Source organism: Rhizobium sp. SU303 (genome assembly GCF_021052345.1).
GTDB classification, from domain to species: Bacteria; Pseudomonadota; Alphaproteobacteria; order Rhizobiales; family Rhizobiaceae; genus Rhizobium; species Rhizobium laguerreae.
In genome coordinates this window covers 625,604-740,285 of the sequence record NZ_CP088096.1, presented here as the reverse complement: position 1 = coordinate 740,285, position 114,682 = coordinate 625,604, and the positions used below count along the sequence as shown (strand labels likewise).

At 60.9% G+C, this 114,682-nt stretch carries 104 protein-coding genes (1 of these 104 only partly in view); 42 read left to right on the top strand and 62 right to left on the bottom strand.

Translation table 11 applies throughout. From position 1 onward, the window contains the following. On the top strand, positions 1-316 hold the final stretch of the coding sequence (locus RlegSU303_RS28085; RefSeq protein ID WP_131719005.1) for an NAD(P)/FAD-dependent oxidoreductase. It extends 1,010 nt beyond the left edge of the window; only the last 316 of its 1,326 coding nucleotides appear in the window; its start codon lies beyond the left edge, outside the window; it ends in the stop codon at positions 314-316. A gap of 111 nt (positions 317-427) precedes the next feature. On the opposite strand, the gene RlegSU303_RS28080 is transcribed toward RlegSU303_RS28085, so the two are convergent. Genes RlegSU303_RS28080 through RlegSU303_RS28065 form a run of 4 tightly spaced genes read right to left on the bottom strand, consistent with a single transcriptional unit; the run spans position 428 to position 5,053 of the window. Continuing rightward, on the bottom strand, positions 428-1,279 hold the full coding sequence (locus RlegSU303_RS28080) for an alpha/beta hydrolase (RefSeq protein WP_131719006.1): 852 nt from the start codon (positions 1,277-1,279) through the stop codon (positions 428-430). Positions 1,280-1,290: 11 nt separating this feature from the next. Beyond that, the gene (locus RlegSU303_RS28075) at positions 1,291-2,778 is read right to left on the bottom strand and encodes an NAD-dependent succinate-semialdehyde dehydrogenase (RefSeq protein WP_131719007.1); all 1,488 of its coding nucleotides are present in this window, start codon (positions 2,776-2,778) and stop codon (positions 1,291-1,293) included. 14 nt (positions 2,779-2,792) lie between these two features. Beyond that, positions 2,793-4,022 carry an iron-containing alcohol dehydrogenase gene (locus RlegSU303_RS28070; RefSeq protein ID WP_131719008.1) on the bottom strand — a complete coding sequence of 410 codons (1,230 nt, stop codon included), beginning with the start codon at positions 4,020-4,022 and terminating at the stop codon, positions 2,793-2,795. Further along, the gene (locus RlegSU303_RS28065) at positions 4,019-5,053 is read right to left on the bottom strand and encodes an Ldh family oxidoreductase (RefSeq protein WP_131719009.1); all 1,035 of its coding nucleotides are present in this window, start codon (positions 5,051-5,053) and stop codon (positions 4,019-4,021) included. Before RlegSU303_RS28065 ends, RlegSU303_RS28070 begins: the two co-directional genes overlap by 4 nt. A gap of 96 nt (positions 5,054-5,149) precedes the next feature. Here RlegSU303_RS28065 and RlegSU303_RS28060 point away from each other — a divergent pair, with 96 nt between their 5' ends. Both RlegSU303_RS28060 and RlegSU303_RS28055 read left to right on the top strand, forming a co-directional pair. After that, the gene (locus tag RlegSU303_RS28060) at positions 5,150-5,848 is read left to right on the top strand and encodes a GntR family transcriptional regulator (protein WP_131719010.1); all 699 of its coding nucleotides are present in this window, start codon (positions 5,150-5,152) and stop codon (positions 5,846-5,848) included. 55 nt (positions 5,849-5,903) lie between these two features. Next, positions 5,904-6,497, top strand: a complete 594-nt coding sequence (locus RlegSU303_RS28055) for a DJ-1/PfpI family protein (protein ID WP_131719011.1) — start codon at positions 5,904-5,906, stop codon at positions 6,495-6,497. 73 nt (positions 6,498-6,570) lie between these two features. On the opposite strand, the gene RlegSU303_RS28050 is transcribed toward RlegSU303_RS28055, so the two are convergent. From RlegSU303_RS28050 to RlegSU303_RS28035, 4 genes are read right to left on the bottom strand one after another with little or no spacing between them, the layout of a single operon-like run. Further along, positions 6,571-7,761: a M24 family metallopeptidase gene (locus tag RlegSU303_RS28050; protein ID WP_131719012.1), complete on the bottom strand. Its 1,191-nt coding sequence runs from the start codon at positions 7,759-7,761 to the stop codon at positions 6,571-6,573. A 32-nt stretch (positions 7,762-7,793) separates the two neighbouring features. Beyond that, positions 7,794-8,207, bottom strand: coding sequence for a cupin domain-containing protein (locus tag RlegSU303_RS28045; protein ID WP_094088280.1), 414 nt, complete (start codon positions 8,205-8,207; stop codon positions 7,794-7,796). A gap of 26 nt (positions 8,208-8,233) precedes the next feature. Further along, the gene (locus tag RlegSU303_RS28040; RefSeq protein ID WP_094088281.1) at positions 8,234-9,076 is read right to left on the bottom strand and encodes a phosphoenolpyruvate hydrolase family protein; all 843 of its coding nucleotides are present in this window, start codon (positions 9,074-9,076) and stop codon (positions 8,234-8,236) included. Positions 9,077-9,087: 11 nt separating this feature from the next. Next, positions 9,088-10,284, bottom strand: a complete 1,197-nt coding sequence (locus RlegSU303_RS28035) for a Tm-1-like ATP-binding domain-containing protein (protein ID WP_017956803.1) — start codon at positions 10,282-10,284, stop codon at positions 9,088-9,090. 99 nt (positions 10,285-10,383) lie between these two features. Between RlegSU303_RS28035 and RlegSU303_RS28030 the strand changes: the two genes are divergently transcribed. The 7 genes from RlegSU303_RS28030 to RlegSU303_RS28000 all read left to right on the top strand — a co-directional run bounded on the left by RlegSU303_RS28030 (position 10,384) and on the right by RlegSU303_RS28000 (position 17,095). After that, the gene (locus RlegSU303_RS28030; protein WP_017956804.1) at positions 10,384-11,022 is read left to right on the top strand and encodes a TetR/AcrR family transcriptional regulator; all 639 of its coding nucleotides are present in this window, start codon (positions 10,384-10,386) and stop codon (positions 11,020-11,022) included. Positions 11,023-11,378: 356 nt separating this feature from the next. Then, positions 11,379-12,689, top strand: a complete 1,311-nt coding sequence (locus RlegSU303_RS28025) for an ABC transporter substrate-binding protein (RefSeq protein ID WP_017956805.1) — start codon at positions 11,379-11,381, stop codon at positions 12,687-12,689. A gap of 157 nt (positions 12,690-12,846) precedes the next feature. Beyond that, positions 12,847-13,752 carry a carbohydrate ABC transporter permease gene (locus RlegSU303_RS28020; protein WP_017956807.1) on the top strand — a complete coding sequence of 302 codons (906 nt, stop codon included), beginning with the start codon at positions 12,847-12,849 and terminating at the stop codon, positions 13,750-13,752. Position 13,753: 1 nt separating this feature from the next. Then, on the top strand, positions 13,754-14,713 hold the full coding sequence (locus tag RlegSU303_RS28015; RefSeq protein ID WP_017956808.1) for a carbohydrate ABC transporter permease: 960 nt from the start codon (positions 13,754-13,756) through the stop codon (positions 14,711-14,713). After that, positions 14,710-14,913, top strand: coding sequence for a hypothetical protein (locus RlegSU303_RS28010; RefSeq protein WP_131627590.1), 204 nt, complete (start codon positions 14,710-14,712; stop codon positions 14,911-14,913). Before RlegSU303_RS28015 ends, RlegSU303_RS28010 begins: the two co-directional genes overlap by 4 nt. Further along, positions 14,910-16,019 (top strand): ABC transporter ATP-binding protein, encoded by a 1,110-nt coding sequence (locus tag RlegSU303_RS28005; protein WP_131643301.1) that lies wholly within the window; start codon positions 14,910-14,912, stop codon positions 16,017-16,019. Before RlegSU303_RS28010 ends, RlegSU303_RS28005 begins: the two co-directional genes overlap by 4 nt. After that, positions 16,019-17,095 (top strand): ABC transporter ATP-binding protein, encoded by a 1,077-nt coding sequence (locus RlegSU303_RS28000; RefSeq protein WP_094088285.1) that lies wholly within the window; start codon positions 16,019-16,021, stop codon positions 17,093-17,095. Before RlegSU303_RS28005 ends, RlegSU303_RS28000 begins: the two co-directional genes overlap by 1 nt. Before the next feature lie 83 nt (positions 17,096-17,178). On the opposite strand, the gene RlegSU303_RS27995 is transcribed toward RlegSU303_RS28000, so the two are convergent. The 4 genes from RlegSU303_RS27995 to RlegSU303_RS27980 are packed head-to-tail and all read right to left on the bottom strand — an operon-like array spanning position 17,179 to position 20,986. Beyond that, a complete protein-coding gene (locus tag RlegSU303_RS27995; protein ID WP_131643302.1) occupies positions 17,179-18,153 on the bottom strand; it encodes an NAD(P)-dependent oxidoreductase in 975 nt (324 codons plus the stop codon). Between the two features lie 21 nt (positions 18,154-18,174). Continuing rightward, positions 18,175-18,867: a FadR/GntR family transcriptional regulator gene (locus RlegSU303_RS27990; RefSeq protein WP_131620232.1), complete on the bottom strand. Its 693-nt coding sequence runs from the start codon at positions 18,865-18,867 to the stop codon at positions 18,175-18,177. 2 nt (positions 18,868-18,869) lie between these two features. Continuing rightward, positions 18,870-20,039, bottom strand: coding sequence for a mandelate racemase/muconate lactonizing enzyme family protein (locus RlegSU303_RS27985; protein WP_026158221.1), 1,170 nt, complete (start codon positions 20,037-20,039; stop codon positions 18,870-18,872). Between the two features lie 59 nt (positions 20,040-20,098). Next, a complete protein-coding gene (locus RlegSU303_RS27980; RefSeq protein WP_017956815.1) occupies positions 20,099-20,986 on the bottom strand; it encodes a sugar phosphate isomerase/epimerase family protein in 888 nt (295 codons plus the stop codon). Positions 20,987-21,330: 344 nt separating this feature from the next. Here RlegSU303_RS27980 and RlegSU303_RS27975 point away from each other — a divergent pair, with 344 nt between their 5' ends. Next, positions 21,331-22,182 (top strand): sugar phosphate isomerase/epimerase family protein, encoded by an 852-nt coding sequence (locus tag RlegSU303_RS27975; protein WP_017956816.1) that lies wholly within the window; start codon positions 21,331-21,333, stop codon positions 22,180-22,182. Between the two features lie 168 nt (positions 22,183-22,350). Here RlegSU303_RS27975 and RlegSU303_RS27970 read toward each other — a convergent pair whose 3' ends face one another. From RlegSU303_RS27970 to RlegSU303_RS27930, 9 genes are all read right to left on the bottom strand, one after another. After that, entirely contained in the window at positions 22,351-24,888 is a 2,538-nt protein-coding gene (locus RlegSU303_RS27970; protein WP_131719013.1) for a methyl-accepting chemotaxis protein, read from the bottom strand. Positions 24,889-25,358: 470 nt separating this feature from the next. Next, on the bottom strand, positions 25,359-26,405 hold the full coding sequence (locus RlegSU303_RS27965) for an ABC transporter ATP-binding protein (RefSeq protein ID WP_017956818.1): 1,047 nt from the start codon (positions 26,403-26,405) through the stop codon (positions 25,359-25,361). Between the two features lie 13 nt (positions 26,406-26,418). Next, complete coding sequence (locus tag RlegSU303_RS27960) at positions 26,419-28,119, bottom strand: glycoside hydrolase family 32 protein (RefSeq protein ID WP_017956819.1); 1,701 nt, start codon at positions 28,117-28,119, stop codon at positions 26,419-26,421. A 2-nt stretch (positions 28,120-28,121) separates the two neighbouring features. Further along, on the bottom strand, positions 28,122-29,015 hold the full coding sequence (locus tag RlegSU303_RS27955) for a carbohydrate ABC transporter permease (protein WP_131620234.1): 894 nt from the start codon (positions 29,013-29,015) through the stop codon (positions 28,122-28,124). Further along, a complete protein-coding gene (locus RlegSU303_RS27950; protein WP_017956821.1) occupies positions 29,008-29,940 on the bottom strand; it encodes a carbohydrate ABC transporter permease in 933 nt (310 codons plus the stop codon). The genes RlegSU303_RS27955 and RlegSU303_RS27950 overlap by 8 nt, the downstream gene beginning before the upstream one ends. Positions 29,941-30,015: 75 nt before the next feature. Continuing rightward, positions 30,016-31,308 carry an ABC transporter substrate-binding protein gene (locus RlegSU303_RS27945; protein WP_165507517.1) on the bottom strand — a complete coding sequence of 431 codons (1,293 nt, stop codon included), beginning with the start codon at positions 31,306-31,308 and terminating at the stop codon, positions 30,016-30,018. 45 nt (positions 31,309-31,353) lie between these two features. Next, complete coding sequence (locus RlegSU303_RS27940) at positions 31,354-32,364, bottom strand: LacI family DNA-binding transcriptional regulator (RefSeq protein WP_017956823.1); 1,011 nt, start codon at positions 32,362-32,364, stop codon at positions 31,354-31,356. A gap of 353 nt (positions 32,365-32,717) precedes the next feature. Next, positions 32,718-36,425: a trifunctional transcriptional regulator/proline dehydrogenase/L-glutamate gamma-semialdehyde dehydrogenase gene (gene putA, locus RlegSU303_RS27935; RefSeq protein WP_017956824.1), complete on the bottom strand. Its 3,708-nt coding sequence runs from the start codon at positions 36,423-36,425 to the stop codon at positions 32,718-32,720. Positions 36,426-36,453: 28 nt separating this feature from the next. After that, on the bottom strand, positions 36,454-36,660 hold the full coding sequence (locus tag RlegSU303_RS27930) for a hypothetical protein (protein ID WP_017956825.1): 207 nt from the start codon (positions 36,658-36,660) through the stop codon (positions 36,454-36,456). Between the two features lie 150 nt (positions 36,661-36,810). On the opposite strand from RlegSU303_RS27930, the gene RlegSU303_RS27925 reads away from it, so the two are divergent. After that, positions 36,811-37,305, top strand: coding sequence for an Lrp/AsnC family transcriptional regulator (locus RlegSU303_RS27925; protein ID WP_017956826.1), 495 nt, complete (start codon positions 36,811-36,813; stop codon positions 37,303-37,305). Positions 37,306-37,335: 30 nt separating this feature from the next. Here the strand turns inward: RlegSU303_RS27925 and RlegSU303_RS27920 are convergent, their stop codons facing one another. Further along, a complete protein-coding gene (locus RlegSU303_RS27920; RefSeq protein WP_017956827.1) occupies positions 37,336-37,716 on the bottom strand; it encodes a winged helix-turn-helix transcriptional regulator in 381 nt (126 codons plus the stop codon). Positions 37,717-37,874: 158 nt separating this feature from the next. Between RlegSU303_RS27920 and RlegSU303_RS27915 the strand changes: the two genes are divergently transcribed. Then, positions 37,875-38,267, top strand: coding sequence for a DoxX family protein (locus RlegSU303_RS27915; RefSeq protein ID WP_017956828.1), 393 nt, complete (start codon positions 37,875-37,877; stop codon positions 38,265-38,267). Between the two features lie 40 nt (positions 38,268-38,307). Continuing rightward, positions 38,308-39,054 (top strand): SDR family NAD(P)-dependent oxidoreductase, encoded by a 747-nt coding sequence (locus RlegSU303_RS27910; protein ID WP_131620236.1) that lies wholly within the window; start codon positions 38,308-38,310, stop codon positions 39,052-39,054. A gap of 83 nt (positions 39,055-39,137) precedes the next feature. Here RlegSU303_RS27910 and RlegSU303_RS27905 read toward each other — a convergent pair whose 3' ends face one another. Then, positions 39,138-40,034, bottom strand: coding sequence for a LysR family transcriptional regulator (locus RlegSU303_RS27905; RefSeq protein ID WP_131719015.1), 897 nt, complete (start codon positions 40,032-40,034; stop codon positions 39,138-39,140). 94 nt (positions 40,035-40,128) lie between these two features. Between RlegSU303_RS27905 and RlegSU303_RS27900 the strand changes: the two genes are divergently transcribed. The 3 genes from RlegSU303_RS27900 to RlegSU303_RS27890 are packed head-to-tail and all read left to right on the top strand — an operon-like array spanning position 40,129 to position 42,579. After that, entirely contained in the window at positions 40,129-41,316 is a 1,188-nt protein-coding gene (locus RlegSU303_RS27900; RefSeq protein ID WP_017956831.1) for an MFS transporter, read from the top strand. Positions 41,317-41,348: 32 nt separating this feature from the next. Continuing rightward, positions 41,349-42,095, top strand: a complete 747-nt coding sequence (locus RlegSU303_RS27895) for an SDR family oxidoreductase (protein ID WP_017956832.1) — start codon at positions 41,349-41,351, stop codon at positions 42,093-42,095. A 13-nt stretch (positions 42,096-42,108) separates the two neighbouring features. Then, on the top strand, positions 42,109-42,579 hold the full coding sequence (locus RlegSU303_RS27890; protein WP_017956833.1) for a cyclophilin-like fold protein: 471 nt from the start codon (positions 42,109-42,111) through the stop codon (positions 42,577-42,579). A 134-nt stretch (positions 42,580-42,713) separates the two neighbouring features. Here the strand turns inward: RlegSU303_RS27890 and RlegSU303_RS27885 are convergent, their stop codons facing one another. Beyond that, positions 42,714-43,610, bottom strand: coding sequence for a LysR family transcriptional regulator (locus RlegSU303_RS27885; RefSeq protein WP_017956834.1), 897 nt, complete (start codon positions 43,608-43,610; stop codon positions 42,714-42,716). A 128-nt stretch (positions 43,611-43,738) separates the two neighbouring features. On the opposite strand from RlegSU303_RS27885, the gene RlegSU303_RS27880 reads away from it, so the two are divergent. After that, entirely contained in the window at positions 43,739-44,596 is an 858-nt protein-coding gene (locus RlegSU303_RS27880) for an NmrA family NAD(P)-binding protein (RefSeq protein ID WP_017956835.1), read from the top strand. A 165-nt stretch (positions 44,597-44,761) separates the two neighbouring features. On the opposite strand, the gene RlegSU303_RS27875 is transcribed toward RlegSU303_RS27880, so the two are convergent. Then, positions 44,762-45,799: a class I SAM-dependent methyltransferase gene (locus tag RlegSU303_RS27875; protein ID WP_017956836.1), complete on the bottom strand. Its 1,038-nt coding sequence runs from the start codon at positions 45,797-45,799 to the stop codon at positions 44,762-44,764. A 180-nt stretch (positions 45,800-45,979) separates the two neighbouring features. Here RlegSU303_RS27875 and RlegSU303_RS27870 point away from each other — a divergent pair, with 180 nt between their 5' ends. Beyond that, positions 45,980-47,977, top strand: coding sequence for a putative bifunctional diguanylate cyclase/phosphodiesterase (locus RlegSU303_RS27870; RefSeq protein ID WP_131620238.1), 1,998 nt, complete (start codon positions 45,980-45,982; stop codon positions 47,975-47,977). 288 nt (positions 47,978-48,265) lie between these two features. Then, entirely contained in the window at positions 48,266-49,918 is a 1,653-nt protein-coding gene (locus RlegSU303_RS27865) for an acyltransferase (protein WP_017956839.1), read from the top strand. A gap of 11 nt (positions 49,919-49,929) precedes the next feature. On the opposite strand, the gene RlegSU303_RS27860 is transcribed toward RlegSU303_RS27865, so the two are convergent. After that, the gene (locus RlegSU303_RS27860) at positions 49,930-50,817 is read right to left on the bottom strand and encodes a LysR substrate-binding domain-containing protein (protein WP_094088304.1); all 888 of its coding nucleotides are present in this window, start codon (positions 50,815-50,817) and stop codon (positions 49,930-49,932) included. Between the two features lie 111 nt (positions 50,818-50,928). On the opposite strand from RlegSU303_RS27860, the gene RlegSU303_RS27855 reads away from it, so the two are divergent. From RlegSU303_RS27855 to RlegSU303_RS27845, 3 genes are read left to right on the top strand one after another with little or no spacing between them, the layout of a single operon-like run. Continuing rightward, complete coding sequence (locus RlegSU303_RS27855) at positions 50,929-52,182, top strand: aromatic ring-hydroxylating oxygenase subunit alpha (protein WP_017956841.1); 1,254 nt, start codon at positions 50,929-50,931, stop codon at positions 52,180-52,182. Between the two features lie 10 nt (positions 52,183-52,192). Next, positions 52,193-53,263 (top strand): FAD-binding oxidoreductase, encoded by a 1,071-nt coding sequence (locus RlegSU303_RS27850; RefSeq protein WP_170269031.1) that lies wholly within the window; start codon positions 52,193-52,195, stop codon positions 53,261-53,263. A 46-nt stretch (positions 53,264-53,309) separates the two neighbouring features. Beyond that, positions 53,310-54,590 (top strand): M24 family metallopeptidase, encoded by a 1,281-nt coding sequence (locus tag RlegSU303_RS27845; RefSeq protein ID WP_094088306.1) that lies wholly within the window; start codon positions 53,310-53,312, stop codon positions 54,588-54,590. 115 nt (positions 54,591-54,705) lie between these two features. On the opposite strand, the gene RlegSU303_RS27840 is transcribed toward RlegSU303_RS27845, so the two are convergent. From RlegSU303_RS27840 to RlegSU303_RS27795, 10 genes are all read right to left on the bottom strand, one after another. Continuing rightward, positions 54,706-55,716 carry a GlxA family transcriptional regulator gene (locus RlegSU303_RS27840; protein WP_017956844.1) on the bottom strand — a complete coding sequence of 337 codons (1,011 nt, stop codon included), beginning with the start codon at positions 55,714-55,716 and terminating at the stop codon, positions 54,706-54,708. Between the two features lie 25 nt (positions 55,717-55,741). Continuing rightward, complete coding sequence (locus RlegSU303_RS27835) at positions 55,742-56,740, bottom strand: 4-hydroxyproline epimerase (protein WP_131620241.1); 999 nt, start codon at positions 56,738-56,740, stop codon at positions 55,742-55,744. Between the two features lie 16 nt (positions 56,741-56,756). Then, positions 56,757-57,608, bottom strand: a complete 852-nt coding sequence (locus RlegSU303_RS27830) for an ABC transporter permease (RefSeq protein ID WP_231283878.1) — start codon at positions 57,606-57,608, stop codon at positions 56,757-56,759. Then, positions 57,605-58,453, bottom strand: a complete 849-nt coding sequence (locus RlegSU303_RS27825) for an ABC transporter permease (RefSeq protein WP_017956847.1) — start codon at positions 58,451-58,453, stop codon at positions 57,605-57,607. Before RlegSU303_RS27825 ends, RlegSU303_RS27830 begins: the two co-directional genes overlap by 4 nt. Positions 58,454-58,458: 5 nt before the next feature. Beyond that, entirely contained in the window at positions 58,459-59,565 is a 1,107-nt protein-coding gene (locus RlegSU303_RS27820; RefSeq protein ID WP_017956848.1) for a quaternary amine ABC transporter ATP-binding protein, read from the bottom strand. Between the two features lie 85 nt (positions 59,566-59,650). Beyond that, complete coding sequence (locus tag RlegSU303_RS27815; protein WP_017956849.1) at positions 59,651-60,502, bottom strand: glycine betaine ABC transporter substrate-binding protein; 852 nt, start codon at positions 60,500-60,502, stop codon at positions 59,651-59,653. 78 nt (positions 60,503-60,580) lie between these two features. Beyond that, complete coding sequence (locus tag RlegSU303_RS27810) at positions 60,581-61,927, bottom strand: NAD(P)/FAD-dependent oxidoreductase (RefSeq protein WP_017956850.1); 1,347 nt, start codon at positions 61,925-61,927, stop codon at positions 60,581-60,583. Continuing rightward, positions 61,924-63,441 (bottom strand): aldehyde dehydrogenase, encoded by a 1,518-nt coding sequence (locus tag RlegSU303_RS27805; protein ID WP_017956851.1) that lies wholly within the window; start codon positions 63,439-63,441, stop codon positions 61,924-61,926. The genes RlegSU303_RS27810 and RlegSU303_RS27805 overlap by 4 nt, the downstream gene beginning before the upstream one ends. Then, positions 63,434-64,345, bottom strand: coding sequence for a dihydrodipicolinate synthase family protein (locus RlegSU303_RS27800; protein WP_017956852.1), 912 nt, complete (start codon positions 64,343-64,345; stop codon positions 63,434-63,436). Before RlegSU303_RS27800 ends, RlegSU303_RS27805 begins: the two co-directional genes overlap by 8 nt. Next, on the bottom strand, positions 64,342-65,058 hold the full coding sequence (locus RlegSU303_RS27795; protein WP_131620242.1) for a GntR family transcriptional regulator: 717 nt from the start codon (positions 65,056-65,058) through the stop codon (positions 64,342-64,344). Before RlegSU303_RS27795 ends, RlegSU303_RS27800 begins: the two co-directional genes overlap by 4 nt. Before the next feature lie 92 nt (positions 65,059-65,150). Here RlegSU303_RS27795 and RlegSU303_RS27790 point away from each other — a divergent pair, with 92 nt between their 5' ends. Then, the gene (locus RlegSU303_RS27790; RefSeq protein WP_094088315.1) at positions 65,151-65,510 is read left to right on the top strand and encodes a hypothetical protein; all 360 of its coding nucleotides are present in this window, start codon (positions 65,151-65,153) and stop codon (positions 65,508-65,510) included. Here RlegSU303_RS27790 and gfa read toward each other — a convergent pair. From gfa to RlegSU303_RS27750, 8 genes are all read right to left on the bottom strand, one after another. Next, positions 65,462-66,034 (bottom strand): S-(hydroxymethyl)glutathione synthase, encoded by a 573-nt coding sequence (gfa, locus tag RlegSU303_RS27785; RefSeq protein WP_131719018.1) that lies wholly within the window; start codon positions 66,032-66,034, stop codon positions 65,462-65,464. The genes RlegSU303_RS27790 and gfa overlap by 49 nt on opposite strands. A gap of 54 nt (positions 66,035-66,088) precedes the next feature. Next, positions 66,089-66,925: an S-formylglutathione hydrolase gene (fghA, locus tag RlegSU303_RS27780; RefSeq protein ID WP_017956855.1), complete on the bottom strand. Its 837-nt coding sequence runs from the start codon at positions 66,923-66,925 to the stop codon at positions 66,089-66,091. A gap of 3 nt (positions 66,926-66,928) precedes the next feature. Further along, a complete protein-coding gene (locus RlegSU303_RS27775) occupies positions 66,929-68,056 on the bottom strand; it encodes an S-(hydroxymethyl)glutathione dehydrogenase/class III alcohol dehydrogenase (protein WP_131719019.1) in 1,128 nt (375 codons plus the stop codon). Positions 68,057-68,209: 153 nt separating this feature from the next. Then, complete coding sequence (locus RlegSU303_RS27770) at positions 68,210-68,905, bottom strand: dimethylsulfonioproprionate lyase family protein (protein WP_017956857.1); 696 nt, start codon at positions 68,903-68,905, stop codon at positions 68,210-68,212. A 15-nt stretch (positions 68,906-68,920) separates the two neighbouring features. Beyond that, a complete protein-coding gene (locus RlegSU303_RS27765) occupies positions 68,921-69,850 on the bottom strand; it encodes an electron transfer flavoprotein subunit alpha/FixB family protein (RefSeq protein WP_231283877.1) in 930 nt (309 codons plus the stop codon). A gap of 25 nt (positions 69,851-69,875) precedes the next feature. Further along, positions 69,876-70,625, bottom strand: coding sequence for an electron transfer flavoprotein subunit beta/FixA family protein (locus tag RlegSU303_RS27760; protein WP_131720691.1), 750 nt, complete (start codon positions 70,623-70,625; stop codon positions 69,876-69,878). Positions 70,626-70,658: 33 nt separating this feature from the next. Beyond that, on the bottom strand, positions 70,659-71,261 hold the full coding sequence (locus RlegSU303_RS27755) for a dimethylsulfoniopropionate lyase (protein ID WP_131719873.1): 603 nt from the start codon (positions 71,259-71,261) through the stop codon (positions 70,659-70,661). 48 nt (positions 71,262-71,309) lie between these two features. Then, entirely contained in the window at positions 71,310-73,346 is a 2,037-nt protein-coding gene (locus tag RlegSU303_RS27750; RefSeq protein WP_131719874.1) for an NADH:flavin oxidoreductase, read from the bottom strand. A 147-nt stretch (positions 73,347-73,493) separates the two neighbouring features. On the opposite strand from RlegSU303_RS27750, the gene RlegSU303_RS27745 reads away from it, so the two are divergent. From RlegSU303_RS27745 to RlegSU303_RS27715, 7 genes are all read left to right on the top strand, one after another. Beyond that, entirely contained in the window at positions 73,494-74,123 is a 630-nt protein-coding gene (locus RlegSU303_RS27745; RefSeq protein ID WP_011649280.1) for a TetR/AcrR family transcriptional regulator, read from the top strand. Between the two features lie 10 nt (positions 74,124-74,133). After that, positions 74,134-74,928 (top strand): pyrroline-5-carboxylate reductase family protein, encoded by a 795-nt coding sequence (locus RlegSU303_RS27740; protein WP_017956862.1) that lies wholly within the window; start codon positions 74,134-74,136, stop codon positions 74,926-74,928. Between the two features lie 67 nt (positions 74,929-74,995). Further along, complete coding sequence (locus RlegSU303_RS27735) at positions 74,996-75,997, top strand: ABC transporter substrate-binding protein (RefSeq protein ID WP_017956863.1); 1,002 nt, start codon at positions 74,996-74,998, stop codon at positions 75,995-75,997. Between the two features lie 94 nt (positions 75,998-76,091). Next, entirely contained in the window at positions 76,092-76,979 is an 888-nt protein-coding gene (locus tag RlegSU303_RS27730) for an ABC transporter permease (RefSeq protein ID WP_017956864.1), read from the top strand. Continuing rightward, positions 76,972-78,051, top strand: a complete 1,080-nt coding sequence (locus tag RlegSU303_RS27725) for a quaternary amine ABC transporter ATP-binding protein (RefSeq protein ID WP_131627619.1) — start codon at positions 76,972-76,974, stop codon at positions 78,049-78,051. The genes RlegSU303_RS27730 and RlegSU303_RS27725 overlap by 8 nt, the downstream gene beginning before the upstream one ends. 203 nt (positions 78,052-78,254) lie before the next feature. Further along, positions 78,255-79,259 (top strand): Ldh family oxidoreductase, encoded by a 1,005-nt coding sequence (locus RlegSU303_RS27720; RefSeq protein ID WP_131643332.1) that lies wholly within the window; start codon positions 78,255-78,257, stop codon positions 79,257-79,259. Positions 79,260-80,276: 1,017 nt separating this feature from the next. Next, the gene (locus RlegSU303_RS27715) at positions 80,277-81,275 is read left to right on the top strand and encodes an AraC family transcriptional regulator (protein WP_131643333.1); all 999 of its coding nucleotides are present in this window, start codon (positions 80,277-80,279) and stop codon (positions 81,273-81,275) included. A gap of 53 nt (positions 81,276-81,328) precedes the next feature. Here RlegSU303_RS27715 and RlegSU303_RS27710 read toward each other — a convergent pair whose 3' ends face one another. The 7 genes from RlegSU303_RS27710 to RlegSU303_RS27680 all read right to left on the bottom strand — a co-directional run bounded on the left by RlegSU303_RS27710 (position 81,329) and on the right by RlegSU303_RS27680 (position 91,396). Further along, positions 81,329-81,613, bottom strand: coding sequence for a hypothetical protein (locus RlegSU303_RS27710; RefSeq protein ID WP_131627627.1), 285 nt, complete (start codon positions 81,611-81,613; stop codon positions 81,329-81,331). Next, entirely contained in the window at positions 81,610-83,904 is a 2,295-nt protein-coding gene (locus RlegSU303_RS27705; protein WP_131719875.1) for an FdhF/YdeP family oxidoreductase, read from the bottom strand. Before RlegSU303_RS27705 ends, RlegSU303_RS27710 begins: the two co-directional genes overlap by 4 nt. 76 nt (positions 83,905-83,980) lie before the next feature. Next, entirely contained in the window at positions 83,981-85,909 is a 1,929-nt protein-coding gene (locus RlegSU303_RS27700; RefSeq protein ID WP_131627631.1) for a diguanylate cyclase, read from the bottom strand. A gap of 428 nt (positions 85,910-86,337) precedes the next feature. Further along, positions 86,338-87,777: a coniferyl aldehyde dehydrogenase gene (locus RlegSU303_RS27695; protein WP_131719876.1), complete on the bottom strand. Its 1,440-nt coding sequence runs from the start codon at positions 87,775-87,777 to the stop codon at positions 86,338-86,340. Between the two features lie 21 nt (positions 87,778-87,798). Further along, on the bottom strand, positions 87,799-88,905 hold the full coding sequence (locus RlegSU303_RS27690; RefSeq protein WP_231283876.1) for an NAD(P)-dependent alcohol dehydrogenase: 1,107 nt from the start codon (positions 88,903-88,905) through the stop codon (positions 87,799-87,801). 38 nt (positions 88,906-88,943) lie between these two features. Next, on the bottom strand, positions 88,944-89,768 hold the full coding sequence (locus RlegSU303_RS27685; protein ID WP_131719878.1) for a p-hydroxycinnamoyl CoA hydratase/lyase: 825 nt from the start codon (positions 89,766-89,768) through the stop codon (positions 88,944-88,946). Between the two features lie 41 nt (positions 89,769-89,809). Then, on the bottom strand, positions 89,810-91,396 hold the full coding sequence (locus RlegSU303_RS27680) for an AMP-binding protein (protein WP_131719879.1): 1,587 nt from the start codon (positions 91,394-91,396) through the stop codon (positions 89,810-89,812). Between the two features lie 276 nt (positions 91,397-91,672). Here RlegSU303_RS27680 and RlegSU303_RS27675 point away from each other — a divergent pair, with 276 nt between their 5' ends. From RlegSU303_RS27675 to RlegSU303_RS27665, 3 genes are all read left to right on the top strand, one after another. Further along, a complete protein-coding gene (locus RlegSU303_RS27675; RefSeq protein WP_131719880.1) occupies positions 91,673-92,101 on the top strand; it encodes a DUF805 domain-containing protein in 429 nt (142 codons plus the stop codon). A gap of 427 nt (positions 92,102-92,528) precedes the next feature. Continuing rightward, the gene (locus tag RlegSU303_RS27670) at positions 92,529-93,014 is read left to right on the top strand and encodes a MarR family winged helix-turn-helix transcriptional regulator (protein WP_131719881.1); all 486 of its coding nucleotides are present in this window, start codon (positions 92,529-92,531) and stop codon (positions 93,012-93,014) included. Between the two features lie 123 nt (positions 93,015-93,137). Beyond that, positions 93,138-94,544, top strand: a complete 1,407-nt coding sequence (locus tag RlegSU303_RS27665; protein ID WP_131719882.1) for an adenylate/guanylate cyclase domain-containing protein — start codon at positions 93,138-93,140, stop codon at positions 94,542-94,544. Between the two features lie 216 nt (positions 94,545-94,760). On the opposite strand, the gene RlegSU303_RS27660 is transcribed toward RlegSU303_RS27665, so the two are convergent. From RlegSU303_RS27660 to RlegSU303_RS27645, 4 genes are all read right to left on the bottom strand, one after another. Beyond that, positions 94,761-95,693, bottom strand: coding sequence for a hypothetical protein (locus RlegSU303_RS27660; RefSeq protein WP_131719883.1), 933 nt, complete (start codon positions 95,691-95,693; stop codon positions 94,761-94,763). Between the two features lie 9 nt (positions 95,694-95,702). Then, positions 95,703-96,689: a DUF2971 domain-containing protein gene (locus RlegSU303_RS27655; RefSeq protein WP_165507535.1), complete on the bottom strand. Its 987-nt coding sequence runs from the start codon at positions 96,687-96,689 to the stop codon at positions 95,703-95,705. Between the two features lie 109 nt (positions 96,690-96,798). Further along, a complete protein-coding gene (locus RlegSU303_RS27650) occupies positions 96,799-98,940 on the bottom strand; it encodes a hypothetical protein (RefSeq protein WP_131719885.1) in 2,142 nt (713 codons plus the stop codon). Positions 98,941-99,419: 479 nt separating this feature from the next. Next, the gene (locus RlegSU303_RS27645; protein WP_131719886.1) at positions 99,420-100,319 is read right to left on the bottom strand and encodes a helix-turn-helix transcriptional regulator; all 900 of its coding nucleotides are present in this window, start codon (positions 100,317-100,319) and stop codon (positions 99,420-99,422) included. Positions 100,320-100,557: 238 nt separating this feature from the next. On the opposite strand from RlegSU303_RS27645, the gene RlegSU303_RS27640 reads away from it, so the two are divergent. From RlegSU303_RS27640 to RlegSU303_RS27605, 8 genes are all read left to right on the top strand, one after another. Further along, positions 100,558-102,021: an aldehyde dehydrogenase gene (locus RlegSU303_RS27640; RefSeq protein ID WP_131719887.1), complete on the top strand. Its 1,464-nt coding sequence runs from the start codon at positions 100,558-100,560 to the stop codon at positions 102,019-102,021. 68 nt (positions 102,022-102,089) lie between these two features. Next, positions 102,090-103,409 (top strand): ABC transporter substrate-binding protein, encoded by a 1,320-nt coding sequence (locus RlegSU303_RS27635; protein WP_131719888.1) that lies wholly within the window; start codon positions 102,090-102,092, stop codon positions 103,407-103,409. Between the two features lie 112 nt (positions 103,410-103,521). Beyond that, positions 103,522-104,169, top strand: a complete 648-nt coding sequence (locus RlegSU303_RS27630) for an ABC transporter ATP-binding protein (RefSeq protein ID WP_445944758.1) — start codon at positions 103,522-103,524, stop codon at positions 104,167-104,169. Then, entirely contained in the window at positions 104,166-104,894 is a 729-nt protein-coding gene (locus tag RlegSU303_RS27625; RefSeq protein ID WP_131719890.1) for an ABC transporter ATP-binding protein, read from the top strand. Before RlegSU303_RS27630 ends, RlegSU303_RS27625 begins: the two co-directional genes overlap by 4 nt. Then, positions 104,891-105,799: a branched-chain amino acid ABC transporter permease gene (locus RlegSU303_RS27620; protein WP_131719891.1), complete on the top strand. Its 909-nt coding sequence runs from the start codon at positions 104,891-104,893 to the stop codon at positions 105,797-105,799. Before RlegSU303_RS27625 ends, RlegSU303_RS27620 begins: the two co-directional genes overlap by 4 nt. Beyond that, on the top strand, positions 105,796-106,833 hold the full coding sequence (locus RlegSU303_RS27615) for a branched-chain amino acid ABC transporter permease (RefSeq protein ID WP_131708294.1): 1,038 nt from the start codon (positions 105,796-105,798) through the stop codon (positions 106,831-106,833). The genes RlegSU303_RS27620 and RlegSU303_RS27615 overlap by 4 nt, the downstream gene beginning before the upstream one ends. A 40-nt stretch (positions 106,834-106,873) precedes the next feature. After that, positions 106,874-107,659 carry a coniferyl-alcohol dehydrogenase gene (locus RlegSU303_RS27610; protein ID WP_131719892.1) on the top strand — a complete coding sequence of 262 codons (786 nt, stop codon included), beginning with the start codon at positions 106,874-106,876 and terminating at the stop codon, positions 107,657-107,659. Between the two features lie 23 nt (positions 107,660-107,682). After that, positions 107,683-109,128 (top strand): aldehyde dehydrogenase, encoded by a 1,446-nt coding sequence (locus RlegSU303_RS27605; protein WP_131719893.1) that lies wholly within the window; start codon positions 107,683-107,685, stop codon positions 109,126-109,128. Between the two features lie 153 nt (positions 109,129-109,281). Here the strand turns inward: RlegSU303_RS27605 and RlegSU303_RS27600 are convergent, their stop codons facing one another. From RlegSU303_RS27600 to RlegSU303_RS27570, 7 genes are all read right to left on the bottom strand, one after another. Beyond that, a complete protein-coding gene (locus tag RlegSU303_RS27600; RefSeq protein ID WP_231283875.1) occupies positions 109,282-109,554 on the bottom strand; it encodes a hypothetical protein in 273 nt (90 codons plus the stop codon). A 206-nt stretch (positions 109,555-109,760) separates the two neighbouring features. Further along, complete coding sequence (locus RlegSU303_RS27595; RefSeq protein WP_131719894.1) at positions 109,761-110,087, bottom strand: hypothetical protein; 327 nt, start codon at positions 110,085-110,087, stop codon at positions 109,761-109,763. Positions 110,088-110,356: 269 nt separating this feature from the next. Continuing rightward, positions 110,357-111,250, bottom strand: coding sequence for a leucine-rich repeat domain-containing protein (locus tag RlegSU303_RS27590; protein WP_131719895.1), 894 nt, complete (start codon positions 111,248-111,250; stop codon positions 110,357-110,359). 13 nt (positions 111,251-111,263) lie between these two features. Then, on the bottom strand, positions 111,264-111,614 hold the full coding sequence (locus tag RlegSU303_RS27585; RefSeq protein ID WP_131719896.1) for a hypothetical protein: 351 nt from the start codon (positions 111,612-111,614) through the stop codon (positions 111,264-111,266). Between the two features lie 47 nt (positions 111,615-111,661). Then, complete coding sequence (locus tag RlegSU303_RS27580; RefSeq protein WP_131719897.1) at positions 111,662-112,573, bottom strand: hypothetical protein; 912 nt, start codon at positions 112,571-112,573, stop codon at positions 111,662-111,664. A 465-nt stretch (positions 112,574-113,038) separates the two neighbouring features. Then, positions 113,039-113,287: a PAAR domain-containing protein gene (locus tag RlegSU303_RS27575; protein ID WP_094087768.1), complete on the bottom strand. Its 249-nt coding sequence runs from the start codon at positions 113,285-113,287 to the stop codon at positions 113,039-113,041. 74 nt (positions 113,288-113,361) lie between these two features. Then, positions 113,362-114,348: a hypothetical protein gene (locus RlegSU303_RS27570; protein WP_131719898.1), complete on the bottom strand. Its 987-nt coding sequence runs from the start codon at positions 114,346-114,348 to the stop codon at positions 113,362-113,364. Positions 114,349-114,682: the final 334 nt, after the last annotated feature.

Here is a 114,682-nt window from a genome sequence, read left to right as displayed (position 1 = left end):
AAACGAGGCCACCATTGCCCTCACGCATTCGCGGGCGCTCGAGCTTCTTCCCGCATTGAAGAAAACCGATATCAGCGCGGCCTGGGCAGGCTATATCGATAGCACGCCCGACGGCGTGCCGGGGATCGGCGAGATCGCCACCTTGCCCGGTTTCATCCTCGCTGCCGGCTTCAGCGGCCACGGCTTCGGCATCGGGCCGGGCGCCGGCCATTTGATCGCCGATATCGTTACAGGCGATGAGCCGATCGTTGATCCCAGGCCCTACCACCCCGAGCGCTTCGGGACATCCGCCTGGGGCAAAGTGGCTGATTTCTAGGGAGCAGTCGGCCTTTGCGCAATGTCGGCAACGCGGATCGGCACGGCTTGGTACCAGCCACAAGAGCTGATGCATCACGTTTCGATTGCCACGATCACGACAAATCGGCGATCAGAGGAAGAGTGATCGCTTCGGTTCCTCACCGGCATCATTGGCAATCAAGGCGTGCAATGCTGCCGCCACAGCTGTGCCAGCGACGGCGAGATCGCGTACTGTGCTCATGTGATTGCCGTCTGCGACCTGCGATGCCCGCACGTCAAGGCCTTGGGCGGCAAGAATGTCCCTGAAAGCATTTGCCTGAATTTTGAACGGATCAGTTTCCAGTTCCCCGCTCATGATAGCCACACGCGTTGCAGGGTCGTGCTCGTGACGCATGGGCGTAAACCGTCGCACCTCCTCGTCGCTCAAGGCAATTTCATCGCGCAGGAAAGACCTCTGCAGGGGTTCGAGATCGTATAGCCCGCCAAGCAGGAAAGCAGCACCTACGCCCGAAGGCGCTGGCGAGCGATGGAAGAGAAAGGTTGCAAGATGTGCGCCGGCGGAGTGACCGCTGACGGAGAATTGCTTCGGTGTGGCGCCAAAACGATCGGCATGCGCCAGCAAGAATGCCTTGGCCCTGAGGACCTGACCAACCAGGACGTCCATTCTCGCCGTGGGCATCAAGGAATAATCGACGATGGCTGCGACCGCGCCGGCACCGGTAATGGTCTCAGCGATGCAGGAATAGTCCTCCTTGGAAAACATCCGCCAATAGCCGCCATGGATGAACATGTGGATCGGCAAGTCCGAGCCGGCGCTATCTGGCAGGAAGATGTCGAGCGTCTCGCCAGGTCCAGCCCCGTAGGCGATGTTGGCCTCCATGGCGACAGTGCGCCGCGTTGCAAGGCTGCGAGCTCGGATATCGCCAACGATCGCGTCGAAATCTGCGACATGGTCACGAATGCGGAACGGATCGGCGGCCACAGGTTCCTCCCTCAGAAACTTGTCGCAATGTACTTGGCTTCCATGAACTCCGCGATACCGTGATGCTGCCCTCCTTCACGTCCAAGGCCGCTCTGTTTCACACCGCCGAAGGGGGCAGCGGGATCGGAGACCAGTCCACGATTAAGCGCAATCATGCCGGCCTCGACCTTAGAGGCGACCCGCATGCCGCGGCCAATGTCGCGGGTATAGATGTAGGCGGCGAGGCCATATTCCGTATCGTTGGCGGCAGCGATGACCTCGGCCTCGGTCTCGAAACGATAGAGCGGCGCGACGGGACCGAAAATCTCCTCGCAGCCCATGTCGGAGGCCGGGGGAACATCGACAAGCACCGTCGGCGGATAAAAAAAGCCGCGTCCGGCTAGTGTTCGTCCGCCGCAGAGGACGTGCCCGCCGCGCGAAATGGCGTCCGCAACCAGGCGCTCGATCTTCTCCACCGCCTTGCGCGTGATCATCGGACCGCATTCCGTATCCAGATCCACACCCGGGCCAACCCTAAGGGCAGCCATGCGTCGTGTAAATTTTTCCGCGAAGGCATCGTGGATACCGGACTGGACATAAATGCGGTTTGCAGCCGTGCAGGCCTCACCCGCATTGCGCATTTTCGCGATCATCAGACCTTCGATCGCCGCGTCAATGTCCGCATCGTCGAAAACAATGAATGGCGCGTTGCCGCCGAGTTCCATGGAACAGGAGATGACATTTTTTGCCGCTTCCGCTAGAAGCGTGCGGCCGACGCCGGTCGAACCTGTGAAGGAAAGTTTTCGCACGCGGGGGTCGGCCAGCATGGCGGCGATGACGGGGCCTGGCGTCGATGTTGTCATCACGTTCACGACGCCCGGCGGCACGCCAGCCTCCTCGTAGAGAGCCGCAAGCGCATAGGCCGTCAGCGGCGTCTCGCTCGCCGGCTTCAGGATGACGGTGCAGCCTGCGGCAAGGGCAGGCGCGATCTTGCGGGTCGCCATCGCGGCCGGGAAATTCCATGGTGTGATGAGAACGCAGATGCCGATAGGCTGGTAATCGACGACGATGCGGTTTCCACCGGCCGGGGCAACGCCGAACTCTCCGGAAATGCGCACCGCCTCCTCGGCATTCCACCGAAAGAACTCTGCTGCATAGGCGACCTCGCCGCGCGCGTCGCGCAACGCCTTCCCGTTCTCGAGCGAAATGAGCCCGGCGAGCGTTTCGGAGCGCTCCACCATGAGTTCGAAGCAGCGGCGCAGGATCTCGGAACGCTTTCTCGGCGGCGTCTCGCGCCAGCTTTCCGCCGCACTTGCCGCAGCCTCCACGGCCGCTGCCGCATCCGCAAGGGTCGCATCCGGCACGGTGGCTATGATCGCCTCGGTCGAGGGGTCGATCACCTCGAGCCGGCCCTCGCCCGCTGCAGGCCGCCAGGCGCCGCCAATATAGAGGCCGTCGGAGAACGCGCTGAGCCCGAAGGGATCGTGGTCTGGATGCGGAGAATGCTGGTTGACGTTCATGATGATTTCCCAGGTCAGAGGGCGGAAGCGGCCAGATCGCCGTCATAGGCGGCGCGCACCAGGCCACGCATGGCGGCGGCATCGAAGGAGCGGGGATTATTCTTGATCAGCCGGCCGATGCCGAGCGCCTGCTCGGCCGCCCAGTCGATCCGGTCTTCCGGCAGGCCGAGCCCGGCAAGCGTCGGAGCGATGCCAATCGCGGCAAAGAGGCGGCTCACCTCTGCGATCGCGGCATCGGCAACCGTTTCGTCATCCTCCACTCCGGTGGGATCGAGGCCGAGCGCCCTGCCGACAATGGCGATGTCCGCGCTCGCGACGCGGCGATTATATGTCATCACATAGGGCAGCATGGTCGCAACCCCGAGGCCATGCGGCGTATGGGTCAAGGCCCCGACCGGATATTGCACGGCATGGGCCGCAGCGGTGCCCGCCGTTCCGAAGGCGCAGCCGGCTGCGAGCGCGCCCATCATCACATCGGCGCGCGCATCGATGTCGGCGCCGTCGACGAAGGCCTTTTCCAGGCTCCGGCTGAGGAGCCGGATGGCATGCAGCGCGAACTGGTCAGAGAGATCGCTCTTGCCGATGAAGACATGCTGCTGCGCGAGTTCAGGATCGCCGGGGCGGCGCATGGCCGTGAAGGCTTCTATGGCATGCGTCAACGCATCCGCACCGGCAATCGCCGTGAGCCCAGGCGGGCAGGATAGGGTCAGTTCCGGGTCGCAGACCGCCGCTGCGGCGATGAGATATGGGCTAGAAATGCCAACCTTCAGGATACGATCGGGATCGGAAACAACCGCAACCGGCGTCACCTCTGAGCCCGTGCCTGCCGTCGTCGGCACGGCGATGACTGGCAGGACGGGCGCCGGCACCTTGAACTCACCGTAATAATCGGCGAGCGCGCCGCCGTGAGCGAGCAGGAGCGAAGCGCATTTGGCCATGTCGAGACAGCTGCCTCCACCGATGCCGATCACCATATCCGGCTCAAAGCCACGCGCGGCCTCAACGCAAACCGCGACCGTATCTTGCGGCACGTCCGGCAGCGTCTGGTCATGCACCAGGACGACGATGCCGGCCGCTTCGAGCGCGGCGATCATTTCCGCGAAGACGGGTGTCGCGGCAAAACGCGCATCCGTGCAGACGAGTGCGCGCCGGCCGGTCCTGCTGGCGACGCTCGCGAGCGCATGGCGCTGGCCGACGCCAAACAGGATTTCCCGCGGCAGCCTCAAGGCGGCAAACAGGCTCATGATCTTTGTCCCTCGAAGGCCAGAATGCGCGGGCGCGAAAGCGCGTTGAGGTCTTCCCAGAGGCGCTGGTCGATCTCGAACCCGTTGCGGCTTGCCGCCGCTCGCCGCCCGCGGGCACGATCGCCCGGGACGAGAACCGGTTCGCCGGCGCTGGCGGGTGGTGAAGCGCGCACGGCATCGAGATAGGTCGACAGCCGCTCCGGCAGTCCCGGCGCCAGATTGGGCTCGATCAAGATGAAGACGTCGCCCTTGTTGCACGGCGACTGGCTGTCGAGCGTGCCGCGCGCATCCGGCGCGAGCGCCGAGCCGGCAAGAGCTGCCACCAGCAGCTCCAAAGCGATACCGAGGCCGTAGCCCTTCGCGTCGCCAAAAGGCGCAATCGCGCCGGCCTTCGCACGCCCCGGATCGGTCGTCGGCTTGCCGGTCGCATCGCGCGCCCATCCCTCGGGAATAGGCCTGCCGGTCGCCGCGTGGTGATGGATCCTGCCCATCGGCACGAGGCTGGTGGCCAGGTCGAGCACGAGCGGTTCTTCGGCGGTCGGCACGGCGATGGCGATGGGGTTGGTGCCGAGCATGGCCCGGGTACCGCCGAAGGGATGGACCAGCGCCTCGCTCGACGAAAGCGCGATGCCGACGAAACCCAGTGCGGCGATGGCCTCCACATAATGCGCGAGCATGCCGAGATGGTTGGCATTGCGCACGGCGACGAGGCCGATGCCAAGATCCGGAATGTGAGGCGCCAGCCGCTCGATCGCGGCCATGGCGACGACAGGGCCAAATCCCGACGAACCCTCCACCTCCAGCACCGCATCCGCGCGCCAGCGCTGCGTGCCCTTCGTCTGCGGGTCAATGACACCGCGCTCGATGCGCTCGACCAGCCGTGGAAGCCGGTACAGGCCATGCGAAGGGTGCCCCTTCATATCGGCCGTGACCAGGATGCGAGCCTGCAGGGCCGCATGGTCACGCGGTGCGCCATGCTCTTCCAGCAGGCGGGTGGCAAGCGCAAGCGCTGCCGCTTCGGATATGCGCATGATTTTTCCTCCCTATATTAAATCGTATAGGATATAGGATTGTCTTGGCCGCAGCATCGTGCTAGCGATTGAACCTGTCAAGAGGCAAGGCAGCAGATGATTTCGACGAGACCGAAGGAACCCTCGACGGGCACAACCCAGATACCGCGCGCCAACAGCCTGGCGGGCGACGTCTACGAGGCAATCTTCAACCAGCTCATGTCGCTGAAGATCGCGCCGGGGACGCGCATCACGGTCGACAACCTGGTCAGGGAATTCAACGTCTCACACACCCCTATCCGCGAAGCCCTCGGCCGGCTTGAAGGCGAAGGCCTCGTCGTCAAGCAGCATCTGGTCGGCTATCGTGCCGCGCCGCAAATCACGCGCCACCGCTTCGACGAACTCTATGAACTGCGCCTGCTGCTGGAACCTGCCGGCGCTGCGAAGGCAGCCGAGGCGATGAACGACGAAAAGCTGGCCATCCTGACGGAGGCCGCAGGAGTGATGACACGCAGCGACAACAGGGACGAACGAGCGAACTATTCGGCCTTCGCCCGCAAGGATGCCATTTTCCATGACCGCATCATGGAATTTGCCGGCAACGAGTTGATCCGCGAGATGCTGACATTCCAGCACACGCATTTCCATATCTTCCGCCTGATGTTTCATCGCCGTGTCACCGAGGAGGCCCTCGCCGAGCATCAGACGCTGCTTGATGCCTTCGCGGCGCGCGACCCCGGCGCGGCTGCGAACGCAATGCGCATCCATATCGAACATTCGCGCGACCGGCTGTTGCCGGCCTTCGACGAAATCTGAGCAACCCAGCAGGCAAGGTCGTGCCTGCCCGATCTGACAATGAGGAGGAGAACCCATGCCAGGCAAGAAAATCCTGATGCTCACCGGCGATTTCACCGAGGAGTACGAAATCTTCGTCTTTCAGCAGGCGATGGAGGCGGTCGGCCACACGGTGCATATCGTGTGCCCGGATAAGAAGGCCGGCGACATCCTCAGGACGTCGCTGCACGATTTCGAGGGAGACCAGACCTACACCGAAAAACTCGGGCACAACGTCACTATCAACAAGACGTTTTCCGAGGCCGAGAACCAGCTCGATCAGTATCACGCCGTCTACTGCGCCGGCGGGCGTGGACCGGAATATATCCGCACCGACAAGCGGGTGCAGGCGATGGTGCGTCATTTCCACGAGCAGAAGAAGCCTATCTTCACCATCTGCCACGGGGTCCAGATTCTGATCGCGGTCGACGGTGTCGTTCGCGGCAAGAAGGTTGGTGCACTTGGGGCATGCGAACCGGAGGTCACCCTGGCGGGCGGAACCTATATCGACCTGTCGCCAACCGAAGCCTATGTCGATGGCACGATGGTTTCGGCCAAGGGCTGGACGGCGCTCGCCGCCTTTATCCGCGAATGCCTGAAGGTGTTGGGAACGGAGATCCACCACAGCTGAGACGACGGCACCAAGCAACGAAAGGCCCGGCAGGTGACATCTGCCGGGCCTTTTTTTTGCAATGGGCCTGCAATCACGCTCCGCCGCGGTTCCAGCCGCGGCCACGGTCGCCGAACATTTCATAGCCGCCATCGGTGATGGCAAGCGTATCCTCCAGCTTGATGAATCCGCGCTTCGGGTGAAGCATCGTCGTCTCGACCGAGATCACGCTCCCGGCCTCCAGCGGTTTGTCGGCATCGATGCCATCATAGGTGACGGGGTGGTTCGTCATGAGGAATGGCGCTTCGTGGGCGATGAGGCCCATGCCATGGCAGAAAAAGTCGGTGAAGGCCGCCGACGGCGAGGCCTTGAGCTCGGCCTCCGCTGCCACGATCATCTCCTTGCCCGCAGCCCCTGCCCTGACCTGGGCGAAGGCCGCTTGCTGGATGGATTCGACTTCGGCCAGAAGGTCCTCCAGCTCCGCATCCGGCTCGCCGAGCACACCCATGCGGCAGAGGTCACCGATATATCCGTGATAGTTTCCGCCGGAATCGATCGACAGGATCTCGCCCTCGGCCCAGGCCTGCGGCGAGCCCGCGCGATTGTGGCTGGAGCCGAGCGTCAGCAGGCAATATTCGAAGTGCAGGCCGCGGTTCGTTTCCTCCCGGCGCAGTTGCTCGATGATCTCCATCTTCGTCGAGCCGGCGCGGGCCGCCGCGATCGTCGCCAGCATAGAGTCGGTGATCAGTTCGGAAGCGCGTCTCAGCTTTGCCAGTTCATCCGGCGTCTTGACCGCCCTCAGCCGCTCCAACACATGCGTGGCATCGACAAATCGAGCGCCATCCAGCCGAGAGGCAAGCAGGTCGCGGGCGTCGGATGGCAGGAAGGCTGGCTCGATGCCGATGCGCCCACCGGCCTTGCCTATTTTCTTCAGGTGCTCGACGGCGAGCCCTGCGGCATCCTGCGTACCCCAGCTCGCCGTATGCACGGCAGGCGTCCAGAATGGATTGTTCTGGTGCTCTGCGCCCTCCATGCGGTTACCCACATAGGCGGAGTGATCAGGCGCGCCTTTCTCATAAATCACCATCGGCAGGTACCGGCTATGCCCGATCGCATCCATGGCGGCGAAGAAGATGAACTTATAGCCGCCCATGAGATATTGGGTGTTGTGTTTGGAGGTGGCGACGATGACGTCGATACCGGCTTCCTCCATGAGACGGTCGAGCTTGGCCGTATCGAACGGCGTCACGGCGGCCTGCCTTGTTTGCCCTGGATTGTCGTTCATTGTCTTTCCTCCCAGAAAATGGATGCGCCGTCTCAGAAGCCCGGCGGCAGCAGGCGGAAGTCCGGCAAATCGCGAAGCGCAAGCTCGGGGCCGGCCGGTGAGTAGATCACGAAAAGGAGCATCTTCCCGCCGCCAGTGTTCTTCGTCGAATGAAAGCGACTTTCCGGAATATAGATCGTGCAGCCGCTGGCGACCTTCTGCGTCATCGGATTACCATTCTCGTCCTCGACCATCTGCTCGCCCTCGCCGGAAATCACAAAAATGATTTCCTCCGCGCCAGGGTGATTGTGGCGGGAATGGCCCTCGCCGCTTGGCAGCTCGACGACGCCGCCGGAAAAGCGGCTGGCACCGTTGATCTCGGGCGCCACAGTCAGCGACAGCTTGCCCCAGTCGAAACCGAAGGCGCTCACATCCTCAGGATAGACAAAGTACTTGTTCTTTACCATGAAACGGCCTCCTCCCATGCCCATCCTCAGACGACCGCGCCGATGGCGAGCGCCTTGAAATCTTCCGTCTGCTTCCGGATTGCCGCCTCTGCCGGCAGGCGCTCCATCGAGCTTGCGCCATAAAAGCCGTTGCAGCCAGGGCAACGCTCGAGAATGTAGCGCGCATCCTCCGGCATGGAGATCGGGCCGCCGTGGCAGAGCACGATGACGTCGTCACGCACGGAACGTGCCGCCTTGGCGATCGCGGCGATCTCCTCGACGCAGTCATCGAGGGACTTGCCGGATGTGGCGCCGATCGTGCCGCCGGTCGTCACCCCCATATGCGCCACGACGATGTCGGCGCCAGCGGTCGTCATGGCGATAGCCTCGCTTTCGTTGAACACATAGGGCGTCGTCAGCAGGTCGAGCCCGTGGGCGGTGGCGATCATGTCGACCTCCAGATTGTAGCTCATGCCCGTTTCCTCGAAACTCTGCCGCATCCGCCCATCGAAGAGGCCTATTGTGGGGAAGTTCTGTACGCCGGAAAAGCCCATTGCCTTGAGGTCGGCGAGGAAGCGCGGCATCAGCACGAAGGGGTCCGTGCCATTGACGCCAGCAAGCACCGGCGTCTTTTTCACGACCGGCAACACTTCAAGCGCCATGTCCTTGACGATCTCGTTGGCATTGCCATAGGCGAGCAGTCCGGCCGCCGAACCGCGGCCCGCCATGCGGTATCGCCCGGAATTGTAGATAATGATGAGGTCGATACCGCCTGCCTCCTCAGCCTTGGCGGAGATGCCGGTGCCGGCACCGCCCCCGACGATCGGCACGCCGGCTGCGATCATGCCGTGAAATTTTTCGAGGATGGTGCTGCGCGGTATGACTGGCATCGATTTGTCTCTCAGGGGTTGGCGATGTCACGATAGGCCGCGACGGCGGCCTCGGCGAAATCTGGATCGTTGATATGGAGTGGCAGGCGGATGATACGCCGTGACGCCGTCGGCTTCACCGTCGCCTCGAGCGCGGCGAAAAGCGCGGCGTCGGCTTGCGGATCGAAGAACGGACCGTCTTCGATGTCGAGGGCCGAAACGCCCTTTTCGGGAATGAGGAGGCGTACGGGGCCGTGGCAGAGATTGAGCTTATCGCCGATCCAGCGGCCGATCTGCGCGCATTCGGCCGACGTCGTGCGCATTAAGGTGACGTTCGGGTTGTGCCGGTAAAACAGCCGGCCGGCATAACGCTCCGGGACGGTCTCCGGCGCCCAGAAGTTCACCATATCGAGCGCACCGACCGAGCCGACATAGGGCAGGCCTTTGCGAGCAATGGCGCCGAAACGGTCCGAGGTGGCGGGCAAGACGCCGCCGAACAGCAGGTCGCAGACCTCGGTCGTCGTGATGTCGAGCATGCCAGAGATGAGCTCGCTGTCGGCAAGCTTCTCCATCGCCCGCCCGCCCGTGCCTGTCGCGTGGAAGACCAGGCAGTCATAGTCCGCTCGGAGGCGCTCGACCATGGCGGATACGGCAGGTGTCGTAACGCCGAACATGGTAAGCCCGAGGGCTGGTTTGGATGCAGTCACCTCAGCCGGCCGGCGGGCCATGGCGGTGATCGCCTGGGCGGCGTTGTGAAGGATGACGCGGCTCAGCCGGTTCAGGCCCGCCATGTCCGTGATCGAGGGCATCATTACGATGTCTGAGACATCGACAAAGGGAGCCACATCGCCGGATGCGAGCGTCGAGACCATGATCTTTGGCAGACCGAGCGGCAATTGGCGCATGCCTGCGGTAATGATCGAAGTGCCCCCGCCTCCACCGATACCGATGACGCCAGCGATGTCCTGGCGCTCCACGAGGAAGCGCGCGAAGGCAATGCCCATCGCCTCGACCGCCGTTCCGCGGTCGTCGCTGGCAAGAACGGCTCCAGCCCCGTCCGGATGGCACGCCGCCACTGCGTCGGCCCTCACATCGACGGAGGTTTGAGGCTCGCGGATGCCGACGTCGACACGGACGACAGCCCCGCCCGCCGCTTCGATGCAAGCGGCCAGATAAGCAAGCTCCTCGCCCTTCGTGTCGGCCGTGCCGACCACGTAGATCTGCTTCATTTCCCCTCCGAGACCGGTTGGGTTTTCTCCCAGCATATCCCACGCCCGGGCAAAGCGATGGGCCCTTGCAAATTTGTGAGACGCGCGTATCATAAAGATATGGATGTCTCACGTCAACAGAACGAAACAACCGGGACCGAGCGAGGCCCGCGTGCCCGTACGCGAAAACTGATGCTCGAAACGGCAACGCGGCTCATGCAGTCCGGCATCACTCCGTCGGTAAGTGAAGTCGCCGAGGCTGCCGAAGTCTCGCGCGCGACGGCCTACCGTTACTTTCCGAGTCAGGCCGCGCTCGTGCATGCCGTGGTGGATGAGGCTCTGGGGCCGATACTCAGCTGGTCGTCGGACAGTCCGGATGCACGCACCCGCGTTGCCGATCTCTTGGCGACCGCAATGCCGCGCATCGATGAGTTCGAAGCCACCTTCAAGGCGGCGCTGAAACTTTCGCTGGACCAGTGGGCGCAGCGCCAGGCCGGCACGCTCGGCAACGAGCCGCTGTTCACGCGCGGCCACCGGGTCGACCTGCTCAAGTGCGTGACGGCCCCTCTGCAGGGCACCGTGCCGCCCGAATCCCGGGAACGCCTTGCGCAGGCGCTTTCGCTTGTCTTCGGCGTCGAGGTGCTGATCGTGTTGAAGGATATCTGGGGCCTGACCTCCGAAAGCGCGCAGTCTGTTGCCGAGTGGGCCGCCAAGGCGCTTGTTGATACGGCGTTACGGCAGGCGCAGAGCGAAACATGACGTGGGGAACCTTCAAATTAATCCAACAATTGGTTGGACCAGATGAAGCAAATGTGGTCGGGGATTGGCCAGGAGGAACGTGAGGTCGCCTGACAAGACTGCATGAGCGGAGCCGCAATTGTAGGAAGATATCCAGAAGTCGGGATGACGAACCTTTGCTAATGCTCTCCGAGGCTCACTCTTGACGATAATGGAGTTTGGTACTACCAGATCAGGGAAATAACATTCAGGCTTGAGATCTGAAACGCGCCAGGGTCGGGGAGGACCCCAGCACGAAAATCACCCAGGAGGATCGGGAAGCCAGATCGGGAGGCCCGCGATGACGCGGGAAGCGTGCATAAATGGGAGGAAATGTTATGCGCAAAACTATGGCCGGTCTCTTTGCCGGTGTCGGATTGATGTGGGCCTGCGGAACATCCGCACAGGCCCAGGAACTGACGATTTTCTGGGCCGAGTGGGACCCGGCAAATTACCTTCAGGAACTGGCGAACGAATACGAGGCTGAAACCGGCGTCAAGGTCACGGTCGAGACCACACCATGGGCCGACTTCCAGACCAAGGCCTTCACCGAGTTCAACGCCAAGGGCTCAGCCTATGACATGGTCGTCGGCGACAGTCAGTGGATCGGGGCGGCGTCAGAAGCTGGCCATTACGTCGATCTGACCGACTTCTTCACCAAGCACAATCTGACCCAGGTGATGGCTCCGGCAACGGTGAAATACTACGCCGAATATCCGTCGAACTCGAAAAAGTATTGGTCAGTTCCGGCCGAAGGCGACGCCGTCGGCTGGTCCTACCGCAAGGACTGGTTCGAAGATCCCAAAGAGATGGAGGCGTTCAAGGCCAAATACGGTTACGACCTCGCCCCGCCGAAGACATGGGCCGAGATGCGCGACATCGCCGAGTTCTTCCACCGTCCCGACCAGAAGCGCTACGGAATCGCCATCTACACCGACAATTCTTATGACGGTCTCGTCATGGGTGTCGAGAACGCGATCTTCTCCTTTGGAGGCGAACTCGGCGACTACCAGAGCTACAAGGTCGACGGGATCATCAATTCCGAGAAGAACGTCAAGGCGCTCGAATTGTATCGCGAGCTCTACGGCTTTACGCCTCCGGGCTGGGCCAAGTCCTTCTTCGTCGAGAACAACCAGGCGATCACCGAGAACCTGGCGGCGATGAGCATGAACTACTTCGCCTTCTTCCCGGCCCTGGTGAACGAGGCGTCCAACCCGAACGCCAAGGTTACCGGCTTCTTTGCCAATCCGGCGGGGCCGAACGGCGAACAATTCGCAGCGCTCGGCGGCCAAGGCATATCGGTCATCTCCTACTCAAAAAACCAGGAAGAGGCGATGAAATTCCTCGAATGGTTCATCAAGGACGAGACCCAGAAGCGCTGGGCTGAACTCGGCGGCTACACGGCAAGCGCCAAGGTGCTTGAATCGCCGGAATTTCAGAACGCGACACCCTATAACAAGGCCTTCTACGAGACCATGTTCAAGGTGAAGGACTTCTGGGCGACGCCTGAATATGCCGAACTGCTGATCCAGATGAACCAGCGCATCTACCCCTTCGTCACCGCCGGCCAAGGCACGGCGAAGGAAGTGCTCGACTCCCTGGCAGCGGACTGGAACGCGACGTTCAAGAAATACGGACGCAATAAATAGCAAACGCGATCAGCGGAGGGGCTCCGTCGCCCCTCCGTTTGCATTCTGCATCTCGCGCCCAAAGGCGCGGTTCGAGAGGGCGCGGCGCCCGGAATTCACTTCGCGCATCGTGATGCCTTTTCCGGCATCCGGCGCCGACTCTCGGAGGAGGAGAGGATTGGCAACCGCAGTCATGACATCGCTGGACACGAAATCGCGTGCCGCATCCCGCGGCATGAGCGACATCCGCATTCGCAATCTCTTCATTATCCCGACGATCCTGTTTCTGATCATCTTCAACATCTTTCCGCTGATCTATTCGCTCGGCTATTCGTTCACGGATTTTCGCGCCTCGACGAACGCGCCGGCCAACTTCGTCGGCCTGCAGAACTACCGCGAATTGCTGAACGATCCTTTCATCTGGTCGAATTTCGCCATCACCGCGAAATATGTGATCGTCTCTGTGACGGGGCAGGTGATCGTCGGCTTCGGCACCGCGATGCTGCTCAACCGTGACATTCCGCTGAAGGGTCTACTGACGACGCTGCTGCTGCTGCCGATGATGCTGTCGATGGCCGTGGTCGGCCTCTTCTGGAAGCTGCTCTACGACCCGTCCTTCGGCATCATCAACTACGCGCTCGGCCTCGGCTCCTTTGAGTGGCTGTCGAATCCGGACATGGCGCTCTATGCGGTCGCAATCACGGACATCTGGATGTGGTCGCCCTTCGTGATGCTGCTGTCGCTTGCCGGCCTTTCGGCTGTGCCAAAACATCTCTACGAGGCAGCGGCGATCGACCGGGCGGGACCGTTCTATACCTTCTTCCGCATCACGCTGCCGCTGGTGGCGCCGATCCTGATGATCGCAATCATCTTCCGTACGATGGAGGCCTTCAAGACCTTCGATCTCGCCTACATCCTGACCAGCCAACCGACGACCGAGGTGATTTCCATCCGGCTCTACAAGATGGCCTTCCAGGAATGGCAGACGGGGCGTTCCTGCGCACTCGCCTACATCGTGCTCATCATGGTTCTTGCGATCACCAACATCTACGTCAAGTACCTCAACAAAGTGAAGGAGCGCTGAGATGGCTGCCGTCCAAACCCGCTCCGAACGCGCGCTGAACCGGGTGGCGATCGCCGCCGTATTGATCATCACGTTGATCTTCCTGGCGCCGATCTACTGGATCACCTCGACGGCCTTCAAGCCGCGCAATCTCGCTACCACCATTCCGCCGACGGTGCTCTTCGAGCCGGAACTCTCGCCCTTCGTGAAGCTCTTCACGAAGCGCTCGCAACTGCGCGGGGCGCCTACCCCTGAAGAATATGCCGCCGCCCCCTGGTGGGAGCGGATGGTGTTCGACGGCGGCGAGAAGATCGTTCGCTCCGGGCGCGGCGAGGTGCAGCCCTCCGGCTATCCGAACCGCTTCATGAACTCGCTGATCGTCGCCATCACGTCCACGGTGCTGGCTGTCGGCATGGGGACATTCACAGCCTACGGTTTCTCGCGCTTCAAAGTGAAGGGGGAGGCAGACCTTCTCTTCTTCATCCTGTCGACGCGCATGCTGCCGCCCGTCGTCGTGGCAATCCCGATGTTCCTCATGTACCGCGTCGTCGGCCTCAACGACACGCATTGGGGCCTCATCATACTCTACACTGCCTTCAACCTTTCCTTCTCCGTTTGGCTGATGAAGGGCTTCATCGACGAGATCCCGAAGGAATACGAGGAGGCCGCGCTCGTCGACGGATACACGCGGATGGAGGCCTTTTTCAAGATCGTCATCCCGGAAGCGGCCACCGGCATCGCCGCAACCGCGGTCTTCTGCTTCATCACGGCCTGGAATGAATATGCATTTGCGCTGATCATGACGAACCGGCGCGCGCAAACGGCTCCACCCTTCATTCCGAGCCAGGTCGGCTCCGGCCTGCCGGATTGGACGGTGATTGCCGCCGGCACGTTCCTGTTCCTGCTACCGGTCGCCATCTTCACCTTCCTGCTCAGGAACCATCTCCTGCGCGGCATGAGCTTCGGAGCGATCCGCAAATGACCTTTCGCGCCTTCAACCAGAAATATCTCGAACCCGGTTCGCAGTATCTGATGATCCTCGGCATCATCGCGCTCTGCCAGCCCTGGAACCTGTTTCTGCACCGCTACGGCATGACGATGACGCTCGTCGGACTGATCGCCTTCATGGTGGCGACCAAAATCCCCCGGGACGCGCAACCAGACGAAGGCAACCATTCATGACGCAGATCGAACTTCGCGGGATTCAGAAATATTTCGGTGCCGTCCAGGTCATCAAAGACCTTAATCTCGCCATCGCCGACAATGAATTCATCGTGCTGCTTGGACAATCGGGCTGTGGAAAGACGACGACATTGCGCGCCGTCGCGGGGCTGGAGACGATCGATGAAGGCAACATTCTGATCGACGGGCAACCGGTGCAGCACATCAAGGCATCCGACAGGGATATCGCCATGGTATTCCAATCCTTCTCGCTCTATCCGCACATGACGGTCTACGAGAACATCGCCTTCCCGCTCCGCGCGACCCGGATGAGCCGTGCCGATGTCGATGCGTCGGTCCGCGAGATCGCCGGTGTGCTGCGCATCACCAGTCTGCTGGCCCGCAAGCCCTCGGCGCTGTCAGGCGGCGACATGCAGCGGGTCGCGATCGGCCGGGCGCTGGTGCGACGGCCAAAGGCCATGCTGATGGACGAGCCGATCGGTGCGCTCGACGCGAAGCTGCGCGAAGAGATGCGGGCGGAAATCAAGCGTTTGCATATCAAGCAGGGTTCAACCACCATCTACGTGACGCATGACCAGGTGGAGGCCATGTCGCTCGCCGACCGCATCGTCATCATGCACGAGGGCATCCTCCAGCAGGTCGGCACGCCGGAAGAGGTTTACGCGCAACCCGCAAACACGTTCGTCGCCCAGTTCGTCGGAAGCCCGGTCATGAACATGGCGCCGGCGATCATCAGCGCAACGGGCAGCCATACCAGCGTGCAGGTCGGCGACGGGACGACGGGCTTTGAGTTCCCCGCCGTGCTGGCTGATCGCCTCTCCGACGCAAGGGCCGAGAACGGCAAGCTGACACTCGGGGTCCGGCCTGAGGGCGTGCTTGTTTCACGGGAGGCTCGCGAGGGCTTCATGCCGGTCGAAGCGCATATCATCGAGCCTCTCGGCTCGCACGACATCGTGGACCTGAAGGTCGGTCACCAGATGATCAGGGCACGCACCAAGAGTGGTTTCGTGCCCGGTCCCGGCGAAGCCGTCTGGGCACGCATCGACCCCGCCCAGGCACATTTCTTCAACACCGCGACCGGCTCGTCGCTGGGGATCAGACTCTGATGGCGCACATCGAACTCAAGGGCATCACCAAGACCTTCGGCAACCACACGGCGCTGAAAAACTTGAACATCGACATTGCTGACGGCGAGTTCTTCGTGCTGCTCGGGCAGACCGGCGCCGGCAAGACGACGACGCTGCGCCTGATCGCCGGTCTCGAGAAGCCGACCGCAGGCCAGATCTTCATCGATGGACAGGACGTCGCCGATTGGGGTGCCGCCGAGCGCGACGTAGCCCTGGTGCTCCAGCAATATTCGCTCTACCCGCGCTATACGGTGCGGGAGAACCTGGAATTTCCACTGAAGTCCCGTATCCGTCGCGTTGAACCCGGAGAAATCAAGGAGCGCGTCGACCGCGTTGCGAAGACACTGCGCATCGAGCATCTGCTCGACCGCAAGACGGACCGGCTGTCGGGAGGCGAGATGCAGCGCGTATCGATCGGCCGGGCCATCGTGCGCAAACCGCGTGTCTTCTTGATGGACGAACCGCTTTCGGCGCTCGACGCGAAGCTTCGCGAAGCACTTCGCACCGAGCTTAAAAACCTGCAGATGAACCTCGGCGCGACCTTCCTCTTCGTCACTCACGACCAGATAGAGGCCATGTCGATGGGCGACAAGATCGGTGTCCTGAACAATGGTCAACTGGTGCAGACGGGTACGCCGCAGGAGATCTACCAAAACCCGGTCAACACCTTCGTCGCGCGCGCGGTCGGTTCGCCGCCGATGAACCTGATCGCCGGCACGCTTGCCGGCGGCGAGGCAGTGGCCAGCGAGGGCTATCGGCTGCCCCTCGGCAACGGACACGGGATCGCGACAGACGGTCGCCCGCTCACCTTCGGCATCCGTCCCGAGGACATTTTTCTCGACAGTGGCGCGCCCGGCGAAGCACGGGTCCACGACGTGGAAAACCATGGTGTCGAAAAGATCGTGACGCTGCGCACCGGCGAGAAGTTCATCCACGCGACCGTGCCGACACAGACGGCGCTTCGGATCGAGGATGAGGTTCGCTTTTCGTGGAATCCGGAAAAGGTCGTGCTGTTTGACGCCGGAAGCGGTGTCAGCCTGCGGCACGCGGGCTGACCTGATCGGTCCGAAAGATGCCGGCGGTATCGGGGCACGGCAGAGCATGCCCGCGTTTCGAGTTGCCGCGACCGGGCTCGGAGCTATGCCGGAAAGCGCCGGCGGTAGTGTTCTACCACTTCGGGATTGCGCAAATTAACGGGCAAGTCGCCCTTGATGACGCGCAGGGCTTCGCTCGCCGCGCCTGTTCCCATGCGCATCATGCTCTCTTCCGTCAGACCGGCGAGATGCGGCGTGACGATGACGTTGTCAAAGCCGAAATAGGGATGATCGAGCGGCAGCGGCTGCGTTGCGAAGACGTCGAGCGCGGCTCCGCCGATGTGGCCGTCGCGCAGCGCCTCGATCAATGCCGCGTCATCGATCACCGGGCCGCGCGAAACGTTGACCAGAATGGCCGCGGGCTTCATGCGCCCGATGCGACCGGCATTGAGCAAGCCGGTCGTCTCCGGCGTCAGCGGGCAGCAGAGCACCACGATGTCGGCCGTCGCAACAAGCTCATCGATAGCCAGGAAACGCACGCCGTCCGGCACGTTTTCCGGCGACCGGCTCGTGGCGACCACCTCCAGACCGAAGCCGAACTTCGCGATCTTGAAAATCGCCTTGCCGACATTGCCCATACCGACGATGCCTATGGTGCGGCCGGCGAGGTCGACGGCCGTATCCGACTGAGCGCGGCCCGCCGCCCAGCCGTTCTGACGCAGTTCACGGTCCATCAGGCGGAAGCGCCGAAGCAGAGCCAGTGTCACGAGGAAGACGTGCTCGGCAACAGTCGAGGCATTGGCGCCCGGGACGTTGGCGACAAGCACGCCAGCGTGGGTCGCCGCATCCATCGGCACCATGTCGAGCCCGGCGCCATGGCGGATCGCCGCGCGAAGCGCCGGTGCATCCTCGAAGAAGGCCGGAGGGATCGGCGCACGTATGACGACGATGCCCGCGCCGCGGCCTTCTCGCAGCAACGTTTCGGGATCGGGCGCGGAAGCCACGCGCAGATCACCCGCAGCCTCAAGCATGGACCTGGCCGCAGGGTGCAGGGGATGTGTGGAAAAGATGAAGCTCATCGGCCCTCCCGCCGGTTGCGCCTATCCGGCGGCCGTCGCTGGACCGCCGATAAGACCCTTCCAATAGCTTTCCGCACCTTGAAGATGCGCGCTCATGAGCGCCTGGGCGAGATTGCCGTCTCGGGCAAGTAGCGCCTCGTAGATGCGGATATGTTCTTCATGCGAGCGCCGGCTGCGGGCGGCGTCGGCAAAATAGATCGGCAGGCGGTGCTCGCCCATGACGTAGTAGACGCTGCACACCCGATGGAAGACGCTATTCTTGGTGGCGCGGACGATCTCCAAATGGAAATCCCGGTCCTCGCGCGCCAGCCCCTCGCCGGCGGCAAGCTTCGCCTCTGACGCGGCGAGGATATCGCGCAAGTGCTGGTAATTCTCCGCTGTCGCCCGATCGCAGGCGAGCTCCGCGGCCTTGATCTCATGGATCTTGCGAAGCTCCACGGTCTCATAGATCAGGATGGGATCAAGCGGCACGCCGGCGCGGGCAAAAAGCGCCATTGCCTCCACGCTCGCCTCTGTGGTCGTCAGATAGATGCCCGACTTGGCCCGGCGCTCGACGATGCGCATTGCCTCCAGAATGGCCAGTGCCTCGCGAACCTGGCCCCGGCTGACGCCGAAATGCTCCGCAAGCTCTCGCTCCGAAGGCGTACGGCCGTTGCCGCTCGAGTTCGAGAAAAGATGGGCCGCGAGATCGGAGAGGAGGGAGTTTTCTTTCATCGTCACTGTCTTTGCGCGTGAGTCTCCAGGACCCGCTGATTGATCGTGAAGCCCAGGCCAGGCCTGTCCGGGATCTCTATCATACCGTCTTTCACCGACACAGTGTCCTCGACAAGATCATGGATCATCGGATTGGCGCCGAGCGAATATTCGATGATGAAGCTTGCCGGGGAAGCGGCGCACAAGTGCAGGCCGGAGAAGAAGCAGGGCGCGCCGGCCCAAAGATGTGGCGCGAAACGGAGGTTGAAGGCGCTGGCCAGCGAACTGATGCGCATCGCCTCCGTAATGCCGCCGCAGAAGGCGGGATCCGGCTGGAATATGTCGGCGGCCCGAAGCATGGCAAGATCTCGGAAGGCAAAACGCGTCGCCTCGCTCTCGCCCGCAGCGATCGGCACGTTCCCAGCCGCGCGCACCTCCGCCATGCCCGGCTTGTCATCGGCAATCACCGGCTCCTCGAACCAGGCGAGGTCGCAATCGGCAACCATCTGGATGAAGCGCTTCGCATCGGCAACAGTATACGTCCCGTGCGCATCGACCATCAGGTCGACGTTGGGCCCGACCGCTTTGCGCGCCGCCCGCACGCGCGATGCCGAGACATGCGGCGCACCATCCATCGCGCCGACGCGCATCTTGACTGACTTGAAACCGCCGGCCGCGATATAGGACCGGAGTTGATCGCCGATCCGCTCCGCACTCTCCCAACCACCCGAGGCATAGGCGGGCAACCTGTCGGCCTTGCGGCCACCCAGCAGCTTCCAGACCGGGACGCCGAGCGACTTGCCGAGAATGTCCCAGAGCGCTATGTCGACCGCGCTGATCGCCGCGACGGAAAGGCCGCGCCGCGCGATCTCCGGCATGGCGTGACCCGAACGCGCCGCCGTCTCGTGGCGTACGCCGTTGTAAAGCATCTCCCATATGGTGGAGATATCGGCAGGATCGCGGCCGATGAGCTTCGGCCCCACCTCGTGGTTGATCATGTGGACCAGCGTGCCGTAGGTGCCCGCACTGCCCGCGGCATTCTTACCCTCTCCCCAGCCCACGATGCCGTCGTCCGTTTCGATCCGCAGGATGGCGCTATCGAAGGTCGTCAGTCGGCCGAAGTCGCTGCGGTGCTGACGGCTGGCCTCGATGGGAATTTTAATCCACCAGGCCTCTACGGTCTTGATGCGCATGTCTCGGATCCCCTGCCCCGCACGGCCCGCGAGCCGCACGGCATGTGTCTTTCCGTTCGTTACTTGATCAGCGGCAGAATCGTCTCGGCAGTGATCCGCATCTGATCGTCGTAGAACTTCTCAGTGAGAAGGCTCGAGCCGTGGTCTTGGATGAATTTCAGCTGCTCCGGGGGTATGTCGACAGGGTTTCGCTCGACCATGTCTGGATATTTGGCGGCGGGCGTCCGGTCGACCGGAGCGACGAATTCGTTGGTGACGGCGCCGTCGTAACCAATCTCCTTCAGCGTGCCGATGATCTTTGGCCAGTCGAGATGGCCGAGGCCGGCGGCAAAACGATTGTTATCGGCGACGTGGAAATCGAACAGGCGCTTTCCCGCGAGCCGGATCGCTTCATACATGTCCTCCTCCTCGATGTTCAGGTGGAAGGCATCCAGGCACACCCCACATTCAGGGCTGACGGCATCGGCAAGCGCCAGCGCTTGGGCGGCGCGGTTGAAGAAATAGGTCTCGAAACGGTTGAGCGGCTCGACGGCAATGCGCACGCCCCTCTTCTGGGCATGGGCAAAACACTCCTTGGTGGCGTCCACCACCCATGTCCACTCTTCCTCCTCGGTGCCATCCGGCACCACCTTGCCGACGGTGGCCGGCACGAGGGTGACGATCTCGCCATCGAGTTCACTGACCATGGTGATGACGCTCTTGACATAGTCCACTGACCTGGCGCGCTGGCCTTCATCCCTGGCGGCAAGATTTCGTTCGCCGAGCGTCAGCGTAACGGCGCCCCAGCAGCGGATGCCATGCTCTTTCAGCAGCGCACGGGTCTCCTTGACGTCGTACTGTGCCGGTTCGCCGGATATCTCGATGCTCTCGTAGCCATATTTCTTGATGCGCTTCAGCGTGACGGCGAGCGGTTCGGCCCGCATCCAGTTATGTGTCGAAAGATGCATGAGGTCCTCCCAGACAGTTGCAGCACGTTCGACCGCCAATCGGGCGGCAAAAGGTCATGTTATGGTTGGCCACTCTCGCCACCTTCGGCAATCTGGTTAGGCCAATTCTCGTTATTTGAAAGCTCTAACTCAATTCTTAACCCTCTGCAAGACGGGCCAAAAGGGCGACATTTCTTCTGCCGATCGATATTTAATACTGCATTTCCCGCTTTGGCGCGAATCCGGCACCCAAGCGTGCAATAAACTGGCTTGACCAGATTCGAAGATTTGGTATGACCAGATTTGGAAAAGCGATAGGACGTTGAAATCGTCGCGCAGTGGCCGCAGGGCCAAGTGGAGGGGAGATGAAGATCGGCATGTGCATGTTCCTCTGGACGACAAGTGTCGGCCGGAAACACGAGGCACTGTTACGCGATATCAAGGACACGGGGTTTGACGGCGTCGAGATCCCGATCTTTTCGGGCGCACCCGACGACTACCGGCGGCTGGGGGCGTTGCTCGACCGGATCGGCCTGGAACGGACCGCCGTTTCCGCCATGGGCGACCCTCAGATGAACCTGATCGCCCCCGACGCTGCGACCCGCAGGCGCGGCATCGACTACGTGAAATGGGCCATCGACTGCAGCGATGCGCTCGGCGCGACGATGCTGAGCGGGCCGCTGCATTCGACGCTCGGCAAATTTTCCGGAAGCGGGCCGAGCGCGGCGGAACTCAAGCACTCAATTTCCTCGCAACGCGCGGTCGGCGATCATGCAGCAAAGCACGGCGTCACGATCGGGCTTGAGGCGCTAAACCGCTTCGAATGTTACCTGTTCAACACGATGGACGACCTTGCGGCCCATATCGACGCGGTCGGACATCCGAATATCCGCGCCATGTACGACACCTTCCACAGCAATATCGAAGAGGCCGATCCCATCGGCGCCTTCACGCGAAACAGTGACCGCATCGTCCATGTCCACATTTCGGAGAACGATCGCGGCGTACCCGGGCGCGGCAACATTCCCTGGGCGGAGACGTTCAAGGCGCTACGCGCGAGCGGCTACGACGGGTGGCTGACAATCGAGGCCTTCGGTCGGGCGCTCAAGGAACTCGCCGCCGCCACAAAGGTCTGGCGCGACTTTTCCGAGACACCTGAAGCGGTCTATCGCGAAGGCTACCGCCATATCCGCAATGGATGGCACGCGGCGGCATGAATACCAACTGATTCTCGCCGCGGTCGATAGGGGAACCGCCGGCCTGAACGCTGCACTGGCGGGCACGCCTTACGCCTGAGCGATCACCTTCTGCCTGCTCTCATTGAGCAGCAGGTTCCCTTGCATATCGGAGGGATTTCCGAAGGCGTCCACTCAGGAGACATCCCCTCAGGAGACCAGGGACATCGGCGGGCGGGCGGCGGGCGATGCCTTGCGGATATCGGCGGTCTGAAAGTGGGAGATTCTTTCGTTCAACACTTCCACCTGATGCCGGAGCCGATGAATCTCCGCGGTGTTCTCCTCCACCATGGCGGCATTGTGCTGGGTGATGTGCTCGACATCGCGAACGGCATTGTTGACCTCGTCGATCCCCTTGTATTGCGTGGTGGTCGAAGACGAGATGACTTGCACCAGTCCATTGATCGAGGTGAAATGTTCCATGATGGATGAAAGCGCCTGGCCGGTCTCTTCGACGAGCCGGACGCCTGCGCCGACCTGCGATGCGCTGGTGGAAATCAGACCCTTGATCTCGCGGGCGGCCGTCGCGCAACGCTGCGCAAGCTCACGCACCTCCTGCGCAACGACGGCAAAACCTCTGCCCGCCTCTCCTGCACGGGCCGCTTCCACACCCGCGTTGAGCGCGAGGAGATTGGTCTGGAAGGCAATCTCGTCGATCACGCCGATGATGCTGGTGACTTTTTCGGATGACCGGTTGATAGCGCCCATGGCGTCGATCGCCTTGGCGACAACGGCCGCAGAATGCTCCGCCTGGCGGTGCGCCTCGGCGACTGAAAGCGACGTCTGGCGGGCGTTTTCGGCCGTCGTTCGCACGCTGGCGGTGAGTTCGCCCAGCACCCGCGAACTCTCCTCGAGGGACGCTGCCTGCTGTTCCGTGCGGCGGGCCAGATCGTCGGCGGCGCCGGAAAGATTGGTGCTGCCCTCGGCGATCTCGTAGGTCGTGTTGCGCACCTCGGCGAGTGTCAGGCGCAGCGCATCGATGGCGTGGTTGTAGGTTCGGGCCATGGCGACGTAATCGGCGGCCAGATCCTCGCTCATGACGGCTGCAAGATTGCCATCGGCAAGTTTGCCGAGCATATCAGACAGAGCGGTGAGAGCCTTGCTCTGTTCGGCCTCGATGCGCGCCTGCTCAGCGGCGCGGCTGGCCTGCTCCAGTTCGTCTCGCGCCCTGTTTGTTTCGGCAAGCTCTTCCAGCCTGGTCTTCTCAAGCGCATGATCGCGGAAGACGGTGACGGACCGGATCATGTCGCCGATCTCGTCGCCGCGCTTGCCGTCGCCGATCGGGACGTTCAGATCGCCGTCGGCCAGTCGCATCATCGTCTGGGTGATCCGCTTCAGCGGTCCGCGCAGCGTTTCGATCAGCATGAGACCGCCGATGATCGCAAGCACGGTGCCTACAATCATCGCCGACAGCGACATCGTCGCCGAGCGCTGGCTGATTTCCTTGCCGCTCTCCTGCGCCGTGCTGACGAACTGCTCGAGTGTATGACTTGCCGTCGCCACCAGCTCCGTCGCAGCCTGCTTGTTGGCCTGCCAGCGATCGGCGATCGATATCAGCAGCGATGTGTGCTTTTCGATTGCGGCAAGCGATGGCTCGATTTTCTTGGCAAGATCCTGCAACGCGGCGTTTCGCCCGCTCAAGGGCACAAGCTTTGCAGCGTTTTCACGCAGTGCCTTGAGATCCGCAAGAACCGCATCCCTTGCCTCGGCATCAACCCGCCTGTTCAATTCGCTCAGGTGTAAGCGCAGATCGTCTATGGATTTGAAAGCGGCATTGACGATCACCACCATCGAGCGAAGTGTCGATATGCTCGCGTCCATGCCGGCAAAGCGCTCGATTGCCGTGTCCGCATTGGCAGCGGCGAGCTTTGCAGACTGCTCCTCGAGACGTTGCAGTTCCTGGTCGAGGGGAGCGTAAGTGTCCAGCGACAGATTGCTGCCTTCGACCATGGCAGCAAGCCTGTCCAATAGCGGCTTCACAAAGGCGATCTGGGTTTGAGCCTTCTCGGACGCAAGCGCCTCACTCGCACCCGCTTCTTTGACGAGCGGCGGCAGCAGGCTACTGATGGCCTTGGCGAGATCTTCAGGGGTGGCTGCGCGTGCAGTCGCCTTGCGCAATTTCGCAATGCGCTCCCCGAGGCTCTTATAGGCCGAGGCATCGAGAAGAAGGGCCCGGACGAAGGCCTCTTTTCCGTTCGCCTGATCCTGAAGCACGTCGAGTTGCTGACGGGCGCTCTGACTTTCCTTGAACAGTCGGGCCACTTCGCCGTCGATCGACTGTTCGGTATTGGCGCGCTCCTGTGACACCGTCCATAACGCGTCGGCGCCGCCCTGCATCTTGGCCCCGAGTTCGCGCACGGCAGAGATCTGCTGCTTCTGCGCCGGATCGGTCAACATCGCATCAAGCGTCGCCGCACCCTTTTCCTGATCCGAAATGCTGGCGGTCAACCGATCGCGCGTGGCCGCACTCGGCAGATCGGTAAACGCCGTCAGCGAGGATCGCAGTTGCTGAAAACTGGAAAGGGTTTCGATCGTCTGCCGGGTCAGGGTCATCTGGCCGTTGAGCGTACCGGCAGTGAAATAGCCGAACAGGCCGATCCCGGCTATCAGGACGATCAGCGGCACCACGAAGACGAGAACCTTCGTGACGATCCGCATACGTTGCAACAGTCGATCAATCAGCGCCATAGATGGCCCCCACCCCAGCAAAGTTGGCTCTTTTTCCGACGCGACCCCTCGCCTTGGCCTGCAGTGGCAGCGGTCATTTCATGATGACAGCCGGTAGCAGCGATCACGCCAGACCATCACAGTAGTCACAACTGTTAAAAAAATGGTCAATGGTGTCGAGTTTGGTCGGCACATGCTGCAGGCGGACGAAGGCGCATTTTCTGCGCCCTCGTCTTGTCATTCAGCCCATGTCCATAAGGCTTGCATTGCCGCCGGCAGCGGCGGTGTTGATCGAAGTCAACACCTCCTCCAGAACCAATCTGCTTCGGGCCGGCCGCCGACAACCCGTGGCAACACATCGCCGCGCAATTGGCCAATTGGATCAGTGAAAAGCCGGGCACCCAAAACCAAGACGTCGCAAGCCTGGATGGCACTGGAACCGAACCACGCCCGTCATCGACGGTCGTGGCTCGGCGGCAGGCGCCGGGGGATCAGTCTATCCGAAGGCCTTCGGCGGAGAAGAGGTGGACTTTCTCGGATTTGGGCGCGAGGTGGATTTGCTGGTCAGGTTTTAAATCCACCCGCCGGTGCAGCACGATGGTTGCCGTCTGCGTGCCGACACGCACCGAAAGATGGGTCTCCGCACCTGTCGGCTCGACAGTCAGTACGGTGGCCGGAATGCCCGTCTCCGCAATGTCGAGGTCTTCCGGGCGGATGCCGTAGGTGCGTGCCGCGCTGTGGCTCAATTGCGGCGGAAGCGGCAGGGAAACACCGCCTTCGATACGGAAGCCGCCGTCGCTGATGCCGCCCTCGAAGAGGTTCATCGACGGCGAGCCGATGAAGGCGGCGACGAAGGTGTTATTTGGGCGGTCGTAGAGATCGAGCGGCTTGCCGATCTGCTCGATGTGGCCGGCGCGCATGACGACGATCTTGTCGGCCATGGTCATCGCCTCGATCTGGTCGTGAGTGACGTAAACAATGGTCGTGCCAAGGCGCTGATGCAGCTCCTTGATCTCGCTGCGCATGGTCACCCGCAGCTTGGCGTCGAGGTTGGACAGCGGTTCGTCAAAGAGGAACACTTTCGGATGGCGTACGATGGCGCGGCCCATGGCGACGCGCTGGCGCTGCCCGCCGGAAAGCTGTTTCGGCAGGCGCTCCAGCAGGGGTTCAAGTGCGAGAATGCCTGCGGCTTCGCTCACCAGCTTGTTGATTGTCGCCTTATCGCGCCCCTGCAGCTTCAGGGCAAAGCCCATATTTTCGCGCACCGTCATGTGCGGATAGAGCGCGTAGGACTGGAACACCATGGCGATATCGCGCTCCTTCGGCGCGACGTCGTTGACGACGCGCCCGTCGATGCGGATTTCACCGCCGCTGATATCCTCTAGCCCCGCCAGCATGCGCAGAAGCGTGGACTTGCCGCAGCCGGACGGCCCGACGAGCGTGACGAACTCACCGTCCTCGATATCCGCGGAAACCCCGTGGATAACGGAGGCCGCGCCGTATTGCTTCAGAACCCGGTCGATTGCTACCGATGCCATTGTCTGTCCTCCCTCACAGTTTCAATTGCCAGACGCCCGCCTCGGCGACGGCGCCGGTGAGCGTTGCCGAACGTGCGGCGGCAAAGCTCGGAATGCGTTTGGACCCCGTCCAGCGGCCGTTGTCAGCGAATACCTCGATGGAGCCGGCATCGAGGAAGATGCGCAGGCTCGACGGTTTCGCGCCGGTGGCGACGTAACGTGGCGGCGTCATACCGGTGCGAGCGTCGAAGACAATCGCCAGACCATCGGCATCGAGTTTCACGCCTAGATCGACGTCCGGATGATCGAAGCTGAGATCGAAGGCGGCGCCCGGCTCGGTAAGATCAAGTACGATCTCGACGGCGCCGGTGCCGAGCGGCACGGTCTTGCCGGCGGCAAGCGCGGTGTCGTCCAGCAACTGATGGCGCAGGCTTTCGACGGCTGCGACCGGCGGGGTCAGCACCGTGTCGCCGTCGAGAAGCACGCGGCGCGGCAGGGTCATGGTCGTCGGGAAATCGTCCTTCTTGGAAAAATCCGTCCAGTTGGCGAGCCAGGCGATGCCGACCGGCTCGTCGCCATCAACGAAGGCCTGAAAGGCATAGGCATCCGAACCGAAATCCAACTCCTGCTCGAACTCCGCAGTGAAGGTGCGGCCATCGAAACCGCCGACGGTGACGGAGGTGAGGTTGCGGCGGCCGGTGGCCGGGTCGCGGCTGGTGAGCAGACCAAAGATCAGCGCCCAGCGCGTTTCTGCGTTTTTGCCGGAAAACGGCACCATGCAGGGGCATTCCGCCGCCGTCATGCCGAAACCGTCCTCGCGATGGAGGATGCCGAGGAAGGTCCAGCCATCGGCGCCTTGCGGGTCTGCGGTTTCATAGAGCAGTACGACGCCGCCCTGCCTGTCGCGGCTGCCGAGCAGCATCTTCCAGCGGCCGTCCGGGCCTTTGAAGACATAGGGGTCGCGGAAATCGGTGGTGAGGTTCAAGCCTTCCGGGCGCAGCGGCATCACGATCTCCGACGGCCCGGCGACGATGCCGTCGCGGCTGACGGCTGAAAGCTGGATTTGCTCTTCCGGTTGCCGGTCACGCACATGCTCGGTGTAAAAGACGCGGATTTCCTCGCCTTCTGGGCCGATGCCGGGGATCGCCGAGCCGGAGAAGGCGCCGCCGCCGCCATCGTCCTTTTCCGATAGATGCGCCGCCGGGAAGAGGAATATGGGCAGATGTGTCCAGCGGACGAAATCCTTTGAGACGGCATGGCCCCAGTGCATGGTGTTCCAGCGCGGCTCGTGGGGATAATGCTGGTAGAAGAGGTGAGCATTTCCGCCGAACCGTCCAAAACCGTTCGGATCGTTCATCCAGCCGAAGGGCGGGCGGAAATGATAGCTGTCGGGCACGTCGGGGGCGGCGGTGCGGGCATCGCTGTGCAAGACGCAGATGCCCTCCTTCATCACGGTTTCCGGCCGGAAGGCATAAGCGACGGAAAGCGCTGTGGTTGTCGCATCATAGGACAGCGTGGCACGGCCGCCCTTCGCGAGCGTCACAGCGAAGAACTCAAATTCCCCCGTGCGGCGGGTCGAGGGCTCGCCGATGTCGTTGCCATTAACGGCGACGAAGAGCTTCGCCTCGCCGCCGGCATGGCGCGCCTTCAACCAGAGATGCAGGACCGTGCCTTCGGGCAGCTCCGCTTCGATGGTTTCAGGTGCTGAGGTTTCGGATTTTGCCTGTAGAGACATGATCAACCTTTCACGGCGGAGCCGACGAATGAACTGACGAACCAGCGCTGGAAAGCCAGATAGAGAATGAGGACGGGGATCATCATCAGCACCGAGGCGGCCATGGCCCGGTCCCAGTAGATGCTGTCCTGTCCGAAGAAGGTGGCGATGGCGACGGCAATCGGCCGAGCATAGTCGGTCTGGGTGACCAGCGTCGGCCAGAGATACTGGTTCCAGCTTTCGATGCCCATGAGGATCGAGACCGTGGCGAGCGCCGGCAGGCTGAGCGGCATGTAGATCGACCGGTAGATGCGGAAGGCCGATGCGCCATCCATTTCCGCCGCTTCATAGAGTTCTTTCGGCAGCTGCGCGAAGAACTGGTAGAAGAGGAAGACATAGAGCGGGCTTGCCACCCAGGGCAGGATCTGCACCGCGAAGGTATCCGTCAGACCCGCCCGCGACATCATGACGACGAGCGGCATGATGATGCTTTCCTGCGGGATGACATAGAGCGCGACGACCAGCGCCAAGAGCGCCGCCTTGCCGCGCAGCGAGCCCCAGGCCAGAACGAAGCCCGCCATGGAATTGACGATAAGACCCGAGACGACTGTGGCGACGAGGATCACCAGCGAATTGAAAAGATATCGGCCATAGGCCAGCTCGCCGGAGAAATGGGCGATCTCCTTGTAGTTCGACAGGGTCGGGTCGCCGACCCAGAAGGCGCGGAAGCTGCCCATGTCGGCGAGGATGCGGAAGCGGTCGTCCTTCAGGCTGGCGATCAGCAGCATGAACAGCGGCGAGATCATCACCAGCGCGATGACCAGGATGCAGAGGCTCTGCACGATGCGCAGGCTTCTCTTGCCGTTGCCCCTTGCGATTGCCAGGGAGGCGGGCTGGGTCAAAGCGAGATCAGACATCGAAGCGCCTCAGGAGTTTGCGTTGCAGGAGCGCGATCAGAAGAACGATGACGAAGAGGATGACGGAAACGGCCGATGCGTAGCCGAGTTTCTGCTCCTCGAAGCCGGCGCGCACCATGTAGTGGACAACGGTTTCGGTGCTTTCGTTCGGGCCGCCCTGGGTGAGGATCGCCACCTGCGTATAGAGCTTGAAGGCCTGGATGGTCGTGATAACCAGCACGAAGACATGGGTCGGGCGAAGGCCGGGCATGGTGACGTGCCAGAAGCGGCGCAACGCGCTTGCCCCGTCGATGCGGGCGGCATCGTATAGTTCTTCGGGAATGCCCTGCAGGCCGGCGAGATAGATGATCATCTGAAAGCCATAGGCCTGCCAGGCTGAAAGCAACACGATGGAGAACATCGCCCAGTTGGGGTCGCCGAGCCAGTCGATCGGCTGGATCGTGCCGCCGGAAAGGAAACCGACGATCTGGTTGAGCGGGCCGCTTGGATACTGGAACAGCGTGCCCCAGATGACGCAGACCACCACCATAGAGGTGATCGCCGGCAGGAAGAACAGGCCGCGCAGCAGGTTTTGCATCGGCAGCTTCTGATGCAAGAGCAGCGCGGTCAGGAAGGCGAGGCCGCACTGCAGCGGCAGCACCCAGACGGTGAAGCGCGTGACGTTCCACAGCGAGGTCCAGAACAGCGGGTCGGCGAAGACGCGCTCGAAATTCAGGAGGCCTACGAAGCGCACCGGCGTCGGGCGCGGCACGAGCGGCTGGTTGGTCATCGCCGTCCAGAAAGACAAGAGGAACGGCGTGATCAGGAATATCGCCAAAAGCAGAAAGGCAGGCGCGATCATCGCCATTTCCTGCCAGAGCCGCTGCCTATCGCGGCGTTTCGCCGGACGCCGCAAAGCGGGCGTGGAGGTCTGTTGCAAAGTCATTGTTTCCTCCTCATCGGTCATCCTTCCCGAGATGGTCCAGGGGCCGGCAGGACGAACCGGCCCCGTCAAAACCCCTTACTGCTGCTCGTCGAAGGGCGGGTAGCCGGCATTGTCCTCGATATCCTCGTCGATCTTCTTGGCAGCGGCCGTCAGCACTTCCTGCGCGTCGCCACCGTTGAAGATCTTGTCGACGGCCTGCATGAAGGCTGAGGTGATCGTCGGATATGCCGGGTGCGGCGGACGGGCGATCGCGGTCTTGGAAGCCTGCTCAAAGGCGACGGCGAGCGGACCGCCTTCCGCATAGAGCGGGGAACCGGCGGCGAAGCTCTTCAGGCCCGGATAGGCGGACTGGGTCTTGGCGTACTCCCGGTACTCCTCGTCCTTCAGCAGGAAGCTCAGGAACTTGCCGGCGATCTCAGGGTTTTCCGAGGTCGCGGAAATGCCCCAGATCCAGGTCCCGTTCGGGCTCACGCCCTTGTCGCCGATCTTCGGCAGCGGCATGACGATGATATTGTCCTTCATCGCTGCCGATGCCTCCGCGTAGAACCAGTGGCCGCCCATGGCGAGCGCGGCCGGCTGCCCCTCGGCGTAGAACTGGTTGGTGCCCGACGAAGTCGGCACGACCCAGCCCTTCTTCACCCAGTCCTGCATCATCGTCAGCGCCTTGACGCAGGCCTCGCCATCGAGCGTGCCGCTGGCCTTCCAAGTCTTGCGGTCGATCAGGTCGCAGCCGGCGCTTTCGAGCAGGGGGCCGTAGGCATAGGTGATCCACTCGGTCTTGATGCCGTAACCTCGGAAGGTGTCGATCGGCCACTTCACGCCTTCGAGTTTGGAAAGCTTTTCGAGATAGCCTTCGAATTCCTCGCGGGTCCAGGCATCATCGACCGATTTCGGAATGCGGGCGCCGATCGCTTCAAGATATTTCTTATTGCCGTAGAGCACGACCGAGGAGTCGGTGAGGCCGATCGCATAAAGGTCCTTGTCGATCGGATAGGTGCCCTGGGCGATATTCGAATCCGTCATGTCATCGAGCAGGTCCTTGTCAATGAGCGGCTTGACGGGCTGCAGATAGCCGGACCAGACATAATTGGCGAGGAACGGAGCATCGAGTTCCATGATATCGGGCAGCTGCTTGGCCATGACGGCGGCGCTGAACTTTTCGTTATAGGCATCGTGCGGCGCGTAGATCATCTCGATGTCGACATCGGGATTGGCGGCCTCGAAGCGGGCGGCAACGTCGCCATAGGCCTTCACCCAGCCGGGATCGCCCTGGTGCATGACGTGGATGACGGTCTTCGCCTCGGCGAGACCGGCGGTCGCGACCAGCGCGGCGGACGCTAGGAGTGCGGAAAGTAATCGATTACCCATTAAAGTTCTCATTTGTATTCTCCTCCTGTTGGGCACTATTCAAGTTCAGACGGATGACCGTTCGACCAGATGGAACGGCAGTTTCCGCAGATGCGGCGGTTCGGGCTGCTCGGCCAGGAGGATCTCCATGGCAAGGCGGCCCATGGCGCGGTGCGGCAGGGCCATCGTCGTCAATGGCGGGTCCAGCCGCGAGGCTATCTCGACCTGGTTGTCGAAGCTTGCCACCGCGATATCATCCGGAATGCGAAGGCCGGCGCGGGCAAGCGCCGCATAGACTTCCATCGCCACGCGGTCATTGCCGCAAAGGATGGCGTCCGGCCGTTGACCGGATTTCAGAAGCGCCTCCACATGAGAGGCGACAAGGCTTGGCGCGCGGTCGCTGTAGACGCTGCGGCGCACCGCCGGCAACACGCCAACGTGGTCGATGCCCGCCTCCTCAAGCGCCGCGCGAAACCCCATCTCGCGTAGCGTGCCGGCGAGAATGCCCGGCAGGTTGATGAAGGCGATGCGCCGCCGGCCGGCGCCGAGGAGATAATGCACGATCTCCCGCGCGCCGCCCTCTTCGTCCGGCACCAACGCTGTGACGCGGCCGGCAGCCTCGCGGCAGTTGATCATGACGCCGACGGCGCCCGCCAACCTGTCCGGCAGGGCGACATCCTTGTGGTACATGGCGGCGTAAGCAACGGCGCGCGGCCGGAACTGCTGCACCTCGTCGAGCACCGAGCCGATAGATTGGCCGCTGCGGTGGTTGACCGCAAAGACCGCCATCCCGGCGCTGCGGGCCGCCCCGTCGAGGCCACGTACGATCTCGGTGGCGAAAGGCGAAGTGATGAGACCGTCGGAGACGACGCCGACCAGCGGCAGCCAGCCCTGTCGCACGCCACGCGCCGCAAGGTTGGTCACGTAGCCGAGCTCTTCCGCAATGGCCTTGACCTTCTGGCGCGTATCGTCCGACATGCGGGCGGAGCCGCCGTGCAATGCACCGGAAACCGTCTTTACCGAGACTCCCGCACGTTCCGCAATGTCAGAAAGAGATACTGCCACGATCCGCACCATCCTCCTTGGGTGATCGATTACCCAATAGTCGCGGCGAACGCTTTTTGTCAAGCGGCTTTTACGCTTGCGGACGAAGACGGCAACCTGTGGACGGGAAAGCAAGCCGCAAGGCCGTCGTAAAGTCCCTGGATGCCGATGACCTGGAAAGACTTGTTCGAGCAAGTACATGAAGGCGGCGAGGTTTCCCGAAACTGCCTTTCCAATCGTCGTTCCTCACGCCAGCAATACTGTGTCGCGAGCGGATCGCCGCCCGACGCCGTATGGGCCGAGGAAGCCAGATTGAATTCCGGGAAGAGGGCCTCTTTTCCGTCTGGAGTTTCGAGGGCGCATTTTCTGCGCCCTCGTCCTGTTACTCAGCCGATGGCCATGAGGCTTGCATTGCCGCCGGCAGCCGCGGTGTTGATCGACGTCGACACCTCCTCCAGCAGCCAATTCAGGCAATAGGCTTCGGGATCGCTCGCCAGTTCCTCGGTCGTCGCGGCCTGGACCAGCAGAAGCGGACCGGGCAGGTGAGCGATCTTCTGATTGACGGCCAGAACCCTGTCGCGATCCCCTTCGACGAGCGCCCCGGAGAACGGCCCATCCTTTTCCCAATCCGACGTCCAGGAAACCCGGCTGGCGACAGCCGCCGGAAGGTCCGCCAGGACTGACTTCGATAGGGAACCTGTGTCGACGACGATGTGGTTGCCGGTCGAAAGGGCTGCGGCGATCTGGCGGTGAAGCCCGCCTTCGGTCTGCGGCACGAGGAGAATACGGCCGCGGGGATGGAGCGCGTAGAGATTGAGCTCCCCGACCGGACCGGTGAGTTCACGTTCGAGCCCGAGCGCCGAGCGGCTCGCATACCCACGCGCCACTTCCCCCTCGCCCGACAAGCCCTTCTTGTCGAGCCAGACGATGTAGTCACGAAGGGCGAGGTCCGTATGAACGGAATCCTGCTGTGGCGGCACGGGCGCGCGCTGCACCAGCCGGCCGATATAGAGCGGACCGCCGGCCTTCGGACCCGTTCCCGACAAGCCGCGGCCGCCGAACGGCTGCACGCCGACGACGGCGCCGATGATGTTCCGGTTGACATAGAGGTTTCCAGCCTTGATGCGGCTGGTCACATGCGCGATCGTTTCATCAAGCCGAGTGTGAAGGCCGAATGTCAGACCATAACCCGATGCGTTGATGTCGTCGATCAGACGGTCGAGCCCGTTTCGCTTGAAGCGGACGACATGCAGAACCGGGCCGAAGATCTCTCTTGTCAGGTCCGACAGGGACTTGATTTCGATGATCGTCGGCGGAACGAAGGTCCCCGCCGCAGCACTTTCGGGCAGCGGCAGCTGATCCACCTTCCGGCCTAAGCCGCGCATATGCTCGATATGCTGGTCGATCTCCGTCTTTGCGCTGTCATTGATGACTGGGCCGACATCGACGCTCAGCCGATCGGTACGGCCGATCGTAAGCTCGCGGAAGGCGCCCTTCAGCATGGCGAGGGTCCTGTCGGCGACATCGTCCTGAAGGCAGAGAACCCGGAGCGCCGAGCAGCGTTGACCGGCACTGTCGAAGGCAGACGCAATGACGTCGGCCACCACCTGCTCGGCCAAAGCCGAGGAGTCGACGATCATGCCGTTCTGGCCGCCGGTTTCGGCAATCAGCGGAATCGGCTTGCCGGTCGCCGATAGCCGTTCGGCCAGCTGCGCCTGGATCATGCGGGCAACTTCGGTCGACCCGGTAAACATGACGCCTGCCGTCTCCTCCGCCCCGACCATGCCGGCGCCGAGACGGCCGCTGCCGGGCACGAACTGCAGGGCACCGACAGGCACGCCCGCCTCGTGAAGGATCTTCACACTCTCCGAAGCGATGATCGGCGTGACGCCGGCTGGTTTTGCAAGCACGGGATTGCCGGCCACCAAGGCTGCGGCGACCTGTCCGGTGAAAATCGCCAGCGGGAAATTCCACGGGCTGATGCAGACGACCGGGCCGAGGGGCGCATGCGAGGGGCCGAGGGTCTTGCGAGCCTGTTCGGCATAGTAGCGCAGGAAATCGATGGCCTCACGCACCTCGCCGACGGCATTGGCCGCGGATTTGCCGGCTTCGCGCATGACGATGCCCATCAGCACCTTGATGCGGGACTGCATGATGTCGGCCGCCCGCTCCAGGCAAGCGGCACGCTCGGCCGGCGGCACGGCGGCCCATTGCGGCGCATGCTCCGCCGCCATGCGAACGATGCGCGCTGCCTCCTCGACCTTCACTTCGGTCACCGTGCCGACGACATCCCGGTGATCGGCAGGATTGAGAACATCGCGCGTAACCCCATCCATAGAGCCGTCGGCTAGGATGGGAAGCGCATGCCACGGGGCAGCAGCCGTGGAGGCGAGCGCCTGCCCCAAATCCGAAAGCGTGGCCTCGTTCGAGAGATCGAGACCATCGGAATTGGCTCGGGCGCTGCCGTAAAGAGCCTTCGGCGACGCGATCTGCGCGTGGGGCGCGCCAACGACAGGCATGGCCGCGACGATTTCGGCGGGATCGGCGATCAGCGCCTCGACCGAGACATTCGGATCGGAGATGCGGTGCACGAAGGAGGAATTGGCGCCATTTTCCAGAAGGCGTCGCACCAGATAGGCGAGCAGCGTCTCATGCGTTCCCACAGGCGCATAAATGCGGCAGGGCCGGTCGAGTTTTTCCTTTCCGACAACCTCGTCGTAGAGTGGTTCGCCCATGCCGTGCAGGCATTGGAACTCGTATTTGCCGACGGTGAAATCAGCACCCGCCAGACGATAGATCGTGGCGAGCGTCTGCGCATTATGGGTGGCAAATTGCGGGAAGACCGCATCCGGAGCATCGAGCAGCTTGCGCGCGCAGGCGATGTAGGCGACATCGGTGTAGATCTTGCGGGTATAGACTGGATAGTCGTCGAGACCGTCAAGCTGGGCGCGCTTGATCTCCGCATCCCAGTAAGCGCCCTTGACGAGACGGACCATGACCCGACGCTCGGAGCGGCGTGCGAGATCGATGATGTAGTCGAGGACGAAGGGGCAGCGCTTGCCATAGGCCTGCACGACAAAGCCCAGCCCGTTCCAGCCTGTGAGATCAGGCGCAAAGCAAAGCTCCTCAAGGAGATCGAGGGAAAGCTCCAGCCGATCGGCTTCCTCGGCGTCGATATTGAGGCCGATATCATAGGTCTTGGCGAGAACGGCCAGCGCCTTGACCTTCGGCAGCAGCTCGCTCATCACCCGGCCGGCCTGCGACCTCACGTAACGGGGATGCAGGGCCGAAAGCTTGATCGATATGCCCGGGCCGTCATATATGCCGCGCCCGTCCGACGCCTTGCCAATGGCGTGGATCGCCTTTTCGTAATCCCGGTAATATCGCTCGGCGTCGGCGCCCGTCGTGGCGGCCTCGCCCAGCATGTCGTAGGAATAGCGGAAGCCGCGCGCTTCCAGCGGCCGGGCGCGTTTCAGCGCCTCGGCGATCGTTTCACCGGTGACGAACTGCTCGCCCATCATGCGCATCGCCATATCGACACCGCGACGGATGACCGGCTCGCCGGCGCGGGCGATCAGCCGCGTCAGCGCTGCCGACAGGCTCCGGTCGTTGACCGTCGACGTCAGCTTACCAGTGACGACGAGGCCCCAGGTGGCGGCGTTGACGAACATGGATTTTCCGCCGCCGATATGGGAGGTCCAGTTGCCCTCGGCGATCTTGTCGCGGATCAGCGCGTCCCGGGTTTCGGTGTCGGGAATGCGCAGCAGCGCTTCGGCGAGGCACATCAGCGCCACGCCTTCCTGGCTGGAAAGCGAATATTCCTGCACCAGCCCTTCGACTCCGGTCCCCTTGTGCTTGGCGCGCAACGCCTCGATCAGGCTGCGGGCCGTGCTGCGAATGTCATAGCGTTTTGCCTCGGAGACACGCGCGGCTGCAACGAGCGGCGGCAAGCATTCGGTTTCCGGCCGGCGATAGGCTGCCGTGATGGCCTGGCGAAGTTCGGATTGCGGTCGGATCGGTGGGGCAAAGCCGGAAAACGGCGCGCCGTCGGCGGGATCATTGGAGGGGGCGGGGTCGATCGCTGCGTTCAACATGGGAGTCCCTATTCAATCGATGTCTGTTTTAACGGATGAATGAGATGCCGGGCTCGTCGTCCCAGTGTGCATCGTCCGTGAAGGCGGGGCCGGAATATTCGGTCTCCCGCAGCGGGCGCGCATCCGGTCTGTCGCGCTTGAGGGTGAGCGCCGCAGCCACGGCCCTGATCGCCAGCGGCCGGTAGTGAGCGAGCAGATCCGGCGTCCGATCGTCATCCGCTTCTTTGTTATGCATGTATGATCCCCGTGTTGAGCGCGGCGCCAATACCGATTTCAGCACTCTTCTGCCCGGCAGATAATCTATCATAATCGAAAATCGCAATCTCACTTGATTTCAACAGTTTCCAGGCTGTATGAACTTATTAATCCGTCCGCGAGAGTTCAAATGGCTACTGAAACCGACATCTTTAGTGAATTGGACCAATTCGACAGAAAGATCCTCGCCGCACTCGCCGAGGACGGCAGGCTGTCGATCACTGATCTCGCCGCGCGTGTCGGATTGTCGAAGACGCCGTGCCAGATCCGTTTCAAAAGGTTGATCAGCGAAGGATATATCGAAGGCTTCAAGGCCGTCCTCAATCCGTCGAAAATGCAGCTCGACCATATTGCTTTCGTCGAGGTGAAGCTTTCCGATACCCGCGAGGACGCGCTGAAAAGCTTCAACGATGCCATCAAGAAGATCAGCGAAGTCGAAGAGTGCCATATGATCGCCGGCAGGTTCGACTATCTGCTGAAGATCCGCACGCGCGATATCGGCCGCTACCGCCGCGTTCTCGGCGAGCGCATCTCGACGCTGCCCCACGTTGCCAGCACATCGACGAATGTCGCGATGGAAACGGTCAAGGAAAGCTGGGACAAGTTCGGTTCCAGTCTTTCGTGAGGGTAATGTCGTTTATCGACCCAAAGCAGTTCAGCCAGCTTTCGCTTTACGGCCGCGTGCGCTCGGCTTCGCCGGCACGCTTTTGCCGTACTCATTCCACCATGCCGTCAGAGCTTCCATCGTGGGGCCGAGGCCCCGCGCCTTCTGCGTGATTGCATATTCGACGCGCGGGGGAACCTCCGCAAAGACTGTGCGGGACACGAGCCCGTCTGCTTCGAGCTCGCGGAGTTGCGCCGTCAGCATGTGTTGGGTGATGCCGGGAATAGCCTTTCTCAGTTCGCCAAACCGGTGGACCCGCTGATGGAGCAGCCACATGATTTCCAGCTTCCATTTGCCGGAGAGCAGCGCGAATGCGCGGCGCATCTCCTCATGCATATTGATTTCGCCATCGGCCATAGTCTGGTTTTCCATACTAGCTGTAAGTAATTCATCCTACTTGCAAAGATAGACCTTTGACGACATTTTTCATCCGTGCATCGGGGGCGCAGTAAAAGGAGCGCCTCTCACATAGAAACCGACAGACTCGACGAGAGGAATGTTGCTGCGTGAGCAGCGACAGGGATGAGCTTATGCTTGAATTTTACGGATACTGGATCAGCACGGCACTTCTATCCGTGCTCTACCTCGCTTCAGCCTACATGTATGCCACAAAGAAACAGTGGGTTCGTGAGGCGCTGACGGAACTCGGATACAGCGCCAACAACCTCGTTCCGTTCATGATCATCGTTAAGGTCCTCGGCCCGCTCGCGATCCTTTCGCGCGTCAGCGTCCCGCTCAGCGATCTCGCCTATGCGGGCATCTTCTTTCACCTGCTGCTATCGGGCCTCGCGCATATCGGCGTTCGAAAACCTGTCGGCGCCCTGCCAGCGGCGATCGGCCTGGCGCTGCTGATCACCTCGTTCATGACGCAGAACGACGCCCGCGACGTCCCCTCCCCTTACGTCCAGGCCGCCGTCCTCTGACGCCTCGACGATTCCCAAGCCTTATCAAATGGAGATACACATGGATCGACTCAATGGAAAAGTTGCCGTTATCACTGGCGCAAGCCGCGGCATTGGCCGCGCCACCGCAAAACTGTTTGCGGCCGAAGGCGCGAAGGTCGCAGTTCTTTCGCGGACATCCGAAGGCGTCGAACGCGTTGTCGCGGATATCGTCGACGCGGGCGGCACCGCCCTCGGTGTCGTCTGCGACGTCGGTGAAGCCGATCAGATCACGGCCGCGGTGGACAAGGTTATCGCAACATATGGCCGCATCGACATTCTCGTAAACAATGCTTTCGATGGTTCTGCGGTCTTGTCTTCGGTCATCGACCTTTCGGTCGCGCAATTGCAACGGAACTTCGACACCGGGCCGATCGCATATCTACGTTTCATGCAGGCTTGTTATCCTCACCTGAGAGAAGGCGGAGAAGGGCGGATCATCAATTTCGGGTCGATGGCCGGCACGATTGGATTGGCCGGGTACGGCCCGTACAACATGGCGAAGGAGGCAGTGCGCGCGCTGACCCGCACGGCGGCACGCGAATGGGGTGGCGACAACATCACCGTGAACAACATCCTGCCGATCGCGGACACTTGGGGCGCAGCAGAAAAGGAGGTTCCTCCACCGATGAGCGCACTTGCTCGTTTCGGCTCGCCGGAAGACGACATTGCCCCGGTGGTGCTGTTCCTGGCCAGCAAGGATTCCCAATTCATTACGGGATACAGCCTTACCCCCGATGGCGGCGCAATCATCGACAGCGCCCGGTAACAGCCCTCGGCAACCGTCGATGAGCAAGGGGCGCAGCGTGTTGCGCCCCGTTGTCCGGCAGAGCCTCCCGACGTGAGTGTTGGTTACCGATACCGGTAGCGGAAAGCTTCAGCGAAGGCGGAAAAAGCAGCGGATGGATGGCGCCGGCTGGGGTAATAGAGATGATACCCTTGGAATGTTGGCGCCCAGTCCGCAAGCACTTCGTGCAGTTGACCGCTGTCACAATATTGTCTGATCAGATCCCTCGGCACATAAGACAGCCCCGCCCCATCGAGAGCGGCATTGATCGCAGGCCCTATGTTGCTCATCACGAGTTGGCCTTCCACACGTACGCTGAACTCGCGACCATCCTTTTCAAACTCCCAGGCATAGAGAGCGCCTGACGTCGGAAGACGCAGGTTCACGCAATTGTGGTCCGTCAAGTCTTGCGGGGTCGAAGGTGCAGTGCGGGCCGCAAAATATTCCGGTGATCCGACCACGGCATAAGAGATATCGGCCCCGATGCGAACGGCCACCATGTCGCGCGCAATCGCTTCGCCGAGCCGCACGCCGGCATCGAATTGGCGCTCCACGATATTTGTGAAGCCGTTGTCGACGATGAGTTCCACGATAATATCGGGGTAATCCCGTAGAAATGCCGGCAGCCTCGAACGGAACACTAGCTCCACGGCATCATCGGGACATACGAGGCGGACTGTGCCTGAGGGCTTATCGCGTAGCGAGCCGAGGGCGCTGATCCCGGCGGCGATGCTCTCGAAATGCGGCTGGATACTTTCCACGAGGCGCGCGCCTGCCGCCGTCGGGGCGACGTCGCGTGTCGTCCGGGAGAGAAGCCGGACGCCGAGCCGTGCTTCGAGCGCGCTGATCGTATGGCTCAACGCCGAGCGCGTGACTCCCAATTTTGATGCAGCGCGCGTGAAACTCCGCTCCTGAGCCACCTCCAGAAACGCACGCATTTCCGTGAACTCGTCGCGACGCATTGTTGAATCTCCTTCATCACGACATTCAGATTATAGCTTCTAGTCGCGCAAAACCAGTCCGGTTATCTATCTGGCAGCGGATAGGAGAACGTGGATGACCGTCGAGTTGACATTGAATGAGACCTCACTGACGGACGACACGGCGACCTCGTGGTCTGCTGTGACCTGTCTCTCGCTTCTCACATTCCTTCTGGTGGGCTTGGAATTTCTTCCTGTGAGCCTTCTGACCCCGATCGCCAGGGACCTCTCGGTGTCAGAGGGGCAAGCCGGATTGGCAATCACCGTGTCGGGTGTCTTCGCGGTTATCACCAGCCTTTTCGGCAACGTATTCCTGGCGAGGATCGACCGGAAGTTTATCGTCTTGCTCTATACGGCGGTTCTTGTTGCATCGAGCTTGGCGGTTGCCCTCGCACCCAACTTCCTTGTCTTTCTCGTCGGACGGTCGCTGGTCGGCGTTTCGATCGGCGGCTTCTGGTCGCTATCGACGGCTATTCTGGCACGCCTGGCTTCGGACCGTGACCTGCCCAAGGCCATTGCGCTTCTTCAAGGTGGCACCGCCTTCGCGCTCGTCCTTGCCGCGCCGCTCGGCAGTTTTCTTGGCGGGTTGATCGGATGGCGCGGAACCTTCTTCATCACCGTGCCAATCGGAATTGCCGCACTCGTCTGGCAACTGGCAGTCCTGCCAAGGATGCCGGCGACATCAACCGTCTCGGCGGCCAGAATATTCGGGCTGCTACGCAATCGCACATTCGCGATAGGAATGGCGGCGACCGGTCTCGCCTTCATCGGCCAGAACGCGCTGTCCATTTATCTTCGTCCGTTCCTCGAAGGCGTCACCGGACTGGAATTGAATGCGCTGTCCATGGTGCTTCTCGGCCTTGGCGTCGGCGGACTAGCTGGAACCTCCGTGATTGGCTTCGTCGCCCGGCGCCACCTCCTCCTCGTTCTCGTAGGCCTGCCGGCCGCTCTTGCGGTCCTTGCCCTGCTGCTGATCGCTCTCGGGCCGTTCGCGGCGGTTACGGCATCCCTGCTCGTCATGTGGGGATTTTTCTCGACCCCGATTCCGGTCGCCTGGAACACCTGGATGGCCGCCATCGTTCCCGGTGAATTGGAAGCGGCAGGTGGACTGCAGGTGGCGCTGATCCAGCTCGCCATTGCAGGCGGCGCTTTCGCTGGCGGCATGCTGTTCGACACCGCGGGATGGTGGAGCACCTTCCTTCTGGCCGCCTGCCTTCTCGCCGGTTCGGCCGGCCTCGCCGCGCTCGCTGGCCGCCGTTCCTGAACTTTGTCAAAACCTCAAAACAGGAGATCATTATGTCCCAAGGAATTGAAAACAAGGTGGTCGTCATCACCGGGGCAAGCAGCGGGCTCGGCGAAGCCACGGCGCGTCACCTTGCTGAGCGTGGCGCCTCCGTCGTCCTCGGCGCGCGGCGTAGCGATCGCATCGCCAAGCTGGCTGAGGAACTGACTGCGAAAGGCTATAGGGCCAAGGCAGTCCAAACCGACGTCACGGACCAACTTCAAGTCAAGACGCTCGTCGACACGGCCGTCAACGCGTTCGGTCGCATCGACGTGATGCTGAACAATGCCGGCCTGATGCCACTTGCGCCGCTCGAACGGCTCAAAGTTGACGAGTGGGATCGGATGATCGACGTGAACATCAAAGGGGTGCTCTACGGCATCGCAGCAGCGTTGCCCCACATGAAAACGCAGAAGTCGGGGCATATCATCAACGTGTCCTCTGTCTACGGTCATGTGGTCGATCCGGGTGCCACCGTCTACTGCGCCACTAAATTCGCCGTGCGCGCCCTCTCCGAAGGGCTGCGGAAGGAAGTGAAGCCATACAACATCCGCACCACGATCATTTCACCCGGCGCAGTGAGCACCGAACTGCTCGAGCACATCAGTGAGAAGGACATCCAGGCAGGCACCAAGGAGTTCGTCAGCAAGATCGCCGTCAGCGCGGACACGTTCGCCCGAACGGTCGCCTTCGCGGTGAACGAACCAGATGATGTCGACATCAACGAAATCCTGTTCCGGCCGACGGCTCAACCTGTCTGACGCGAGGCGCGCTATGTCGATGACATCCAAGTTCATGAGCCGTCGCACGGTGCTGGGCGGAACCTTGGCCGCCGCCGCTCTCCCTCTTGTGGCGCACGGGCAGGACGAGCGCAGCTCGACGGGTCACAAGGCGACAGACGTCAGGATCAGGATTGGCTTCAACAATCTGATCCTGACCGCGACGCTCTCCGACAATCCGACCGCGCGCGATCTTGCTTCCATGCTGCCCTTGAACCTCACGATCGAGGACTACGGCAGGAACGAAAAGATCGTCCATCTGCCGCGCAAGCTGACCGAAGAAGGCAGCGGTGCTTTCGGAAACGAGCAGCCGGGCGACCTTTGCTACTTCAAACCCTGGGGTAACCTGGCGCTGTTCTACGCGGATTACCGCTGGGACGGGCTGATCCGGCTCGGCCGCTTCGACAATGGCTTTGAGCCGTTGCTGGTGCGCGGCGAGTATCCGGTCCGCATAGAACGCATCTGACAAGGGCTTTATGGGCGGAGATATCAATTCGCCTTCCTCCGAAGCATGAAAGAACTCCAAGGACGATAAACTTCCGGGACCAGAAGCCCCGGCCGGCTTAAGCCAGCAGAGGCCGCTCGACGGGGCGCCTCCGTCTATTCGATGATCTCGACGCAGAAATCTATAAAGGCCCTGACCTTAGCCGGAACATGCTGGCGCGAGGGATAGAAGGCGTAGAGCGGGAATGTCTCGTCCGACCAGTCGGGAAAGAGGTTCACGAGCTGCCCATTGTTCAGATAATCCGCCATCCCGAGTGAGAAGACTTGCGCGATGCCGATCCCCGCAAGGCAGGTCGCCAAGGTCGTGCCGGCATCGTTGACTAAAATGCGGCTGCGGGTCTCGATCGAGACGACTTCGTCACCCCGCCGAAGCTCCCATTCGAAAGGCCTTGCGGTCAGCGGGTCCTGGAACTGGATACAGGTATGCTCGCTCAAATCCTGTGGACGGCTCGGCCGACCATGCCGCTCGATATAAGCGGGAGCCGCAATCGTGATCACGCGCGTCTGCATCAACAGGCGCGAAATAAGCGACCGCTGTGCAGGCTCGCCAAAGCGCACCGCGACGTCCATGCCATCAGCAACAAGATCGCCGATCTCGTTGCGGGTGATGACCTCGATCTGGATATCCGGATAACGATCGAGGAAGGCGCCGAGCCGCGGGCCGAGCACAAGGCGTGAGAAATATGGGTCGACATTGACTCGCAGTCGCCCACGCACCGCCTGTCTGGCGCCAACGGCTGTCTGCGCAGCCTCTTCGATGCCGCTCAAGAGTGGGGCCACCTGTTCGTAGAACCGCGCGCCGTCATCGGTGAGCCGCATCGTGCGTGTTGTCCGATCAAGCAGCCGCAGACCGATCCGCCCCTCCAGTCGGGAAATGGCGCGGCTGACACCCGACGCCGATAATCCCATTAGCTCCGCTGCCCGCGCAAAGCTTCCGCTCTCGATAACGGCGGCCAATACGCTCACGCCATTCAATAATCGTCCGTCAAACATCGCGTATCCGTGATTTTTAGTCACCAATCATGTGACAGAAGCGCGCTTCAGTCAAAGGCTTCCGAAGGACATGATCAGCATAACAAACCGCCAACCTGCTGGCGGCGGAACAGCAAAGGAGTCTAGCCATGTTTGTGATTACCGGAGTAACTGGCCAAGTCGGAGGCATCGTCGCCGCGCGTCTGCTGGATGGGGGGGTGCCGATACGCGCCGTCGCGCGCAATGCGGAGAAAGCAGCGGAATGGAAGGACAAAGGCGCAGAACTGACCTTGGCCGAGATGACCGACGCCGACGCGCTCACCGAGGCTTTCGCCGGCGCCGACGGCGTCTTTCTGCTGATCCCGCCTACCTTCGATCCGACCCCCGGCTTTACGGAAGTGCGCGCGGTCATTGCGGCGCTGAAGACCGCGCTTCTTTCGTCTCGTCCCGCCAAGGTCGTTTGCCTCTCCACCATCGGCGCGCAGGCCAGAGAACCTAACCTCTTGAGCCAGCTCGGTCTCGTTGAACAGGAGTTATCTGCCTTGCCAATGCCGATCGCCTTTCTGCGTGCCGGCTGGTTCATGGAGAACACGGCTTCGGATATCGCGCCGGCGCGCGAGACATGTGTCCTCTCGAGTTTCCTCCAGCCGCTCGATCAGCTCTATCCGATGGTTTCTATCTTCGACGTCGGAGCCAAGGCGGCAGAACTGCTGCAGCACGACTGGGTGGGCAAGCAGGTCATCGAGTTGATGGGGCCAGAGGGCGTCACGCCCAACGAAATCGCCGCTGTCCTCTCGTCCATCCTCGGAAAAACCGTCCGGGCAGAGCCGGTCGCCCGCGACACCTGGGAGCAGATTTTCACCGACCAAGGCATGCAAAACCCCCTCCCGCGGATGCGCATGATCGATGGTTTCAACGAAGGCTGGATTCGGTTCGACGGCGAGCCGGTGAAGGGCACGACCACGCTGGACACAGCCATGAGCCGCCTGATTAGCCCCGGCCGATAAACAGCTGAAAGGCCGTGGCGGGAGAGCAGCCACGACCTTTCTCATGCAGCCTCTGATAGGGTCGACCCAGGATTTTGAACTGAGGAATTACCCGAAGACTACCGGAACGGACGGCAGCGCCCAGTTATTGGCTCAAACTCCATTATATGTCGGCCAGCGTGCGGCCTACTGCGGCTTTTGAATTTCACAGTAGACAATGTTGCGGTTTGAGCCGGGCCAAACAGACACCTTCACATCCGCCCCGGTCACGCTTTCACTGGCGATCAAGCCCATCTCTCGTTCTGACCGCAACAGCAACGCCCAGTTCATGAATGTCTCCATATAGCCATCGACGTCCGTCTCCGGAGAGAAGTTGGCGAACAGGAATGTGCCGCCAGGCTTCAGCATGCTGACGCACTTTCTGGTCAGCCTTACGGCTACCGCGTCCGGCAAATAGTCATAGAGGCCCGCGGCATAAACGAAATCGAACATTCCCAGCGCATGCCTTCCACCGAGTAGGGATTTGACCGACCCGTTCACCGCCTCGACGGAAGTGCCGGCGAAATCGCGGGCGACGGTTCCAACGCTCATCGGGTCTTGATCTAAAGCCACCCAGCGTTTGATCGCGCCGGCGCTGAGCGCGCGCGATAAAGGTCCCTCACGAAGATGCCCGGCGGCGATGGCGAGGACTTCGGTCGAACCAGGCCGGGCCGAAGCGATCTCATCAACGCGGCGCGCCAGAATGTCTCGACGCTCCCTTACCGCGACGGATGACGAAGCATTTCGAGTGTAGGCGTAGATCGAACGTCCCAAGTCGCTCGCTGATGCGACATCGTCCTCAATCTCAGGTCTGCCGTAGATGAAGTCGAGAAGGCGTGCGTCGCCAGAATAGCCGCGCGGCTTTTCGAACGACCAGCGGGTCAATGGATCTTGATGGAGATAGTGAGCAACGGGATGGGATTGCGCGATCTGAACGAGGACGTCCCACGCCTCCGGATGAAAGCGCCGCCTTATTTGATGTAAGGCATCAGTAAGACGCTCGATGATCGCGTTAGGCTCGACTCCGGATTTGAACTGACGGATCGACACCTCAAGGCTGAGGGCAAGCTCAGCTCTGGCAACGATCAGGTGGCCGGGATCTGGGGCAGCAACCCTCCTGGCCGACCGACGAATCTCGCCGGGCGCTACAAGACTTTCACCGTCCAAGACCAGGCTTTGTTCCATTTCGAGATCCTCTTGACTTAGCGTTAAGCATAATCAACCTCGAAATAGGATGCGACTAGAATCTACACGGGATAAGAGTAATTCTACTCTTGCGGGTCAGATGCTACCCCTCTAACAAAGCTCAGCAATAAGACAAACCGGTTGCAGATTGCCGAACGCGATTTTGGAGGGCGCCGAAGTATGGCTTACTTTTCAACATACTTTAGATGGCTGTCGGGTCGGCGTCGTTGCATGATCGCGGCTTGCGCTAATGTCCAGCGCGATGAATCAGCCGCCAGCTTTTCATTCGCCGAGGCCCTCAAATCTCTGAAAACCGAAAATGATGCTGTCCGAAGGCAGAGCTCACGGTGTGGTCTTTGGATGGCGGTCGCCGTTTATGTGGCCTTCGCACTTCCCGACCGCTGGCTGATCCCCGATGTCGCTTCCATGACGATCGCCGCTCGATTCGTCGTTGCGACGATCGCTCTGCTGGCGTTCGAAATCTTGCGACTGGCAAATGCGAAAACCGTCTGGCTCGACATCACATGCGCCGCTGCGCTGCTTGTGGGCTATGTAGCCTGGCTTTACCCGGCGATTGCCACCCGCGACGTCACCGCCATGTCATACTACATGGTATTCGGCGCCATCTTCATGATGGGCGCCAACCTGTTTTTCAGTTTCCCGTTTCGGCTTTCGGTGATCACCTCGGGCCTCGTTCTATGCGCGTTTTTCATTACCATCGAGGAATTTTTTCCCTCAAGCCAAACCTACAAGCTCGCTTTCGGGCTGTTCTACATTTCGTGCTTCGCTTTCACGTCTTTCGTCAATTGGCGATTGAATGTGGAGCGTCGAAACGTGTTGCTGAACGCGGCGGAGGCTCGCCATCAGCACTGGGAAGCGTCCGAACGAGGAAGGTCACTGCTCGAGCTTTCACATACTGACTACCTGACAGGCATAAGCAACAGACGCGCGCTGGATCGGCGGCTCGACGAATGCTGGGCCGCCTGGAAAGACGAGCGCCGCGGCTTCTCCGTGTTCCTCATCGACGTAGATTTTTTCAAACGCTTCAATGATCGCTACGGACACCAGGAAGGAGACCGATGCCTGACTGTCATCGCCAATGCGCTGAAGGCGGTTGTAGAGTCGTCCGATGGCATGATCGGCAGGTATGGTGGCGAGGAGTTTATCGTAGTCATGCCGGCTGCCCTCCCCAAGGTCGCGATGACTCTCGCCGAGAAGATCAGAATGGAAGTCGAGTCTCTTGCGATTGCTCACGACGAGCGACCGGATGATATGTCGACCGTAACCGTCAGCATCGGCGTCGCCTTCACCCGCGAGAAAGTTGGCGAGAAAGTCGAACGAATAGTACGTGAAGCCGACCTCGCTCTCTACAATGCCAAAGCAAGTGGCCGAAACTGCATTCGCAGTTTTGATCCGTTTTTACCCCGCCCCGACGACCACGCTGGCAAACTCGTCCCGTTGCTGGCGGCCGCTATCGATCGCAAACTGGTCTCGCTCGTGTACCAACCGATCTTCGACGTGACGAACGGGAAAGCAAGAGCTGTCGAGGCTTTGATGCGCCTCAGGATGCCGGACGGCACCGCGGTTTCACCGAAGACATTCATTCCAGTTGCAGAACGGAGTGGTGCTATCCTCGAATTGGGCAGGTGGGCGATCGAGACGGCCTGCCGGGATATACTGATGACCGATCGCATGGCGACCGTCAGCGTCAACGTGTCGCCGATACAACTGCGTTCCCCCGGCTTTGCTGCCAGTGTCGCTGAAATCCTTGATCGCTGCGGGGTCTGCGGGTCGCGACTCGCCTTGGAAGTCACCGAAGGCCTGGACATGGATATGCAGGCGGAGGTGCTGAAATGCATTGCCGATCTGCGGGCACTCGGCGTCGAAATCTGGCTCGACGACTTCGGCTGCGGCTTCGCGGGCCTCTCTTGGCTGAGGGCAATCGAGTTTCAGACGGTCAAGGTCGATAGAACCTTCCTGCACGACTGCTCGAACCCACGCGGTTTGACGATGCTTCAGGACATGATTGCTCTCATCCGCAATCGCGGGAATACGATTCTGGTGGAAGGCGTCGAAACGGCCGCACAGTTTTCCCTTCTCAAGGATCTTCGCATCGACCGCGTCCAGGGTTTTCATATGGGAATGCCGGTTAGCGCTGAACTTCTGAACGCGGCATAACTCGACTCAAGGTTTCCAGATGGCTGAGCACGTTGCCGATGATCGGTGCGTTGGCGCATGACGTCTCTGCAAATCGCGAATTCGGACGGGAGCGCATCGGCCGCGCAAGATGGAGCGGAAATTCCACGTCACGAAAGATCAGCTTGTGATCACGCCGGCCAACCTTGAAGAAGGCCGCCATTGCCGGAAGTCTTGCTTTTGGACGGATCAGGCCGTCTGATACGGGGAGGCAACGGATCGCTGACTCAGATGAATATTCGGCGGTTGAACCTGGGAATGAGGAGCAGGATGGATCAGGCCAACAGCCCGCAAACATCGGCAAGCGAAGAGAGCGAAGCGCGCAGGCTTCAATACCTGACCTGGGAACACATTGCGTCGGACCTCCGTCATCCGGCTCACCTCGCCCGCAAGGCAGAACTCAGGCGATCATGCGGTGCGGAGCTGGCCGAAATGTCCTACATCGCCGAGCATGCCGCAGTCTTCACCGAAAGCCTGACGATGGGTGAGCGGTCGTGGATCGCCGGGCACGCGCTCGTCCGTGGCCATGTGATCCTCGGCGACGATTGCACCATCAATCCCTATGCCTGTGTTTCCGGCACGGTGACGTGCGGCAATGGCGTGCGGATTGCTTCGCATGCCTCGATCGTCGGCTTCAATCATGGCTTCGACGATCCGACCATTCCCATACACCGCCAGGGTGTCGTCAGCATCGGCATCACGATCGGTGACGATGTCTGGATCGGCGCCAATTGCGTGATCCTCGATGGCGCCACGATTGGAAACGGTGCGGTGATCGCCGCCGGAGCGGTGGTCACGGGCGACATTCCCGCCATGGCGATTGCCGGTGGCGTGCCCGCTCGGGTGCTGCGGAGCCGAGGCTCGGCGCCCAGGAAATCTGGCACTGGCGACATCGAAGATCAATTGGTCAGGCTGGGTCAGAAAGCGCAAGACCAATGGCCGGATGTCCTTGCACGCTGGAAAACGGACGGAGCCTATGAATCGCTGGAAGCAGACGGCATCCGGCGACCAGCGATCCGGCATCTCTGCGATGCAATTGAGATCGCTGCAGGCTTCGGCCAACTGCCGCCCGACCTCGATGCGGCGGAGACCGTCGAGCGTCTCCAAGGTCTTCAGGACCGAGAGACCGGCCTTTTCCCGGAAGAGCATGCGCGAATGCATGGCAAGGCGCTGAGGGATGATTCAAAGGCGCTCTATAACGTCCTTGCGGTTGGCTATGCGCTCGAACTGCTTGGTTCCGGTCCGCGGCAACCCGTCCATGCGGTCGAGCTCGGGGCCAGGGAGCTGGATGAATGGCTAAGCGCCCTGCCCTGGTCGACCCGGGCATGGCACGCCGGAAGCGTGGTCGATGCGATCGGAACTGCCATGTACTTCAACGCGAAGTATTTCGGCATCAGGCATTCACGGCAGGCGCTCTTCGAGTGGCTGAGCCGGAATGCCAACAGCGTCTCGGGGCTGTGGGGTGAACCGACCGCGGCGGAAGGATGGCTTCAACCGGTGAACGGCTTTTATCGCCTGACGCGCGGCACCTACGCCCAGTTCGGCGTGGCCCTTCCCCACCCGCACGCCTCGCTCGAGACGGTTCACCTCAACTATCGCAACCACAAGGGCTTCATTGCTGCAAAATACAATGCGTGCAACCTGCTCGATACGATTCATCCTCCGTTGCTGATTGCCCGGCAGACAGACTACAGGCGGGCCGACGGGGAGGCTATCGCCCGCAAGGTCATGTCGAGGGCGTTGGATAGATGGCGGGATGGCGAGGGATTCCCGTTTGCCGACGGTGGTGAACCGAGCTTGCAGGGAACGGAAATGTGGCTTTCCGTCATTCACCTGGCGGCCGATTTTCTCGGCCTGGCAGATCGCTTCGCCTTCGTCCCTAGGGGCGTTCACCGGACGGCAACCGTGGGGTTGGGTTTGTGACTATGCTTCGATCACCCGTGCAGGGATGCCGTCAGCCAGGCGGCGGCAAGGTCCCGCGCATTGCTTCGTTTGGCTTTGACGGGCACGATCACGTTGTAGCGATCCTCCGCGCCAAGCTCGCCGCCGCCGACCTGCACCAGGGTTCCATCCTCCAGAAAGGTGCCCACCAGCATACGCCATCCCAACGCGATGCCTTGGCCTGCGCGCGCGGCTGCGATGGTTTCGGTATAGTGGTTGAACCGAAGCGACGGCTTTACCTCGAGGTTGGCACCGGTGAGCGAAAACCACTGTGCCCAGCTATACCAGGAACGATCGAGAACATCCGTTTCGATGAATTCGTCGGCGGAGCCGAGCGGGCCATCTCCGCGACGCTTGAGATAGTCGGGAGAGCAGACGGGGCAGATGACGTCGCCATGCGAGGCGATGACGGTGCTATCGCTGAAGGGAGGCACACCATATCGAATTGCCACATCGACTTCTCCGTCATCGAGAGCGATCGGGCTGTCCTGGGATATCACCCGCACCAGGATGCCGGGGTTCGCACGGCGAAATTCGGCCAGCCGCGGCAGCAGCCAGAAAGAAGAAAATGCAACGGTCGCCCCTATGGTCAACACGTCCTGGCTGCGCGACTGGAGCGCTTCCACGCTCTCGGCAATATCGGCAAAGCTCTTGGCCAGCGTGGCTCCGAGGTTGATGCATGCCGCCGTCGGCTCGATCGCTCGATGCTTGCGCACGAATAGGGGCTGGCCGAATTCCTCCTCCAGCAAGGCAATCTGCCTGCTGACCGCCGCCTGGGTGACACCCAATTCGGTCGCAGCCGTGGTGAAGCTCTTCTTTCTGAGCACCGCCTCCAGGGTCACCAATGCCGTCAACGACGGGATCCGTCTTCTAAAGTGCATCACAGAACCCCTTATCGCATGATAAAAACTCATGCGAACCTAATTTTTTATGCCGTTGAAACATCGGAACTGCAAGAGCAATTTGGGGAAACTCTCGCATAAGAGGTTCTGATGCTAAACAAGCTCCCATCTTCCATTTCCGCCCTTCTCGACGCTCGTGCCAATGGTCACTCTCTGCCGGCCGGCCTTTACGTCAGGGAAGACGTGTTCGAAGCAGACATCGACGTCTTCTTCCACAATCACTGGATTTGTGTCGGTCTCGATTGCGATGTTCCCGAACCCGGTGACGCCACAGTGATCGAAATCGGCAAGACGAGCCTGATCCTTCTGCGTGACGACGACGGAGAAATTCGCGTCCTGCACAATGTATGCCGCCATCGCGGCTCCCGCCTTCTCGATCCGGGCAAGACGATCGTTTCAAAGCTCGTCTGTCCCTATCACACCTGGACATACGAACTGACGGGTGAGCTCAGTTACGCACCTCACATGGGCAAAGACTTCGACAAGGAATGTCGGAGCCTCAAGCCCGTCACCTTCAAGTCAATCGGCGGACTGATTTATGTCTGTCTCTCCGACAATCCACCCGAGGACATCACCATCCTCGAACAGACCATGACCGAGCGCCTCGCCCCCTACGACATCCGGAACGCAAAGATCGCCTTCCAAACGGATGTCATCGAGGATGGCAACTGGAAGCTCACGATGGAAAACAATCGCGAATGCTACCATTGCTCCGCGAACCATCCGGAGCTCTGCGTCTCCTTCGTCGATCTCGACTTCGGCTTCGACCCGGAGACGCTGAGCCCGGAGGATCGCGAACAGGCCGAGGAGCACTTCAGGCTGTATGAAGAGCGGACGAAGGCGTGGGAGTCTGACGGCTTCCCCTCGGCGGCCGTCGAGCAGCTCGCCGACTGCGCCACCAACTTCCGCACCCAGCGGCTGATCATCGCAGGCGCCGGCGAATCCCAGACCCACGACGCCACCGCCGCATCCTCCAAGCTTCTCGGCCACATGACCCGCAAGGATCTCGGCGACACGCATCTTTGGGGCCACAACAGCTGGAATCACTTCATGGGCGACCATGCCGTGGTGGCAACCGTCATCCCGCTCTCGGCGGGCAAGACGCTGGTCAGAACCAAGTGGCTGGTCCACAAGGACGCCGTCGAAGGCGTGGATTACGATCTCGACAAGCTGACGGATGTCTGGGTCGCGACGACGGACCAGGACGCCGATCTCGTCGCGCGCTCCCATGCAGGCACTCTCGACCCGGCCTATCAGCCGGGCCCCTACTCCCGCTTTTCCGAGACGAACCTCGACAAGTTCGCCAGCTGGTACATCGATCGGATGCGCGCCCATGGATACTAGGAGCCCGCAGATGCCCGTAGCCAGGGCCGCCCTTCACGACGTCTGGAACCCGGAAGAAGACGACGCGCTCGTCTGCCTCGATGTCCAGCAGGAGACGCATGACGTCAAAACGTTCACCTTTGCCTCGCGTGAGGGCAAGCGGTTCGTGTTCAAGGCAGGGCAGTATTTTCTGTTCGACCTGGAACATAATGGAGACGCTGAAAACAGGTGCTACAGCATCTCCTCCTCGCCGCATCGGACGAACGCCTTCTCCGTGACGGTGAAGCGCGTCCCCGGCGGAAAGATCTCCAACTGGCTTCATGACACCCTGGTTCCCGGCGCGACCGTCAAGGCGAATGGACCGCTCGGCCACTTCGTCAGGCCCGAGACGTCGGGACGCAAGCTTCTGCTTTTGTCCGGCGGCTCCGGCATTACCCCCGTCATGTCCATTCTGCGTGAGATCGCCGACAGTTGCGAACCTGCCGACGTCGTCTTCATGCACGCCGGCCGGACGCCGCAGGATCTGATCTTTCGCGACGAACTAGCCTGCATCGCCCGCAGGCTGAAAGGCCTTCGCCTGCATTTCCTCCCGGAGACCGTGGCCGGCGAGCCGTCCTGGCCCGGTCTGACCGGCCGTATTTCGAAGGACTACATGCGGCTTGCGGTTCCCGATATCGCCGAGCGAACTGTGATGTGCTGCGGCCCCGCCCCGTTCATGGCCGCCGCGCGCGGCATTGCCGCCGAACTCGGCGTGCCCGGCTCGAACTACCTGGAGGAAAGCTTCGACGCCGCGGTCATCGACGAACCCGAGATCCCCGTGGTTCAGGAGGCAGCTGCCAAGGTCTTTCAGGTCACCTTCTCGAAGCAGGCGCGCAGCATCGACGTCTCCGGCGACCAGAGCGTGCTCTCTTGTGCGAAAAAGTCAGGCGTCAGGATCCCGTCGTCCTGCGCAAACGGTGTCTGCGGCACCTGCAAGTCGAAGCTTACGTCAGGCACGGTCGACATGAACCACAATGGCGGAATTCGTCAGAGGGAAATCGACGCCGGCTTCTTCCTGCCCTGCTGCTCTAAGCCGCTCAGCGATCTGGTCATCGAGCGCTGAACACGCGTGGCGTCGCGTCATTCACCGACAACAGGAGCTCATTGAGATGCTGCGAGAGGAAAGCGATTCCGCCGAGCTAACCGGCTCGACGGTCTTCAAGGACGCGCGAAAGCAGGCATACTTCAATCCTGAAGGCGCCGACCGGCCTCTTATCAGTCCTGTGCCGGTCACGACGCTCGATCGGGCTCGCCGATATCGTCTGGAGCGCCTGCGTACGAAGATGCGCGAATGGGACTGCGGCGCCCTGCTTCTCTATGATCCCGTCAACATCCGATATGCCTTCGATTCATCGAATATGAGCATCTGGACGATGCACAACGCCTCGCGCTACGCTCTGATCCTCGCCGATGGGCCGGCCATACTTTTCGAATTCGAAGGCGCCGAACACGTCAATGACGGGCTTCCCGGCATCGACGAGATCCGGCCGGCGAAGTCATGGATATTCTTCACATCAGGGAACCTTATGGAACCCCGACTGAAAACCTGGGCGGACGAGGTCGCGGACCTCGTAAGCCGCAATGGCGGCAACAAACGCGTGGCGGTGGACAGGCTTGAACCGGCGGGCGCGTTCGAATTGCGGGAACGCGGCTTCATGCTCTTAGACGGCCAGGAACTGGCCGAGCGGGCGCGATCCATCAAGAGCGCCGACGAGATCGAGCTGATGAGATGGACGATCCGTGTCTGCGAAGCAGGCATGGCGCGGATGTACGAGGTATCCGAGCCGGGCCGCACCGAAAGAGAGATCTGGGCCGAGCTTCACTTCGAAAACGCACGCAGCGGCGGCGAGTGGCTGGAGACCAAGCTTTTGACCGCAGGCCCGAGAACAAACCCCTGGTATCAGGAATGCTCGGACTACGTCATCAAACGCGGGGAGATGATATCCTTCGACACCGATATGATCGGACCCTACGGCTATTGCGCCGACCTGTCGCGTTCGTGGACAGCGGGACATGTGGCGATGAGCGCCAAGCAGAAGGAACTCTACGCCGCTGCCAGGGATCAGATCGAGCACAATCTCGCCGTCCTGAAGCCCGGCATGACGTTCGAAGAGTTCAATGCGCTGTCGTGGCGGATTCCAGAGAAATACCAGCCTTATCGATACACGCTTGCTTTGCACGGAACCGGAATGGCGGACGAATGGCCGGGGATCCTTCTGCATCCGGATTTCGACCCTGATTTCAGCGGCATCATCGAGGAGAACATGGTTCTCAACGTCGAAAGCCTGATTGCCGAAGCCGGATCCGAGAGCATCAAACTGGAAACCCAGGCTCTGATCACGGCACGGGGAGCCGAGCGGCTGGACACGTTTCCGTGGGAAGAGATCTGAATAAGCCCAGAGCATGATGCCGAAAAGTGTGATCGGTTTTCGGACAACATCATGCTCTAACTATATAATTTAGAACAGGATGATTGAGGCCGGCCCGGCCTAAATCATCCCTGTTCTAGTGCGCTCTCGAAGCAGCACGATGCTGTGACGGTGTCTGCCCGAATGTGCGCTTGAAGGTTCTTGTGAACTGCGAGGCGTTTTCAAAGCCGACATCCAGCGCGATCTCGATCAGAGGCGCCTTCGACTGGGCAAGGATCGATTTCGCCCGCTCCATGCGAACACGATTATACGCCTTGGCCGGAGACATCCCCGTCTTGTCGATGAAGATTCTCTCCAGCTGTCGTCTTGAGAGCCCAACCGTGGAGGCAAGCTTCTCGATCGACATGCTACCGTCGACGAACTGTTCCATCGTGATCATCGCCGCCTTGACGCGGGCATCGTCATAATCGTCATAGAGCGGACGCCGGGGCTGGACGTCCGCAGCTGCGCGGGCTCTCTCGATCTGCAGCACCTCAAGTGCGTTTCGTTCGGCGTCGCGGCTGATGTATTTCCTGACCAACAGCGCGGCCATGTCGGCTGAACTGCTGCCGCCGGCGCAGGACCCACGCTGGCGATCGAGATTGAAGAGCCGATCGGAGCGAACGCTGAGGTCCGGAAACCGCTCCCGGAATTCCTTGTAATGCAGCCAGCTTACACAGGAGTCGTGCCGCTTCATCAGGCCCGCCGCGGCAAGAATGAATGTGCCGGTGCACACGCCGATCAGCGGCACCTTCTTGGCGTCCGCCTGCTTGAGGAAAGCGATGGTTTCCTGGTCGACAGGGTTTTCCACCGTCAAAAGGCCGCCGACGACCACGATGTAATTGAACTTCGACGGGTCGACGAAATCCGACGTCGGCGCGACTTGGACACCACAGCTCGCGGTGATCAGGTGCCTCGTGCTGCCAATCACCTGCCAGTCGGCAAGGAGCCTTCCGGAACGATCCTGCTCGTCGCTGGCGAGCCGCAGCGTGTCCACGAAGAGGGCGAAGGCGGACAGCGTGAACGATCGCGCCAGAACGAACCCGACCTTGAGGCGGCTGGCCGACTTCGCAGCGTCATCTGCCTGGCGGTGCTGATCGGGTCGCATACTCATCTCCCTGTCGAAAACGCGCTCATCGGATCTGAAAGCCATGCGCCAGCGGATCACGATCGTCAACGAAAATGGTGTTGTGCCCGATGACGCGCGCCCAGCCCCCGATACTTGGAAGAATACCGCTATAGGGCCCAATGCGTGCTTCGGCTTCGACCCGGCCCTCGAAGACGGTTCCGATCAGGCTTTCATGGCGGTATCTCGACGCGACGGTAAGCCGTCCCTTCCCGTAGAGTTGGGCCATGCGGGCGGAGGTGCCGGTGCCGCCTGGCGAGCGATCGATGGCCTTCTCCCCGTAGAAGACGGCGCCGCGCCCGTCCGTGGTGTCATTGACGGGGCGGTCGCACCAGATGGCATGATGCACGCCTCTGATCCTGGGATCGTCGGGATGAACGGGATCGCAGACGTCGGCAAGTGCTGACCTGAGCTTCTGGCTGCAGCCGACGATATCGGATGCTGTCATGCCGTCGAGGCCGCTCCAGTTATCCTGTGGTTCGATGACGGCATAATAATTGCCGCCGTAGGATATATCGACGCGCAGACGGCCCATTCCCGGCACATCGACCTCGACATCCGCCTCATGGAGATAGCTCGCAACATTGTGGAGACGAACGGATTCGACATATCCGGCCTTCTCCTCATAGGTGACGTCGACCCTCCCCGCAGGCGTCTCGATGGCGACCCGGCCGGGTTCGCGCGGCTTGACCAGCCCTTCCTCTATCGCAGCGGTCACGGTGCCGATGGTGCCGGCGCCGCACATCGGCAGGCAGCCGCTCACCTCGATGAAAAGCACGGCGAAATCGCAATCCTCTCGGTAGGCCGGATAGATGATCGCCCCCGACATGATGTCATGCCCCCTTGGCTCGAACATCAGCGCCTTGCGCACCCAGTCGTGGTCCCGGACGAAGATTTCCCGTCGCTCGCTGATCGGCGCATGAGGAAGCAGCGGACCGCCCCCGGCGACGAGGCGGACGGGATTGCCGCAGGTGTGCGCATCGATGCAGAAGAAGCTGTTTCTCATCTTTCCACGTCCTTGCTCATCCCGCCTTCCGTGGCCTGTCGCGATCGAGCAGGCTACGGGACAGCCGGTCGAGCAGAAGGGCGACCGCGACGATCGCCAAGCCGGCCCTGAGGCCAAGCCCCATCTCCATGCGCGTCAGGCCGCGCGTCACCTCGGCGCCGAGACCGCCTGCGCCGACGAGGCCCGCCAATACGGCCATCGCCAGCGACAGAAGGATGCATTGGTTGAGGCCGACCAGGAGCGTCTGCCTGGCCAAGGGGATCTCGATCCTCCAAAGCACCGAACGAGGCGGCGCGCCGATGGCGCTGCCGAGTTCCACAAACTCTTTCGGCACCTGGTTGAACGCCAGCGTGGTCAGGCGGAGCATCGGCGGAATGCCGTAGACGATGGTGGCGATGATTGCCGGCACGCGTCCAAGGCTGAAGATCATCACCGCAGGAATGAGGTAGACCCATGGCGGTACGGTCTGCATCACGTCGAGAACCGGGCGAACCATCGCCTCCAATGTCTTGTGGCGCGAGCACAGGACGCCGATCGGGAAGGCGATAAGCACGGAAATCAGGACAGCGACTGTGACCAGAGAAAGGGTCTGCATCGATGCCGTCCACAGCCCCATAAGAAGACAGAACCCCAGGCATAGACCCGCAAGGATTGCCGCGCGCAGACCGACGGCGACGAATGCCAGGACGACGACGATCGCGATAAGCCCATAGGGCGGCAAGAAGAGGAGCACCGCCTCGAATCCGGAAAGGACCGCTTCGACCAGATAGCTGATCGCCGCAAACAGCGGATGAAGATTGGTGTTGAGCCAATCGACCGACGGCGCCAGGAAAGCGCCGGGCGAAAATTGCAGGATGGACGGATTCATGACTTCCTCTCCGTTCCGAGCCGAGCGGCGCTCTGGGTTATCCGGTCAAGCACCATGGTCAGAACCACGATGGCTATCGCTCCATTGATCGAGGTCGCGATGTCGAGCGTCCTGATTGCGCCGTAGATCGTCTCTCCGAGCCCGCCGGAGCCGACGATGCCGGCGATGACGACCATGCCGAAGGCCATCATCAGGCTCTGGTTTATGCCTGCCATGATGCTCGGCAGGGCAAAGGGAAGGCGGATCTTGAAGAACATCCTCGCCGGCGTCATACCGAGCGCCTCTCCGAGCTCGATGAACTCCTTGGGCGTCATCCGGATACCGAGAGAGGTCAGGCGGATCGCCGGCGGCACGGCGACGATCACCGTCGCAATCAGTGCCGTCGCCGGTCCATAGCCGAGCAGGGCTATCGCCGGCAGCAGGTAGATATATGGTGGAAGCGTCTGGATCAGGTCGAGACCCGGCTCCATGAAACGGTCGAGGCTCGTGAAGAAGCCGGCGGCGATGCCGATCGGGATGCCGATCACCAGGGCGAGCGCCGTTGCGGTCAAGACCAGCGCCAGCGTGCTCATGGTCTCCGGCCAGAGCCCCATCGAAAAACAAAGCGCCAGCGCGATGCCCGCAAGGACGCCGAACCATATATTCACCAGTCGCCAGCCGATGAGCGCCACGATGAGCGCGACCAGGTAGAAGGGCGGAAGCTCCAGGAGCCACAGGATCCCGTCATAGAGCCCTTCGAGAACCTGCCTGATGGAGTCGAAGAGAAACTCGCCGTTGTCGCTCACCCACTCGAGCGCAGAGTCCGTCCATTCGTCGAAAAGGTCGGTGAAGCCTGAACTATCCATGTCAATCAGCTCCAGTTGTGGGACGCCGCCGTGAGATCGTGGGTGGACGTTCCCTTGACGCCCATTAGCAGGCTGCGTGGGGTCACCACGCCGACGACCTGATCATTGTCGACGACGGCAATGGCGTCGCGCTCCGACTGCATCGTCAATGTGATGAGTTCGTCGATATCGGCGTCCGGCGTTGTGCGCGCCAGCGATGCGATGTCGAAATTCGGCGCGCTCTGCTGGAATTCGGCGACGCTGCGCATGACGGAATGCGCCTTGATCAGATGGAGGCGGGATATGCCGGCGACGAATTCGGCGACATAGGCATCCGCCGGGTTGAGGATGATATCCTCGGCCGTGCCGGTCTGGATGATGACACCGTCCTTCATGATTGCAATGCGGTCGCCGATCCGGATCGCCTCGTCGAGATCATGGGTAATGAAGACCGCGGACTTGCCCAAGGCTTTCGTCAACTGCCGGAATTCGTCCTGAAGCTGACGCCGGATAAGTGGATCGAGAGCGCTGAATGGCTCGTCCATCAGAATGATCTCGGGGTCGGAAGCAAGAGCGCGGGCGAGCCCGACGCGTTGCTGCATGCCGCCGGAAAGCTCGTTCGGATATCGGTTCACCCAGTCGGCGAGGCCGACCTTCTCGAGCGCTGCAACGGCTGTCTTGTTTCGCTCCGGCTTGGCAATTCCCTGAACCTCGAGGCCGAAGGCCGCATTTTCCAGGACTGTCCGATGCGGCAATAGAGCGACGCTTTGAAACACCATGCCGATGTTCCTGGCGCGCATCTGCCGAAGATCGACCGGCGACAGGGCGGCGAGGTCGCGTCCCTTGACGAGGACCTTGCCGGAGCTCGGCGTGATCAGCTTGTTGAGAAGGCGGATGAGCGTCGATTTTCCGCTTCCCGACAAGCCCATGATGCAGAAGATTTCGCCGCGCCGGACCTCAATGCTCGCGTCGGATACGCCGACGACGCAGTTGAATTCGTTGAGCACCTCTTTTTTGCCGAGGCCGCGCTCCTTGATCGACTTCATTGCCGCAGCGGACTTGTCACCGAAGACTTTCCAAAGGGATTGGCAGTCGATCAGGACGTCATTGATATCGGCATTTACGGTTTTCATAGCGATCCCCTTTGAGCCATTCGGCGCTGGCTTCTTCATTAGGTTTCAGGATGGCCGCCCGACGGATCGGGCGGCCACGACGCGTTTAGTTCTTCTTGATATTTTCCCAGCGCTTGATCAGGTCGGCATGTGCGCCGATCCAATCCTGCACGGCCTGGTCCATGGTCTTGCCTTCGTTGACGGCGCCGTTGATGGCGGTGATGTCGGCGATCGGCACGTAGACGCTGGCCATGACTTCGCGCGCATGCGGGTTCTCTTCGGAGAAACCCTTGTGGCCAATCCAGTAGTAGCTCTGCGGCGGCGGGAACACGCCCTTCGGATCCTTGAGGTACTTGACCTCGTATTTCTGAACCATCCAGGACGGCTCCCAGATCGTCACCGCAATCCACTCCTTGCGATCATAGGCGGACTTCAGCGCCGCCGTCATCGCGGCCGTGCTGCCCTCGACGAGTTGGAGCTTGAGGCCGTAGTCCTTGACCGCATTCGATGTATCGCGCATCAGGCCGGCGCCCGGCTCGATACCGATGATCTTGCCGCCGAACTTGTCAGCATTTTCATTGAGCTGTTCCAGCGAGTCGATCGGGACATATTTCGGAACCGCGACGCCCTGATAGAGGCCGTGCGAAACGGGTGCGATCTTTTCGAGCCGGTTCTTGTTCTTGTCCCAGTAGTCCTGCGCAACATAGTCCGTCTGCGAGGTCAGAACCTGGATGTCACCCTTGGCGAGAGCGGCATAGGCGATGCCCCATTCGGAGAACTCGGTCACCTTGACCGTATAGCCGGCGTCTTCGAGAACCTTCTTGGTGATACCGGTGATGGGCGTCAGGTCCTCCCACGACATAGTACCCATCGTGATCGTCTTTTCTTCCGCGCGAGCAGGAAGGATGCTAACCCCGATCATCGCAGCGGCGCAGAGCGCCCTCCACAAATTTTTCATTGTTCTTACTCCTGTTTTACGTTCCCATTCTCATTGAAGTCTGCGAGCGGGCAGCTTCACATTGCGCGGGCCGAGGGATCATCCCTCGCGACCTGCACGCAATTCCTGTAGGCGGATGACCGAGTTGACGCCGAGCCACGCGATAGGCTCGGGCGGCAATCTCACCGGCTCCGGCTGGTTCTTGTATTTGTCGAGTTCGGGGCTTGCGGCTCCTGTCGCGAGATCGGCCGCCATCATTCCCGCAAGCGTGCTCTTGACCGTGCCGAGACCATTCTCGCAGCAGGCGGAAAAAAGCCCCTCTTCGACCTCGCCGAATGCCGGCACATGGTTTCGGCTGAGGCACAGAGCGCCCGCCCAGCTATATTCCATCGGCAGGCTTTCCAGTCCGGGGAAGCGCGCGTCGAACGACCGGCGCTGCTCGACCGCCACACCGGCGACGCGCTTCTCCGACACTTGAAGGCTCGGGTCGTAAGTGAACCTGGTTCTGATGACGATCCGCGAACGACCATCGGTGGTGATCTTTCGCACCGTCGCTCCCATCGGGTCGGCCGGCAGCAGCGCCCAGCGATCTGCGCCTGTGACATCGCCGCCGAATTCGTTCTGGGAAAAGGCTGATGTCATCGACGCGTAGGTGAAGATGTGTATCAGCCGCCCGCGAAAGTGGCCGAAGCTTTGAATATGGCCGTTCACACCCAGAATGACCTTCGGCGCGGAAACCGACCCTCGGCCGGCCTTCGCCTTCCAGGACAGCCCTTCGCGCGAAAGCTCCAGCACCGGCGAGTGCTCGTGGATGGCGACCTTCGAGGAAAGTCCGTGCGCCAGGCCGCGTATATAGTTGGCGGGCTGGATCATCACGGCGCCTGACGTATAGAGGCCACCTCGATAATAGCGCGAGCCCGTCATCTCCCGCATCTGATCGGCGTCGAGAACGCGATGCTCCTCGCCGATCCTCTCGAGCGATTTCCTGTAATTGTCGTTGAGCCGGAGCCCCCGCTCGGAGGCGGCTGCATTCACTTTGCCCGACGGATCGAAGGTTTCCCTGGACAGGCCGTATTCCGCCGCGACATCGGCTGCAAAGGAAATCGCCAGACGGTTCTGCCTGATCTCGTCCTTGGTCGCCTCTTCGTCATCAACCGAATACTCGCCCGAGGACAGATTGTGCGGCACGTCGATCATGAAGCCGGAATTCCTGCCGGCCGGTCCCTTTGCGATTTCGCGGGCCTCGAGGACAACGATTTTGTCTTCGGGGCGCAACTGCGACAGGCGGCGCGCCGCCGACAGGCCGGCAAATCCGCCGCCGACGATCAGCCAGTCCGCAGTAATGTCGTGCTCAAGCGCCGTTGCGGGAAAGGCGCGTTCGCTGATCGCCTCCCATCCGGAAACGCCGGTGTCGATCGGCAGACGCTTGATCACATGGTGGGTCATCGGATCGTCTCGTCGACCGAGCGATCCGAAACGTCGATCCAGATCGTCTTGAGTTCGCAGTAGTTGTCGTGGGCGAAGACCGACTTGTCGCGGCCGCCGAAGCCGGACTCCTTGTAGCCGCCGAACGGCGTGGTGGCGTCCCCTTCGCCGAAGCAATTGACCGTGACGACGCCGGCACGGATCTCGCGCGAGAGCTTGATCGCGTTTCTCAGGCTGCCGGTATAGACCGATGCCGTCAGGCCGTAATTCGTATCGTTGGCAAGAGCGATTGCCTCGGCTAGCGAATTGAAGGTGGTCACCGAAAGCACCGGCCCGAAGATCTCTTCCTGGAAGAGGCGGCTGGCAGGCGTCACGCCATCGACCACCGTCGGCTCGATGAAGATGCCGTTATAGGTTTCGCCGCCGTGGGCGACCGACAGCTTCTCCGTCTTGGCGTCGTCGAGGAAGGATTTCACCTTCTCGAAATGAGCTTGGCTGACGAGCGCACCGATGCGGTTTTCAGGATCGAGCGGATCGCCGGTCTTCCATTCGCGCATATAGGCGCCGATGCGCTTCAGCAGTTCGTCCTTGACCTTGGAATGAACGATGAGACGCGACGTGGCCGAGCAGTTTTCGCCCATGTTCCAGAAGGCGCCGTTGACGACCTGCTCGGCAACGAGGTCCAGGTCTTCGGCATCGTCGAGAACGACCGCGGGATTCTTGCCGCCGCATTCGAGCACGACTTTCTTGAGGTTCGAGTCCGCGGCGTAACGCAAGAAACGGCGGCCGGTCGGCGTCGATCCGGTGAAGGCCACCATATCGACATCCATGTGCAGGCCGATCGGTTCGCCCACATCCTTGCCGCTGCCGGTGACGACATTGAAGACGCCCTCCGGAATGCCTGCTTCATGGGCAAGCTCGGCGACACGTAGCGTGGTAAGCGTTGTCTCCTGCGCCGGCTTGACGATGACCGAGCAGCCGGCCGCAAGCGCAGGGCCGATCTTCCAGGCCAGCATGAGAAGCGGGAAATTCCACGGAAGCACGCATCCGACGACACCGATGGGCTCGCGCACGATCATCGTCAGCGCGTTGGCGCCGACCGGAGCGGTGTTGTCATAGAGCTTGTCGATCAGTTCGGCATGCCAACGCAGCGTATGAATGGTATCGGGAACGTCGACGGTCTGGCATTCGCGCACCGGCTTGCCGCTGTCGACGCTTTCCATGACGGCGAGCTCGTGCCTGTTCTGCTCCATGAGCTTGGCGAGCTTGAGAAGCACTCCCTTGCGCTCGCCCGGCGAGCGCAGCCGCCAGCGTCCATCGTCGAACGCGTCCTTCGCCTTCTTTACGGCGAAATCGACGTCGCTGGCATCGCAGGCGGCGATTTCAGCAAGGACCTCGCCCGTCGCAGGGTTCGTGGAGGTGAAAGTCTTGCCGGAATTTGCCGGACGAAATGCGCCATCGATGAAGGCATTCGTCGGAAACTGAAGCTCGGCGGCGATCGCCTTGTATTCGGCGACGGTCAAGGGTTCATGCATGATTGGCTCCCGACGTGATCTGGGCGACCGTGCGCTTCAATGTGGCGACGACGGTCTGAAGGGTTCGCTTTTCTTCGGAGTTGAGCGGGCGCAGCGGCGCGCGGACCGAGCCGACCTTCAGCCCGATCAACTCGCATCCGTGCTTGATCGATTGGACGAACTTGCCGCATTCCAGGAAATCCATCAGCGGCAGCATCGCCATCATGATGGCGCGGCCCTTGTCGAAGTTCTTTTCGAGGACGCAGGCTTCGTAGAGGGCGACATGTTCGCGCGGGAGGAAATTGGAGCCGGCGCATACCCAGCTCTTCGCACCCCACGCGAAGAATTCGAGCGCCTGGTCGTCCCAGCCGCAGGACAGCGCGATGTGCGGAAATTTCCGGGCGAGCAGGTGAAGATTGCCCATGTCGCCGGAGCTTTCCTTGATGGCGATCACGTTCCTGGACTTGCCGAGGCGGGAGAAATACTCCTCGCCCATCACCACGCCCATGCGGGCCGGATAGTTGTAGAGCATGATCGGCAGATTCGCCGCGCGGTCGACGGTCAGGGCGTGGACCGCATTCTCGCGCTCGGTCGGCAGCGCGTATGGCGGCGACGACACCAGGATCGCATCCGCGCCGATTTCCTTCGCCGCCTTGGCGTATTCGACCGAATCTTCGGTCCGCGTGGCGCCGGTTCCGATAATGAGCGGCAGTCGCGTACCGATCACTTCTTTCGCATAGGCCGCGAGCTCGAAACGCTCCTGGCTGCTCTGGGCGTAATACTCGCCCGTCGAGCCGCCGACGATGATGCCGTGGACGCCCGCCTCGATCAGCGACTCGAGCACGGCGGCAAATCCAGCCCTGTCGATCTGGCCATTTTGATCAAGCGGCGTCACCGCCGGTGTATAGATCCCGTCAAACTTCACGACGATTTCTCCAATATTTGCGTGGCGGGACCGCCGAGGAAGGCGTCCGCCTTGAGGCCTTGCGGGGCGATGAACATTTCCATGTTCTCGCGGGACAATTCCCAGTGTTCGAAGACGAGGTCGACGACCGCATTCTCGTCGTGAGCGCCGAGTGCATCGATGAAGCTGTCATGATGGCCGACAGCCACTTGAAGCCGCCGCTTCATGTCCTCGTTCCTCGGCCGGAAGAAGGTGTGGCCGATACGCGCGTGGTCGATGAGCAGCCGGCCGAGACTCGGCTGCAGATAGACGTTGCCCGACATCTCGCCGAAAATTTCGTGAAAGCGGTTGTTCTCGAGAACCATCGCCAGAGGGTCCATGTTCTCGCTGGCGGCGCGGAACCGCTCCTGGGTCTGCTTCAGGTCTGAAAGCTGAGTAGGCTTGAAGTTCTGCACGGCGAGACGGCCGATCGCCGCGTAGATCATCGGCGCAACGAGAAAGAAATTCCGCAGAGTGGAATGGTTCATCGGGATGACCCGCGCACCCCTGTTCTCACGGATGTCGATATAGCCCTCGCCGGCAAGGCGACGGAATATGTCGCGAACCGGCGTCCGGGAGAGCCCGTATTTTTCGCTCAGACTGGCCTCGTCCAGATCGGTATCCGGATCCAGCTCCATCGTCAGAATCTGCCGTTTCAGATCTTCGTAGAGATTGCTCTTGGGTGTCTTTGCCATCGTCGCTCTCCGCCGCTCGTTGCTCTACGCCGTGAAGATGGCACGCCTTTCCAAAGGAGTCAAATATTGTGTACTTTGCGTACACAATTAGTATGCGTGAAATACACAATGACACCGGCGAAGTCATGCCGGTGCATGTCGAGCGCCATTTCAAAGCGCTGCCCATGATCGGCGCTCTGCGGCGGCGGCCATCGAGGAGTTTCTTTCCAAGCGGATTATCGTGGCAGGTCGGTGAGGATTTCTCTGCAGTCGAGGTTGATGCAGTGCGCATCGACGTTGACCATCAGGCTTCGCAAGCCCGACCGCCGGCAAACCAGCGGTGTGCGGCCATCACGGAGTATCTCGATATCCTGATAGCGGCGGTTTTGTCGGGGAGCGCCGACCTGGCGCCCCCCAAGGTCGATCACGCGGCCAGGACGCCGCTCTTCTTGGCCATCCAGGTTGCGATGTAGTCCATAAGGCCAGGGTTTAGGCAATCGTAAGGCTCGAGGCCCGACGCCTTCAGCTGCGTTCTGACGGCGTCCATCTTCGCGGGGTCGAAGCCGCTTTCGATGATCGACGACACGAAGGCCGCAAAGCCCGGCTTCGCCCAGCCGCTTTCCTGAAAGCGCTCCGGATGGACGAACGACAATCCCTGGAACGGATGTTCGCGCACGACCGGCCCATACATATGCACGCCGCATTCTCTGCAGGCGTGGCGCTGGATCAAGGCTGTGGAATCGACGACGGCGAGCTTGTCGCCATTCTCCTGAACTTCGACGCTTTCGGTCGGCGCAACTGCCACGACCGAAAAGACTGCGCCCTCGGGCTTCCAGCACTTCGTGCAGCCGCAGGCATGATTGTGGGCGATGTCGCTCTTGATCCTGACCTTCACGGGGTTGCTTGCGCACTTGCAGACGAGCGTCCCGCCTGCGAAAGCAGCGTCAGTCGCCCGAAAGCCTGAATCCACTGCCGGATGTATGGCTATGCTGGTCATGGGTTTCTCCTCCCCTTCTGGGCCGTTTGCGATATGCCCGGCCAAGCTCTGCAATCAGTCTCCCAACCTTCGCGCGTGCCAGCGCAGATGGTCTTCCATGAAAGTCGAAATGAAGAAGTAGGAATGGCCGTAGCCTTCCTGCATGCGAAGCCGCAGGCTGATGCCGGCCGTTTCGCAGGCTTGCCGGAGCTCTTCAGGGCGCAATCCATCCTCCAGGAAGCTATCCGCCGTCCCTTGATCGACGAGGAATTCCGGAAACCGGTGACCGTCTTCGATCAGCGAGCAGGCATCATATGCCCGCCAGGCCGTCTCATCCGCTCCGAGATATTTCCGGAATGCCGGCTTTGACCAGCCGGAGACCGACGGATGGCTGATCGGCGCGAAGGCCGAGCAGCTACCGAAGCGTTCCGGGTTCTTGAGCGCGATCGTGATCGCGCCATGTCCGCCCATCGAATGACCGAAGATGCCCTGTCGCGTCATGTCGACCGGAAACTCGGCTTCGATAAGCTTCGGCAATTCATCGACGACGTAGCTGTACATCCGATAGTTCTGCGCGAACGGCGGCTCGGTGGCGTCGACGTAAAAGCCGGCCCCCTTGCCGAACTGCCAATTATCAGGTTCGTCCGGGACGGCATCGCCCCGCGGACTGGTGTCGGGGCAGACGACGATGATGCCGAGTTCTGCGGCAAGACGCCGATACTCGCCCTTTTCCATGACGTTGGCATGAGTGCAGGTCAGACCGGAAAGGTACCATAGAACCGGCAGCTTTCGTGCTTTGGCCTGTGGCGGCAGGAATACCGCAAAGGTCATGTCGCAGTCGCAGACATCCGAGCGATCGACGTAAACGCCCTGGGTGCCGCCATGAGAATTTTCGGTCGAGATCGTCTTCATGGCTCAGTACACGACCACGCCACGAATGCTCTCGCCCTTGTGCATCAGCTCGAAGCCCTTGTTGATGTCTTCGAGCGGCATGGTGTGGGTGATCATCGGATCGATCTGGATCTTGCCCTGCATGTACCAGTCGACGATCTTCGGCACGTCGGTGCGGCCGCGCGCGCCGCCAAAGGCGGTGCCCATCCAGTTGCGGCCGGTGACCAGCTGGAACGGGCGGGTAGAGATTTCCTGGCCGGCGCCGGCAACACCGATGATAATGGACTTGCCCCAGCCGCGGTGGGAAGATTCCAGCGCCTGGCGCATCACCTTGGTGTTGCCCGTGCAGTCGAACGTGTAGTCGGCCCCGCCGATCAGGTCGCCGTGGCGCTTCGTCAGGTTGACGAGATAGGGCACGATGTCGTCGCCGACCTCCTTCGGATTGACAAAATGTGTCATGCCGAACTTCTCGCCCCATGCCTTGCGGTCAGGGTTGATATCGACGCCGATGATCATGTCGGCGCCGGCAAGGCGCAGACCCTGAAGCACGTTGAGGCCGATGCCGCCGAGACCGAACACGATGGCGGTCGCGCCGATCTCAACCTTGGCGGTGTTGATGACGGCGCCGATGCCGGTGGTGACACCGCAGCCGATGTAGCAGATCTTGTCGAATGGCGCGTCGGGATTGACCTTGGCAAGCGCGATCTCCGGCAGCACGGTGAAGTTCGAAAAGGTCGAGCAGCCCATATAGTGATGGATTTTGTCCTTGCCGATCGAGAAGCGGCTGGTTCCGTCCGGCATCACGCCCTGGCCCTGGGTGGCGCGGATCGAGGTGCAGAGATTGGTCCTGCGCGAGGTGCAGGAATAGCATTCGCGGCATTCCGGGGTGTAAAGCGGAATGACGTGGTCGCCCTTCTTCACCGAAGTGACGCCGGGGCCGACATCGACGACGATGCCGGCGCCCTCATGGCCGAGGATCGCCGGGAAGAGGCCTTCCGGATCGGCGCCCGACAAAGTGAAATCGTCGGTGTGGCAGATGCCCGTCGCCTTGACCTCCACCAGCACTTCGCCGGCCTTCGGGCCTTCGAGCTGCACGGTCATCACTTCGAGCGGTTTTCCGGCCTGAACGGCAACGGCGGCGCGAACGTCCATCTTGATATCCTTCCTCTTAAATTGAATTCTGATGCTGCATATTCCGAACGACCGGCTTCTCGCCGATCTGCTCCGCTGCGTTATCGCCGAGACTTCAAGCGCTCGCCTTCGGGCTTTTTGTTCATCTCGGACCCATAGTCGCCAAGGACCCCATCACGTCTCCCGCTCAACCTGGCACCAGACCGCAAGCAGCGGCCGGGCTGTGCATCTTATCGCAAAGGATTGCCCGGCGTCGTTCGCAAAGACCGTGCCGACACCGGCGGAGAACCACTCGGAGTCGCCAAGGCGGATTTCACCCGGCGAAAGCAGAATGAAGGCGCGGGGCTGCGTCTGAACATGATCGGGGAATCTTGTGTAGCGATCCATGTAGATCACGCCGACCCTGAGATCGGCGCGTTCCTCCATGCCGCCGGGACCGACCAAGACCGCATGGGAGTGCGTATTGCCAAAATTCAGGCTTGCGAACGGACCGGAGCGGCCGCGTCTCCAGAGCAGCTTATCGGCGAGACTCTGGAACTGGCCGGCGATCGCCTCGTATTTCCGTCCCGATTTTGCAAGATGGCCGATGGCGTCATCCAGCCCTTCGGGCGCGCCGGGAAGAGGCCCGCCCTCCGGACGCACCTTGCCGGTCTTGAGCAGCCTCTGGAGAACCTTGCCCGCAACGAAGCTGGCGACCGCAGGAGCCTCCGCCGACAACATCAGTCCGCCGACATCGTTGAGGAATTCCTGCAGCGGCCGAGAGCGCCGCTCTCTGCCGATGTCGTGCAGCCGTATGTATGCCGGCTTCTCGTCATCGTTGAGGAGAAGGTCGGCACCAGGTTTGATTGGACGTCCCACGACGCGCGCCACGTTCGGTCTCCCCCGCTAGAGCGCCTTTTGCAATTCCGGCAAGACATCGAAGAGATCGGCGACCAATCCATAGTCGGCGACCTGGAAGATCGGCGCCTCCTCGTCCTTGTTGATGGCGACGATCACCTTCGAATCCTTCATGCCGGCCAGATGCTGGATGGCGCCTGAAATGCCGCAGGCAATGTATAGCTGCGGCGCCACCACCTTGCCGGTCTGGCCGACCTGCCAGTCGTTCGGCGCATAACCGGCATCGACGGCAGCACGGCTGGCACCGACGGCGGCCCCCAGCTTGTCGGCAAGAGGCAGGATGACCTCCCTGAACTTTTCCGCCGAGCCGAGCGCCCGGCCGCCGGAGATGATGATCTTCGCAGAGGTCAGTTCCGGACGGTCGGAGGCCGACAGCGCATCGCCGACAAAGGTCGAAAGCCCCGGATCGGAAACCGCCGGGATCGCCTCGATCGTTGCCGAGCCACCGTCCGGTGCAGAGGCGAAGGATGCGGTGCGCACGGTGATCACCTTTTTGGCATCGCTCGCCTGTACCGTCTGGATGGCATTGCCGGCATAGATCGGCCGCTTGAAGGTGTCGGACGAGATCACCTCGATGATCTCGGAGACCTGGGCGACATCGAGCAGGGCAGCGACCCGCGGCAGCACATTCTTGCCGACCGAGGTGGCGGCAGACAGGATCGTGTCGTAGCTGGCGGAGAGCGAAACGATCAGGTCGGCCAGCGGCTCGGCCAGATTGTTGGCGAGTTCGTCGCTTTCGGCCAGCAGCACCTTGGAGACGCCGGCAAGTTTTGCCGCTTGTTCGGCAGCGGGCTTGGCAGCCTTGCCGGCGACGAGCACATGAATATCGCCGCCAATTTTTGCGGCTGCCGTCAGCGCTTTGGCGGTCTGATCGGACAGGCTGGCATTGTCGTGGTCAGCCAGAAGAAGAATGGTCATGATGATGGCTCCTGTTCCAAGCTGATTACAGCACGCCGGCTTCGTTTTTGAGCTTGTCGATCAGTTCAGCGACCGACTTGACCTTGACGCCGGCCTTGCGGCCCGACGGCTCCTCGGTCTTCAACACCTTGAGCCGCGGCGTGGTGTCGACGCCGAAGTCGCCGGGCGTTTTCTTGTCGAGCGGCTTCTTCTTCGCCTTCATGATATTCGGCAGCGAGGCATAGCGCGGCTCGTTCAAGCGCAGATCGGTGGTCACAACAGCCGGCAGCTTGATCTCGATCGTCTGCAGGCCGCCATCGACTTCGCGGGTGACCTGAGCTTTGCCATCGCCGATCTCGATCTTCGAAGCGAAGGTCGCCTGGGCAATTCCCATCAGCGCCGCCAGCATCTGGCCGGTCTGGTTGCTGTCGTCGTCGATCGCCTGCTTGCCTGATATGATCAGCCCCGGCTGTTCGGCGTCAGCCACGGCCTTCAAGATCTTGGCGACGGTGAGCGGCTCGATTTGATCGTCGGTCTCGATGAGGATCGCCCGGTCGGCACCCATGGCAAGGGCGGTGCGCAGCGTCTCCTCGGCCTTGGCCGGGCCGATCGAGACGACCACCACTTCCTCGGCCTTGCCGGCTTCCTTCAGCCGCAGCGCCTCTTCCACCGAGATCTCGTCGAACGGGTTCATCGACATCTTCACATTGGCAAGCTCGACACCCGTGCCATCCGGCTTCACCCGGATCTTCACGTTGTAATCGACAACCCGTTTGACTGGCACGAGAATTTTCATGGGCAACCCCCTTTATTTCTAGACTGCTGGTGGTCAGTGCGGTCGTTCAGCAAGCAATACCCAGAAGGCGAAGAGCGGCGTGTCGAGCGACCTCATGGCATGCTTGATGTCGGGGACATTGTAGAAGGATCCGCCGATACCAGGCGAAAACCAGTCACCTTCCCCCTGCTGGAACTCTCCCTCGGAAAGCACGAGATAGACTTCCTCGGGCGCATGGTCGTGATCGGGATAGCGCACGTGAGGCGCCATCAAAGTCACGCCGATCCACAGGTCGCACCGCTCCTCCAATCCTCCCGGGCCGATAATCATGGCGTTGGCATGCCCATCGACAAAATTGCCGCTGGCCGTGTGGTCATACTTGCTGCGCCGGCGCCATTCAAGCATTGGCTCGATGCCTTTGAACCCCTCGATCAAACGCATCAGCGAAGGATAGGACGTATCGACCGAAAGCGCCACATCAAGCTGAGCGCACACGGGCAATCGGCTTCCCTCTCCCGCCCGCGCGGCTCCTGGGCGCTCGAGCGCCGCAAAAATCTGACGGACCGAGCGGCGGGCTTCCGGGGCATTCGCGAACTGATCGAAAGCCACGAAAGTCGCGTCCAGGAAAACCTGGAGGCTTTCATTGCGTAAACTCATGTCATCACCTCCCGAGACGATCGGCCGGCAAGCGGTCCGCTCTTGCGATCAGATATCTTTCGCAATGCGCAGCCCGTCATAGACAGCGGCATGCGTGTTGCGTGCGGCGACCGCATCCCCGATCCGGAACAGCTGGAACTTGCCATCAGGATTGCGGATCACTGACTGAGGTTCTCCGGAAAGAAGCTGGTCGTGCGACATCTCGCCGAGATTGCTCGAGCTGGGTTTCAGTTCGAAATAGAGCTCGTCGAGCGGAATGGTCCCATGATTGACGACGATCTGGTCGAAGCTGTGCTGCCTGGCAATCCCGCCGTAATCGCTGCCGACATGGGCGACGAGCTGGTTGCCGCTCTTTTCGACGGCTTCGAGACGATAGGTGACGGTGAAGGTCACGTCGTGCTTCTGCAGCGACCGCATATAGGGCACCAGGTTCATGGCCATGACCTCGGGCGCGAAGGACCGGTCCGGCGTCATGATCTCGACCTTGGCGCCTGCCTTGGCGAGAAATTCGGCCGCCTGAAGGCCGGCATGGTCGCCGGCATCGTCGAAGATCAGCACGTTGGTTCCAGGCTTCACATCGCCGGAGATAATGTCCCATGAGGAGACCACCAGGTCGTTGCCGCTGGCGAGAACCTCGGTATGCGGCAAGCCGCCGGTCGCGATGATGACGACATCGGGGTTCTCGGCCTCGATGGTATCGGCTTCCGCCCAGGTGTTGAAGTGGAAGGTGACGTCGTATTTCTCGCACTGGCTCATGCGCCAGTCGATGATGCTGATCATCTCCCTGCGGCGCTCGCTCTGGGCGGTGAGGCGGATCTGGCCGCCGGGATTGTTGGCCGCTTCGAAAACGACGACCTGGTGGCCGCGTTCTCCGGCGACGCGCGCCGCTTCCAGACCGGCCGGGCCGGCGCCGACGATGACGACCTTTTTCTTGGTGTCTGCCTTTGCCACGATATGCGGCATGGTCAGCTCGCGGCCGGTGGCGGCATTGTGGATACAGAAGGCTGCGCCGCCCTGGTAAATGCGATCGAGACAGTAATTGGCGCCGACGCAGGGACGAATATCGTCTTCCCGCTTTTCGATGATCTTGCGGACGATGTGCGGGTCGGTCATGTGGGCGCGGGTCATGCCGACCATGTCGACCTTGCCGGAGGCGATCGCATGGCGCGCGGTGGCAACGTCAGGGATTTTCGCGGCATGGAAGGTCGGGAAATTGGTTGCGGCGCGAATTTCGCCGGCGAAATCGAGATGCGGTGAATTCGCCATGCCCTGGATCGGGATCACGTCGGTCAGACCCGCATCGGTATCGATGTGACCGCGGATCACGTTCAGGTAATCGATCAGGCCGCTTTCCTTCAGGCGCTTGGAAATTTCGATGCCGTCGCCCTTGCCGGTGCCGCCGGGAAGACATTCGTCTGCGGTGTAGCGCACACCCAGAATGAAGTCGTTCCCCACCCTTTGCCGGATCGCCTTGAAGACATCGAAACAGAAGCGCAAACGGTGGTCGAGCGAGCCGCCATAGGGACCGTCGAGCTCGTTGGTGAGCGGAGACGTGAACTGGTCGATCAGGTGGCCATAGGCTTCCAGTTCGACACCGTCCATGCCGCCTGCCTTCATGCGCTCGGCAGCGTCGGCGAAATCCTTGATGATGCGCTCGATGTCCCAATCTTCCATCTTCTTCGGGAAGGCGCGGTGGGACGCCTCGCGCTGATGCGATGGCGCCACGACAGGCAGCCAGTCGCCCTTGTCCCAGCGCGTGCGCCGGCCGAGATGGGTGAGCTGGATCATGATCGCCGCGCCCTCTTCATGCACGGCGTCGGTCATTTCCCTGACCCAGGGTACGATCTCGTCCTTATAGGCGAGCAGGTTGTTGAAGACCGGCGGGCTGTCTCTGGAAACCGCGGCCGAGCCCGCCGTCATCGTCAAGGCCACCCCGCCCTTTGCCCGCTCCACCGTATAGGCACGGTACCTCTCCTTCGGCATGCCGTCTTCCGGATAGGCCGGTTCGTGGGAGGTCACGATGATACGATTGCGTAGCGTCAGATGCTTGAGCTGGTAGGGTTGAAGAAGGGGATCGTTCGACATGGGCCGTGGTTCCGGATTAAAAACGTCAGAGCAGACGCTAAGCACAATGTACATATGTGTCAACATTGAAAACAACCAGGTCGTCGTTTTCGACACTGATGTACATTTTTCTTGTGCGCGGCTTGATAATTTGATAGGAGATAGCCCATGGATCAGGCTTTGAACGACACTGGCTGGCGCGGATCACAGGAGGGGTGGCTGGAAGCAGCTTACCACTCGCTGCTGGATTCCGGCGTGGATTCGGTGAAAATTCTGCCGCTGGCGAAGAAGCTCAATCTCTCGCGCACGAGCTTTTACTGGTTCTTCAAGGATCGGGAGGAGCTGTTGGCCGGGCTCGTGGCGCGGTGGCGCGACAAAAATACCGGCAACATCGTCAAGCAGTCCGAAGCTTATGCGGAATCGCTTGCCGAGGCGATGCTCAACGTCTTCGATTGCTGGCTCAACAATGATCTGTTCGACGCCAGGTTCGAATTCGCCGTGCGCAGCTGGGCGCTGCAGTCCGACGAGATTCTCGCCGAGGTCCGGCAAGCCGATCAGCTCCGGCTTGATGCGCTCAAGCGGATGTTTATCCGGTTCGGGCTACCAGAAGCGACATCAGATGTCCGAGCGCGAACAACTTACCTCGTGCAGATCGGATATATCTCCATGCAAGCCAAGGAGGAACTCGCCGTCCGCATGAAACGGATTCCCGAATATATCGCGATCTACACCGGCGAAGTGCCGCAGCAGAGGGAGCTCGATCGCTTCTTCTCGCGGCATGGCTACAGGCCCGGTTAGGGAGAGCCGGATGAGCGTTTCCTTGAGGATCGGCATCATTGGCGGCGGCGGTTGGCTTGGCGGAGCAATCGCCGGCTCGATCCTTGACGCCGGCCTGGTCGAACCTCGAAATCTCTCCCTCTCCTATCGCAGCGAGCAGCCGCGCCGTTTCCCGAATTCTTTCCTGACCACCGACAATCAGGCGCTTGCCGACCGCTCGGACGTGATCATTCTTTCCGTCCGTCCTGATGACTGGCGTGCGCTTGATGTCGAGGCCGGCGGCAAGCTTGTGATATCTGTCATGGCGGGCATCCGCCTGGACGCACTTTCCGAGCGCCACAACACCGGCCGCGTTATCCGCGCTTTGCCGAACGCCGCCGCCGAAGTGGCCAAGTCCTATACGCCGTGGATTGGAGCGAGCGATGTCACCGAAGACGACCGGGCCCTCGTCCGCGCGATTTTTCAGGCATGCGGATCTGAGGACGAGGTCGCAAGGGAAAGCGACATTGATTACCTCACGGGTCTTTCGGGGTCCGGACCGGCATTCCCGGCGCTGCTCGCCGCCGCCATGATGCGCGACGCCGTCGCAAACGGCCTGCCGGCGGAGATTGCGCGCCGCGCCGTGAACACGGTGATCACAGGCGCCGGCCGCCTGCTGGAGCGTCAAGACGAATCTCCTGACGATGTCGTTCAAACCTTTCTCGGCTATCGCGGAACCACGGCGGCAGCCATCGAAGGCATGCGCGCTGCGGGGTTCAACGCTTCGGTTGCGGAAGGACTATCGGCAGCATTCAAGAAATCGGTGAGTATGGGAGACGCTTCCTGACAACCGTTGGAGTGGGTCCTGCGGCGCCCCGCTCAGCAAAACCGGCCGCTAAATAGAGGGAACGAGAATGAAAAAACTATTCGCATCGACATGTCTGACGTTCGGCCTGATCGGCGGGGCGTCTTTCGCCAGCGCCGCCGAATGCGGCACCGTCACCATCGCCAGCATGAACTGGCAGAGTGCAGAGGTTCTCTCCAACCTCGACAAGTTCATCTTGAACGAGGGTTATGGCTGTGAGGCCGAAATCACCGTCGGCGATACCGTCCCGACGATTACCTCGATGGCCGAAAAGGGCCAGCCGGATATCGCGCCGGAAGCATGGATCGACCTGCTGCCCGATGTCGTCAAGAAGGGAACGGAAGAAGGCCGGATCGTCCAGGTCGGCTCTCCGCTGCCCGATGGCGGCGTGCAGGGTTGGTGGATTCCCAAATATCTGGCCGATGCCCATCCCGACATCAAGACCATCGGCGACGTGCTGAAGCATCCGGAACTCTTCCCCGCTCCCGAGGATCCGAAGAAGGGCGCCATCTACAACGGGCCGCAGGGCTGGGGCGGCACCGTGGTGACCACGCAGCTCTACAAGGCCTTCGAAGCCGACAAGGCCGGCTTCACCCTCGTCGATACCGGCTCGGCTGCCGGCCTCGATGGTTCGATCTCCAAGGCCTACGAACGCAAGGAAGGCTGGGCCGGCTATTACTGGGCGCCGACCGCGCTGCTCGGCAAGTATGAGATGGTCAAGCTGGAAGCCGGCGTGCCGAACGACGCCGCCGAATGGAAGCGCTGCAATACCGTCGCCGATTGCCCCGACCCGAAGCCGAATGCATGGCCGGTCGACAAGATCGTCACCCTCGTTGCAAAGCCTTTCTCGGAAAAGGTCGGCCCTGAGGTCATGGACTACCTGACGAAGCGCTCCTGGAGCAACGACACGGTCAACAAGCTGATGGCGTGGATGACCGACAACCAGGCGACCGGCGAGGACGGTGCCAAGCACTTCCTCAAAGAAAACAAGGACCTCTGGACCAAGTGGGTTTCGCCTGAGGCAGCCACGAAGATCGAAGCTGCTCTTTAACACCGACTACTGCGGTGCGCGTAAAGCGCACCGCCTCTCGCTGCCGATAAAATCAAAAAGACTGCCACGGCTCTTTGAAGAAAAGGGGAACCGAATGGAATGGTTTTATAAATTCCCGCATATGGATGACGACGCCCTTCGCAATCTGAAGAAGGCGATCGATGACGGCTTTCGTACATTTACCCGCAGCTACGGCGACGCGATCGAAAGCCTCTTCTCCCCGCTGCAGCATTTCCTGATCGCCGCCGACCGCTTCATGACGCAGACGCCGTGGCCGATCATTACGGCAATCATCCTTGTCATCGCATGGTTTGCCAGCCGCAGCCTGAAGATCGTCCTCGGCTGTCTCGTCACGCTGCTGCTGATCGGCTATTTCGACATGTGGGACGATACGATGCGGACGGTCTCGATGATCTTCGTCTGTACCGTGCTCTCCATCGCCATCGGCATTCCGATGGGGATATTGATGGCGCGTTCCGACCGGCTGCAGCGCGTTATCAATCCGATCCTCGACGTCATGCAGACCATGCCGAGCTTCGTCTATCTGATCCCTGTCGTCATGCTGCTCGGCATCGGCAAGGTGCCGGGACTGATTGCCGTCGTCATCTACGCCATCCCGCCGATGATAAGGCTGACCGACCTCGGCATCCGCCTGGTCGACAAGGACGTGCTCGAGGCAGCCGATGCGTTCGGAACGTCGAGTTCGCAGAAGCTGTTCAAGGTCCAGTTGCCGCTGGCGCTTCCCACCATCATGGCCGGCATCAACCAGACTATCATGATGGCGCTTGCCATGGTGGTCGTCGCTTCGATGATCGGCGTCCAGGGCCTTGGCCAGCCGGTTCTGAAGGCCATCGCCAACCAGTACTTCACCCTGGGTATTTTCAACGGCCTTGCCATCGTCGGCATTGCCATCATCTTCGACCGGGTCAGCCAGGCGTATGGCAAACGGCTCCAGAAGCATCGGGAGATCGTCCATGGCTGATCAACGTTTCGGCGGCATCAAGATCCGCCACCTCTACAAGATCTTCGGTCCCAATCCTGGCGCTCATGTCGATGCCGTCAAAAAGGGATTGTCGAAGACCGAGCTCAACGAAAAGCACGGCCACGTGCTCGGCCTGAAAGATATCAATGTCGAGATACCCTCGGGCCGCATTCAGGTCATCATGGGTCTTTCGGGTTCGGGCAAGTCGACGCTCATCCGCCACATCAATCGTCTGATCGATCCAACCGCCGGCGAAGTGCTTGTCGACGGCGTCGATGTGGTGAAAATGAACGAGACCGAATTGCGGACGTTTCGCCGGCACCAGACGGCAATGGTGTTTCAGAAGTTTGCGCTTCTGCCGCACCGGAATGTTCTCGACAATACTATCTTCGGCCGCGAGGTGCAGGGCATGGAGCGCTCGAAAGCCGTCGACGTCGCCATGGGCTGGCTGGAACGGGTCGGCCTGAAGGGCTTCGAGAGCAAATATCCCAACCAGCTCTCGGGCGGCATGCAGCAGCGCGTCGGCCTGGCGCGAGCCCTCTCGAACGATGCGCCGGTTCTGCTGATGGACGAGGCCTATTCGGCGCTCGATCCATTGATCCGCACGGATATGCAGACGGTCCTTCTCGACATTCAGAAGGAGATCAAGAAAACCATCGTCTTCATCACCCATGACCTCGACGAAGCCCTTCGGCTGGGCGACCAGATTGCGATCCTGCGCGATGGCGAAGTCATCCAGCAGGGCACCAGCCAGGACATCGTTCTGCGTCCGGCCGACGCCTACATCGCCAACTTCGTCAAGGAGGTCAATCGAGGCCGGGTCATCCAGGTCGATGCCGTCATGACATCCCTGCATTCCGGTGCGGTGCCAGGCGGATTGACGATCGCATCAGGCACGACCGTCGAAGATGCCGTCCGGATCCTGGCATCGGCGGCGCACGACGATGCCCGGGTGGTTTCACCATCCGGGGAATCATTGGGGCTTGTCACCTTCCGCCAGCTCGCGGGCGCGATGGTGAACTCGCAAGAGGTGGCTCCCCGACGCGACAGCGCCCTCTCGGTCGCACTTTGAAGCTCCAAATGCGGCCGTCTTTCCGTTTCGTTGGCGAGGCATATCGCCATCTCCCGAACTGGGAGGTCGGCCGCCTGACGCCCCGGGGATCACCATGTCAAACTCCGATCGGCTTGCGCGGGCGCAGACCTTGAAGATGCTGGGTGTCGCATGGCGTCACCCGATGCCTTCCATGAGGGCGGACGAGCCGCATTGGAGCTGCGATGGCCGGGCAGAAGATGAGAATGCCGATCGACGAGCTCCGCCAACTGGCGCTCGAAGCCTGCCTCGCCTGCGGCGGCAGCCCGGCCATGGCGAAGGCGCTCGTCGATGCAACGCTGTCGGCCGCCTGCTTCGGGCGCACTGAGCTCGGTTTTCCGCATTTCGTCGATTATCTCACCAGCCTGCGCGACGGGCGGATCAACGGAGACGCCAAGCCCCGCTTCAACCATGTGCTGCCGGCCCTGATCCAGGCCGACGCGGACGGCGGCATAGCGCAGCTCGGGTTTGACCTCATTTACGACGACTTCACGACACGCGTAAAAACCTTCGGAATATCCGTCCTCACGCAAAGAAACAGCTATACCGCCGGGGAATTGGGATACTACGTCCGGCGTCTCGCTCAGGACGGGTTGATATCCATCGCCGCCGCCAACGGACCGGCCTTGATGGCCGCCGCCGAGGGCGGGGAGCGCGTCTACTGCACCAATCCGCTCGCTTTCGGCGTGCCTCTGCCGGAACCCTTGCCGCCCCTCGTCATCGACCAGGCGACGAGTGCGACGGCCTTCGTAACTCTTGCCGAGGCGGCAAAGGAACAGTCACCGATCGCTCACGGCATTGCCATCGACGAGACCGGCGCAATCACCACCGATCCGGTCAAGGCGATGCTCGGCGCTCTCCTGCCCTTCGGCGGCTATAAGGGCGCCAATATCGCCCTTATCGTCGAGATGCTGTCCGCGGGTCTTTCGGGGGCCGCGTGGTCGCTCGATGCGGGCCACTTTCTGTCGGGCGAGCACCCGGTGAATGCAGGAATGACCGTGATCGCGCTCTTCCCCGCGGCCGTGGATGCAGGTTTCCCGGAGCGCGCCAAGGCCCAATTGGAACGGCTGCGTTCCAAGGGAGTCCGTATCCCCGGGGACAGAGCGAAGCCCGCAAGCGTCGTGGAAACCGATAATCTCGACGTCGACATCGGCGTGTTGGAAACGATCCGTCGCTTGTGCCTTCAGTGAGAAAATCATTGCTCAGCTCAAAGAACCGAATGCATCGCGCGGCGGCATCATGCCGGCGTGTCCCATCGTTCGTGCCCAATGAGAAACTAAAGATCTCTATCCACTTCGCACAGTTCATTGCGTGGAACAGGCGGCTTCGGCGGCGCTGGTTCATATACATTTTGCGCAAGATCAGTCCAGACTGCGTCACGAAAAGCCGGTTGACCGACAATATCGGGACCCGACAATTGCTCCATAGCTAAGGAACAGTAAGATGAAAGCCGACCAAGACCATGATGGTTTGCGGTCCCAAAGCCAAGCCCGTCCATCCCATCACCCCCAACAGGATGGAAGGGATCGTACATACGCACTCCATCCCGTGCGTATGCCTGCGTGCCTGTCGCCTGCCGAAGGCCCTCTTTAAGCGGTCCACTAAGAACCTTCGGCAGGCGACTGCGCGGCTCTCGAATGGGGCGTTCTCCATAGACTTCAGATGATGTGCATCCGGCAAGATCGCCGCGGGTAAATCTGTGGCGTGGCGGATACAGCTGTAGAATCATTCCTTTAGCGTAATCGTTTTATCAGCGGGTTGTCACCATAACCGGCAGCCTGACGTCTTGCCTATTCCGGCGGGTTCTGTCAGCTCCTGTCGTCTGGGCGACAAATCTGCGCTGGATGGGAACGATCGATAATGCATTCAACGGGTTGGTCTTTTTGACGCCTGCCACGCCCGCATTCGGACTGCATCGGCTGCCTAAAGCCGCTGGTGTCGATGCCGATGCCGCGCGGAAATCCACCGGCTCGGCGGCAAGCCGCTTCACTATAAATTATAATCATCTAATATACAGGCATGCTCCGCTCATCCAGACCGTCTGCTGGTCCTGATGAAGCCCTGCAGCGGAGGATGCATGACGACTGACAAGACTGGCAGAGGTAGGTGCACCAATCCGACACCCGCGCGCATCGCGCATCAGGCTGGCATCTCAGAGCGGTCAAGAAGGGCATGTCGAAACAGCCACACCGAACAACGGGAGCAGCATGACTGAAAATAGCCCTCCCCCATTTTCGTTTCGATTTAGTGGTTCGTCCTTCGACAACATGGTCGAAACGCTGGGCGGCGCTTTTGGCGCATTTGATGCCGAGCCCGTCGGCCGCGCCAAGGACTTCCATTGGGGGCTGGATTTCTCCGTCTGTGACAAGGCCGTCCTGCTCACGGGCTATCATGAGGCGGAGTTTCAGTTCAATATCGAGCCGACCGTCGATACGTCGGAGTATCTGTCGATTGTCGTGCCGCGCAGCGGCGGCATGGGCGTCACCTATGGATCCCGCATCGCCGAGGCCGGGCAAGGAAAACTGCTTCTTTATAACAATTTCGAGCCCGACAGCGTCATCATGCATGGGCAATCGAACGTCATCGACGAGTTGCTGATCAATTGGCCCGTCATTCTGCAGACGATCGGCCAGACATTCGAGATGCCGTTCAGCGGCTCTCTCGACCTGCTGCCCGAACTGGATCTGTCGAAGCCGGAAGGCCGGCTGATCGGCAACCTCACGGAAATGATCATCTCGGGCATGCGCGACGACGGCCCCTTGCTGCAGTCGCCGATCGCCATGGCGCATATGACGCAGGCGCTGGCCGATCTGGTCGTGCGCCTTGTGCCGCACCGGCTATCGCATTTCCTGGAGAATGGCCCCGCCCTGATCGCGCCCCGGCATGTCCGCAGAGCGATCGAATTCATGCACGCCAATATCGATCAACCGATCACCATGACGAAGGTGGCCGAAGCGGCCGGCGTCTCCAGCCGGGCGCTCGAAACCGGTTTTCGTGCATTCAGGGGAACCTCTCCCGCCGCCTATCTGCTGACGCTTCGGCTGCGCGCCGCGCGCCAGGATCTGCTCGATCCCGAGAGCAAGGAGACCATGAAGGCCATCTGCCTCAAATGGGGCTTCTTTCATTTCGGCCGGTTTTCCGCAGTCTATAAGACCACATACGGAGAATACCCCTCCGACACCAGGAAACGCGTGATCCGTCGATAACAGCCGCGACTTGCGGTGAAGAGGCAGTTGTCCCCGACACTGACGAAGGATGTTTACGCCTCGTCCGGCGGCGGCAACGTGTAATGCACTCTCATTGTCCTTAGATCCCGCTTCACGATCTGCAGCACCCCTTCGCGTTCCGCCAGGTCGCTGAGTTCCCTGAGCACGAGAGAATGCGCAATCCCCAGCAGGCGCGCAAAGGCGCGGCTGTCACGCGCAATCCCCAGTTCCGCGGCGACCAGGAGACCGGCCTGTATGGATGTCAGCCTGATATCCCTGCCTTGCGCCGCGGCGACGAGGGCAAGAAAACGATCGGCGTCGGAGGCCTCTTCGCTCACGCGGTTTTTCGCCGGCGGAAGGAAACCATGATGGATTTCGAAGTGGGCGTATCGCTTTCCGTACCTGCGCTGCCGAGCGGCACGAGCACGTTCAGTTCGGGATAATAACCCGCGATGCTTCCTCGCGGAATGTCGTAGGGCACGAAGCGGAAATTCTCAGCGATGCGCTCGATACCGTCATCATGCTCACCGACCACGTCGATCCGGTCACCGGCCTCGGCATTCATCGCCTCCAGGTCGGCTGGATGAATGAAGATGACCTGCCGCTCCCCGTAGACGCCGCGGTATCGGTCATCGAGACCGTAGACCGTCGTATTGTATTGATCGTGCGACCGGAACGTCTGCAGGGCGAAACGCCCCTCACCCTTTCGCGCCCGCTGATGCACCGTCTCCTCCGGAAGCGCTTCGCAAGAAAATGATGCCTTGCCTGCCGGCGTATCCCACTCCCTGTGGGCGGCGGGGTTGCGCAGGTGGAAACCGCGCGGCTTGCGCAGGCGCGCATTGTAGTTTTCGAAGCCTGGGATGGTCGCCTCGATATGATCGCGGATGCGGTCGTGGTCGCCGGCAAGCTCTGCCCAGTTGACCACGGCGGAGCCGACCGTCGCCTGTGCAATGCCGGCAATGATGGCGACTTCCGAGAGGAGGTGCGGCGAGGCCGGGCGATTGATGCCGGCGGAACCATGCACCATGCTCATCGAATCCTCGACGCTTATGAGCTGTGAGTTGCCCGCCGCGTTCAGATCCATCTCGGTGCGCCCGAGGCACGGCAGGATGAAGGCCGTCTCGCCGGGCATGAGATGCGAATGATTGGGCTTGGTGGCGATATGCACTGTCAGCTTCAGCCGCCGCAGCGCCTTTTCGACGAGTGCGCTGTCGGGCGTGGCGCGGGCGAAATTGCCGCCAAGCCCGATGAAGGCCTCAGCCGAGCCGTCGAGCATTGCTCCGATCGCGGCAAGGACATTGTGGCCATGTTCGCGGGGAACGGTGAAGCGGAAGTGCTTCTCCAGCGTATCGAGGAAATCATCCGATGGCTTTTCGTTGATGCCGACGGTGCGGTCGCCCTGCACGTTGGAATGGCCGCGAACCGGGCAAAGGCCGGCGCCCGGCCGGCCGATATTGCCACGCAGGAACATGAAGTTGGCGATCTCGCGGATCGTCGCCACGGAATGCAGATGCTGGGTCACACCCATCGCCCAGGTGCAGATGACCCGCTCAGCGTTGATATAGACATCGGCCGCCCGTTCGATCTCCTGCCGGCTCAGTCCCGATTGGTCCTCGATCTCGGCCCAGCTGGTCGCCTCGACCGCTGCCCGGTATTCTGCAAAACCCGCACAGTGTTCGGCGAGAAATGCGTGATCGAGAACGGAGGGCAGACCGGCGGCGAACGCTGCGTCTTCCGCAGCCAGAACGGCCTTTGCCATCCCGCGCACCGCGGCCATGTCGCCGCCGAGCTGCGGCTGCAGATAGAGGCTGGCGATATCGGTCGAACCGCCGCGCAGCATCTCGACCTTGTCCTGTGGGTCGGAGAAGCGCTCCAGGCCGCGTTCGCGGATGGGATTGAAGACGACGACGCGTGCGCCGCGGATCGCCGCCCGGCGCAAGTCGCCGAGCATCCTCGGATGGTTGGTGCCCGGGTTCTGCCCGATCACGAAGATCGCGTCGGCCTCTTCGAAATCCTCCAGCAGGACGGTACCCTTGCCCACACCGACCGCCTGACGCATGGCAATGCCGCTCGCCTCGTGGCACATGTTGGAGCAGTCGGGAAAATTGTTGGTGCCGTAGACGCGCACGAACAGCTGGTACAGGAAGGCGGCCTCGTTGCTCGCCCGGCCCGACGTGTAGAATTCCGCCCGGTTGGGATTATCGAAGCCCGTCAGAATCTTGCCGATCTCGGCAAAGGCATCCTCCCACGCGACCGGCAGGTAACGGTCGCTCGCCGCATCGTAGCGCATCGGATGCGTGAGGCGGCCATTGAGTTCCAGTTCATAATCCGTCAACTGGCGAAGCTGCGATACCGTTTTTTCCGCGAAGAAGGCGGGCGTTGCCCGTTTCTCCGTCGCCTCCCAGGCGACGGCCTTCACGCCGTTCTCGCAGAACTCGAACGACGATCCGTGCTCCGGGTCGCCCCAGGCGCAGCCCGGGCAATCGAATCCATCCGGCTGGTTCGCCTTCAGCATCGTCCGCACCCCTGAAATGGGCATGCCGCTTTGCAGCAACTGCTTGCCGCAGCTCTTCAAAGCGCCCCAGCCGCCGGCTGCCGCCGATTTTTTACCAATGAATTTTGTGTCCATGCGCCCTTATTGTCGAAGCGGGGAAAACATCAAGGGCGCACGAGTGATGGCTCGATAGGAAAAACCTATCAAGAATCTAGCCTACGTCCTTCATGGCATGCCGTTCTTCAGGCGAATGTGCCAGGATGCGATTGCGGCCTTGCGTCTTGGCGTCGTAGAGCGCGGCATCGGCCTCGGTCAGAAGGCGGCTCGGGTCGATCCTCAGGGTGGCTCCCGTCGCGCAGGATATGCCGATGCTGGCCGTCACCCGGCCGAATTCGCTGCCGGAATGAACGATATTCTCCTGGCTTAGGAGACGCGCGAATTGCTCGGCAACGATTATCGCCCCTTTCGCACTGGTAGCGGGGAGCAGAACCACGAATTCCTCTCCGCCGTAGCGTGCGACGATATCTGCCGGGCGGCTTACGGACTGGCGCAGACACTTGCTGACGACACGCAGGCATTGGTCTCCGGCGGGGTGACCATAGGTGTCGTTATAGGCCTTGAAGCGGTCGATATCGACCATCAGAAGGCTGAACGACGTGTTTTTCCTGGCGCTGCCTGCGGTCTCGCGTGCGAAAGCTTCGTCGAAAGCCCGGCGATTGACGATGCCGGTGAGCCCATCGGTCTCGGCGAGATTCCTCAGTTGCTCCGCCGACAACCTGAGGGCGATTTCCGCCTGCTTGGTCGCCGTGATGTCGGAGACAACGGCCATCGCTGTGCCGTCTTCCGCTAACCTTGTCCGGATGCTGCGCCAGTCGCCGTTGTGAAGCTGAACCTCTTCGTCCTTGTTGCTGTGCAACGTAGCACTGACGGACCTGATCCACTCTTCGCGGTCAACGTCCGGGATACCCGTGCGCTCGCCGGTTTCGGCAACGCGGCGAAGGATGTCGCTGATATGAGCGCCAACCACGCGGGCGTCTCCGGATAGCGGAAAGGCGGCGCGATACTGGTCGTTGCAAAAAACCAGAAAACCCTTGCTGTCGTACATGGCGATGCCATCGGACATGCCGGCCATCGCATGTGACAGCAGGTTCTTGCTCTTGCGCAATTCCCGCTCCAGGGCAGTCCGTTCCGTCACGTCACGCGTGACGCCGGCAAGGCCGATCACCCGTCCCTGCTTATCCTTCAGCGGCACCTTGGAGGCGAGCAGGTATCTGTCTTCGATACGCTCGACGGAGTCGATCAGGGGCACCCCGGTATCCATGACCTGCTGTTCGAGATAATAAAATTCTTCAGCGCGGGGCCGCGATATAAGATTGAAATCCGACAATCCGGTCATCTCCGCCGTGGTTCTGAAACGAAAAAGGCGGCTCATATTTTCATTGACGGTGATGAACCGGCTGTTTCTGTCCTTCACGTAGAGATAGTCGGGCGACTGCGAAAACGCGGTCACCAAGATGCTCCGCTCCAGCTCCCATTGCTGCGTCTTCAACAGAACGAAACCACACAGCGCCGTCGCCAGGCAGTTTAATACCGTCATCGGCAGACCGATGATGGCCAATACGCGGGCGTGCACCAGTGTGGGAAGCACCGCCATCAATACGATAAGTGCAAAGCCGAGCGCGAGGCTCAGCAGCGCAACGTCCATGAGCTCGGCAGATCTCTTCCGGATCCAGACATTTGCAGCCAGGCCAATCCCGGTTGCGACAGCAATTGCGATCAGGCCATCGATCATGGCCGTGCCGCCGACAGCAAAGCGGAAGGCCATTGCCAGCGACGCGGCAAAAGCCGCTGCGATCGGTCCGCCAAACATGCCCGCCAAAGCAAGCGGCGAAAAGCGCATGTCGATATAGATGCCGGGATTGACTTCGACGGCCAGCAATATGGACCCGATGGAGGCACCGCCGGCTATGAGTCCGAAGGCGATTTTTTCCTGTATAACCGAACGACTCTGAAATTGGATCGAGAAATGCGCCCAGAGCGAAATCGCCAGGCACACGAATGACAGGTTGCCACCGAATTGCGTCCAGATGCCATTCACCGCGTTGGATCCACCTTCCAATACATCTACCGACCCAATCATAGGGCAACACTGGTTTGAGCTTCGTTAAGCTGCAGACCCGTCAGCCTATATTCGTCAGCAGTTGCGTCTCCAGGCTGGTGGCCAGCAACGCGACGACAGGAAAGCGGGCGTCCGCCGCGACGGTGAGGTATGGGCAGAGAGGCCCGCTGCCAGGTTTACGACATCAGAAGTGGGCGAAACCGGAATTGAAAGGTCATGCCCGAGGGGCGGCAGGAGACATAATGTCCGCTACGCCCTGGAGTTCAACGGCTAGCAGCCGATGCATAAGGCATATTTAACAACGGCATCCTCTGCGTCGGGACACCTGGCCCAATGAAACAATATAGCGTTATCAGGATACGTCTGCGCGATCGGGCCATTCGTTGCGAGTAGCCATCCCGTGCCATCGGCAGCCGCGGTTGCCGATGGCATCGTCCGCCACTTCTCTTCTACTTGCAGATCGCCGCCGCCAAGAAGCCGCGCATCGCCTCGCCATAAGGCGGCCGCATCATGTATTCCGCTTCCACCATCCTGCTCTGGTGGTAAACGGCGCGCGGATGTGAGAAGGCGAGGAAGCCGAATTTGCCGTGATAGGCACCCATGCCCGAATGGCCGACGCCGCCGAAGGGCAGGCCTTCCGCCGTGACGTGGCTCATGCAGTCGTTGACCGTCACCCCGCCGGAGGTCGTATTGTCGAGGACGCGGGCCTCCTCCTGCTGATCCTGGCTGAAGTAATAGAGAGCGAGCGGGCGCGGCTTGGCATTGATGCGATCGATGACGTCGGCGATATCGCGATAGGGAAGGACCGGCAGTACGGGTCCGAAGATTTCCTCCTGCAGAACGCGCATGTCTTCCGTGGGATCGAGGATCAGGGTCGGAGGCATGCGGTGCGCCGATTGCTGGGAGAAATTCTCTGCCGCCGGATTGATCTCGACCATCCTCGCGCCCTTGGCCCTGGCATCGTCGATCAGGCCCTGGATGCGGGCGAGATGGCGGGCATTGACGATCGAGGTGTAATCAGGATTTTCCTTCAGCGCCGGATACATCGCGCCGACCGCCGCGACCGCGTGTTCGGCAAAGGCCTCGACGCTTTCCTCGGGCACATAGACATGATCCGGCGCCAGGCAGATCTGGCCGGCGTTCAGCGTCTTGACGGTCATGACGCGGCGCGCCGCGTCGGCGAGGTCGGCCGAGCGGCCGACGACGACGGGCGACTTGCCGCCGAGCTCAAGCGTCAGCGGCGTCAGGTTTTCCGCCGCCGCGCGCATGACGTGATGGGCGATCGCGGTTCCGCCGGTGAAGATCAGATGGTCGAAGGCAAGTGATGTAAAGGCAGTGCCCGTCGCCGGTCCGCCCTGAACGACTGATATTTCCGTTTCGTCGAAGGCGCCGGCGATGAGTTCCGCCATCAAGGCGGCCGAGGCCGGCGTTACCTCCGACGGCTTGATCATGGCGCGGTTGCCGGCGGCGAGAATGCCGGCAAGCGGTGCAAGGGCGAGCTGATAAGGGAAATTCCACGGGCTGAGGATTCCGACAACCCCTTTCGGCTGATAGACCACTTCGGCCACTGCGTCCGGGAACAATGCCTCGTGCTGCTCGGGCTTCAGCCATTCGGCCAGATGGGCCTTGGCATATTTGAGCGAACCGACGCAGGTAAAGACATCGAGAAGCAGGCTCGCCTCGACGCTGCGGCTGCCGAAATCCTCCGACAGGGCAGCGGCAATCGCATCCTTATGGTCGACGAGAAGGGCAATGACGCGGTCGATGCGATCGATGCGGGTGTCGATGCCCGGCGGGCCTTCCCTCAGGAAAGACGCCCTTTGCCGGTCAAGCAGCGCCTTCATGACATCGGCATTGGTATCAGGGGCGATTGGGGTGACGGTGTTCATTGATTCCTCCCTTGAACGGTGTCAGACGGCCGGCTGGCGCACGACCGGTTTCAGCACGATGCCCTTTTCCGAATCCTCCACGGCCTGGTTGATGTCGGCGAAATCATAGAAGGTGATGAGCCTGTCGAACGGGAAGCGGCCCTGCCGATGCAGGTCGATCAGCAACGGGATCAGCACGTCGGGATTGGAATCGCCCTCGACGATGCCGCGGACCCGGCGCCCGCCGGACAGGATATGGGTGAGGTCGAGCGTCAGCGTCGCGCCATGGGGCGAGGCCCCGACGATGCCGCAGGTGCCGCGCGGCGCCAGCACCCGCACGCACTGGTCGATGACGGCGGGCACGCCGGAGGCATCGATCGAATAATCGACGCCGGCGCCGGTCAGCGCCATGATCGCGGCAACCGCGTCGCTCGCCTTGCCGTTGACGATGTCGGTCGCACCGAGTTCCGCTGCAAGTGCCAGCCGCGTCTCGTTGACGTCGACGGCGATGATCCGTGACGCGCCGACGATCCGCGCCGCCATCACGGCGGCAAGACCGACGGAGCCCATGCCGAAAACCGCGAGCACTTTTCCCGGCTCGACCTTCAGCGCGTTCATGACGGCGCCGGCGCCGGTCTGGATGCCGCAAGCGAGCGGCCCGAGCAGCGCCAGATCCGCATCCTCAGGCACTTTCACGATATTGCGCTCATGGCACAGCGCGTGGCTGGCAAAGGAGGATTGGCCGAAAATATTGCCGTGAACCCGCTCTCCCTCGCATGAGAGCCCGCTCGAACCATCGGCGCGCGCACCGAAGAAGTTGCGCGGGAAGAATTCGTGGCAATAGGTCTCCTCGTGATCGTTGCAGCTCGGGCAATGACCGCAGGAATTGAAGGTCATGACCACATGATCGCCGGGCTTGACCTTGGCAACGCCCGGCCCGACACGCTCGACGATGCCGGCGCCTTCATGGCCGAGCACGACCGGCTGCGGCACCGGCAGATGCTGGTCACGCATGACGATATCGGTGTGGCAAACCCCTGTTGCCACGACGCGAACCAGGATTTCACCCTCGCGCGGCTCCTCCAGATCGAGCCTTTCCAGCGAAAACGGCATATGGGGCGCACGCGCCACCGCAGCATGGATTTTCATTGCTTTCCTCCTCCCGATGATCGGCTCGTCAACGGCTATCAGCGGCCGCGCTTATAGGCGCCGAGCCCCGGCTGATAGGTCTTGTCGTCGAGGAACTGCTTCAGCCCCTCGTCGCGCCCCTTGGTCTTGTCGAGAAACAGCATCTGCTCCAGCTTGGCGTAGATGTAATCGTCGGCGAGATCCCATGGCAGGTTGCGCACGCGCTTGTAGGTGTCCTTGGCGGCCTTCAGCGTCACCGGGTTCTTTTCGAGCAGGCTGGCGCAGATCTTGCGGACCCGGATTTCAAGCTCCGCCAGCGGCACCGCCTCGTTGACGAGACCCATTTCGGCGGCCTTGCGCCCGCCGAACAACTCGCCGGTCATGATGTAATAGAGAGCGTCGCGATGGCGCATCACTTCGGCGACTGCGCGGGTGACGTTGCCGCCCGGCAGAATGCCCCAGTTGATCTCGGAAAGGCCGAAATTCGCCTCCTCGGCGGCGATGGCAAGATCGCAGGAAACGAGCGGCGTGAAGGCGCCGCCGAAGCACCAGCCGTTGACCATGGCGATCGTCGGCTTTTCGAAATACATCAGCCGGCCCCACCAGTTGCCGGACTGGCGCCGCGCCTTCAGCGTGACGTCACGCGGCTTGTCGTCATTGTCGCGGAAATATTCCTTCAGATCCATACCGGCCGACCAGGATTCGCCGGCGCCGCGCAGGACGAGGACGCCGCAGCGCTCATCGCCCTCGAGCTCGTCGAGCACCTCGAGCATCCGCGCATTCAGGGCCGGGTTCATCGCATTGCGCTTCTCCGGGCGATTGAGGGTCACGAAGGCGATGCCGTTGTCCAATTCGACCAGAACCGGCGATTGCATATCGGTCATGAGATTACTCCATGGGTTTCGGCGTGAATGCCGGGGCCGCTTCACAGGGCCTGTCGTTGAAGGGTTTCATCTGAATGGAACTGGCGCAGGACATGTTTCTGCACCTTGCCGGAGGCGGTGCGGGGAATGGCCTCGATGAAGAGGATGCGGGCCGGACGCTTGAAGGCGGCGAGCCTTGCCGCGCAATAGCCGGCGATCTCATCGCCCGTTGCCACGGCACCCGGCCGCAGCACGACATAAGCGACACCGCATTCGCCCCAGCGGATATCGGGAATGCCGACGACCGCGGCGTCGAGGATATCGGGATGACTTGCGAGTGCTGCTTCGACCTCGGCGGGATAAACATTCTCACCGCCGCTGATGTACATGTCCTTCAGCCGGTCGACGATGCGATAGAAGCCGTTCGCTTCGCGTCGGCCGAGATCGCCGGTGCGGTACCAGCCGTCGGTGAAGGCGGCAGCGGTTTCCTGAGGCTTGTTCCAGTAGCCCGGCGTCACGGCCGGCCCACGCAGCCAGAGTTCACCGATCTCGCCTTCATCAACCTCGCGGCCGTCCTCGCCGACGATGCGAATGTCGAGCAAGGGTGCCGGAAGACCGACGCTGCCGGGATTGTCCTGCACGGCGCGCCGATCGATCGGCACGTGCAGCACCGTTCCGGCCTCGCTCATGCCATAACCGTTGACCAGCGCAACGCCGTCGTCGAGATAGCTTTCGATCAGCGCCTGCGTCAGCGGCGCGCCGCCGACAAAGAGCGCATGCAGGCCGGCGAGCGCCGCGGCGCTATAGGCGGGGTCGTTGCGCAAGGCGAGCGCGATCTGCGGCACGGCAAAATAATGGGTGATGGCACGCTGCCGGTCGGCAAGGGCTGCGAGTGTGCGCGCCGGCGTGAAGCGATCGGAGACGACGAGCGTGCCGCCCAGCATCAATGTGGTTCGCGCCACCGCGATCAGGCCGATCGTGTGGAAGAACGGCAGATCGCACAGGGCGACGGATTTTGGCCCGATCTCTCCGACGACGGAAAAATTGATCGCGGCGAAGAAGGCGTTGCGGCGGGTGATGACGACACCTTTCGGCTGTCCCGTCGTGCCCGAGGTGTAGAGAAGGACGCAGGGTCCGTCGGCATCGACGGGCAGCGGAGCGGCCGGAAGGCTCGCCTCGATACGCGCGGCGAGCCCGGCCGGGCCGTCGGCCGTCGATATCACCGCCATCTCGGGATCGACGCTCGCAAGGCTGGCGACGGTTGCCGCGAACTCCTCGTCGTGAACGAGCAGAACCGGCGCGCAATCGGCAAGGATCGGCCGAAGCTCGGCGGCGTTGAGGCGCCAGTTGAGCGGCACGTAGATGGCGCCGGCACGCTGGCAGGCGAAGGCAAGCACGATCGAATCTACGGAATTGCGCGCCAGCATGGCGACACGCGCCCCGTCGCGGCGCGCTCCGAGCACATCGCTCAGGAGGCCGCCGCAGCGGGCGATCCGCGCATCGAGGTCGGCATAAGTAAGTTGCTGGCCGGTAGCGATTTCAAACAGAGCCACACGGTCCGGTGCGACGCGGGCGCGGTAAAGGATCGGATCATCCGTCACCAGTCCGCAATCCGCCGACGAAGCCATCCCGGAAATGGAATGCGCCATTTTCTCCTCCCATGCCCGCCACTCCTCCGCGGCAGGCATCAAATTTGTATGCAACACATACTAATATCTTTTCCCGGCAGGATGCAAGAGGCTGTTTAAGGTTTACCGACCTCCTTAGAGGTCGCGATGTCTGGAACTCCTTCTTGATGCGGAAGAGCCGCTCCTCGCCAAAAACACTGCCTGTGTTAAGTCTTTCAATTGCCGTTTGACGCTGCTTCAATGCAACCGTCTAACTATGAGCACGAGAGTGTTTTCTCGATCAGTTGCGGGGGTACAATGCTGAAAACATTCTCGTTACAGGGTAGGCTTGGTCGTCTTCGCTATTTCCTGTTTAGCGTGGCAGTCATCGCTATCGCGGCGGCCGCGGTTTTCGTGCTCACTCGCCTACTGACGCTGGTCGGAACTCGGCAGGCGTTTTCAATAGTTCAGGGGTTAATCGCCCTAACCTATGTGCTGGCTATCATCGCCAGCCTCTGCCTGATGGTGAGACGACTGCATGACTTCGATCAGAGTGGCTGGTGGACCGCTTCAGTCTTAGTGCTTCACTTGGTCTACGGCCATTACGAGGCGGTTGGCTCCCTGACCGCGACAATTCTCATGGGCATCTTTCTGCTGGCGGTCCATCTTGCAATCATCCTCACTCCTGGCTCGAAGAATCCTAACAGGTTTGGCGAAGTGCCCGGCTCCGCCGGAGCGCCCGCTTAGATTTACTCGGCGGATAATGGCCGCCGCGAGCAACCCCAGCGTTGCGGAGATCAAGCGGCCGCATTGCTACCCGGTTCCGAAGATTTGGGATGTGGCGCAGGTAACCGGCAGCGATTTCTTTAGCCGAAAGACTCGGCGGGTGGGCGTATCGGCGTGTGCTGCGCTCCTCCCGACGGATATCATCGAGGGCATCGAAGATGTCGCAGCCGTTCTCGAAGCGTATTGAAGCGCGGTTGCCGTTGCACTTCGGGCATTAAACCCGCTCCGCCACCGGTTCTTTGCCCAGGTACTCATCGCAGGCGAAATCGTTGGCGAAGTCCGAAGTGAATTTTCGTCCGCACGGTACGAACGGGATAAGCCTTCTACGGATATTGACTAACCCGCTGATTTTGATGGTTATGGCGCCTGGACGAGGCGAGAACGAACGATGGCGATAAAATCACCGCAGGACGATTTCGAGGGCGAAGATGCGCCCGTGACACCGGGCCTCGACGTCGGCCGGCTTGGGGACCTGCTGGGATTTCATCTGCGCATGGCCCATGTCGCTGTTTATCGCGACTTCGCCGAAACCGTGGAGGAACTGGCGCTGACGCAGAAGCAGCTGGCGGTGATGGAACTCGTCGCCGGCAATCCGGGCGCATCGCAGATCGACCTTGCCAATACGCTCGGCACGGACCGGGCGACGATGATGGCCCTCGTCAACCGACTGGCAGCGCGCGACTTCATCGAACGCCGTCCCTCCGCGGCCGACCGCCGCCGCCAGGAACTTCATCTGACGAAGGCGGGACGCGCAATGCTCGCACGGGCGCGTGAGCTGATCGACAAGCATGAGCAGCGTTTCATCGAGCTCTTTTCGCGCGACGAACTGGAAGCGTTGCTGACGGCGCTGAAGCGGATATACAAGGGGAACTGAAACCCGCCTTCGCTTGGGAAGCAAGCAGCATCCAAGCCTTTAGATTTCTATTGGGTAACCCCCGTGTTATGATCCCCATCCTGGCGTCGTCCGCCGTGGGTTCTGCACACGGAGACTTGTCTAATGAGCGAAGTGGACGTCCTTTTTGCCTCCCTGCGACAGGCAGCTGACCCGCGGACGGTCGAGTGCATCGAGAACGTCGTCATGCATGGCTCGGATCGCGAGCTCAATCGCATCAATGCACTCGCTTTCGCCGATAAGCACCATCTCGATGAAGAGAAAACCATCGCTGCGTTTCTCCATGCAGCCCGCATAGGCGCATTCGAGATGACATGGAATGTGCTTTGCCCGGGATGCGGCGGCGTCCTCGACAGCGGCGCAACCCTCAAAACCGTCGTCCACGAGACGTACCATTGCGCGCTCTGCGCGGCCGGATACGAGCCGACCCTCGACGAGATGGTCGAGGTCACGTTTACGGTCAGCCCGCGCGTGCGCAGGATTGCCGGTCACGATCCCGATCGGTTGCCGCCGCTCGAATACTACCGCCAGATCTTCTTCAGCTCCGGGGTCGACCTGCCTGACGATCTCGAAGCGAGGTTTTCGCGCATCCAGCTGGAGATGATCGAGTTGGCTCCGGGCGAGAAGGCTTTCGTCTCCCTGCAGCTGCCGGCGCAGTTCGTCATCATCTTCGATCCGGTAACACACTCGGCGCAGTTCATCGACGTGCAGGGTGAGCCCACCGACGAACGTCAAACCCTCTCGATGATCATCAGTCGGACGCATGCGCTGAACGAAACGCTGACCCTGCGTCCTGGCTCACTGCGGCTGACGCTCGAAAACCACACCGATCGCAGGGTGGTGCCGAACGTTTGCATCGCAGGCGACGAGCTGCACGACCTGCTGGGCCGCAGGCGGCCTTTTCTGACAGCCAAGCGTCTGCTGACGAACCAGAGCTTCCGCGACATCTACCGGACCGACACACTCGACGTCGACCAGCGCCTCAAGATCACCAGCCTGACCTTCCTCTTCACCGACTTGAGGGGCTCGACCGCGCTTTACGAGCGCGTCGGAGATCTTGCCGCTTTCGATCTGGTGCGCGCGCATTTCCGGGTTCTTCACGAAATCGTCGCCACAGAGGCCGGAGCGGTCGTCAAGACCATAGGCGATGCCGTGATGGCGACCTTTCCGAGCCCGGACCGCGCCGTGGCGGCCGCACTCAAGATGCGCGAGGCGATGCTTCGACTGAATGCCGAACACGGCAGCGACGATCTTCTCCTGAAGATCGGCATCCATGAGGGACCATGCCTCGCAGTCAACCTGAACGACCGGCAGGACTACTTCGGCCAGACCGTCAATATCGCGTCGCGCGTCCAGGGCCTTGCCGATCCCAATGTGATCATGACGACGGAGGCGATCGTCGAGGATGCCCAGGTTTCAGAGATCCTCCGCGACAGCGGCATCACCTCGGCTTCCCGGATGGCGGAGCTTCAGGGCATCGGGAGAGAGGTAAGGATTTTTGCGCTGTCGTGAGGTTGGTCTGCTCTTCGGAGTCGAGCCAGCGGTAGCAGTTTCCGCTAGCCTTAGAAACTGGGCTTCCAGGATAACAAGGGGCACAATGTCCCCCAGCGTGAAGCTGAGGCGTAAGATCTCAATACGGACAGGAAATACGAAAGCGTGAAATGGTGCCGCCTACGTAAGACATTGCGTGCAAGCCAACATGCTTGGGTTGCCACCAACTCGCTGCGTCTATCCATCAAGAGCAGCTGTATGCAGACCGTTTACGTCGGTACCGAGCAACTCAACAAGGGCGGCTGCCGCGCGCTCCTCAACCCAGCTAATGTTGATTGTGATACTGCCATCGTCTTTCGGAGCAGGTTCAAGCGCAATTCCTAGCATGCCGTAGTCTGGCACGTTATACCTACAGCGCACGTTTAAGATGAACTCGGCCGCTGATCTCGCAGGCCGGATACGGAACTCAGTGCCTTTTTCTAGGATCAGACGAAAGGCTTGGTCCCAACCCTTCAGAGCTTCCCATAGTGAGATGCGGGCGCCGTATGAATTGATGAAGTCGCGCATTTCTGACGACCATTGCGCGGTTGGTATCAGTAAGCTTTCCGCCATCAAATCCACTGACAGGGTAACCTCTTCAGCACGACCGCTGTGCAGGCTCAGGTGCAAAGGTGGCATATCGACATGCTGTATGTAGTTGCGCAACCCGTAAATCAGTGCGTAGTATTTGTTATCACGCTCAATTTGAGTGAGAAAGCTTCGCCAAGCGATCCAAGCTGGTGAGCTTCGGCCAATCTGCTTTTTGAGATGCGTTTCTTGATGCTCAAGATAAGAGCGAAAAGAAGCACAGAGATTTAAAATCTTGCAGGAGAGTTCGGCAAGCGGTTCGTTGAGACCGTCACTGAACGCTTGCGGATCATCAAGAAATGTCGCGCCGATTTTCACTATCAGATCAAGGAGATCGTCGCGATTAGTTATAACCGCTCTGGCGATGTGAAGAGAGGAATGAGCCGCTCGGACTATCTTTGAAGCTTCATCAATTTCATTCCTCTCGGTTGAAGACAGAAGCGCCATCGCGTTGAAGACATTTACCGGCGGCTCCGAAGTTTGGTTGGGTTCATGCCTTGAGTAAGCGTGGAAAAGCCGCCAATTAGAACACTGGATAGGCATCGGCCAGTCTCACACGCGCAATGGAACGTCAGAGACTTCGACCTTTAGGGCGGCATCCGGAACGCCATTTTCGTGAAGAAGCTGAATGAATTCGCGCTTCGATTGTGCCGCAGTATTGCTCGGGCCGATAAGCAGTCTCTGAAAAAGATCAGGCAACGTTGCACCGTAAAAGCCATCTTCCGGAACATCGATCATTGGTATCTTGAATATGCGCTGGGGTGATCCTGCTATTGTAACACGATCTGGCAGGAGTCGCTTGGATTGCTGAAATGTTGGCTGGTAGATAATCCGCCATTCACGCTCTTCGTGAAAGCTTGGGTGCTTCGTACATATGATTGCATGTCGGTAGGCGGCAAAGAGGTGAGCGAATACATGGTCGCGACCCCGCTCTTGTAAATACTCGATATTGTCGACAATATTTTTGGCAACCTGTGTGTATCGCTCAATAAACTGAGCGGGCGAAAGATAGGCTACCGGGCTGGTGTAAGCATCCAGCGCATCGGAGGGGCGAAGGAATGGTCCGCTGTTCACGACGAACGCCACTGGATTTGATCCAGCGCCGTAGGCTCGCCACATAGATAGTCGTCCCATTTGTTCTTCATCTGGCAATTGCTCTGTTAAGCAAGTTATGTACGTTTCTTGTTCGAAGTGCGGTATCCAAGAGTTCAGAACTTCTAACAGATGATCGGTGAGACCCGTAAAGCAGCCATCTAATACTGTCGCTAGCTCGGCTGCGGCGTCGCTCTCCAAAGCGCCAGCCAAGCAGGCTTTGCCATGTGCTATCTCTGAGCTGTCGTTCATCCACGTAGCATTTCTCATCCACACCTGCTGATGCTGGATCATGGATGCAGCTGCAGTGCTACTGCAGTAATGAACAAACGAATGTCCTGAAGTCAGTGCCTCTAGCGTTTTACCGAGCGCATACGGATAAAATATCTGAAAGTTGCGGATGTCGTCGGCAGAGAGCGAAATGTTTTCCAATATTGACGAAAGCATGTCGGTTCCATGTTTGTTAAAGGCTGCACATTGAAACATGCAGATTGGCCGTTACGGCCGCGCAAATCTAAGTTGGATAACTTCTCGTTGATGTCGGCGTCATGCCATTTCAAAGGTCGCTTTCAGGCAGCCGCCTCATAAGAACTTCCGCGTCTGTCGATATTGGAACTTCTATTCGGTAAATTCCATCCGGCGTTGTCCATGGCACAATTCCAAAACACCACAAGAGGCGCTCAGCATGTCGATTGATTGCCAAAAACTCATCATAGGATGCCCACCGTCCACGCCGATCCCATAGGTACTCAAGGTCTCGCCCGAAGTCCTCCAGCCATGCCCGCAGCTCTCGGTGAGCCAGTTCTTCCTCAAGTGCACGGTTGCTCTCTAGCGCGCTACACTCTGCCCCTGCCGCATGCCCTAAAAGATTTCCTGCCCATTCAAGAACGAAAGCAATCTTTGAACTAGCTATCGCCATGAGGATATTCAAATCGGCATGGTCGCGATAAGCCAGCCTCGCCTCAGGTATATCGATGAACGCTTCGGTGATGCCTGCCAACAGCAAAGATTGAATGTCTGCAAGGCGGCGTTTAGCGAAATTAGCGCTGGCACGGGCAGCAAAGTATCCGTTCCACGCAGCATAGGTGATCCTGTGTAAGTCCCCATCCATCGAATTCTGTATTGGAGTTAGCAAAACGCCCGGCAACGTCTCGTCGATTACTTGCGTAAATCCGGCATGTGCAAGTTCGTGCGCAACGACGTATTGAGCATGATACCGGTCGGCATCGTCCTCGCTGATTAGCATACGACCAATAAGCCCTCTCAATACGATATGGCATTTTATCACACCATCTCGAATGACCATCGGCGCCTGCGCGACACCTACACCACCTTCGTCATCCTTAGTGCTGATAGGAGGGGCATCCGGCATCCCACGATCCAATTCGTGAAGAGCCGCAGCATAGTCATCGGCAAACGTAATCCCATCCAATCGCTCCAAGGGTATCGTCCAAATTGCGCTCGCTAAAACCTCAGAAAGAGCCGCAGAGATATGGTGCACGTCCTCCTGCTCAAACGCCCCAGTGAAATTAACAGAAATGTGCAAGGAAGCCTTTAAACTGCGCTCACCAAAGATGGCATGGGTAGATGCCTCGCGCACGTCCTCATGACTATAGCTCGAAAGAGCGTCCGAAATGGCAGCATCAATTACGCCGACTGACCGTATTCCAATTGATTCCGTCAACGAGGTAATTTCCGGACAATTAGAACCACTGATAAAGTAAGCATGACTGCACCCGGCAGCAGCACCGTTAAACATGCTTATGCCAATATCGTGGCTATCCTTTTCATGTGAACCGACCAGAATTTTTCGAGATGTGAGAGGAAGATATACCTCTTGGATGCCATCAAAGGGGGCCATCATCAGTGGATGATATTGCCCGTCTCGATCCCTCGATATGGCGACGCAATCTGGTAAGATCACATTGAATGCCGTTTCGTGGGTTCGCCAGACCAATGTGCTAAGTGCATTAATACGTGCTACCGGCGCAGGCGCTCCTTCAAGTACCCTATTGTGGGCATCGCGAGCATTCGCTGGTGCCTCGATTGATAGAGTTTGAATGGCTTGTTGGAGGAAGGGCAACTGTTGCTCAAAAAAAGGGGAGAGCCCTTCCCGCAATGCGGCAAAGGCAAACCGTTCCAGCAACTCAAGCGGTATACCAGACATCTGTACAGCCGGCTGTTTGCTGAATATTTCACCAATCCTGGCGCGAAACGTGTCAGAAATTTGCGGCGTTTGAATTCCAAATAGCCCACGCAAATTGGCTTCATTGCCAAAGACCTCAATTGCACCTCGTGCAAGGCCATCAAAGCCGTGGACTAAAGTCCCGCGCAAATGAGCGTTTCTGGTCGTGAGATGTGCGATAACCTCGGCAGCTATTGTGGCATCAGCATTTGCTCCTGCAGAAAGGGAGCGCAGTTGCGCCACTAGCCTTGCCAATCTACTTTCATAATCGGTAATTTCATCGTCAAGTGTTCGTTCGCCAGCGAGCGAAGGTTGTGAATAGAAGTACCTCTCTGCGCCTGATCTATTAATATGAGACGGATACGACTTACCGCCGCGCCGAAATACAAACACCCGTTCTGCATCACCAGTCTCAGGTATTAAAAAACCGCGCTGAAATAATTGTGGAATCTCATGCTGAATAATACCTGCCATATTGGTCCCTATTAATTGCTCGTCCCTGCGTGATGTCATCCACGCAGTAGCCTTCACCTCTGAGCTTGAGCCGCAACGGCGTAAAACTCAACCAGAGATTGGTAATAACTGTATTTTTACACAAGAGAATTTCTTCGGGAATCGAGGGACTTTCAAAACGACAAATTTTTTCGAGGGGTATTTAAGCCCCTTCGCGTAGCCGTTTCCCACTGAGATGCGACTAGTTCGACGCGCCCAAATCCCCTCCCGGCAATGCGCACGACCTTTCCGCGCCAGCCTTACGACATAGACGGTATAAGGCCGGGGAATAGGAGCTTTGCGTACATAGCAGGCTTATACGGTTTGCATGTCCGATTGGGTTAAATGCTCTGTTTGGGCAACACCTTCAGCGTACGGACCTCTATGGTCGTGGTTATCTGAACGCCTTCGCATTGCAGTCCTAGGCCGCTTGGGATTCCGGCAGCATGATTCGTGACTCAAGACCGGCAATTTCCAACTTTGACCAATAAGCCCGGAGCCTAAGGCCAATCTGCATAGCCCGAGGACAGCATGCTGTTTTCCGAGCCGGCCGAAGCGCGGGCGATTTCGCGGTAGCCGGCGGGCGAAAGGCCGGTCTTGCGTTTGAAGAAATGGCTGAAATAGGTCGGGTCGCGAAAGCCGAGGCTGTCGGAGATTTCCTGGATATTGCGGGCGGATCGCTCCAATCTGAGCTTTGCCTCCTGCACCACGCGCTCGTGCAGGAGCTGGATCGGCGAGCGGCCGAGCGCCCTTTGGCAGGTGGAATGCAGCCGGTCGGCCGTGACGCCCAGTTCCGCAGCATAATCGCTGATCGGCCGGTGCTGGCGGAAACCGGCCTCGACGAGTTGCCGATATCTCTGCAGGATCGATCCCACTTCGCCCTGCCCGCGCTGCTCGCTTCTTTCGCCATCGGAGCCGCGCCACAGCGCCATCAGAATGAGCCTGATATAAGCGGAGGCGACCATCCAGGAGGAGCGGGAGGGATCGCCCAGTTCCCGCACGAAGCCCGAGATCAGCGGGCTGATTTCAGTGACCGTCAAGGGATCCAATGCCTCGACCAGCTTGCGCTGTTCGGTGAAGATGCGCAGCGAATAGGATTCCATCTTGTCGCCGATCGCATCGACCATGATCTGCGGCGAAGCGCCGACCAGATGAGCCGCGGTTCCGGCAGATATCGACAGATCGCACCGCGCCTGCGGCGGCAGGAAGGCAAGCAGCGGTCCGTGCAGCGGTCGATGTTCGCCATTGTCGAAATGAAGCTCGCCACTCCCCTCCCCGAGCAGAAGGAAATGGTGGAAATCGGCATACAGCCCTTTTTGGAAACGGATGCGACGGTGCGACAGCGACGGAGCGTGCCACTCGCCCCTGGCATAATGATGAATCCCTCCGTCCGTCGCCAACGCTTCTCCTCCATCCCCCAAGTCAAACAATGCTGATATCACCGGATAATTACAATATTAACCCAATAAATCGCATTCCATCCGCGCCAGATCGGCGTAACCTTTTCTCCATCAGCCTTTGGGAGGAGGCACTTCAACAGATGCAGGAACGGTCAGGCCGCCCTCGTGGCGCCGCGTCCGCTCGTTTTCTCCCATGGCAACAATGCAAGCGTCATCACGCGGAACCAACGCGTTGGGAATGGGTGGAACAGTGTTTTCGGCACAGCTGATGATCAACAACGAGGCGATGGATGCTTCCGAAGGGACCACCTTCGAACGCATCGATCCGTTGACCGGCGACGTCGCAACGATCGCTTCGGCAGGATCCGTTGCCGACATGACGAGGGCAGCCAATGCGGCAGCAGCAGCCTTTCCGGACTGGTCGCAGACCGGCCCGGGCGAGCGGCGCAGGCTTCTGAATGCCGCAGCCGACATCCTGGAGGCCCGCACATCCGAACTCGTTGCCGCCATGACCGGCGAAACCGGCGCCACCGCGCAATGGGCGGCGATCAATTGCCGGCTCGGCGCGGATATTCTTCGAGAGGCGGCGGCAATGACCACGCAAATATCCGGCGAGCTCATTCCTTCCGGCATTCCCGGAAGCCTTGCCATGGCGGTCCGCCAGCCGGCAGGCGTCTGCGTCGGCATTGCCCCCTGGAATGCGCCTGTTATCCTCGGCACGCGCGCCGTCGCCATGCCGCTTGCCTGCGGCAACACCGTCGTCCTCAAGGCCTCCGAACTCTGCCCGAAGACCCATGGCCTGATCGGCGACGTCCTGCGTGACGCCGGTTTTCCGCGCGGCGTCGTCAATGTCGTTTCCAATGCGCCGAGCGATGCTGCCGCCGTCGTTGATGCGCTGATCGCCCATCCGGCCGTCCGCCGCATCAATTTCACCGGCTCCACCCGTGTCGGCAGGATCATTGCCGAATCCGCGGCAAAGCATCTCAAGCGCTGCCTGCTCGAACTCGGCGGCAAGGCGCCGTTCATCGTCCTTGCCGACGCCGATATCGACGAGGCCGTGCGTGCTGCCGCCTTCGGCGCCTTCATGAACCAGGGCCAGATCTGCATGTCCACCGAGCGGATCATCCTGATGGACGAGATCGCCGACGGCTTCGTCGGCAAGTTTCGCACGAAAGCCGCAACCCTCGTCGCCGGCAACCCTAAGGACGGCAACACGCCGCTCGGAACGCTGATCAACACTGAGGCCGTCCGCCGCGTCCGGTCACTCGTCGACGATGCCCTGCAGAAGGGCGCGGTCCTCGTCTGCGGCGGCCAGGCCAACGGCACGCTGATGGACGCGACCGTCATCGATCACGTGACGCCTGCCATGCGCATCTACCGCGAGGAAAGCTTTGGACCGGTCGCGGCGATCGTCCGCGTCGGCAGCGTCGACGAGGCCGTGACGGTTGCCAACGACAACGAATACGGGCTGTCGGCCGCCGTCTTCAGCGCCGACGTCAATGCGGCACTTGCCGTCGCCATGCGGCTCGAATCCGGCATCTGCCACATCAACGAGGCGACCGTCTCCGACGAACCGCAAATGCCCTTCGGCGGCGTCAAATCAAGCGGCTACGGCCGCTTCGGCGGCAAGGCCGCGATCGATGAATTCACCGAGCTCAGATGGATCACCATGGCCTCGGGAAAACGGCACTACCCGATCTGAATTGAGATCGGCCGACATGAACAATGGGAACGGGCTGGGAGGCCCGATCAAGAGGGAGGAATGATTTCATGAACGGCATTTTCCGCAGCGGAAAATTCAACGCGGCATCTCTGAGCCGCCGCTCTTTCATCGCATCGACCGTGGCGGGTGGTGCGGCGCTGGCGCTTTCCGGCCGCACGGCCTTCGCTCAGAGCGGCGATACGCTGAAGGTCGGCTTCATCAGCCCGCGCACCGGCCCTCTCGGCGGCTTCGGCGAGACGGACGGTTATGTGCTGGAGCTGGCGCGCAAGGCGCTGGCTAACGGCCTGCAGGCAGGCGGCAAGACCTGGAAGGTTGAGATCCTCGACCAGGACACCCAGTCCGATCCCTCGCGTGCCGGCCAGTTGGCGAAGGACCTGATCAACAACCAGGCGATCGACCTGATGCTCGCCGTCTCGACGCCCGAAACCATCAACCCGGTGGCCGATGCCTGCGAAGCGGCCGGCATTCCCTGCCTCTCGACGGTCATGCCCTGGGAAGCCTGGTATTTCGGCCGCGGCGCCAAGCCGGGCGCGCCCTCGCCGTTCAAGTGGACTTACCATTTCGGCTTCGGCGTCGAAGAGTTCCACAAGGCCTATGTTTCGCAGTGGAACCTGCTCGAGACCAACAAGAAGGTCGGCGTCATGTATCCCAACGACGCCGACGGCAATGCGATCCGCACCCATCTGGCGCCGGCGCTTTCCAAGGCGGGCTTCACCATCGTCGATCCCGGAGCCTATGAAACCGGAACCACCGACTTTACCGCGCAGATCGCTCTCTTCAGGCAGGAGGGCGTGGAGATCTTCAATTCGTTCCCGATACCGCCCGACTTCGCCGCCTTCTGGCGTCAGGCCGCGCAGCAGGGCCTTACCCAGCAGATCAAGATCTGCCAGATCGCCAAGACCGGCCTGTTTCCCTCCGACATCGAGGCGCTCGGCGACCTTGGCCTGAACATCGGCAGTGCTGCCTACTGGCATAAGGCCTTCCCCTATAAATCCACGCTGACTGGCGTATCGGGAACCGAACTCGCCGACGGCTATGAGACGGCAAGCGGCAAGCAGTGGACGCAGCAGCTCGGCGCCAGCCTTGCGCTTCTCGACGCCGGCTTCGAAGCGCTGAAGGCCAGCACAGACGTCAAGAGCAAGGAGGCCGTCGCCAAGGCGATCAGCACGCTGAAGACCACCACGATCGCCGGCAAGGTCGATTTCACCAGCGGCCCCGTCGCCAACGTCTCTCCCGGACCGATCATCGGCACGCAATGGGTGAAAGCGCCGGAGGGCTCGAAATTCGCGCTCGACTATGTCGTCACCGAAAACGCCACCGACTCCAATGTCCCGGTCGGCGCCAAGCTCACCGCATACAATGGATAACCAAGTGCAGCGACAGGAAGCGCTAAGACGGCCGGGGGGAGCCTTTCTCTCGGCCAAGGGGATCCACAAGCGGTTCGGCGCGCTGGTGGTGCTGGAGAATCTGGATTTTTCTATGGGCGATGGCGAGGCAATCGGCATTGTCGGGCCGAACGGCGCCGGCAAGACGACCCTGCTCAGCGTGCTCGCCGGCGCCTTCCCGCCGAATGAAGGAAGCATCACCTTCGACGGCGTCGACGTCACGCGCCGGACGGCGGCGGAGCGCTGCCGGTCCGGGCTCGTCCGGACCCATCAGATTCCCAAGCCCTTCGGCGGCATGACGACCTTCGAAAATGTCTTCGTCGCGGCATCGCACGGCAATGCCGCAAGCCGCGACGAGGCCTATGAGCGCGTGGTGGATTCGCTTTCGCTCTGCGGCATGCTCTCCGTCGCCAACCGCCCCGCCGACACGCTCGGCCTGCTGGACCGCAAACGCCTGGAGCTTGCCCGTGCGCTTGCCACGCAGCCGAGGCTGATGCTGCTCGACGAGATCGGCGGCGGCCTGACGGATGGCGAGGCGAGCGAACTGGTGGAAACCATCCTGGAACTGCGCCGCCGCGGCATCGGCATCGTCTGGATCGAGCATATCGTTCATATCCTCCTGCAGGTGGCCGAACGGCTGATCTGCATGGATGCCGGCAGGATCATCGCCGATGGCGAACCGAAAATGGTCATGAGCGATGCGGAAGTGGTCAAGGCCTATCTAGGAGGGACACCCGCATGAGCCTTCTCTCCATCCGCGACCTCGACGTCCGCCACGGCCTGCTCCAAGCAGTGCGCGGTGTCAGCTTCGATCTTGCCAAGGGCGAGGTACTGGCGCTGGTCGGCGCAAATGGCGCGGGCAAGACGACGCTGCTCAGATCGATCGCCGGCGCCCATCTGCCGTCCTCCGGTCGCGTCCTTCTTGACGATGAAGATCTGGCCGCCGTCCCGTCGCACAAGCGGATCGCCAAGGGCATCGCCCTGGTGCCGGAAGGCCGGCGCCTGTTTTCACAGATGACGGTGGAAGAGAACCTGCTTCTCGGAAAGAGCTCCGGCCGCAAGGGCGAGTGGAACATCGACCGCGTCCTCGACGCCTTTCCGAACCTGAAACCCCGTCGTCACGCCAAAACAGGGCATCTTTCGGGCGGAGAACAGCAGGCGACCGCCATCGGCCGGGCGCTGATGAGCAATCCCGATATTCTTCTCCTGGACGAGGTCTCGCTCGGGCTTTCGCCTCTGGTCGTCGATCGCGTCTATGCCCAGCTGCAGGCACTGCTCACATCTGGAACGACCATCGTGCTCGTCGAGCAGGATCTCGCCCGCGCCATGAGCGTCGCAAGCCGTCTCATCTGCATGCTGGAAGGACGCATCGTCCTCGACCGGCCGGCCGCTGCCGTCACGCGCGAGCACGTCACCCAGGCCTATTTCGGATTGCACCGGGCAGCCGGCGAAAGGAGCGCATCGTGATCAACACCCTGCTCCAGGGCATTCTGCTCGGCGGCTACTACGCCGTCATCGCCTGCGGCCTGTCCTTCATGTTCTCGGTCATGCGGATCATCAATCTCGCGCATGGCAGCCTGGCGGTCGCAGCCGCTTACGGGCTGTGGCTGCTCGCCGCCAAAGCCGGCATTCCGCCTTTCGCCGGCCTGCTGATCGTGCTGCCGGTCATGGCGGCGGCCGGCTGGCTGTTGCAGCGCTTCATTCTGGAACGCAGCGCCCGCGGCGGCACGCTGCTGCCGATCCTCACGACCTTCGGCCTGTCGATCGTCATCGACAACCTGCTGTTCGAGCAGTTCGGCGCCGACACCCGCTCGCTCGCGCCCTTCATCGGCAACCTGTCCTATGCCTCCTGGCAATTGCCGGGCCACATCTACGTCGGCAAGCTTGCCGTCATGATGATGGTGACGGCAGTCCTCATTCTCGGCGGGCTGCAGTTCTTCCTCAGCCGCTTTGCGCTTGGCCGCGCGATCCGCGCCACGGCCGAAGATCCCGATACGGCGGGGCTGGTCGGCATCGATGCCCGCAGGGTAAACGCCGTCGCCACCGCGATCGCCATGGTCACGGTCGGGATCGCCGGTGCGTTTCTCGGGATGCGGGCAACCTTCAGCGCCTATTCCGGCGGCCCGCAGCTTCTCTTCGCCTTCGAGGCAGCCGTCATCGGCGGCGCGGGATCGCTATGGGGCACACTTGCCGGCGGCATCGTTCTCGGCCTTGCCCAATCGCTCGGCGCGCAATTGCATCCGCAAGGCTTCCTGATCGGCGGCCATGCCGTGTTCCTGCTGGTGCTTTTCATTCGGCTGTCCGGGTTCGGCATGCCGGTTCTCGACAAACTTGGCGCCTCCCTGCGCACCCGTCTCCGGAGCCCGACATGAGCCCCAACGCGACCCTTGCCTCCAACGGAATATCGATAGAACGCTGGACGAAGTCGTCGCGGGTGGCGCTTGGCTGCATGGCCGCGGTGCTCGCGCTGCTGATGTTTGCCCCCGCTGTGCTCGGCGCCGGCGCGATCGACCGGATGACCGCCCTGTTCATTTACGTGATCCTTGCCGCCATGTGGAATGCGCTTGCCGGTTTCGGCGGGCTCGTCTCGGTCGGCCAGCAGGTGTTCTTCGGCCTCGGCGCCTATTTCACCATCCGCCTGGCGGATGCGGGGCTCAATCCCTTCGTCGCGCTGTTTGCCGCCGCGATCGTGACCGGCGCGCTGTCGATCCCGCTTTCACTGTTCATGCTGCGCCTGAAGGGTGGCGAGTTCGCGATCGGCATGTGGGTTATCGCGGAACTCGCCCACCTGCTGGTCAACCTCGACCGGCTGATCCAGGGGGAAACGGGAACCTCGCTGATCTCGCTCAACGTCTATGACGGCGCGACGCGGCGGGCGACGATCTACTGGCTCGCCTTGACGGCCATGGCCGCCCTGCTCGGCGCTCTTTTCATCCTGATGCGCAGCCGCGCGGGTGCAGCCATGCAGGCGATCCGCGACAATGAGGAGGCGGCAACCTCGGTCGGCGTGCGCGTGATCGCAACCAAGAGGCTGCTCTTCGTGCTCGCCGCCTTCGGCATCGCGGTCGCCGGAGGCCTGTGGCTGGCGACCGCCACGACCTTCCAGCCGAAGACCTATTTCAGCGTCCAATGGACGGCCTACATGATCTTCATGGTGCTGGTCGGCGGGATCGGCAAGTTCGAAGGCGCGATCCTCGGCGCCATCCTGTTCTTCGTGATCGAGACCGTCTTCGGCGGAGCCGGCGTCTGGTACCTGATCGGCCTCGGCGCCACCGCCTTGATTTTCTCGCTCTACCTGCCGCGCGGCCTTTGGGGCGAAATCGAGCGCCGCTTCGATTTTCAACTTCTGCCCGTCGGCTACCGGCTGAAATTGCCCGGTCCGCATAAAATCAAATGGGAAGAATGAGCCGGCTTGCTTCCGGATTCTGTTGCGAAAGGTGACGTTCATGCTTTTTGGTAAAACAATTCTGGTGACCGGCGTGGCTTCCGGCATCGGCGCCCGCACGGCGGAACTGGCCGGCCAGATGGGCGCTGAGGTCATCGGCGTCGATGTGCGCGAGCCGGTGGGGGGAAGTGCCGCCTTCATCAAGGGCGATCTGTCCACGGCATCAGGCGTTGCCGAGATCGTCGCGCAGCTTCCAGCCCGCCTCGACGCGCTCGCCAATGTCGCCGGCCTCTCCGGCAGCACCGGCGTCGTCTCGACGCTCGCCGTCAATTTCTACGGGCTTCGCGCCCTGTCGGAAGCCGTGGCGCCCCGCCTGCGCGAAGGCGGCGCCATCGTCAACGTCGCCTCGATCGCCGGCTACGGCTGGCGCGCCAACCTCGAGCGGGCAAAGTCCTTGACCGGTATCGAAGGCTTTCCCGAAGTGGCGGCGGTCGTCACTGAGCACGGCCTCAAAGACGAGGAAGGTTACCCGCTCTCCAAGGAGCTGCTACTGCTCTGGACCATGCGCGCCGCTCACCAGCCGCTGTTCAAAAGCCGCGGCATCCGGGTGAATGCTGTCAGCCCCGGGCCGGTGGAAACGCCGATCCTCAAGCAGTTCCGCGCCGTGCTCGGCGACGCCAGGGTCGATAGCGACATCACCCGCGTCGGCCGCGCCGGCACCTCCGCCGATATCGCACCCGCCGTGCTCTTCCTCTGCTCGGATGGCGCGCGCTGGATCAACGGCGCCAATCTTGCCGTCGACGGCGGCCTCGAAGCTTCCATCAACGCCGAAGTCCTCGGCTTCTAGTTCTTGTCCCAAGGAGACCCCCGATGAATATTTCCCTCCTCATCAACGGCGCAGACCGCGCGGCCTCCGGCGGCCGGACCTATGATCGCATCGATCCCTTCACCGAGAAGCTCGCAAGCCGCGCCGCCGCGGCAAGCCTGGAGGATGCCGCCGCTGCGGTCGATGCCGCCAGCGCCGCCTTCGGCGCCTGGTCGAAGACCGGCCCCGGCCAGCGCCGCGCGATCCTGATGAAGGCCGCCGATATCCTGGATTCCAAGGTGGGCGAGTTTACCCAATTGATGATCGAGGAAACGGGCGCCACCGCGCCCTGGGCCGGCTTCAATGTCATGTTCGCTGCCAACATCCTGCGCGAGGCCGGCGCCATGACCACGCAGATATCAGGCGAAATCATCCCTTCCGACAAACCCGGCACGCTCGCCATGGGCGTTCGCCAGGCTGCAGGCGTCTGCCTGGCGATTGCCCCCTGGAACGCGCCCGTCATCCTCGCCACCCGCGCCATCGCCATGCCGATCGCCTGCGGCAATACCGTCGTCCTCAAGGCATCCGAACAATGCCCCGGCACGCACCGGCTGATCGCGACGGCACTGACCGAAGCCGGCCTGCCGGCGGGTGTCGTCAATGTCATCACCAACGCGCCGGAGGATGCGCCCGAGATCGTCGCCGCGCTGATTGCCCATCCGGCCGTCAAGCGCGTGAACTTCACCGGGTCGACCAAGGTCGGCAAGATCATCGCCGAGACCTGCGGCAGGCATCTCAAACCCGCCCTCCTCGAGCTCGGCGGCAAGGCGCCGCTGGTCATTCTCGACGACGCCGATATCGACGGTGCCGTCAATGCCGCCATTTTCGGCGCCTTCATGAACCAGGGCCAGATCTGCATGTCGACAGAACGCATCATCGTCGACGAGACGATCGCCGACCAGTTCGTCGCCAAACTGGCCGCCCGCGCCAGCCAGCTCCCGGCCGGCGATCCGCGCGGCCACGTTGTTCTCGGTTCGCTGATCAGCCTCGACGCGGCGAAGAAAATGGATGAGTTGATTGCCGATGCGACCGCCAAGGGGGCAAAGCTCGTGGCCGGCGGCAAGCGCTCCGGCACCGTGGTCGAGGCGACGCTGCTCGATCACGTCACGCCCGAGATGCGTGTCTACTCGGAAGAATCCTTCGGCCCGGTCAAGCCGATCATTCGCGTTACCAGTGAGGAAGAAGCAATCCGCATCGCCAACGACAGCGAATACGGCCTGTCATCCGCCGTCTTCAGCCGGAATGTCCAGCGGGCAATGGCCGTTGCGGCACGGATCGAATCCGGCATCTGCCACATCAATGGCCCGACTGTGCACGACGAGGCGCAAATGCCCTTCGGCGGCGTCAAGGGCAGCGGCTATGGCCGTTTCGGCGGCAAGGCGGCGATCGCCGAATTCACCGATCTGCGCTGGATCACGGTCGAGGATTCCGCCCAGCACTATCCCTTCTGAGCTGGTTTGACAGACGTCACCGTGCCACGACGCCATTCGGTCGTGGCACGGCCTATGCTCAGACCGGCGAAAGAGATTTCGCACCGCTCTTAGGGAGACGTTTCAGCTTCGGTGTGGCGTGGGCGGCGAACCGCGACTGCGATCGATCCGAGTTCAGCTCTCCAGCCATTGGGCGATGAGCTTGGCTGCCGCCCGCTTGCGGCCCACACGAATGTCGGCGGCGCCGGTGTCGAAATCCAGGCCGTTTTTCTCCCGCACCTGTCTCAGCCATGTCGGAAAGGCATCAAGGTTTCCGCATCCGAGAAGGAGAAGGCCGAGATCGTTCCGGTAGGTCTTTTTCTCGCTTTCCGAGAACTCTCCGCGCTCGGCGATACGCGCATTCAGTTCCCACTGCCAGTCCGGGTTCGGCCGGATCTGCAATCGCACGACATTCTTGGCGATCAGCGGATGACCTTCGGTGCCACGCAGCGGGATCGCAATATGGATTTCCCAGTCCTCGTGAAGCCGTCAGTTGCTCATCCGCCGTTCGATTTGGTCAAGCCGGTGCTTTCCCGCCACCGTCTCTGAGCGGCCTCATATCCCGGTTAATGCCGCGCACGGCATCCAATGCCCGCTAACAGAAACCGACCGCGTCACACGACGACGGTTCCCTCGCTTTCCGTTCGGTTAAAATGCAGCGAAGTATCGCTGGTCACCTCTTTTCTGATGGCGGCGGCGATCTCTTCCCACTGATCCAATGCGATGATCTTCACCTTGGCCTTTTGGACAACCGCAGCAAGCCCCGCTCTGATCATCTCGAGAAACCGGTCGAGCTTGTTGGATGCGCCGGTGATCGCCTCGTAGCGCAGGCGCACGTAATACTCCACGCAGTTGCATCCGGAAGGCTGGGACGCCCTGCCATACAAGAAGACGTCCGGATCGTTCGCGCTGGCGGCAATCCCTTGTTGCGCGGCCAGCACCGAGCCTCGCAGACTGTCCACGTAGACAGTGATATCTAGTCACTTATGCGCGGTGGTCCGTTTTGTCTCGTCGAAGCCCGCCGCCGAGATAAGGTCTGCGAGCCGCATGATCAGAGTGTGGGAAACCCACAATGCGGAACTCGTGTCCGTCATGGATTGGAGGAAACCCAACTTCATCGATTCATCTCGCGCTTGCCTACTGCATATTGCTACAGCATCCTTCGCGCGTCTGAAAAGACACGCAGCGCTGCAGGTCGGGAAAAGCCCTCTCAATCAAAAATGCTGCTGAACACGCGCCCCAGCTTCCCGAGATCGCCACCTTCTTCATAGAAGGGGTCACGCGGCCGATAGGCATTGATGACGTAGTTGCGCAGCTTCGGAAAACGCTCTTTCGGTAACTTGCAAGGAAGGTGAGATATTTCCAGATTTTGCATAATGTCATTCTTTAGGTTTTCCCAGCCTTCCAGCTTGTTCTTCCCATATATCCGTAGCGACCGGAGTTTCTTCAGCTGCGAAAGAACCGAAACATCGCCTGCAATCTTACATGAGGAAATCTGCAAAACTTCGACCTCCTTGAAGCGCAGAATGTCCTCGGCGTCCTTGATGGTCGAAGCGATCAGGAAAAGCCTCTTGATCGGAGCTCCTTCGAAAATCGACAGGGAGCCGGAAAAGCCTTGGAGCGAGAGATTGGCGAGGTTGGGCCATTTGCCATTCAGCGCTTTGATCTTATTGGCCTTCCAATCGAGATTGAGCCATGCCTCAAGTTGCGGAAACAGGTCCGGCAGCACATCTCCGAAAGGCACATCTTGGGCTGTGATCGCCTTGACGCTGCCGAACCGCTTGAACCTGTCGAGATCGAAATCCTTAGCAAAAGCGCCCGATCCGGAAATGCCGATCTTTCCGATGGCATCCTTGTTCTTGATACCATCGAGGCTAGGGGCGAAGTATTCCTGCAGCCTCCCCTCGGCGACATCCTGAACTTCGATGGAGAAGCCATCACATTCATATTGGTCGATCAGCTCACCGTATTTTTCGAAGCCTTCCTTGTTGAAGGCTGCTTCCTTCTTTGCAAATCGGGATGCAGCCGTCCGCACTATGACATGAGGCCCCCTCATCAAATTGTCCATGGTTCGCTCATCGGCTTCGAACAGAACTTCCGACACCTATTTCTCCTTATCAAGGGCAAGCAACAGTTACCTGGCTGTAGCATTTTCTTGAGACCTGGCGCTTTGCGGCCAGCGTCAAATATCGTGGAGCTGTATCAGCACTGCCGCCGCCAGAGCAGTCGCAATCATTTTTGAAATTCACATCCTCGCGTGGAGCCGGCCATCCATGATTAAAAGGTCCAGCAATTCTGCATCCATGTGGCTGTCCAATGGCGTCGCCCTGCATGCGAAGCCGTCGCGCACCGAATGCCACGGCACGGTTGGCATGGCCGGCGAGTTCAGAGCCCACGTCAACCTTGTTGACCGATTGTTCCTCCGGCGCGGTAATCTCGCCATCCACGAGGAAGTCGACACTCGGCATGTTCATCGAATTCCGCGTTGTATTCGGCATCGCATACCATTGCCCGTTCAGACTTTCAGATCGAACTTGTTGGTCGCGGCAGCGTAAGCCGGCAGCAGTTTTGCCAAGGTTTCGTCGAACGGAACCGGCAGCGCATTCTGGAAGCGGCAAAGCGGCGTGGCGTTGAACAGGGGATAATCCAACGGCGGGAGATCGAGGCCACGTTGCTGGCGGAGCCGGCATGCGGCCAGCAATTCGACCGGGAAGAACCACAATTCTTCTTCGTTGACGACGTCGTAGTCATCCGTCCCGCACCCCGATGCATGGAACTCCGCAGCTTTTGCCAATGCCTCGCCGAATCTACGGGGTCGCGGATCGAAGAGCGTTTCGAGCAGTGGGGAAAATTCACCCATTTCTCCGTCATCCGGCTCCAGATCGTAGGTCTCGTCGCTCTCCCGCCACGCCTTGTAGAGTTTGACTGAAAGCCATGGCAGATATTGCGGCAGACTTTTCCACCCGACGGCGCCGTTACCGTCGGTCTGTGCGTCCCACCGATCGAAAATCGTCTCGGCCAGGCGGTTAGCATGGCTCAGCCAACCAAGCGCCAGCATGGTGGAAACGTCAGTGAACGGCCGCATTGGAAATTTGTAGCCGGCCGGATCGTCCGATTCCATGACCGCATGCGCACATTCGTAGTGCCAGAACCGGTAAATGCCGGACCTCGCAATCTCGTCAGCAGGATAAAGGGCTTCGTGAAGGCTCTTGTTCATCGCCATCCGCATATGCCAGCTTGCGATGGAACCGAGCGCATCCGGAACCAGCTTCTTTTCGCTGTTCCCGTCACGAACGAATGGCTCGATCGTTTCAGAAAGCGGTTCGTCGTAGAGAATTTCCTTGTTGAAGGAATCCTCGACCCAGTCCCGGATGTCGCGCTTCTCTTGGTTCAGGTTTGCTTTAATCGTCTGCGCGACCGATGGCATTTTTCAATCTCTTACAAAATTTTGCTGTCAAAACACGTATACCTATTGTGTCGAGGCGGAGGCCCCGCCATCCTCAAATTTTCATCGGTTTATACTCGGAGAGATCAACCCCGCCTTCTCGCGGTCCGGATCGCCATATGATGGATCGATCGGTTCGACTGCCCTCCGAGTATACGTTTCCAGCTTCCCCTCCGAATTCGAACAGGAATATGAAATTGGCTGGAAAAACGACTTCCTCGTTTAGAATAAGAGGCTTCTCTCCCAGAGTCTCGGCTCGATCCGCCAATGTTGAGCGTCATTCATTGTCCAATCCTTCAACAGGCGACGTCCCAAGATACCGCCAACAGCTGACTTCATTGCAGCGGTCGAACGAGCCCTGCCTCAGCCGCCGCACCCGACCCTCCCCCTGTGCCGACTGTGACGGGCCGACCAGCCCGACGTACTGTCGGCCACGCGCAGTTAAATTTATTCGGATGTGAACCAGCCGAGACCCTCGACGACACGGCCGCCATGGGCCGTCGGGTCACCGATGCGGGCAAGCGCCTTGCCTTCGATAAAGACGATCGACGAGCCGCCGCTGATCGTGTCGGGCCCACCGACCGCGCAGGTGCATTTGTCGCCGACAACCGCAACCGGAACCCCTTCCACCGTCACCAGTGTCTGCGTTTCCGAGATCGGGCCGCCCACATGCGGCTTCGGCCCGGGTTCGACCATCGGACAAACATGGTTGTGGCCCTTAAGTGAAACATTCGTCACCGGCTCACCTCCTTTCGCAAAGACAGCAATGACTAGGATTGCTCTGCACGCAGCCTAGGCAGATCTGCCGTAGAGGGCGTGTCTGGAAATTCCTGACGGAACTTTCTGTCCACTGCGTCGAAAAGGGCATCGGCAGGCCATGCGACCGGCTTCGGAAGCTCCTTGAAGACGCCCATCTGGAACAGGTCGTGATTGAGATAGCCGGGGTTCTGCAAGCCCTCCCATTCGCGCATGCGCAGGATCATCAGCAGCAGAGCGGGAAACGCCCAATAGGCATCCGGCTCTATTTCGTAATGCTTCTCGCGCTTGTTGCGCTTGTCGCCGGTGGTCGTCATGTCGCTGCTCTGTGCGACGTGGTAGTCGGCCGCCTTGGCGAGGATACGGTGGAAAGCAACCGCGTCCGGCTCCCGCCAGTGCTCGACAAGCTCGCTCCAGCCGCCATAACCGCCTGCATATTCGTCGTAAGCCTTCTCGCGCCACTCGGTCATTGTCGCGGCCTCGTCCGCCTTCAACCAGTCCGCGACGATATCCATCATCGCATAGGGAAAACCGAAGCTGGTGACGCCCTGCCCCAGGGCTCCGCCATGGAACTTGCCGCGCTGGATCGCATCCTTCTCCAGTTCCTGCAACGCAAGCCGGCCAAGCAACTCGCTCCAGTCCTTCCAGCCGACGGTCATCGTCAGGGCCAGCCCGTTGACGAAGTCGGGAAAGGATGCCGCACTGTTGGTGTTCAGATGCTGAATGCCGATCGCATAGGGAAGCCGCGGAGCGGACAGGCGTGCCGCCATCGCTAGCCGGTCGGATGCCAGATGGCCCTCGACGGCGCTCAAGACAAAGGCCTTCAACTCCAGAAGGCTGAGCTGGCTCAGATATCGGCCGATGGATTTGCCGTGGGAGTCATCGCCGTCGAGCCATTCCTGCAGGTCGCTACGCACCAAGCTAGCCAGCATTTGCTCGTACTTGACCAGCCACTCCGGAAATTCCGCCGTAACGTATTTTCTGATTTCTGACAGATTCATGTTCACCCTAAACCCTGCCTTTGGCTACACCTTGAACACATCTATTTTTTCGGAGGACCACGACTGCGGCTTCCCCGACCGATCGGCTTGCCCTTGCTTGTAACCTGCCCGCCGCCGCCGTCATACCACTTTACGCGGGCCTCGCGTTCGCCCGGAGCGTAGTCCCAGTCTCTTTCACGATAATTCGTGACTGCACCGGTGTCGGCATCGACGTCATATTTGATTTCTTTGAAGTCGGGGCTTTCGTCCAACCATCTCAAGGCCTTCCGCGCGTCCGCAACCTGAGCTGGGGTAGCATTCTTCCACTCGCCACTTTGGGACGCAACACGGTCCA

Coding starts and splice junctions, on each gene's coding strand:
- RlegSU303_RS28075 (WP_131719007.1), bottom strand. CDS start 2,778: ATGAACGTCAACCAGCATTCTCCGCATCCAGACCACGATCCCTTCGGG.
- RlegSU303_RS28070 (WP_131719008.1), bottom strand. CDS start 4,022: ATGAGCCTGTTTGCCGCCTTGAGGCTGCCGCGGGAAATCCTGTTTGGC.
- RlegSU303_RS28065 (WP_131719009.1), bottom strand. CDS start 5,053: ATGCGCATATCCGAAGCGGCAGCGCTTGCGCTTGCCACCCGCCTGCTG.
- RlegSU303_RS28060 (WP_131719010.1), top strand. CDS start 5,150: ATGATTTCGACGAGACCGAAGGAACCCTCGACGGGCACAACCCAGATA.
- RlegSU303_RS28055 (WP_131719011.1), top strand. CDS start 5,904: ATGCCAGGCAAGAAAATCCTGATGCTCACCGGCGATTTCACCGAGGAG.
- RlegSU303_RS28050 (WP_131719012.1), bottom strand. CDS start 7,761: ATGAACGACAATCCAGGGCAAACAAGGCAGGCCGCCGTGACGCCGTTC.
- RlegSU303_RS28045 (WP_094088280.1), bottom strand. CDS start 8,207: ATGGTAAAGAACAAGTACTTTGTCTATCCTGAGGATGTGAGCGCCTTC.
- RlegSU303_RS28040 (WP_094088281.1), bottom strand. CDS start 9,076: ATGCCAGTCATACCGCGCAGCACCATCCTCGAAAAATTTCACGGCATG.
- RlegSU303_RS28035 (WP_017956803.1), bottom strand. CDS start 10,284: ATGAAGCAGATCTACGTGGTCGGCACGGCCGACACGAAGGGCGAGGAG.
- RlegSU303_RS28030 (WP_017956804.1), top strand. CDS start 10,384: ATGGATGTCTCACGTCAACAGAACGAAACAACCGGGACCGAGCGAGGC.
- RlegSU303_RS28025 (WP_017956805.1), top strand. CDS start 11,379: ATGCGCAAAACTATGGCCGGTCTCTTTGCCGGTGTCGGATTGATGTGG.
- RlegSU303_RS28015 (WP_017956808.1), top strand. CDS start 13,754: ATGGCTGCCGTCCAAACCCGCTCCGAACGCGCGCTGAACCGGGTGGCG.
- RlegSU303_RS28010 (WP_131627590.1), top strand. CDS start 14,710: ATGACCTTTCGCGCCTTCAACCAGAAATATCTCGAACCCGGTTCGCAG.
- RlegSU303_RS28005 (WP_131643301.1), top strand. CDS start 14,910: ATGACGCAGATCGAACTTCGCGGGATTCAGAAATATTTCGGTGCCGTC.
- RlegSU303_RS28000 (WP_094088285.1), top strand. CDS start 16,019: ATGGCGCACATCGAACTCAAGGGCATCACCAAGACCTTCGGCAACCAC.
- RlegSU303_RS27995 (WP_131643302.1), bottom strand. CDS start 18,153: ATGAGCTTCATCTTTTCCACACATCCCCTGCACCCTGCGGCCAGGTCC.
- RlegSU303_RS27990 (WP_131620232.1), bottom strand. CDS start 18,867: ATGAAAGAAAACTCCCTCCTCTCCGATCTCGCGGCCCATCTTTTCTCG.
- RlegSU303_RS27985 (WP_026158221.1), bottom strand. CDS start 20,039: ATGCGCATCAAGACCGTAGAGGCCTGGTGGATTAAAATTCCCATCGAG.
- RlegSU303_RS27980 (WP_017956815.1), bottom strand. CDS start 20,986: ATGCATCTTTCGACACATAACTGGATGCGGGCCGAACCGCTCGCCGTC.
- RlegSU303_RS27975 (WP_017956816.1), top strand. CDS start 21,331: ATGAAGATCGGCATGTGCATGTTCCTCTGGACGACAAGTGTCGGCCGG.
- RlegSU303_RS27970 (WP_131719013.1), bottom strand. CDS start 24,888: ATGGCGCTGATTGATCGACTGTTGCAACGTATGCGGATCGTCACGAAG.
- RlegSU303_RS27965 (WP_017956818.1), bottom strand. CDS start 26,405: ATGGCATCGGTAGCAATCGACCGGGTTCTGAAGCAATACGGCGCGGCC.
- RlegSU303_RS27960 (WP_017956819.1), bottom strand. CDS start 28,119: ATGTCTCTACAGGCAAAATCCGAAACCTCAGCACCTGAAACCATCGAA.
- RlegSU303_RS27955 (WP_131620234.1), bottom strand. CDS start 29,015: ATGTCTGATCTCGCTTTGACCCAGCCCGCCTCCCTGGCAATCGCAAGG.
- RlegSU303_RS27950 (WP_017956821.1), bottom strand. CDS start 29,940: ATGACTTTGCAACAGACCTCCACGCCCGCTTTGCGGCGTCCGGCGAAA.
- RlegSU303_RS27945 (WP_165507517.1), bottom strand. CDS start 31,308: ATGGGTAATCGATTACTTTCCGCACTCCTAGCGTCCGCCGCGCTGGTC.
- RlegSU303_RS27940 (WP_017956823.1), bottom strand. CDS start 32,364: ATGGTGCGGATCGTGGCAGTATCTCTTTCTGACATTGCGGAACGTGCG.
- putA (WP_017956824.1), bottom strand. CDS start 36,425: ATGTTGAACGCAGCGATCGACCCCGCCCCCTCCAATGATCCCGCCGAC.
- RlegSU303_RS27930 (WP_017956825.1), bottom strand. CDS start 36,660: ATGCATAACAAAGAAGCGGATGACGATCGGACGCCGGATCTGCTCGCT.
- RlegSU303_RS27925 (WP_017956826.1), top strand. CDS start 36,811: ATGGCTACTGAAACCGACATCTTTAGTGAATTGGACCAATTCGACAGA.
- RlegSU303_RS27920 (WP_017956827.1), bottom strand. CDS start 37,716: ATGGAAAACCAGACTATGGCCGATGGCGAAATCAATATGCATGAGGAG.
- RlegSU303_RS27915 (WP_017956828.1), top strand. CDS start 37,875: ATGCTTGAATTTTACGGATACTGGATCAGCACGGCACTTCTATCCGTG.
- RlegSU303_RS27910 (WP_131620236.1), top strand. CDS start 38,308: ATGGATCGACTCAATGGAAAAGTTGCCGTTATCACTGGCGCAAGCCGC.
- RlegSU303_RS27905 (WP_131719015.1), bottom strand. CDS start 40,034: ATGCGTCGCGACGAGTTCACGGAAATGCGTGCGTTTCTGGAGGTGGCT.
- RlegSU303_RS27900 (WP_017956831.1), top strand. CDS start 40,129: ATGACCGTCGAGTTGACATTGAATGAGACCTCACTGACGGACGACACG.
- RlegSU303_RS27895 (WP_017956832.1), top strand. CDS start 41,349: ATGTCCCAAGGAATTGAAAACAAGGTGGTCGTCATCACCGGGGCAAGC.
- RlegSU303_RS27890 (WP_017956833.1), top strand. CDS start 42,109: ATGTCGATGACATCCAAGTTCATGAGCCGTCGCACGGTGCTGGGCGGA.
- RlegSU303_RS27885 (WP_017956834.1), bottom strand. CDS start 43,610: ATGTTTGACGGACGATTATTGAATGGCGTGAGCGTATTGGCCGCCGTT.
- RlegSU303_RS27880 (WP_017956835.1), top strand. CDS start 43,739: ATGTTTGTGATTACCGGAGTAACTGGCCAAGTCGGAGGCATCGTCGCC.
- RlegSU303_RS27875 (WP_017956836.1), bottom strand. CDS start 45,799: ATGGAACAAAGCCTGGTCTTGGACGGTGAAAGTCTTGTAGCGCCCGGC.
- RlegSU303_RS27870 (WP_131620238.1), top strand. CDS start 45,980: ATGGCTTACTTTTCAACATACTTTAGATGGCTGTCGGGTCGGCGTCGT.
- RlegSU303_RS27865 (WP_017956839.1), top strand. CDS start 48,266: ATGGATCAGGCCAACAGCCCGCAAACATCGGCAAGCGAAGAGAGCGAA.
- RlegSU303_RS27860 (WP_094088304.1), bottom strand. CDS start 50,817: ATGCACTTTAGAAGACGGATCCCGTCGTTGACGGCATTGGTGACCCTG.
- RlegSU303_RS27855 (WP_017956841.1), top strand. CDS start 50,929: ATGCTAAACAAGCTCCCATCTTCCATTTCCGCCCTTCTCGACGCTCGT.
- RlegSU303_RS27850 (WP_170269031.1), top strand. CDS start 52,193: ATGCCCGTAGCCAGGGCCGCCCTTCACGACGTCTGGAACCCGGAAGAA.
- RlegSU303_RS27845 (WP_094088306.1), top strand. CDS start 53,310: ATGCTGCGAGAGGAAAGCGATTCCGCCGAGCTAACCGGCTCGACGGTC.
- RlegSU303_RS27840 (WP_017956844.1), bottom strand. CDS start 55,716: ATGCGACCCGATCAGCACCGCCAGGCAGATGACGCTGCGAAGTCGGCC.
- RlegSU303_RS27835 (WP_131620241.1), bottom strand. CDS start 56,740: ATGAGAAACAGCTTCTTCTGCATCGATGCGCACACCTGCGGCAATCCC.
- RlegSU303_RS27830 (WP_231283878.1), bottom strand. CDS start 57,608: ATGAATCCGTCCATCCTGCAATTTTCGCCCGGCGCTTTCCTGGCGCCG.
- RlegSU303_RS27825 (WP_017956847.1), bottom strand. CDS start 58,453: ATGGATAGTTCAGGCTTCACCGACCTTTTCGACGAATGGACGGACTCT.
- RlegSU303_RS27820 (WP_017956848.1), bottom strand. CDS start 59,565: ATGAAAACCGTAAATGCCGATATCAATGACGTCCTGATCGACTGCCAA.
- RlegSU303_RS27815 (WP_017956849.1), bottom strand. CDS start 60,502: ATGAAAAATTTGTGGAGGGCGCTCTGCGCCGCTGCGATGATCGGGGTT.
- RlegSU303_RS27810 (WP_017956850.1), bottom strand. CDS start 61,927: ATGACCCACCATGTGATCAAGCGTCTGCCGATCGACACCGGCGTTTCC.
- RlegSU303_RS27805 (WP_017956851.1), bottom strand. CDS start 63,441: ATGCATGAACCCTTGACCGTCGCCGAATACAAGGCGATCGCCGCCGAG.
- RlegSU303_RS27795 (WP_131620242.1), bottom strand. CDS start 65,058: ATGGCAAAGACACCCAAGAGCAATCTCTACGAAGATCTGAAACGGCAG.
- RlegSU303_RS27790 (WP_094088315.1), top strand. CDS start 65,151: ATGCGTGAAATACACAATGACACCGGCGAAGTCATGCCGGTGCATGTC.
- gfa (WP_131719018.1), bottom strand. CDS start 66,034: ATGACCAGCATAGCCATACATCCGGCAGTGGATTCAGGCTTTCGGGCG.
- fghA (WP_017956855.1), bottom strand. CDS start 66,925: ATGAAGACGATCTCGACCGAAAATTCTCATGGCGGCACCCAGGGCGTT.
- RlegSU303_RS27775 (WP_131719019.1), bottom strand. CDS start 68,056: ATGGACGTTCGCGCCGCCGTTGCCGTTCAGGCCGGAAAACCGCTCGAA.
- RlegSU303_RS27765 (WP_231283877.1), bottom strand. CDS start 69,850: ATGACCATTCTTCTTCTGGCTGACCACGACAATGCCAGCCTGTCCGAT.
- RlegSU303_RS27760 (WP_131720691.1), bottom strand. CDS start 70,625: ATGAAAATTCTCGTGCCAGTCAAACGGGTTGTCGATTACAACGTGAAG.
- RlegSU303_RS27755 (WP_131719873.1), bottom strand. CDS start 71,261: ATGAGTTTACGCAATGAAAGCCTCCAGGTTTTCCTGGACGCGACTTTC.
- RlegSU303_RS27750 (WP_131719874.1), bottom strand. CDS start 73,346: ATGTCGAACGATCCCCTTCTTCAACCCTACCAGCTCAAGCATCTGACG.
- RlegSU303_RS27745 (WP_011649280.1), top strand. CDS start 73,494: ATGGATCAGGCTTTGAACGACACTGGCTGGCGCGGATCACAGGAGGGG.
- RlegSU303_RS27740 (WP_017956862.1), top strand. CDS start 74,134: ATGAGCGTTTCCTTGAGGATCGGCATCATTGGCGGCGGCGGTTGGCTT.
- RlegSU303_RS27735 (WP_017956863.1), top strand. CDS start 74,996: ATGAAAAAACTATTCGCATCGACATGTCTGACGTTCGGCCTGATCGGC.
- RlegSU303_RS27730 (WP_017956864.1), top strand. CDS start 76,092: ATGGAATGGTTTTATAAATTCCCGCATATGGATGACGACGCCCTTCGC.
- RlegSU303_RS27725 (WP_131627619.1), top strand. CDS start 76,972: ATGGCTGATCAACGTTTCGGCGGCATCAAGATCCGCCACCTCTACAAG.
- RlegSU303_RS27720 (WP_131643332.1), top strand. CDS start 78,255: ATGGCCGGGCAGAAGATGAGAATGCCGATCGACGAGCTCCGCCAACTG.
- RlegSU303_RS27715 (WP_131643333.1), top strand. CDS start 80,277: ATGACTGAAAATAGCCCTCCCCCATTTTCGTTTCGATTTAGTGGTTCG.
- RlegSU303_RS27705 (WP_131719875.1), bottom strand. CDS start 83,904: ATGGACACAAAATTCATTGGTAAAAAATCGGCGGCAGCCGGCGGCTGG.
- RlegSU303_RS27700 (WP_131627631.1), bottom strand. CDS start 85,909: ATGATTGGGTCGGTAGATGTATTGGAAGGTGGATCCAACGCGGTGAAT.
- RlegSU303_RS27695 (WP_131719876.1), bottom strand. CDS start 87,777: ATGAACACCGTCACCCCAATCGCCCCTGATACCAATGCCGATGTCATG.
- RlegSU303_RS27690 (WP_231283876.1), bottom strand. CDS start 88,905: ATGAAAATCCATGCTGCGGTGGCGCGTGCGCCCCATATGCCGTTTTCG.
- RlegSU303_RS27685 (WP_131719878.1), bottom strand. CDS start 89,768: ATGACCGATATGCAATCGCCGGTTCTGGTCGAATTGGACAACGGCATC.
- RlegSU303_RS27680 (WP_131719879.1), bottom strand. CDS start 91,396: ATGGCGCATTCCATTTCCGGGATGGCTTCGTCGGCGGATTGCGGACTG.
- RlegSU303_RS27675 (WP_131719880.1), top strand. CDS start 91,673: ATGCTGAAAACATTCTCGTTACAGGGTAGGCTTGGTCGTCTTCGCTAT.
- RlegSU303_RS27670 (WP_131719881.1), top strand. CDS start 92,529: ATGGCGATAAAATCACCGCAGGACGATTTCGAGGGCGAAGATGCGCCC.
- RlegSU303_RS27665 (WP_131719882.1), top strand. CDS start 93,138: ATGAGCGAAGTGGACGTCCTTTTTGCCTCCCTGCGACAGGCAGCTGAC.
- RlegSU303_RS27660 (WP_131719883.1), bottom strand. CDS start 95,693: ATGCCTATCCAGTGTTCTAATTGGCGGCTTTTCCACGCTTACTCAAGG.
- RlegSU303_RS27655 (WP_165507535.1), bottom strand. CDS start 96,689: ATGCTTTCGTCAATATTGGAAAACATTTCGCTCTCTGCCGACGACATC.
- RlegSU303_RS27650 (WP_131719885.1), bottom strand. CDS start 98,940: ATGACATCACGCAGGGACGAGCAATTAATAGGGACCAATATGGCAGGT.
- RlegSU303_RS27640 (WP_131719887.1), top strand. CDS start 100,558: ATGGGTGGAACAGTGTTTTCGGCACAGCTGATGATCAACAACGAGGCG.
- RlegSU303_RS27635 (WP_131719888.1), top strand. CDS start 102,090: ATGAACGGCATTTTCCGCAGCGGAAAATTCAACGCGGCATCTCTGAGC.
- RlegSU303_RS27630 (WP_445944758.1), top strand. CDS start 103,522: ATGGGCGATGGCGAGGCAATCGGCATTGTCGGGCCGAACGGCGCCGGC.
- RlegSU303_RS27625 (WP_131719890.1), top strand. CDS start 104,166: ATGAGCCTTCTCTCCATCCGCGACCTCGACGTCCGCCACGGCCTGCTC.
- RlegSU303_RS27615 (WP_131708294.1), top strand. CDS start 105,796: ATGAGCCCCAACGCGACCCTTGCCTCCAACGGAATATCGATAGAACGC.
- RlegSU303_RS27610 (WP_131719892.1), top strand. CDS start 106,874: ATGCTTTTTGGTAAAACAATTCTGGTGACCGGCGTGGCTTCCGGCATC.
- RlegSU303_RS27605 (WP_131719893.1), top strand. CDS start 107,683: ATGAATATTTCCCTCCTCATCAACGGCGCAGACCGCGCGGCCTCCGGC.
- RlegSU303_RS27585 (WP_131719896.1), bottom strand. CDS start 111,614: ATGCCGAGTGTCGACTTCCTCGTGGATGGCGAGATTACCGCGCCGGAG.
- RlegSU303_RS27580 (WP_131719897.1), bottom strand. CDS start 112,573: ATGCCATCGGTCGCGCAGACGATTAAAGCAAACCTGAACCAAGAGAAG.
- RlegSU303_RS27575 (WP_094087768.1), bottom strand. CDS start 113,287: ATGGTCGAACCCGGGCCGAAGCCGCATGTGGGCGGCCCGATCTCGGAA.
- RlegSU303_RS27570 (WP_131719898.1), bottom strand. CDS start 114,348: ATGAATCTGTCAGAAATCAGAAAATACGTTACGGCGGAATTTCCGGAG.